Origin of the sequence: Geodermatophilus sp. DF01-2 (assembly GCF_004571065.1) — a bacterium.
Classification (GTDB): domain Bacteria; phylum Actinomycetota; class Actinomycetes; order Mycobacteriales; family Geodermatophilaceae; genus Geodermatophilus.
Window position 1 is genome coordinate 1 of the sequence record NZ_SPQN01000001.1, and the last position, 114,129, is coordinate 114,129.

Annotated in this window: 105 protein-coding genes and 1 pseudogene (1 of these 106 only partly in view); 31 read left to right on the plus strand and 75 right to left on the minus strand. The window is 73.4% G+C overall.

From position 1 onward, the window contains the following. Positions 1–351: 351 nt before the first annotated feature. From E4P41_RS00005 to E4P41_RS00025, 6 genes are all read right to left on the minus strand, one after another. Positions 352–1,221 (minus strand): hypothetical protein, encoded by an 870-nt coding sequence (locus tag E4P41_RS00005; protein WP_135138834.1) that lies wholly within the window; start codon positions 1,219–1,221, stop codon positions 352–354. 75 nt (positions 1,222–1,296) lie between these two features. After that, positions 1,297–1,467: a hypothetical protein gene (locus E4P41_RS21815; protein ID WP_167760839.1), complete on the minus strand. Its 171-nt coding sequence runs from the start codon at positions 1,465–1,467 to the stop codon at positions 1,297–1,299. Between the two features lie 521 nt (positions 1,468–1,988). Then, positions 1,989–3,434 carry a hypothetical protein gene (locus tag E4P41_RS00010; protein ID WP_135138835.1) on the minus strand — a complete coding sequence of 482 codons (1,446 nt, stop codon included), beginning with the start codon at positions 3,432–3,434 and terminating at the stop codon, positions 1,989–1,991. A 166-nt stretch (positions 3,435–3,600) separates the two neighbouring features. Beyond that, positions 3,601–5,103, minus strand: coding sequence for a lipopolysaccharide biosynthesis protein (locus tag E4P41_RS00015; RefSeq protein WP_135138836.1), 1,503 nt, complete (start codon positions 5,101–5,103; stop codon positions 3,601–3,603). A gap of 50 nt (positions 5,104–5,153) precedes the next feature. Continuing rightward, positions 5,154–7,046 carry a hypothetical protein gene (locus tag E4P41_RS00020; protein WP_135138837.1) on the minus strand — a complete coding sequence of 631 codons (1,893 nt, stop codon included), beginning with the start codon at positions 7,044–7,046 and terminating at the stop codon, positions 5,154–5,156. A gap of 289 nt (positions 7,047–7,335) precedes the next feature. After that, a complete protein-coding gene (locus E4P41_RS00025) occupies positions 7,336–8,871 on the minus strand; it encodes a sugar transferase (protein WP_135138838.1) in 1,536 nt (511 codons plus the stop codon). A gap of 559 nt (positions 8,872–9,430) precedes the next feature. On the opposite strand from E4P41_RS00025, the gene E4P41_RS00030 reads away from it, so the two are divergent. The 3 genes from E4P41_RS00030 (at position 9,431) to E4P41_RS00040 (ending at position 12,577) form a co-directional block, all read left to right on the plus strand. Further along, positions 9,431–10,348: an alpha/beta hydrolase gene (locus E4P41_RS00030; RefSeq protein WP_167760840.1), complete on the plus strand. Its 918-nt coding sequence runs from the start codon at positions 9,431–9,433 to the stop codon at positions 10,346–10,348. Positions 10,349–10,445: 97 nt separating this feature from the next. Next, the gene (locus tag E4P41_RS00035; RefSeq protein ID WP_135138840.1) at positions 10,446–11,075 is read left to right on the plus strand and encodes a Wzz/FepE/Etk N-terminal domain-containing protein; all 630 of its coding nucleotides are present in this window, start codon (positions 10,446–10,448) and stop codon (positions 11,073–11,075) included. Further along, positions 11,075–12,577: a hypothetical protein gene (locus E4P41_RS00040; RefSeq protein ID WP_135138841.1), complete on the plus strand. Its 1,503-nt coding sequence runs from the start codon at positions 11,075–11,077 to the stop codon at positions 12,575–12,577. Before E4P41_RS00035 ends, E4P41_RS00040 begins: the two co-directional genes overlap by 1 nt. A 54-nt stretch (positions 12,578–12,631) precedes the next feature. Here the strand turns inward: E4P41_RS00040 and E4P41_RS00045 are convergent, their stop codons facing one another. The 8 genes from E4P41_RS00045 to E4P41_RS00080 form a co-directional block, all read right to left on the minus strand. Then, positions 12,632–13,582, minus strand: coding sequence for a nitroreductase family protein (locus tag E4P41_RS00045; RefSeq protein WP_135138842.1), 951 nt, complete (start codon positions 13,580–13,582; stop codon positions 12,632–12,634). A gap of 64 nt (positions 13,583–13,646) precedes the next feature. After that, complete coding sequence (locus tag E4P41_RS00050) at positions 13,647–14,672, minus strand: glycosyltransferase (protein WP_135138843.1); 1,026 nt, start codon at positions 14,670–14,672, stop codon at positions 13,647–13,649. Then, the gene (locus tag E4P41_RS00055) at positions 14,669–15,802 is read right to left on the minus strand and encodes an acyltransferase (RefSeq protein WP_167760841.1); all 1,134 of its coding nucleotides are present in this window, start codon (positions 15,800–15,802) and stop codon (positions 14,669–14,671) included. Before E4P41_RS00055 ends, E4P41_RS00050 begins: the two co-directional genes overlap by 4 nt. Positions 15,803–15,914: 112 nt before the next feature. Further along, complete coding sequence (locus E4P41_RS00060) at positions 15,915–16,508, minus strand: DapH/DapD/GlmU-related protein (RefSeq protein WP_135138845.1); 594 nt, start codon at positions 16,506–16,508, stop codon at positions 15,915–15,917. Continuing rightward, positions 16,509–17,774: a polysaccharide pyruvyl transferase family protein gene (locus E4P41_RS00065; protein ID WP_135138846.1), complete on the minus strand. Its 1,266-nt coding sequence runs from the start codon at positions 17,772–17,774 to the stop codon at positions 16,509–16,511. It lies immediately after the preceding gene. Next, positions 17,771–19,375, minus strand: coding sequence for a lipopolysaccharide biosynthesis protein (locus E4P41_RS00070; protein WP_167760842.1), 1,605 nt, complete (start codon positions 19,373–19,375; stop codon positions 17,771–17,773). The genes E4P41_RS00065 and E4P41_RS00070 overlap by 4 nt, the downstream gene beginning before the upstream one ends. Positions 19,376–19,427: 52 nt before the next feature. Continuing rightward, positions 19,428–20,414 (minus strand): glycosyltransferase, encoded by a 987-nt coding sequence (locus E4P41_RS00075; protein ID WP_209307439.1) that lies wholly within the window; start codon positions 20,412–20,414, stop codon positions 19,428–19,430. A gap of 151 nt (positions 20,415–20,565) precedes the next feature. Further along, positions 20,566–21,429, minus strand: a complete 864-nt coding sequence (locus E4P41_RS00080) for a hypothetical protein (protein WP_135138849.1) — start codon at positions 21,427–21,429, stop codon at positions 20,566–20,568. A gap of 373 nt (positions 21,430–21,802) precedes the next feature. On the opposite strand from E4P41_RS00080, the gene E4P41_RS00085 reads away from it, so the two are divergent. The 5 genes from E4P41_RS00085 to E4P41_RS00105 all read left to right on the plus strand — a co-directional run bounded on the left by E4P41_RS00085 (position 21,803) and on the right by E4P41_RS00105 (position 26,889). After that, positions 21,803–22,957 (plus strand): Ig-like domain-containing protein, encoded by a 1,155-nt coding sequence (locus E4P41_RS00085; RefSeq protein ID WP_135138850.1) that lies wholly within the window; start codon positions 21,803–21,805, stop codon positions 22,955–22,957. 80 nt (positions 22,958–23,037) lie between these two features. Then, positions 23,038–23,613 (plus strand): CHAP domain-containing protein, encoded by a 576-nt coding sequence (locus tag E4P41_RS00090; RefSeq protein ID WP_135138851.1) that lies wholly within the window; start codon positions 23,038–23,040, stop codon positions 23,611–23,613. A 36-nt stretch (positions 23,614–23,649) separates the two neighbouring features. Further along, positions 23,650–24,621: a glycosyltransferase family 2 protein gene (locus tag E4P41_RS00095; protein WP_135138852.1), complete on the plus strand. Its 972-nt coding sequence runs from the start codon at positions 23,650–23,652 to the stop codon at positions 24,619–24,621. Positions 24,622–24,724: 103 nt separating this feature from the next. Next, complete coding sequence (locus E4P41_RS00100; protein ID WP_135138853.1) at positions 24,725–25,849, plus strand: polysaccharide pyruvyl transferase family protein; 1,125 nt, start codon at positions 24,725–24,727, stop codon at positions 25,847–25,849. 62 nt (positions 25,850–25,911) lie between these two features. Next, positions 25,912–26,889: a glycosyltransferase family 4 protein gene (locus tag E4P41_RS00105; RefSeq protein WP_135138854.1), complete on the plus strand. Its 978-nt coding sequence runs from the start codon at positions 25,912–25,914 to the stop codon at positions 26,887–26,889. 10 nt (positions 26,890–26,899) lie between these two features. On the opposite strand, the gene E4P41_RS00110 is transcribed toward E4P41_RS00105, so the two are convergent. From E4P41_RS00110 to E4P41_RS00120, 3 genes are all read right to left on the minus strand, one after another. Continuing rightward, positions 26,900–28,063, minus strand: coding sequence for a phytase (locus E4P41_RS00110; RefSeq protein WP_135138855.1), 1,164 nt, complete (start codon positions 28,061–28,063; stop codon positions 26,900–26,902). A gap of 149 nt (positions 28,064–28,212) precedes the next feature. Further along, positions 28,213–30,654: a PKD domain-containing protein gene (locus E4P41_RS23505; protein WP_280658632.1), complete on the minus strand. Its 2,442-nt coding sequence runs from the start codon at positions 30,652–30,654 to the stop codon at positions 28,213–28,215. Positions 30,655–31,147: 493 nt separating this feature from the next. Further along, positions 31,148–32,524, minus strand: a complete 1,377-nt coding sequence (locus tag E4P41_RS00120) for a UDP-glucose/GDP-mannose dehydrogenase family protein (RefSeq protein ID WP_245177000.1) — start codon at positions 32,522–32,524, stop codon at positions 31,148–31,150. A gap of 863 nt (positions 32,525–33,387) precedes the next feature. Here E4P41_RS00120 and E4P41_RS00125 point away from each other — a divergent pair. Further along, the gene (locus E4P41_RS00125; RefSeq protein WP_135138857.1) at positions 33,388–34,470 is read left to right on the plus strand and encodes an LCP family protein; all 1,083 of its coding nucleotides are present in this window, start codon (positions 33,388–33,390) and stop codon (positions 34,468–34,470) included. A 31-nt stretch (positions 34,471–34,501) separates the two neighbouring features. Here the strand turns inward: E4P41_RS00125 and E4P41_RS00130 are convergent, their stop codons facing one another. Beyond that, positions 34,502–35,242, minus strand: a complete 741-nt coding sequence (locus E4P41_RS00130) for a protein phosphatase 2C domain-containing protein (protein WP_167760843.1) — start codon at positions 35,240–35,242, stop codon at positions 34,502–34,504. A 205-nt stretch (positions 35,243–35,447) separates the two neighbouring features. On the opposite strand from E4P41_RS00130, the gene E4P41_RS21820 reads away from it, so the two are divergent. After that, positions 35,448–35,954 carry a diguanylate cyclase gene (locus tag E4P41_RS21820; RefSeq protein ID WP_167760844.1) on the plus strand — a complete coding sequence of 169 codons (507 nt, stop codon included), beginning with the start codon at positions 35,448–35,450 and terminating at the stop codon, positions 35,952–35,954. Positions 35,955–36,043: 89 nt separating this feature from the next. On the opposite strand, the gene E4P41_RS00140 is transcribed toward E4P41_RS21820, so the two are convergent. Beyond that, positions 36,044–36,253 (minus strand): hypothetical protein, encoded by a 210-nt coding sequence (locus E4P41_RS00140; protein WP_135138859.1) that lies wholly within the window; start codon positions 36,251–36,253, stop codon positions 36,044–36,046. Positions 36,254–36,683: 430 nt separating this feature from the next. Between E4P41_RS00140 and E4P41_RS00145 the strand changes: the two genes are divergently transcribed. After that, positions 36,684–38,453 carry a plasmid pRiA4b ORF-3 family protein gene (locus E4P41_RS00145; RefSeq protein ID WP_135138860.1) on the plus strand — a complete coding sequence of 590 codons (1,770 nt, stop codon included), beginning with the start codon at positions 36,684–36,686 and terminating at the stop codon, positions 38,451–38,453. Positions 38,454–38,517: 64 nt separating this feature from the next. On the opposite strand, the gene E4P41_RS00150 is transcribed toward E4P41_RS00145, so the two are convergent. Genes E4P41_RS00150 through E4P41_RS00165 form a run of 4 tightly spaced genes read right to left on the minus strand, consistent with a single transcriptional unit; the run spans position 38,518 to position 41,420 of the window. Further along, complete coding sequence (locus E4P41_RS00150; protein ID WP_135138861.1) at positions 38,518–38,955, minus strand: type II toxin-antitoxin system VapC family toxin; 438 nt, start codon at positions 38,953–38,955, stop codon at positions 38,518–38,520. Beyond that, positions 38,952–39,248, minus strand: coding sequence for a transcriptional regulator (locus E4P41_RS00155; protein ID WP_135138862.1), 297 nt, complete (start codon positions 39,246–39,248; stop codon positions 38,952–38,954). The genes E4P41_RS00150 and E4P41_RS00155 overlap by 4 nt, the downstream gene beginning before the upstream one ends. 58 nt (positions 39,249–39,306) lie before the next feature. Continuing rightward, complete coding sequence (nrfD, locus tag E4P41_RS00160) at positions 39,307–40,353, minus strand: NrfD/PsrC family molybdoenzyme membrane anchor subunit (protein WP_135138863.1); 1,047 nt, start codon at positions 40,351–40,353, stop codon at positions 39,307–39,309. Beyond that, entirely contained in the window at positions 40,350–41,420 is a 1,071-nt protein-coding gene (locus tag E4P41_RS00165) for a 4Fe-4S dicluster domain-containing protein (protein ID WP_135138864.1), read from the minus strand. Before E4P41_RS00165 ends, nrfD begins: the two co-directional genes overlap by 4 nt. A 45-nt stretch (positions 41,421–41,465) precedes the next feature. On the opposite strand from E4P41_RS00165, the gene E4P41_RS00170 reads away from it, so the two are divergent. After that, complete coding sequence (locus tag E4P41_RS00170; RefSeq protein ID WP_209307440.1) at positions 41,466–41,720, plus strand: ribbon-helix-helix protein, CopG family; 255 nt, start codon at positions 41,466–41,468, stop codon at positions 41,718–41,720. Then, on the plus strand, positions 41,717–42,157 hold the full coding sequence (locus E4P41_RS00175; RefSeq protein ID WP_280658633.1) for a type II toxin-antitoxin system PemK/MazF family toxin: 441 nt from the start codon (positions 41,717–41,719) through the stop codon (positions 42,155–42,157). The genes E4P41_RS00170 and E4P41_RS00175 overlap by 4 nt, the downstream gene beginning before the upstream one ends. Here E4P41_RS00175 and fdh read toward each other — a convergent pair. The 4 genes and pseudogenes from fdh to E4P41_RS00200 all read right to left on the minus strand — a co-directional run bounded on the left by fdh (position 42,064) and on the right by E4P41_RS00200 (position 47,173). Beyond that, positions 42,064–45,354 (minus strand): annotated as a pseudogene (fdh, locus tag E4P41_RS00180) (formate dehydrogenase). The gene E4P41_RS00175 and the pseudogene fdh overlap by 94 nt on opposite strands. Before the next feature lie 266 nt (positions 45,355–45,620). Then, positions 45,621–46,490 carry a hypothetical protein gene (locus E4P41_RS00190; RefSeq protein WP_135138869.1) on the minus strand — a complete coding sequence of 290 codons (870 nt, stop codon included), beginning with the start codon at positions 46,488–46,490 and terminating at the stop codon, positions 45,621–45,623. Between the two features lie 120 nt (positions 46,491–46,610). After that, positions 46,611–46,835, minus strand: coding sequence for a hypothetical protein (locus tag E4P41_RS00195; RefSeq protein ID WP_135138870.1), 225 nt, complete (start codon positions 46,833–46,835; stop codon positions 46,611–46,613). A 113-nt stretch (positions 46,836–46,948) separates the two neighbouring features. After that, entirely contained in the window at positions 46,949–47,173 is a 225-nt protein-coding gene (locus tag E4P41_RS00200; protein WP_135138871.1) for a hypothetical protein, read from the minus strand. A 198-nt stretch (positions 47,174–47,371) separates the two neighbouring features. On the opposite strand from E4P41_RS00200, the gene E4P41_RS00210 reads away from it, so the two are divergent. The 4 genes from E4P41_RS00210 to E4P41_RS00225 all read left to right on the plus strand — a co-directional run bounded on the left by E4P41_RS00210 (position 47,372) and on the right by E4P41_RS00225 (position 52,178). After that, positions 47,372–48,184 (plus strand): MBL fold metallo-hydrolase, encoded by an 813-nt coding sequence (locus E4P41_RS00210; protein WP_135138873.1) that lies wholly within the window; start codon positions 47,372–47,374, stop codon positions 48,182–48,184. Beyond that, entirely contained in the window at positions 48,181–48,807 is a 627-nt protein-coding gene (locus E4P41_RS00215; RefSeq protein WP_135138874.1) for a VTT domain-containing protein, read from the plus strand. Before E4P41_RS00210 ends, E4P41_RS00215 begins: the two co-directional genes overlap by 4 nt. After that, positions 48,804–50,954, plus strand: coding sequence for a phage holin family protein (locus E4P41_RS00220; protein WP_135138875.1), 2,151 nt, complete (start codon positions 48,804–48,806; stop codon positions 50,952–50,954). The genes E4P41_RS00215 and E4P41_RS00220 overlap by 4 nt, the downstream gene beginning before the upstream one ends. A 261-nt stretch (positions 50,955–51,215) precedes the next feature. Next, positions 51,216–52,178 (plus strand): glucosyl-3-phosphoglycerate synthase, encoded by a 963-nt coding sequence (locus tag E4P41_RS00225; RefSeq protein WP_135138876.1) that lies wholly within the window; start codon positions 51,216–51,218, stop codon positions 52,176–52,178. Between the two features lie 85 nt (positions 52,179–52,263). On the opposite strand, the gene E4P41_RS00230 is transcribed toward E4P41_RS00225, so the two are convergent. Beyond that, positions 52,264–53,253 carry a Gfo/Idh/MocA family oxidoreductase gene (locus E4P41_RS00230; RefSeq protein WP_135138877.1) on the minus strand — a complete coding sequence of 330 codons (990 nt, stop codon included), beginning with the start codon at positions 53,251–53,253 and terminating at the stop codon, positions 52,264–52,266. Positions 53,254–53,527: 274 nt separating this feature from the next. Here E4P41_RS00230 and E4P41_RS00235 point away from each other — a divergent pair, with 274 nt between their 5' ends. Next, on the plus strand, positions 53,528–54,220 hold the full coding sequence (locus E4P41_RS00235; protein WP_135138878.1) for a TetR/AcrR family transcriptional regulator: 693 nt from the start codon (positions 53,528–53,530) through the stop codon (positions 54,218–54,220). A gap of 1 nt (position 54,221) precedes the next feature. Here the strand turns inward: E4P41_RS00235 and E4P41_RS00240 are convergent, their stop codons facing one another. From E4P41_RS00240 to E4P41_RS22925, 4 genes are all read right to left on the minus strand, one after another. Further along, positions 54,222–54,815 carry a TetR-like C-terminal domain-containing protein gene (locus tag E4P41_RS00240; RefSeq protein WP_135138879.1) on the minus strand — a complete coding sequence of 198 codons (594 nt, stop codon included), beginning with the start codon at positions 54,813–54,815 and terminating at the stop codon, positions 54,222–54,224. Positions 54,816–54,960: 145 nt separating this feature from the next. Beyond that, positions 54,961–55,293, minus strand: a complete 333-nt coding sequence (locus tag E4P41_RS00245) for a hypothetical protein (RefSeq protein ID WP_135138880.1) — start codon at positions 55,291–55,293, stop codon at positions 54,961–54,963. A 207-nt stretch (positions 55,294–55,500) separates the two neighbouring features. After that, a complete protein-coding gene (locus tag E4P41_RS00250) occupies positions 55,501–56,388 on the minus strand; it encodes a 1,4-dihydroxy-2-naphthoyl-CoA synthase (RefSeq protein ID WP_135138881.1) in 888 nt (295 codons plus the stop codon). Positions 56,389–56,417: 29 nt separating this feature from the next. Continuing rightward, a complete protein-coding gene (locus tag E4P41_RS22925) occupies positions 56,418–56,693 on the minus strand; it encodes a hypothetical protein (RefSeq protein WP_245177003.1) in 276 nt (91 codons plus the stop codon). Positions 56,694–56,808: 115 nt separating this feature from the next. On the opposite strand from E4P41_RS22925, the gene E4P41_RS23510 reads away from it, so the two are divergent. From E4P41_RS23510 to E4P41_RS00265, 3 genes are all read left to right on the plus strand, one after another. Next, positions 56,809–56,931 (plus strand): hypothetical protein, encoded by a 123-nt coding sequence (locus tag E4P41_RS23510; protein ID WP_280658634.1) that lies wholly within the window; start codon positions 56,809–56,811, stop codon positions 56,929–56,931. Positions 56,932–57,472: 541 nt separating this feature from the next. After that, positions 57,473–59,233: a SpoIIE family protein phosphatase gene (locus E4P41_RS00260; RefSeq protein WP_135138882.1), complete on the plus strand. Its 1,761-nt coding sequence runs from the start codon at positions 57,473–57,475 to the stop codon at positions 59,231–59,233. Between the two features lie 389 nt (positions 59,234–59,622). Next, complete coding sequence (locus tag E4P41_RS00265; RefSeq protein WP_245177004.1) at positions 59,623–60,045, plus strand: ATP-binding protein; 423 nt, start codon at positions 59,623–59,625, stop codon at positions 60,043–60,045. A 70-nt stretch (positions 60,046–60,115) separates the two neighbouring features. Here E4P41_RS00265 and E4P41_RS00270 read toward each other — a convergent pair whose 3' ends face one another. Beyond that, positions 60,116–61,609 (minus strand): endonuclease/exonuclease/phosphatase family protein, encoded by a 1,494-nt coding sequence (locus tag E4P41_RS00270; protein ID WP_135138883.1) that lies wholly within the window; start codon positions 61,607–61,609, stop codon positions 60,116–60,118. A 241-nt stretch (positions 61,610–61,850) separates the two neighbouring features. On the opposite strand from E4P41_RS00270, the gene E4P41_RS00275 reads away from it, so the two are divergent. Further along, positions 61,851–62,657, plus strand: a complete 807-nt coding sequence (locus E4P41_RS00275; protein WP_245177005.1) for an endonuclease/exonuclease/phosphatase family protein — start codon at positions 61,851–61,853, stop codon at positions 62,655–62,657. Between the two features lie 52 nt (positions 62,658–62,709). On the opposite strand, the gene E4P41_RS00280 is transcribed toward E4P41_RS00275, so the two are convergent. Next, positions 62,710–63,174: an NUDIX domain-containing protein gene (locus E4P41_RS00280; RefSeq protein ID WP_135138884.1), complete on the minus strand. Its 465-nt coding sequence runs from the start codon at positions 63,172–63,174 to the stop codon at positions 62,710–62,712. Between the two features lie 102 nt (positions 63,175–63,276). Between E4P41_RS00280 and E4P41_RS00285 the strand changes: the two genes are divergently transcribed. Together E4P41_RS00285 and E4P41_RS00290 are read left to right on the plus strand one after the other, a co-directional pair. Continuing rightward, a complete protein-coding gene (locus E4P41_RS00285; protein ID WP_135138885.1) occupies positions 63,277–63,861 on the plus strand; it encodes a TIGR00730 family Rossman fold protein in 585 nt (194 codons plus the stop codon). A gap of 40 nt (positions 63,862–63,901) precedes the next feature. Continuing rightward, positions 63,902–65,017 carry a geranylgeranyl reductase family protein gene (locus E4P41_RS00290; protein ID WP_135138886.1) on the plus strand — a complete coding sequence of 372 codons (1,116 nt, stop codon included), beginning with the start codon at positions 63,902–63,904 and terminating at the stop codon, positions 65,015–65,017. Between the two features lie 49 nt (positions 65,018–65,066). Here the strand turns inward: E4P41_RS00290 and E4P41_RS00295 are convergent, their stop codons facing one another. From E4P41_RS00295 to E4P41_RS00305, 3 genes are all read right to left on the minus strand, one after another. Beyond that, complete coding sequence (locus E4P41_RS00295; RefSeq protein WP_245177020.1) at positions 65,067–65,900, minus strand: hypothetical protein; 834 nt, start codon at positions 65,898–65,900, stop codon at positions 65,067–65,069. Between the two features lie 267 nt (positions 65,901–66,167). Beyond that, the gene (locus E4P41_RS00300; RefSeq protein ID WP_209307444.1) at positions 66,168–67,037 is read right to left on the minus strand and encodes a CoA ester lyase; all 870 of its coding nucleotides are present in this window, start codon (positions 67,035–67,037) and stop codon (positions 66,168–66,170) included. Next, a complete protein-coding gene (locus E4P41_RS00305) occupies positions 67,034–69,244 on the minus strand; it encodes an acetate--CoA ligase family protein (RefSeq protein ID WP_209307445.1) in 2,211 nt (736 codons plus the stop codon). The genes E4P41_RS00300 and E4P41_RS00305 overlap by 4 nt, the downstream gene beginning before the upstream one ends. 96 nt (positions 69,245–69,340) lie before the next feature. Between E4P41_RS00305 and E4P41_RS00310 the strand changes: the two genes are divergently transcribed. Continuing rightward, entirely contained in the window at positions 69,341–70,423 is a 1,083-nt protein-coding gene (locus E4P41_RS00310; RefSeq protein ID WP_209307446.1) for an Ldh family oxidoreductase, read from the plus strand. A gap of 23 nt (positions 70,424–70,446) precedes the next feature. On the opposite strand, the gene E4P41_RS00315 is transcribed toward E4P41_RS00310, so the two are convergent. Further along, positions 70,447–71,262, minus strand: a complete 816-nt coding sequence (locus E4P41_RS00315) for an IclR family transcriptional regulator C-terminal domain-containing protein (RefSeq protein ID WP_209307447.1) — start codon at positions 71,260–71,262, stop codon at positions 70,447–70,449. A 59-nt stretch (positions 71,263–71,321) separates the two neighbouring features. On the opposite strand from E4P41_RS00315, the gene E4P41_RS00320 reads away from it, so the two are divergent. After that, positions 71,322–72,326 (plus strand): acyl-CoA thioesterase domain-containing protein, encoded by a 1,005-nt coding sequence (locus E4P41_RS00320; protein ID WP_135138889.1) that lies wholly within the window; start codon positions 71,322–71,324, stop codon positions 72,324–72,326. A gap of 36 nt (positions 72,327–72,362) precedes the next feature. Here E4P41_RS00320 and E4P41_RS00325 read toward each other — a convergent pair whose 3' ends face one another. The 11 genes from E4P41_RS00325 to E4P41_RS00375 all read right to left on the minus strand — a co-directional run bounded on the left by E4P41_RS00325 (position 72,363) and on the right by E4P41_RS00375 (position 83,943). Then, complete coding sequence (locus E4P41_RS00325) at positions 72,363–73,421, minus strand: Ldh family oxidoreductase (RefSeq protein WP_167760847.1); 1,059 nt, start codon at positions 73,419–73,421, stop codon at positions 72,363–72,365. Then, the gene (locus E4P41_RS00330; RefSeq protein WP_135138891.1) at positions 73,418–74,437 is read right to left on the minus strand and encodes a TIGR03617 family F420-dependent LLM class oxidoreductase; all 1,020 of its coding nucleotides are present in this window, start codon (positions 74,435–74,437) and stop codon (positions 73,418–73,420) included. The genes E4P41_RS00325 and E4P41_RS00330 overlap by 4 nt, the downstream gene beginning before the upstream one ends. A gap of 36 nt (positions 74,438–74,473) precedes the next feature. Next, a complete protein-coding gene (locus tag E4P41_RS00335) occupies positions 74,474–75,706 on the minus strand; it encodes an acyl-CoA dehydrogenase family protein (RefSeq protein WP_135138892.1) in 1,233 nt (410 codons plus the stop codon). Positions 75,707–75,738: 32 nt separating this feature from the next. Further along, the gene (locus E4P41_RS00340) at positions 75,739–77,100 is read right to left on the minus strand and encodes an MmgE/PrpD family protein (RefSeq protein ID WP_135138893.1); all 1,362 of its coding nucleotides are present in this window, start codon (positions 77,098–77,100) and stop codon (positions 75,739–75,741) included. Then, positions 77,097–78,317, minus strand: coding sequence for a CoA transferase (locus tag E4P41_RS00345; protein ID WP_135138894.1), 1,221 nt, complete (start codon positions 78,315–78,317; stop codon positions 77,097–77,099). Before E4P41_RS00345 ends, E4P41_RS00340 begins: the two co-directional genes overlap by 4 nt. Then, positions 78,317–79,552, minus strand: a complete 1,236-nt coding sequence (locus E4P41_RS00350; protein ID WP_135138895.1) for a CoA transferase — start codon at positions 79,550–79,552, stop codon at positions 78,317–78,319. Before E4P41_RS00350 ends, E4P41_RS00345 begins: the two co-directional genes overlap by 1 nt. Further along, positions 79,549–79,962, minus strand: coding sequence for an OB-fold domain-containing protein (locus E4P41_RS00355; RefSeq protein ID WP_135138896.1), 414 nt, complete (start codon positions 79,960–79,962; stop codon positions 79,549–79,551). Before E4P41_RS00355 ends, E4P41_RS00350 begins: the two co-directional genes overlap by 4 nt. Next, a complete protein-coding gene (locus E4P41_RS00360) occupies positions 79,959–81,110 on the minus strand; it encodes a thiolase family protein (protein WP_135138897.1) in 1,152 nt (383 codons plus the stop codon). Before E4P41_RS00360 ends, E4P41_RS00355 begins: the two co-directional genes overlap by 4 nt. Before the next feature lie 53 nt (positions 81,111–81,163). After that, positions 81,164–81,940, minus strand: a complete 777-nt coding sequence (locus E4P41_RS00365; RefSeq protein ID WP_135138898.1) for an enoyl-CoA hydratase-related protein — start codon at positions 81,938–81,940, stop codon at positions 81,164–81,166. Between the two features lie 44 nt (positions 81,941–81,984). Next, entirely contained in the window at positions 81,985–82,785 is an 801-nt protein-coding gene (locus E4P41_RS00370; protein ID WP_167760849.1) for an LLM class flavin-dependent oxidoreductase, read from the minus strand. A gap of 144 nt (positions 82,786–82,929) precedes the next feature. Further along, entirely contained in the window at positions 82,930–83,943 is a 1,014-nt protein-coding gene (locus E4P41_RS00375; RefSeq protein WP_167760850.1) for a tripartite tricarboxylate transporter substrate binding protein, read from the minus strand. A gap of 359 nt (positions 83,944–84,302) precedes the next feature. Between E4P41_RS00375 and E4P41_RS00380 the strand changes: the two genes are divergently transcribed. Then, on the plus strand, positions 84,303–85,160 hold the full coding sequence (locus tag E4P41_RS00380) for an NUDIX hydrolase (RefSeq protein WP_245177006.1): 858 nt from the start codon (positions 84,303–84,305) through the stop codon (positions 85,158–85,160). A gap of 35 nt (positions 85,161–85,195) precedes the next feature. Here E4P41_RS00380 and E4P41_RS00385 read toward each other — a convergent pair whose 3' ends face one another. Next, positions 85,196–85,996 carry an SDR family NAD(P)-dependent oxidoreductase gene (locus E4P41_RS00385; RefSeq protein ID WP_135138901.1) on the minus strand — a complete coding sequence of 267 codons (801 nt, stop codon included), beginning with the start codon at positions 85,994–85,996 and terminating at the stop codon, positions 85,196–85,198. Positions 85,997–86,101: 105 nt separating this feature from the next. On the opposite strand from E4P41_RS00385, the gene E4P41_RS00390 reads away from it, so the two are divergent. Next, a complete protein-coding gene (locus E4P41_RS00390; protein ID WP_135138902.1) occupies positions 86,102–87,139 on the plus strand; it encodes an AbrB family transcriptional regulator in 1,038 nt (345 codons plus the stop codon). A 5-nt stretch (positions 87,140–87,144) separates the two neighbouring features. Here E4P41_RS00390 and E4P41_RS00395 read toward each other — a convergent pair whose 3' ends face one another. The 8 genes from E4P41_RS00395 to E4P41_RS00430 are packed head-to-tail and all read right to left on the minus strand — an operon-like array spanning position 87,145 to position 95,031. Beyond that, complete coding sequence (locus E4P41_RS00395) at positions 87,145–88,227, minus strand: isocitrate/isopropylmalate family dehydrogenase (protein WP_135138903.1); 1,083 nt, start codon at positions 88,225–88,227, stop codon at positions 87,145–87,147. Further along, a complete protein-coding gene (locus E4P41_RS00400; protein ID WP_209307448.1) occupies positions 88,224–89,060 on the minus strand; it encodes a citryl-CoA lyase in 837 nt (278 codons plus the stop codon). The genes E4P41_RS00395 and E4P41_RS00400 overlap by 4 nt, the downstream gene beginning before the upstream one ends. Beyond that, entirely contained in the window at positions 89,057–90,256 is a 1,200-nt protein-coding gene (locus tag E4P41_RS00405; RefSeq protein ID WP_135138904.1) for a CoA transferase, read from the minus strand. The genes E4P41_RS00400 and E4P41_RS00405 overlap by 4 nt, the downstream gene beginning before the upstream one ends. Further along, complete coding sequence (locus tag E4P41_RS00410) at positions 90,253–91,245, minus strand: hypothetical protein (RefSeq protein WP_135138905.1); 993 nt, start codon at positions 91,243–91,245, stop codon at positions 90,253–90,255. The genes E4P41_RS00405 and E4P41_RS00410 overlap by 4 nt, the downstream gene beginning before the upstream one ends. Further along, the gene (locus tag E4P41_RS00415) at positions 91,242–92,261 is read right to left on the minus strand and encodes an LLM class flavin-dependent oxidoreductase (protein ID WP_135138906.1); all 1,020 of its coding nucleotides are present in this window, start codon (positions 92,259–92,261) and stop codon (positions 91,242–91,244) included. Before E4P41_RS00415 ends, E4P41_RS00410 begins: the two co-directional genes overlap by 4 nt. 37 nt (positions 92,262–92,298) lie before the next feature. Then, positions 92,299–93,033 (minus strand): SDR family oxidoreductase, encoded by a 735-nt coding sequence (locus E4P41_RS00420; RefSeq protein ID WP_135138907.1) that lies wholly within the window; start codon positions 93,031–93,033, stop codon positions 92,299–92,301. 4 nt (positions 93,034–93,037) lie between these two features. Beyond that, a complete protein-coding gene (locus E4P41_RS00425; protein ID WP_135138908.1) occupies positions 93,038–93,823 on the minus strand; it encodes an enoyl-CoA hydratase/isomerase family protein in 786 nt (261 codons plus the stop codon). Then, positions 93,820–95,031: a CoA transferase gene (locus tag E4P41_RS00430; RefSeq protein WP_209307449.1), complete on the minus strand. Its 1,212-nt coding sequence runs from the start codon at positions 95,029–95,031 to the stop codon at positions 93,820–93,822. Before E4P41_RS00430 ends, E4P41_RS00425 begins: the two co-directional genes overlap by 4 nt. 74 nt (positions 95,032–95,105) lie before the next feature. Between E4P41_RS00430 and E4P41_RS00435 the strand changes: the two genes are divergently transcribed. Beyond that, on the plus strand, positions 95,106–95,618 hold the full coding sequence (locus tag E4P41_RS00435; RefSeq protein ID WP_135138909.1) for a carboxymuconolactone decarboxylase family protein: 513 nt from the start codon (positions 95,106–95,108) through the stop codon (positions 95,616–95,618). Between the two features lie 61 nt (positions 95,619–95,679). Here E4P41_RS00435 and purB read toward each other — a convergent pair whose 3' ends face one another. The 7 genes from purB to E4P41_RS00470 all read right to left on the minus strand — a co-directional run bounded on the left by purB (position 95,680) and on the right by E4P41_RS00470 (position 103,321). Continuing rightward, a complete protein-coding gene (gene purB / locus E4P41_RS00440) occupies positions 95,680–97,029 on the minus strand; it encodes an adenylosuccinate lyase (protein WP_135138910.1) in 1,350 nt (449 codons plus the stop codon). Between the two features lie 189 nt (positions 97,030–97,218). Continuing rightward, complete coding sequence (locus E4P41_RS00445; RefSeq protein WP_135138911.1) at positions 97,219–98,364, minus strand: acyl-CoA dehydrogenase; 1,146 nt, start codon at positions 98,362–98,364, stop codon at positions 97,219–97,221. A gap of 97 nt (positions 98,365–98,461) precedes the next feature. Beyond that, entirely contained in the window at positions 98,462–99,991 is a 1,530-nt protein-coding gene (locus E4P41_RS00450; protein WP_135138912.1) for a tripartite tricarboxylate transporter permease, read from the minus strand. Continuing rightward, on the minus strand, positions 99,988–100,530 hold the full coding sequence (locus tag E4P41_RS00455; protein WP_135138913.1) for a tripartite tricarboxylate transporter TctB family protein: 543 nt from the start codon (positions 100,528–100,530) through the stop codon (positions 99,988–99,990). Before E4P41_RS00455 ends, E4P41_RS00450 begins: the two co-directional genes overlap by 4 nt. A gap of 72 nt (positions 100,531–100,602) precedes the next feature. Beyond that, the gene (locus E4P41_RS00460) at positions 100,603–101,613 is read right to left on the minus strand and encodes a tripartite tricarboxylate transporter substrate binding protein (protein ID WP_135138914.1); all 1,011 of its coding nucleotides are present in this window, start codon (positions 101,611–101,613) and stop codon (positions 100,603–100,605) included. 91 nt (positions 101,614–101,704) lie between these two features. Then, positions 101,705–102,970, minus strand: coding sequence for a hypothetical protein (locus tag E4P41_RS00465; RefSeq protein WP_245177007.1), 1,266 nt, complete (start codon positions 102,968–102,970; stop codon positions 101,705–101,707). Positions 102,971–103,036: 66 nt separating this feature from the next. Continuing rightward, the gene (locus tag E4P41_RS00470) at positions 103,037–103,321 is read right to left on the minus strand and encodes a hypothetical protein (RefSeq protein WP_135138915.1); all 285 of its coding nucleotides are present in this window, start codon (positions 103,319–103,321) and stop codon (positions 103,037–103,039) included. A gap of 385 nt (positions 103,322–103,706) precedes the next feature. On the opposite strand from E4P41_RS00470, the gene E4P41_RS00475 reads away from it, so the two are divergent. Further along, complete coding sequence (locus tag E4P41_RS00475) at positions 103,707–104,369, plus strand: GntR family transcriptional regulator (RefSeq protein WP_135138916.1); 663 nt, start codon at positions 103,707–103,709, stop codon at positions 104,367–104,369. Positions 104,370–104,395: 26 nt separating this feature from the next. Continuing rightward, the gene (locus E4P41_RS00480; RefSeq protein WP_135138917.1) at positions 104,396–104,647 is read left to right on the plus strand and encodes a hypothetical protein; all 252 of its coding nucleotides are present in this window, start codon (positions 104,396–104,398) and stop codon (positions 104,645–104,647) included. Between the two features lie 37 nt (positions 104,648–104,684). On the opposite strand, the gene E4P41_RS00485 is transcribed toward E4P41_RS00480, so the two are convergent. From E4P41_RS00485 to E4P41_RS00530, 10 genes are all read right to left on the minus strand, one after another. Next, positions 104,685–105,881 carry an MFS transporter gene (locus E4P41_RS00485; RefSeq protein WP_209307450.1) on the minus strand — a complete coding sequence of 399 codons (1,197 nt, stop codon included), beginning with the start codon at positions 105,879–105,881 and terminating at the stop codon, positions 104,685–104,687. Positions 105,882–105,938: 57 nt separating this feature from the next. Continuing rightward, positions 105,939–106,703 (minus strand): SDR family NAD(P)-dependent oxidoreductase, encoded by a 765-nt coding sequence (locus E4P41_RS00490; RefSeq protein ID WP_135138918.1) that lies wholly within the window; start codon positions 106,701–106,703, stop codon positions 105,939–105,941. Between the two features lie 99 nt (positions 106,704–106,802). Then, positions 106,803–107,216, minus strand: coding sequence for a universal stress protein (locus E4P41_RS00495; RefSeq protein WP_135138919.1), 414 nt, complete (start codon positions 107,214–107,216; stop codon positions 106,803–106,805). 79 nt (positions 107,217–107,295) lie between these two features. After that, complete coding sequence (locus E4P41_RS00500; RefSeq protein WP_135138920.1) at positions 107,296–107,493, minus strand: hypothetical protein; 198 nt, start codon at positions 107,491–107,493, stop codon at positions 107,296–107,298. 53 nt (positions 107,494–107,546) lie between these two features. Then, positions 107,547–108,413: a 3-hydroxyacyl-CoA dehydrogenase family protein gene (locus E4P41_RS00505; RefSeq protein ID WP_245177008.1), complete on the minus strand. Its 867-nt coding sequence runs from the start codon at positions 108,411–108,413 to the stop codon at positions 107,547–107,549. Then, positions 108,410–109,189, minus strand: a complete 780-nt coding sequence (locus tag E4P41_RS00510; protein WP_135138921.1) for an enoyl-CoA hydratase-related protein — start codon at positions 109,187–109,189, stop codon at positions 108,410–108,412. Before E4P41_RS00510 ends, E4P41_RS00505 begins: the two co-directional genes overlap by 4 nt. Further along, entirely contained in the window at positions 109,186–110,088 is a 903-nt protein-coding gene (locus E4P41_RS00515) for a DUF6282 family protein (protein ID WP_135138922.1), read from the minus strand. Before E4P41_RS00515 ends, E4P41_RS00510 begins: the two co-directional genes overlap by 4 nt. Before the next feature lie 25 nt (positions 110,089–110,113). Beyond that, entirely contained in the window at positions 110,114–111,091 is a 978-nt protein-coding gene (locus E4P41_RS00520) for a 2-hydroxyacid dehydrogenase (RefSeq protein ID WP_135138923.1), read from the minus strand. Beyond that, positions 111,088–112,479, minus strand: coding sequence for an MmgE/PrpD family protein (locus tag E4P41_RS00525; protein ID WP_135138924.1), 1,392 nt, complete (start codon positions 112,477–112,479; stop codon positions 111,088–111,090). Before E4P41_RS00525 ends, E4P41_RS00520 begins: the two co-directional genes overlap by 4 nt. After that, a protein-coding gene (locus E4P41_RS00530) for an acetate--CoA ligase family protein (protein WP_135138925.1) crosses the window boundary here: on the minus strand, positions 112,476–114,129 show its 3' portion. It continues 416 nt past the right edge of the window; 1,654 of the gene's 2,070 nt are visible here — the last part of the coding sequence; the start codon falls outside the window, past its right edge; the stop codon is at positions 112,476–112,478. Before E4P41_RS00530 ends, E4P41_RS00525 begins: the two co-directional genes overlap by 4 nt.

Genomic DNA, 114,129 nt, shown 5'->3' on the forward strand with positions numbered 1-114,129 from the left:
GCGCGACCCTTCAGGTCCAGGCCCCAGCGTCAGACTGAGCTACGGGATCGTGTCCCAGGCGGGAGACCGACGTCGGCGGGCGACCCGGCCACATTTTCACGCCTGCCAGGCGTCACCGATAGGGACAGGAAGACTGAGCTGAGCCGGGGCCCGGCCATGCCTCCGTGGTGGGGGATCCCCGGTTGATGCCGTCCCCCCTACGAGCCTGAGCAACGTCGTCCACCTCGGCACCGTCTCCACCGGTCGGACGTGGGACTGCCTGTGCAGCGACTCGCTGCCGCAGAACGCCGGCACGTCCGGCGACGTGGCACTGCCCGAAGAGTCGCGCGACCCTCCGCTGCGGGACGGTGGTCAGCCCCGGGCGGCGCCCTCCGCGCCGGGCAGCCGCTGCGGCGCCTCGAGGCTCGCGGCGTCATCCTCCCGGCGGAGCACCCAGCCGGCGGGCAACACCAGGCGCGGTGCGACCCCGATGAGGACGGCCACGAGGAACGCCACGCCGGCCAGCGCCTCGCCGGTCTCCTCGAGGAAGGTCGCGGCCACCGCCCAGTGCCCATCCAGGACGCCGGCGACGGCGCCGAGCCCCACCGAGGCTCCGGCATAGCCGGCCAGGCAGCCGAGGACTCGACGCCGGTCGCGGCGCTCGGTGCGGCTGACGAAGGTCAGCGCAGCGAGCCCGCAGGCGGCGACGAAGGCGCTGACCGCGACCGCCCCGGCGAAGCCCGCGGCGCCGGCCAGGGCGGTCATGGCATCGGCGTGCACGGTGCTGCCGGCCTTGACGGTGGAGACGGCGGCGGCGACGGCAGCCACGGCGAGCCACCAGGTACGGCGCCCGGGGTTTCGGGCGGCTCCGGCCACGGCGGCGAACGCGGCGGCGGCGAAGAGGGCGGCGATGAACATCCGCGGCAGCGAGTAGGGCGCATCCATCGACAGCAACCGCGCAGCGGGACCGGTGGCGCCGGAGAGCCGGGCGACGTACCCGGCAGTCTCCAACGCGACGGCGCTCGCGGCCAGGCCGACACCCACCGGCGGGAGCGGAACCCGTCGGCGCCCGGTGCGGACGGGGACGACGGACACGGCAGGAGCCGGGCCAGCGTTGGTCAGCGCCGCGGCGGAGCCAGGGGAACGCCGGTCGGCGAGGTGGATGCCGCGGCCGACGACGAGGGCCAGCACGACGGCGAACAGCAGCCAGGCGCCCAGGCCCACGACGATCCACGCCCACACACGCTCATCATCGGCAGACCCGAGGCGAAACACGACCGGCTGGTCACACCATCGGGGTGTCTGTGACCGGTGGGGTCAGCGGTGCGACGTTTCCTGCCATCGGGGGAACACGATCGGCCGGTCGGTGGTGAGGAGTGAAGGCCACGGGGCCCCACGCTCGTCGGCGATTCGGATGCCGCAAGCGACGGCAACCGTGATCGCGATCGGTACCCACACCAGCAGGACGATCAGGACCCAGGCCGCCATGCCGTCCTCCTCGGCAGGAGACACGCCCGACGGAACCGCGAGGGGGAACCAGGGCTCCGGCGGCGATGGAGACCGGTCAGCGCGGCGACCCGTAGCAGGGTGGGTCCGGCCGGTAGCGCTCCAGGACATTGCGGTCGTCGAGGAACCGCTCGGGGCGACGAGCCGCCCGAAGGCGACCGGGTCCAGCCCGCAGTACTGCTGTCACTGGGGAGCACCGGGACCGCGTCGGCGCGATCTGCGTCCCCTGCGGTGTCGGCGCGTTCCGACTGGGCGGCAGCCGCCGCCAGTCATCCACCGCGCCTGGATCGGTCACCTGCACCTCCGCGCCTGCGAGCGGAGCTGGGCGGCGACGCCCAGCTCCGGAGAGGCACGGATGTCATCGGAGTCGGGCTCGAACGCCGCCCTCAGGACGGCGATTCGAGAGCTCCATCAGCCGGGCTCCGACGGGCACGGTCGACACGCCGACCACCGGGTCACCCGGGCGACACCGCCCAGCAGGAACTCGGGAGGGGCCAGGAATATCAGTATCCGGGAGACGTGTATCCCAGACCCACCGTTCCGGCCGGGACGAAGGCACCCGACGAGGGCCTGCCCTCGTGCACCCCGCCGGTGATCGAATCATCCGCCGGCCACGTGGCCATGCCCTCGCTGACCTTGGCGGGGCACTCCTTGTGGGTCACCGACGGCCAGACGGACTGGCTGAAGGGTCGCCCCGGTCGGGGGGTGACGTAGACGTTGTCCAACAGCAGCGGGTAGTCGTCGTCGCAGTCGGTCCAGATGTAGTAGCCGCCCTTGTCGATGGGTTTCACATCGGTGCCGGCGATGTCGGTGTTCCTGATGATCCCGCGGCCGATCTCGCCGCGGTTCTCGAAGATGTGCAGCCCCTGGAAGTTCGACGAGCCGCTCAGCCGGTCGATGCGGAACTCCCGGACGCCACCCCAGGGCTGGAAGACGTCGGCGTGGTTGCCGCTGGCCCCGCCGCGCAAACCGTCGACCCGCACGTTCTGGATCTGCAGCACTGCCTTCGGGGCGTTCACGGCGATACCGTCGGACTGCGCGCCGCTCACGGCGCCGTCGATGTGGACGCCCTCGATGTGCACCGTCCCGGTGCAGTTGCGCACGTAGATGGCGCGCTGGTCGGCGCCGTTCACCGTGGCCGAGGGCAGCACGGTGATGTGCCCGCCGATCACCACCGCGTTGCGGCAGTCGGTGATGGCGATCGGGCCGACGGGGTGGTCCGGCGACAGCTGGACGTAGACGTCGCCGCCGCGACCGTTCACCGTGGTGAGGGAGTCGGTGGCCGTGACGCGCTTGACGGGGTAGCTGGTGTACCCGGCGGGCGGGGCCCAGCTGAGCGGGCCACCGGCACCGCTCACCGATCCGGCCTCTGGATCGGTCGTAGCGGCGGCGGCCGTCTCGGCCGTGACAGCAGCGGGGGCCACGGGGGCCGTGGCCGTGGACCCGGTACCGGGGGTCATGGCCGTGGACCCGGTACCGGGGGTCATGGTGGTCGTGGCCGTGGACCCGGTACCGGGGGTCATGGTGGTCGTGGCCGTGGACCCGGTACCGGGCGTGGGGCTGGGGTCGGGCGCGGTGCGGGCAGCGGCCGCGGTCTCCCTCGCGGGGGTCGGCAGCGGGAGGGTGTCGGCCCGTGCGCGCGCCAGCGCATCGGCCCGGAGGCTGCGGGTCGCTTCCTCGACCAGCACCCGGGCACTCGCCGCCGCCGCCTCCGCATCGGGCCGGTCGGCCGGGTCGACGACACTGCCCGCAACTCCGGACCGCGCAGCGGCGTGGTCGACACCCGGGGACGCGACGACGGTCCCTGCGACGTCGTCGGCGAGGGGAACCAGGCACCCGAGGGCGACCAGCAGGGCGACCGGACGGGTGCAGGTCTCGCCGATGAGCGACAGCATCCGGCGCGAGAAGGACGGAACTCTCGGTCCGGAGACGCGGTGCGAGGGAGACATGCACAGAACGTATCATCACGGTTACGTAACGCTGTGATCCTCTGCGGCCACTGAGGCGCGTGAGCCCCGTGTGACGACGCGCCCCTCCCGACGGCCCGCCCGGGACGCGGCCGCCCGGCTACGTCGCCCGCTCACTCCGCCCGGCGGACCCTGGGGCGGCGTGCGGTCACAGCCGGGTAGGACCGGACGGCGCGGGAACCGGCGCCGGGGCGGAGCGGGCCGGCCGGGCGCGCGCGGTCCGCAGCGTCGCGAGCTCCTCCCGGAACAGCCTGCGGGACCCCAGCAGCGCGAGCCCGCCCGTCACCACGCCCGCCGCAGCCGTGCCGAGCAGGGTGACGACGTCCGGCGCAGACCCGCGCAGCGCCGCGGCGAGCGGGAAGCACACGGCTGCCATAGCGATACCGGCCGGCAGGGACTTGGCGTAGGCCCGCAGGACGTCGCCGACGATGCCCCGCTGGACGCGGGCCGAGAACACGAGCATGGTCGTGAAGTGCAGGACGATGGCGACCGATGCGCCGACTGCCACCCCGACGACGCCCCAGTGGCTGCCGATCCAACAGCCGCAGAGGATCTCGGCCGCATAGAGCCACTGCCGCCATGCGCTGCGGAAGACCACGCCCGTCGCTCGGACGAGCGAGCCACTGATCTTGTAGGCGGTCCGTGGCAGCAAGACCACGGCGAAAATCTGGAGCGGTAGCGTCACGGCCGACCACTCCTCCCCGAGCAGGACGTCGACGAGCTCGGGCGCCAGCACCAGCAGCAGCACGCTGCCCGGGATCGTGAGGACCGCGACCAGGGAGTTGACCAGGACGTAGGCGCGAGCCAGGCGCCGCCCGTCGTCCTGCATGCGGGAGAACGAGGGGAACAGCACCTTGTCCGCGACCGTCCCGATGAGGTTGGCCGGCTGCACCAGCAGCTGGTAGGCGCGCGAGTAGATGCCGAGCGCAGCCGGGCCCAGGACCGAGGCCACGACGAGGTTGTCTCCGTTGACCCCGATCCAGTTGCCGAACCGGGCCAGGGAGTAGCCCGACCCGAACCCCAGGATCCGCCTGCTGCTCGCTGCCATGGCCCCGAGTCGCCGGGGCCGGACGTCGGGCCGGACGAGCACGTGGTAGCCGATCGCCGCCAGCAGCGCCTGCACGATCTGCCCCCAGATGAGGGCGGCCGCGCCCGCACCGGCCGACGCCAGGACGACGGCGGTGCCGAGGTAGCCGACACCGTAGGAAGTCAGCCCGACCAGGGCCAGCTCGCGAAAGCGCATCTGCCGCTGCAGCAGTCCCACGGCCACCGCGCTGAGCCCGCCCAGGACGACGGCGATGGACAGCAGCTGCAGGTAGGAGGAGTCCGCGGGCAGGCCCACGATCGGCCCCAGCACGGGGGCCAGGACGATGAGGCACCCGGCGAGCACGGCCCCGACCGCGGCGGCCAGGTAGAAGGCGGTGGCTATGTCGGTCCGGTCCAGCTCGCGGGCCTGGACCAGCGACGGGCCGATTCCGAGCTCACTGAGCATGAGGGTGAAGCTCATGACCACAGCGGCCGCCACGGCGATGCCGAACTCCTCCACCGAAACGAGCCGCGCCAGCACCACGAGGGCGACGATCTGCAGCAGCGCCTGGCCCAGCGCACCCACCATCGACCAGGAGAGTCCCCGGAACACCGTGCCGGCCATGGACCCGCCCGGTGTTCGGCCGAGCCCCGGGCCGGCGTCCCGTACCGGAGTCACCGAGACGGCCCCCTCGGGGCCGACCGGCGCTCGCCGACGCGGACCAGCAGGAACCGGACCCGCCGCCGCAGCCGCTTCCCGGATCCGCGCACGGTCTTCCGGGCCACCGTCCGGAGCCCGACGTACAGATACCCGAGAACCATCCCGACCTCGGCGACGGCGGGCACCAACCTCGCCGGCCAGCTCAGCAGGGCCCAGGCCGGGAGCCCGCTCACCACCGGGTGGAACACCGTCATCGCGGACTCGCCCTGGGCGCTCACGCCCACCGGCACGTCGACGCCGGACAGGCCCTTCGCGTGACCGACGACGGTGGGCGACTCGACGACGGGCGGGATCTCGCCCGGGTAGTCCTGGAGGAACTCCCAGTCCAGCACCTTGAGGCCGTACCTGGGATCACTGAGCAGGTTGAAGGGCGAGAGGTCGAGCAGGAAGGCGCCCTTCTCGTTCAACGCGCCGGCGAGTCCGGCCAGCGCGGAGGACGCCTCCGTGGTCAGCTGGATCTGTCGAACGCCGGGGAGCTGCCGTCGCACGTGCGCCCGCGTGTCGGTGTACCGCTCGGAGAGCAGCCAGTTGTCGCCGGCCGCCAGCAGGGCCGGCATCTCGGGAAGCGCGGCGAAGTCGGTGCGGGCCCGGAGCTCCCGAAGGAGGAAACGGCGGGCGCTGGGGTAGAAGAGCTTGCAGATGCACTCGCCGAACTCCGGGTGTGCCACGACGGCCGTCACCGCACGCCGCCGTCCGCTCGGGATGACCTCGACGACCGGATACGGGAACACCATGGCCGCCGTGGTCTTCCCGATCCGCTCCCGTGCGCGCGCCAGCACACCGGGATCGTCCAGCAGTGCGAGGTAGTCCAGCGCCTGGCGCGGCTGGTCAGAGCTGTGCAGCGGATTGCACCGCTCTCCCCTGGGCATGCTGTCCAGGAACCGCCGCCGGATGCGCAGTTTGGTGGCGGTCACGCGGCCGAGGTCGTACGGGGGCGCACCGGTGACGGTGTCGGCGCGCACGCTGGCGCTCAGGTCGTAGGCGACGACGTAGGCGACCGGCGGGCCACCGCCGACCGGCCACGGCCCTCTGCCCCAGTTGCCACCCCGGACACCGGCGGTCACCCGCGCCGCCGCGTCGCCGTGGAGCGGCACCGTCTCCAGCGGCTCCCAGCCCTGCCGGAGCAGCTCCTGCCGAAGGAGGTCGAGCTGGTGCGCCGCCCGCTCCCGCAGCACGAACACCGCGAGACCGGGGATGCCGGCGTCCGCCGGCCCGAACTGCTCGTCGACGTGCCGACGCAGCCAGTCGTTGGAGACGCCGAGCTTGTCCAGGGTGTCCAGCGGCGGGCGCAGGCCCTTGCCTGCGAGGTAGGCATCGAGGTCCCTCAGCGTGGCGGGAACCGACAGGGAGCTCTGCTCGGCCAGCCCGGCGAGGACCGCGGCGTAGTCGTGTTCGGCGGCCCCTGCCAACTGCGGCACCGCACCGACCGCCTCCGGCAGCCCTGACCGCGCCCCCTTGTGGTAGACGGCGTGATACGCCATGGAGTCGAAGTGGTCCAGCGGGCTGGGAACGCGGTAGCGGCCGCGGAGCAGGACCGCCCGCTCGAGGATGCCCGTGGCCAGCGCCGGGGCGAGGTAGGGGATGCCGCGGTAGTCCGAGCCGGGCAACCCCCAGATGGTGTAGACGTCGAACTTCTGCCGCCGCGGGGCGACCAGGTGGGAGACCAGCATCGTGCCGACGACGTCGAGGTCCTCGTCGGCCACCAGGATGTCGACGTCCTCCCCGGGGTCCACGTCGGGGAGCGTCTCGAACCACCGGAGAACGGCGTAGCGAACACCGCGGGCGTTGAGCTCGTCGAAGAACTGGTCGAGCGTCAGGCCGGCCCGGAGGTAGCGGCGGGCCCGCACGGGGTGACGGCGGAGCGACCGACCCGGAGCAGCGGGAGAACTACGTCCGACCATCGTCCCTGCTTCCTGCCAAGCGGCTCGACAGCCGCACTACGGTGTTCATCGGCACGACACGGCGGCCGTCGCACCGGCGGACGCGGCCGAGAGCTTCCCACGGTCTCCTCGCCCTGGTGGCGCGTGGCCTGCATCGCAGCACATCCCCGCCGGCTCCGGTGGTCTCCGCGTGCTGAGGGCGTGCACGAGCCGGCAAGGTGACGGTGGTGCGACACACGTGCCGAGCAGGAGTCCGTCAGCAGCCAGTTCCCCGCAACACCGCACCGAGGGTCTTCCACAGGATCATGAAGTCGAAGGTCAGCGACCAGTTCTCCACGTACCGGACGTCCATGCGCACGGAATCCTCCCAGGAGAGGTCCGAGCGTCCGCTGACCTGCCACAGCCCGGTGATGCCGGGCTTGACCAGGAACCGGCGATGCATGTCGAAGCCGTAGCGCTCGACCTCCGACTGCAGCGGCGGGCGCGGCCCCACCAGGGACATGTCGCCGCGCACGACGTTGAACAGCTGCGGCAGCTCGTCGAGCGAGTAGCGCCGTAGGAACCTGCCCACCCGCGTCGTCCGGGGGTCGTCCTTCATCTTGAACAGCACACCGTTGCCGTCGCTCCGCGCCAGCAGGTCCGACAGCATCTGGTCGGCACCGGGGACCATGGTGCGGAACTTCAGCATCGGGAACGTCTGCCCGTCCCGGCCGACGCGCTCCTGCCGGTAGAACACCCCACCGCGGCTGGTCAGCCCGACCGCCAACCCCAGCGTCACCAGCACCGGCAGGATGACCAGCACGCCCAGGGCGGCGGCGGTGCGGTCGAAGGTCTCCTTGGTCACCCGCCGGAGCCCACGCAGCTCCGGGCGCTCCATGTGCAGCAGAGGCAGCCCGCACACCGGCCGGATCCGCACCCGCGGCCCGACGATCTCGGTCACCGCCGGCGCCAGCAGCAGCTCGGCCCGCGTCTCCTCCAGCTCCCAGCCCAGCCGCCGCAGCGCCGGCCCGTCCAGCTCCGGGGACGGCAGCACGGCGACGGTGTCGACCTCGTAGCGGCGCACCACCTCCACCACGTCGTCCAGCCCACCGAGCACCGGCAGGCCGTCGAAGGTGGTGGCGACGTCGGCGAGACGCCCACCGGGCATGCAGGAGCCGATCACCCGATAGCCGTGGTAGGCCTCCCGATCGATCTGCGCGTGCAGCGCGGCCACGCCGCTGCGGTGGCCGACGATGATCGCGGTCTGCTGGAACTGGCCCTCCGCGCGGCGACGGTGCAGCCAGGCACGCTGCCCGTAACGCGTCAGCAGGGTCAGCACCGTGGCCAGCGGCAGCGCGATGACCACGAAGCCGCGGGCGAGTTCGAGCTGGAATGCCCAGGAGACCGTACCGACGGAGGCGAGGAGGAGGACGGCGGCACCGAAGACGCGGCGGAACTCCTCCGGACCCACCCAGAGGAACCGCTCCTCGTAGCTGCGGGCAGCCAGCATCGCCCCCACCCACACGACCGGGAGCAGGGTCGCCATCAACAACGACGGCTGCTCGGACGGCGAGGTCCCCGCCGAGCCGAAGCGGACCAGGTAAGCGACCAGCGCCGCGACGGTCGCCGCCATCGTGTCCACCACCGCGACCCGGCGCACGTACGCCGACCGCCAGGCGCGGCGGGCCACCGTGCCCTCGCCACGCAGCCAGGGCAGCGCGGACGGCCACCGCCGGGATTCCGTGCCAGCATGCCGGGTCGCCGAGGGCCGCCTGTGACCGATCACCTCGTGCCGCTCGCCGAGCACGCTCATCCAATGCACCCCCGTGCAGCCAGCACCGCGGGCCAGCGTGAACCCGCAGCTAAAGGTCTGGGACCGCCGATGACCACGCTGCGCAACCGGCAGAGAGAAGGTAGCCAAGTGATCCCGGCAGCGGCACCCCAAAAAGAGTGCATGGACCGTGACTCTCCGTGTTGTGCCCGCGAATGCTCACGGGGGCACCACCGGTCGGGAACGCAGCGTGAGGGCACGCGGTGGACACCCGCCGGTCACCTGCCCGACAGCCCACGTGAATCCGGTCACTGCACCGGCCCCGGGCGGTCCCCGGCGAGCCGGGCGGCGCGGGCCCCACCTGCAACGATCCGATCACACGGCCGACACTTTCGGGGCACTGCCCGGCCTCCGGGCGCCCGAGCGCGCTAAGTTCACTCGGCTGTCATCCATGCCATGCCCTCCGGCACAGGATGATGAAGTGCGCAGCCAGCGCAGTACTGAACAGCCGATGGCCTCGGCGCGGGACCCGGTCACGCACTCGTCGACCACTGGGGCCTCGTCCGTCGCCGCCCCACGGATTCGAGACACCCTGATGCACGTGATCCCCCCTGCCACGCCCGGTCGCGCCCGGCGTCGGGGTGCACCGCTGATCGCCCTGGTCGCGATCACGCTGTCGGCCGCACTGAACGCCTGTTCGCCTGCGCCGGCGGAGCGACCCGACTCCGGTGCGGCCGACGTCGAGATCCAGGAGGGCCTGACCTACTGGTCCGACGACGAGGTGGACCTGAAACTCGACGCCTGTCTGCCGACCGATGCCGAGGAGCCGACCCGGGCCGTGGTGATCGTCCACGGCGGCGGTTTCACCGAAGGCGACCGCGCCAGCGGCGGGGCGCGCGAGCTCTGCGAGCTGACCGCAGAGCTCGGCCAGGCCGCGTTCTCGATCGATTACCGGCTCGCCCCGGAGTACACCTTCCCCGCGCAGGTCGACGACCTGGCCAACGCCGTCCGCTGGCTGCGCGAACCGGCGCAGGTGGAGCGCTTCGGCATCGACCCGGCGCGGATCGGCGCCATCGGCAGCTCGGCGGGCGCGATCATCGCGCAGAGCCTGGCCACCCGCGGGGAGGGCCCCCTCGACACCGGTGAGCGGCTGGCCGCGGTCGTCTCGCTGAGCGGCGTCTCGGTGATGTCCCCGGAGGGGCTGGAGCTGGGCGAGCCGAGCGAGCAGGCCGTGGAACTGGTGCTGAACTATCTCGGCTGCAGTTCCGCAGCGGACTGTCCACAGTCCGTGCCGGCCTCGCCGATCACCGGGGTCGACCCGTCCGACCCACCGATGCTGCTGGTGAACGGCACCGACGAGCTGGTCCCGGAGGAGCAGGCCGCCGCGATGGCGGCGGCCCTGGAGGCTGCCGACGTCCCGGCCGAGCTGCTCGTCGTCGACACGCAACGGCACGGCACGGCACTGCTCAGCACCGAGGTGCGCGAGGAAGTCCGCAGCTTCCTGGGCGACCACCTGTGATCGACCCGACCGACCGCGCCATGACGGCACCACCCGAGAGGATCACTGTGATGACCGCACCGGCTCTGTTGCATCTCGCCGAGAGGCCTCGAGCCTGATGCAGCTGCGCGAGGTGCTCCACGTCGTCCGGCAGAGCTGGCTGATCATCGTGGCCACCGTGGTGGTCGCCCTGGCGGCCGGCTGGGCCGTGACGACCATCACCCCGGCCAGCTATGAGGCCGAGACCCAGATCCTGGTGACCCCCGCCGTCTCGCCCGACACGGGAGGCAACGCCGTCCAGGCCGCGGCGCTGGTGAGCGACCAGGTCGCGACCTACGCGGCCCTGGCGGAGACGCCCGCCGTCCTCGACCCGGCGATCGAGCGGTCAGGCGTGGACGTCGTCACCAACGACCTGGTCGAGGACGTCTCGGCCGAGGTGATCCCCCAGACCTCCATCATCCTGCTCACCGTCGCCGCCGAGTCGGCGACGGACGCGGCCGAGCTCGCCAACGCGATCGCCGCCAGCCTCATCGAGCAGCTCGAGGGAACCGGCTCGGCAGGCAGCACGCCGACGGACAGCGCGATCCAGGCGACCGGCACCGTGGTGGCTCCTCCGGAGATCCCCGAGGACCCGGACTCCCCCGACCTGGTCGTCAACCTGATCGTCGCATTCGCGATCGGCCTCGTCGTGGCCTTCCTGGTGATCGTCTTCCGTCAGGCGCTGGCCGCGGGGACGCGGGGCCGCTGATGGCAACGGGGGTGCATCGCCGGACCGGCCCCGGCACAGCGCCCGGGCCGGCCTGGGCGGGCGCCGCCGCGGCGTGCACGGTCGCGGTCGCGAGCCTTCTCTTCATCGGCCCGCTGACGCCGATGCTGCTGCTCGGCATGATCCTCGCCCTGCTGGTCGCCGCCTTCCGTCCGAAGGCCTTCGCGCTGCTGGCCGTGCTCGTGATCGTGCTGTCCACGCCGATCCAGAACGTGCTGGGCTCGTTGGGCAGCTATGCGGACGAGGGTGTGGTGGCGTTGGCGGCCGTCGCTTTCGGCGTCCGCCGCCTGGTCACCGAGGGACGACTGATCTGGCTGCCCGGGTCCGGGTGGTTCCTGGGCTACCTCGTCGCCGGCCTGCTGAGCTCGGCACTGGCCGGGGTGTCGGCGGCCACGGCCGCGCCCACTGCCTTCATCGCACTCAAGGGCGTGGTCTTCGCGTTCGCGCTGGCGCAGTTGCCGTGGACCCGTGAGGACCTCGTGACGGTCATCCGCCTGGGCATCGCGGCGGTGATGACCGTGGCGATCTCCGGCGCACTGAACCTGATCGCGCCGGCCGCCTGGGCGCAACTCACCACCGGTCGGGCTCCGATCAGCTACATCGGCCCCATCCCGGCCATCAATGGCATCTTCCAGCACCCCGCCGCCTTCAGCCGCTTCAGCGGCGTGCTGGCCGTCGGCGCTCTCGTGTACGGACTGGTCGTCCGCCGGTCCTTGGCCAACGCGGTGCTCCTGGCGGTGAGCGGCGGACTCGCCGTCCTCACCTTCCAGGTGAAGTCCATCGTGGGTCTGCTCGCCACACTGGGCGCCGTCGGTGCCCGCTTCCTGCGGCCGGTCGGGATCGCGACACTCCTCTGCACCGCTCCGCTGGCGGCGCTGATCGCGGCACCGCCCCTCGTGTCGCTCATCGGCGGCGACATCGAGGTCTATCTCGTCCAGGACTCCGCCCGCTCGGCGCTCACCGAGGGAGGCCTGACCGTCGCGGCGCAGTACTTCCCGCTCGGTGCGGGCTTCGGCAGGTACGGCAGCTCGACCGCTGCGGAGGACTACAGCCCCCTGTACTACTCGCTGGGCTTCCCCGACCGCTACGGCCTCGGTCCGGGGCCCGACTCGGGTCAGTTCCTCAACGACTCCCAGTGGCCCGCCATCTACGGCGAGGCGGGCTGGCTCGGCGCGGTCTGCTTCGCGGCCGGGCTCGGCTGCATGCTGGTCAGCCTGTTGCGCCCCACCGCGGCCGGCGAGGAGCCACTGGTGCGCTGGATGCGGGTCGCCGGGATCGGCTGGATCATCCTGCTGCTGGTCGAGTCCGCGGCCGCACCGGTCTTCGTGTCGGCCCCGTCCTTCCCCTTCGCGTTCGTGGCAGCCGGCATCATCGCCTCCTTCCGCGTCGCCGCCCGGGACGACCGCTCCCGAACCGGCCTCGACGATCCGACGCGTCGACGGGGCACCGGCCGGCACCGGTGGCCGTCCATCCCGCGCCAGTAGCCAGTACGACCGCCGATCCTCCCGGGGGGTAGGGACGGCGGTGCGGAGAGCTGGTCAGCCGCTGGTGGGCGCGTCCGAGTGGAGGACGCTGTCCACCGGCCGTCGGGGTGAGCGCGCCACACGCAGGCCTTCCCGCGGATAGCCGGCGGCGATCATCGTGATCACGTCGAGGTGGTCCGGTATGCCGGTCATGGCCCTCAGCCGTCGCGTCTGGCCGTGGTCGACCGACCAGTTCAGCATGCAAGAGCCGACGCCCAGGGCGTGCAGGGCCCAGACCAGGGACATGGCGTAGAGCCCGCCGTCCACCCATCGTTGGTTGCGCTCGCCGGACCCGCTGAACAAGCGGGCGTCGACGGCGACGATCAGCAGGCACGGGATCTGCTCCCGGAAACCGGCGTTGCCGTTCTGCAGCGCCGCGATGCGCTCGATGTCCTCCCGTTCGTGGAAGGCCCACAGCGCCCAGGCCTGCCGGTTGCAGACCGATGGCGAGGACAGCGCCAGGTCGGCAGCCGTCCGGACGACCTCGGCCGGCACCGGGGTGCCGTCGTAGTCGCGGACACTGACCCGGCTACGGAAAAATGCCTCGGCCTGGGACCGGGTCAGTGACACCCCCTGGGGCGGGGGACGGGTCGGTCCGTCGTCCTCCAGGCGCCGGCCTTCGGTGCGCCACACCCTGAGGGCGGCCAGCGCGCTGGCCGCATGAGCGACCACCCGCCGGTCGTGCCCGGGCAGGGCCTCGTAGCGGACGACGTCGCGGGCCAGGCGCTCGGCCACGGCTGTGCCGAAGTCCGACCGGGGGGCACGGAGCGCGAGCCCCTTCTCGATCCGGTGATAGTCCCTGGTGATCTGGGCCTCGAGCTGGCGCAGGCCGACCGACAGGGAGCTCCGCCGGTCCACCGCCGCCGAGTACCGGATGTGCCGCCACCCGTCCTGCCAGGTCTCCCGGGCGATCCGGACGTCGTCCTTCAACTGCCCGAGTCGCTGCTTGAGGTCGGTGGTCCGCATCCGGACTCCTCAGCTCGTGTCCCAGTGTCCCGGCCCCGTGATGTCCGTGGGCGTACGTCTCAACTCAGAACCGGTCGGCGCGCGAGTCCTGGGACGTGTCCTGCCCGGGTGCCGGGCCGCCGATCGTGCCGGGGATCAGCTCCACCCGGTGACCGGCCGCCGCAGCGACGACGTCCCGGCCCAGTTCGTCGACCTCGACGGCGAAGCCGGTCCCGCTGTTGTTCATGAGGCTCGCCAGTTGCTGCTGGTGATCGTCGACGTGCTCGCCGCGGGAGCGACGACGTACCACCGCGATCGGGGCGATCCCCAGCTCCAGGAGCCCGAGGACGCTGCCCACCCCGGCGTGGGTGATCACCACGTCGGCCTCGGAGGCATACCGCTCGAAGTCCGCGCCGGGCACCTCGCGGTACACCTGGCCCGGTAGGTCGACCGTCGGCTCGGTCTCCCCCAGCTGCCAGACGGTGTGCTCGTCGGCCAGTCCCAGTTCCAGGATCCGGTCCACGAGGGAGTGGAACGGGTAGCCGCGGAGCGTGCCGAGCGTGATGAACAGCCGGGCCCGCCCAGCAGGCGGCGCCGTCCGAGGGACGGTCCGGTACGCCGAGAGCACGCTCGGGTGGACGCCCCACCGGCCACCTGCCCAGGCCGGGTGCTGCGTCCGCATCTCCGCGAACCGCAGCGCGGCGAGGACCCGGCCGCTGACGGACGGACCGTCCACCCGGGAGACGCTCTCCACGTAGAGCGACGGGATCCCGGCCAGGTGCGCGGCGGGGAGCGCGGCCAGGGCCAGCGCCGCACCGGTGCTCACTGCCGCGTCGTACCGTTCCGCCCGCAGCCGCGGCAGGATCAACCGGAACGCCCGCGCGATCGACAGCGCGTCCCGGGGTCGGATGTAGGGCACGTGCAGGACGTTGCGGCCCTTCAGCAGCGACTCGCTCTGCGCGGTGGGAAAGGTGACCCAGAGGGAGTCCTCGGCCGCGCCGAGCCCTGGGGCCAGGCGAACCAGCTGAGCGAGATGGCCTCCCGTGGACGCGGCGAGCACCAGCCGTCGTCCGGCCCCCGGCCGGAGGTCGGGCAACTCCCGGGCCGTCATCGTTGGCTCCCATCGACCGGCTGGGACGTCAGCGCCACCGGAGGCGTGACCGCCGCCTCGGGGTCGCTGGGCGCCGGATGCCGCTGCGTCCCGCGACGGCGAGTGCCTCGGAGGAACGCCGGCGGTGCGTAGAGCCAGCGAACCCGGCTGGTCAGCCGAGCGAGCCCGAACGAGGCGGCGACGGTGACCACCACCAGCACCGTCTGCACGCAGACGTCGACCCACCGGGGCCAAGCCGGATCCAGCAGTCCGATCAGCGCGGTGGCCGAGACGATGACGTAGAGATGGAGCAGGTAGAGCTTCAGGCTGGCGCGGCCCATCGTGCTGAGGATCCCGAAGGGGCGGAACCGGACCACGTATCGGCAGACGAGGATGCCCACCGCCACGGCAGCGAGCTGGCCCACGAGCACCACCAGCGGGATCCAGCTCAGGTCCAGGACGATGAGCGCGGTGGACAGGGCGAGCGCGGCCAGCGCGATCCCGAGGTGAACGAGCCGCGCCCGGTCGACCACGACGCGGATATGCCGGGAGAACACGGCGCCGAACACGAAGAAGAAGAACAGCGCACCGACCCGGTTCCAGCCGATGTTGTGGGCGTCCACCAGGCCGCTGGTGAAGAGCGTGGAGACCGCGCCCGCACCGGCCAGCTGAGCCCAGACCGGGAACCTGGCGATCAACCAACGGAACAGGGTGAAGAGGAATAGGGCATAGAGGAACCAGTAGCTGCTGCTCGGCCAGAACAGGATGAGCGGCAGCGCCAGCGGATCGGTCGCCGGGATCTCACCGAGCTCCCCGTTCAGCCCGGGGACGATGAAGTAGAAGGCCGTCCGGATGACCGACCACAGGACGTAGAGGTACAGCAGGGACAGGAGCCGGCGCTTCCACAGCGCGGGGAAGCTGGTCTGCCCCTGCCGGGCGGCGAACATCCCCGCGATGAGGAAGAAGGCCGGCATCGGGAAGAGTTCGAAGACCGCCTTGGCTCGCCCGAGTACGGCGTCGACGTCCTCCGTCTTCAGGTAGAGGGTGACGTGGTAGGCGATCACCATGAACATGGCCAGGCCCTTGGAGGGGTCCACCCACGCCAGTCGTCCCGACGTCGTCGTGGCTGTGGTGTCGCCGGTCAAGACCATCCCCGAATCCGTTCCTCGTGCCGCCCGGCCCGCTGCCCGGCCGGTCCGTCCAACGGGCGACCGCGCTGCATCCGGTGCACGAAGGCGCCTGCGGACCGGTGCCATACCTTAGTCAGCCCTCGCCGTGCGGACGGATCGAATTCGTCACGGGGAAGTGGATTTGGTCACGATCCGTAGACCCTGGGGATGGGTTCGAGACCGCTGGGTCGGCCGGCTCCAGGCGGCGGATGAACCGCGCCGGGACGCCGCCGTGCAGAGTGTCCGGCTCGGTGTCCCGGGCCACCACGGCGCCCGCGGCGATGACGCAGCCCGCCCCGATGGTCACGCCTCCGAGGACCGTGACCCCGGCGCCGAGCCACGCCCCGTCCCCGATCCTGATCGGTGCGCTGACGGTCGCTCCGGCACGCTGGGTCCGCGGCCCCAACTCGTGGGAGGAGGGCAGCAGACTGACCCCGGGGCCCAGGTACACCCGCTCCCCCAGCACGACGTCGGCGTTGGCGCCCACCGTCAGGCTCATGTTGACGAACGAGCCCCGGCCGATCTCCAGGTGGCTGACGCCACCGGCGAACCGGATCCACGGGTAGACACGTGCCCCACCGGTCAGGCGGACGCCGAGGAACCCGAGCAGCCGCGCCCGGGCACGGGGACTCCACAGGGGGCTGGCCGCCACGGTGCTGGCGAGCACCCCCCGGACCGTTCCGGCCATCTATGCCTCCCCTTCCCGTACGCCGGGCACCTGGAGGCCGTCGGTGTTGCGCTGCGCGAGCGCCGTGACGCGCGGCAGAGCATCCCGCAGGGACGTTCGTGCCGGAGAGTCCTCGGGCAGCGCCCCGTCGACGGCGGCGATCACTGCGGCGGAGAACCCGGGGCGGGGCTCGACGCAGAACTGAGGCGTCGAGAACAACTGCATCAACCCCTCCACCTTGCCCTGGGAGGACAGCGTGATCGCCGGGACACCGTGCATGAGGGACATCACCGCCAGGTGCATGCGCCCGGTGATGGTGATCGCCGCCCGGGCGGTGAGTCCCCGGACCTGTGCAGGCGTCAGGAGCCTCCGCACACTGCTCACGTCGGCCGGCCCGACCCGCTCGGCCACCGCCGCACAGGCGACCACGTCGTCTCCGCGCTCCCGGGACACGTGCGGGAGCAGGAGCACGTGCAGGCCGCGCTGCCGCAGGGCGTCGACGATGGCCACGTAGTCCGCGACCTGGTCGATCCGGCCGGCGAGCAGGCCGCTGACGTTCACGAGCCCCACCGGCTTGGTGACGTCGCGCAGCAACTCCTCCGCCGCCGAGCTGTCGACGGTGCGCGCGGCGAACACGACATCGGCGACCTCCTCGACCGGGCCGATGCCGTCACGTCGGACGCGCTCGGCGGACACGGGGTCGCGCAGCAGGAGACGGACGCCGCTGCGGGCCGCGGCGGCGAGCGAGCGACGGGCGGCCGTGCGGGCGCGGTCGCTCCAGCTGAACCCGATGATCCGCGTGTCCACGCCGGACCGGGCGGCGGCGGCGGCCAGCGTGGACCGGCGCACCGACGCGGGGAGGGAGTACCTGCCGTCCATCACGTCGGCACCCACCACGGACAGGTGTGTGGCGCCGGCCAGGGCGCGGCCGAACCGGGCGACGGCGGCCCGGTGACCGGCGCCGGTCCCGTAGACGAGGTCGGGGATCTCGAGGACCTCGACCCGCTCCCGGAATCGCTCGGGGAGGTCCAGCTGCGCTGGGTCGGAGACGATCAGGGTCAGCGGACCCTCGATGTTCTCCAGCAGCGACTCCAGCAACGCCTGGTCCCCCACGTTGCCGGAGCCGGGCGCCGCGATGAGCAGGCGCCGATGGCGACTTTGCGGTCCGGCACGGAGCTGGGCGCGGATCTGGAGACGGATGATCGTGCGGTCGACGAGCCCGGGCAGCCCGGAGCCGACGACGGCCCTCTTCCAGACCCGGACGAAGCGATCGACGGCCCGGGTCACGAGCGGGCCCCCGCTGTCGGGTTCGTGACCGGTCCCGCGGCGCCTCCGGGGGCGGCGGGGCCGACTCCGGTGGCGTCGCCCGGCTGCGCCGTACCGGGCGGGAGGTTCGGAGCCCCGGCCGGGCGACCGCGGTTGCGCCGCAGGTGCTGACGCAGCGCCGCCACGTCACGGAGGTCCCGCCGGAAGGTCGGCAGCACCACGGCCGCGAGGGCGGTAGCGCCGACGACCACGAGGGCCCCCGTGACCAGGCGGAGCAGGTGGGCATCGGCGGGCATCGGGACGGTGGAGAGGACGGAGAGCGCTGCCGCCACGGTGAAGACCAGGCCGGCCCGGAGCCCGTTGCGGAACATCCTGCCGACGGGGGCGTCGGATGCTCCGCGAATCCACAGCAGTGAGGCCGGCCAGGACAACGCCGCGCTGATCGCGTAGGCCACGGCAACCCCGTGCACGCCCCAGTACGAGCCGGCCACGATGAGCCCGGCCATCACCGGCCGGGTCGCCAGTGCGTACCGCAGCTGTGAGCGGGTGAGCCCGTCGGCCAGGAACACCCAGTAGGTCGCATAGCTCGCGGCCTGGAAGAACCCGGCGACGAGCAGTATCCGGAACAGCGGCACCGCCTCGGTCCACTGGGGGCCGAGAGCGAAGTGGATGACGTCGGGCGCCTGGGCGAAGAGGACGGCGAACAGACCGCCGATGAGCGTGAGCAGCACGACCTGCCCGAAGCAGAGGAAGTCGGCGAACCGCCTGCGCTCGTCCTGCAACCGGGAGAGCACCGGGATCGCCACCCGCGTGGAGGGCGCCTGCACCTGGAGCAGCGGCATCATCACCAGCTGGTACGCGCGGTTGTAGAGGCCCACGGAGGTGGCCCCGAAGCGCGCGCCGATGACGAGGGTGTCCACGTTGGCCGAGACGTAGCCGAGCAGCTGGGACCCGAGCAGCGGGAGGCCGTAGCCGATGAAGGGCCGGATGGACTCCGACCGTCGGACCCGACCTGGTAGCCACCTGTTGGTGAGCACCAGCAGCACCTGGGACACCAGCCCCTGGGTGAGCTGCTGGGCGACGAGGGCCCAGTAGCCGGCACCGAGGGCGGCCAGCGCGATGCCGAGGACGACCCCGGCGAGCTGGCCACCGATCTCCGAGAGGGCGAGTCTGCCGAACCGCAGGTGGCGGGCGTGCATCGCGCGGTACTGGGTGGACACCCCGTTCAGCAGGAACGTCACCGACAGCACGACGGCGACGAGGGTGAGCCGGTCGTCACCGAAGGCCCGCGCGATGAGGGGAGCGGCGGCGCAGAGCAGGAGGGCCAGCGCGGCGCCGATGCCGGTGTTGAGCCAGAAGAGGTTGTCGCGCTGACCGTCGGTGAGCACCTTGGCCTGGACGGCGGCGGAGGAGAGCCCGGAGTCTCGGAACAGCTCGCCGAAGCCGATGATCACGGCCACGAGGGCGATCAGCCCGTAGTCCTCCGGCGTGAGCAGCCGGGCGAGGACGACGATGCCGACCAGTTGCAGGACGACGCGAACGCCCTGACCGCTCAGGGTGACGACCGCGCCGCGGGACGCCGAGGCCGCCAGTCCTGGCTTCGGCCCCGGGCCCGAGTCCACGCCGGCCGTCGTTCCCGACCCCGTCACGTCCGGACCCGTCACGCCCGCCCCGTCATGTCCGGCTCCGCCGAGCGAGGGCGCGACGGTAGGCGCTCCGGTGACGGAGCCCGACCTCGCTCCAGTCGCGGTCCTGCAGCCGAGGCTCGCCGTCCGGGCGGACGGCGGTGGCGGCGATGGCCTTCTCGAGGACCTCACCGGTCAGCTCGCCGGAGTACTGCAGGACCCAGCCGGGTCCGACCTCCTCCGCCAGGGCGGCGTTGGTGGGGGACTCCGGGACGAGGACCGGCCGGCAGAGGGACAGCGCCGCGAGCAGGGACCCGGAATTGTGCATGCTGCCGCGGTAGGGCAGGACCACCAGCTGGGCGCGGCAGATCTCGTCGACCAGTTCGCGGTCGCTCACCAGGCGGAGCAGGGTGCCGATCCGGGAGTCACCCTGGCACGCCGCCCGCACCAGTTCGGCCTGCCCGGGATGCGGATTCCCTATGACGCGCAGCCGGACGTCGGTGCGGTCGATGTCGCGGAACGCGCCGATGAGGGTGTCGACGCCCTTGTACGGTCGGATGATGCCGAAGTAGAGGATCCGCCCGGGCTCGGCTGCGGGTTGCGGGTACCGCGCGAAGGGCTGCCGGTAGTGGCCGTGCGGGATCGTCACCGCCTCGCGGCCGGCGGTGACGGGGCTGGCCGGATTGAGCCGGATGACCAGGTCGACCCGCTCGTAGAACCTGTCCAGTGACCGGTGGTCGGAGCGGCTGCCCTGCTCGTGCGGGCTGAGGTTGTGGGCCGTCCAGACCAGCGGGATCCGCCGCAGCCGCAGCCGCAGCAGCAGCAGGTCCAGCAGCCGGCGCTTCACGAAGCGGAACCAGGGCCGGCGACTGTCGCGGATCAGCAACTCGGGCCAGTGCACGTGCAGGACGTCGTACCGCCCGAACAACGCCGTCGGCCAGCTGAAGAAGCGGATGTCGACCTCGGGGGCCGCACCGACGACCATCTGGTCCACGTACTGGGTGGTGCCGTCCGGCTCACGGAGCGAGTGGAGCACCACCAGTCGGTCCGGGGTGCACGGCCGTGCCGCGGCCCCGTCGGTCGCGTGGGCTCGCCTCATCGGCCGGTCGGCTCTCGACCCGACGCCTCCTGGCACGACCGGTCCCCACCGGTCGGTGACCCGGCACGTCGGGCGGTCGACGTCGCGATCACAGCCACGAGGCGAAGGTGGACACCATGTCCGCATGGGTCCATCCCGGCACGACGTGCCCCTCGTCGTGGTACTGGACACGCACGTCGGCCGCGACGGGGCGGGCGAGAGCGGCGAGGGCCGAGCCGTGCCGCGCCGGCGGGATGACCGGGTCCGCCTGGGACACCACGGTCTTGATCCTCTTGCCCGTCCAGCTGGACTGCGGGAGACGTGCGGGGTTGGTGGCGGCGACCGCGGCGGGATCGTTGCCGTACACCGGACCGATGCGCCCGGGATCCCGCGCGTAGAGGTCCTCCATGTCGTAGCTCGCGTTCGCCAAGTAGATGCCGCGCAGCGCCGGCACCATGTCCTTCGCGTAGGCGTACACCATGAGCGACCCGCCGCCGGAGTTGGCGCGCGCGAAGGCGGCGCCGACCGTGAAGACCCCGCTCACGTACCGGGCCCAGGCGACCTGGTGGGCGAGTGCCGGCTGCGACGTCCACAGGCTCCCGCCGTAGTTCGGGCAGACGCACACCGCGCCCCGGTCGACGGCCAGCATGGCGGGGTAGTTGAAGGCGCCGTCGAGTGCGGTGTGGGTGCTGCCGTTCGCGTGGTAGAACCAGACCACGGCACCAGGCTTCGTCGCCTTCGGTGGGGTGGCCCACGGCACGTACAGCCGGGCCCGGTCGCCCGCCCAGACCACGTCGATCACTTCATACGGGACCTTGCCGAGACGCGTGGTGCGGGTGGCGGAGCGGGAGACCTCACCGGGCAGCTCGGGAACCGCCGTGTAGACGGGAGCCGCCTGAGCAGACGGCACACCGACGGCCGCGGTGACGAGGCCCGCGGCCGCACCGACGAGAAGACTGCGCCGGGTCGTCACCGACCTCGACGAGCTCTCAGGAGAGCCTCGGCGAACGTCCTTCACGGCATGCCCCTTCCGCGGGACCCGTGACGGAGAGGGCTGCCCCGCCCGTCGACCCCCGTCGATTGATTGCCAGGAGCCGATTGATTGCCAGGAGGCAAGCTAGCTCCCACAGAAATCGGTCGCAACAGTCCGGTCTCGCAACGTGGGTCACAGTGGTCACGCCCGGATCGGCCGGTCCCGGTGTCCTTTGACAGTGTCCCACGGCTCGCCGATCATCGGACGGGAGCGTCCCGATACACTCGGGTCCCGCGCGTTCCGCCGGTCCCCGAGCCGGCGGGGACCCCCGACGACGCAGCCGCCGATCCCCATCGTCGCACCGAGGAGATGCATGCCGTCCATCGCCGTCACCGCGCCGGAGGCGGGTGCGCGCGTGCAGGGCACGGTCGAGGTGCGGGTCGAGGTGCGGGGCGGCAGTCAGGTGAGCGGCGTCACGGTAGCAGTCGGTGACCCGGCGTTCGGCACCCGGGCCGCCGAACCGTCCGGCAGACGTGAATACGTGTTCCGGTGGGACACCACGAGGAAGCTGTCGGACCCGAACAGCCGCGCGGCCGGCGATGCCCTGTTCTGGATCTCGGCCTCCGCGGTCGTGGACGGCGTTCAGTTGACCGCCACCCCGCTGCCGGTCATCACCGCCAACGACACCGCCTCTGCCGCCGTCCAGACCGCCGGCGGCTGGCGCGACGAGTTGGCCTGGGCCGCGGACTACAGCGGCTCGACGCGCCAGTGGCGGGACAGCAACCAGGCCGTCATCGGAGGTGAGTACGCCTCCGTGCACCACGACCCGGTCCTCGGGGCCGCGCGCCGCGCCGTGCGCGTATCGGTTCCCAACAGCGCCAAGGACGATGACGACCAGCCGACCTCCACGACGGTGCGCTTCCAGTCCTCCAGCGTGCACAGCATCCGCGAGGGCGACGAGTTCTGTGTCGGCTTCGCCTTCCTCCCCCCGGCCGACTTCCCGTCGGTGTATCCCCGCGACGACGTCACCAACCCGCGGGGCGACGAGGCGACCGGCTACATCGCGATCTTCCAGATCTACGGACCGCCCTACGAGCAGGGTTCCCCCTTCGTCCTGCACGCCGAGCGTCGTTCGGTCGACGACCCCGTGGACGAGTTCACCGTCCGTGGCAACGAGCTGAACCCGGGAGATCCGGTTCCCTTCCTCTCCCTCCCCTACCGCCGCGGCGGGTGGACCGACGTGGTGTTCCGGATCCGCGCGTCCGCCTCGATCGAGAAGGGCTGGGTGGAGACCTACGTCAACCAGGGGGAGTCGACGAACGTGCGCCCGCTGCCGCTGGTGACCGGCCAGCTGCGACTGCCCCGGGTGCTCCTCCGCGCCGACTCGGAACCGTTCCGCACGGACATGCAGATCTACCGGGTCAATGACCGGTTCGACCGGGTGACGATGTGGCACACCGGGCACCGGATCGCCCGGACGGTGGAGGACGCCGACCCGCGCTCCTACCGGAACGGGCCACTGCCGTGATCGACCAGCACGGAACGCCGCTGCGGAACGGCACCGAGCACGGCGGGCCGGTGGACGACGAGCCCCGAAGGTCTCGGCCAGTGAGCCGACGCGCGTTCCTCACCGGGTCCGTGGTCCTGCTCGGGGGTGTGGCGGCCGTCAGCAAGCTGTCGGGCCGTTCCTCGACGCCGGCGCCGTCCTCCGGCGCCCCCTCGCACTCCCCGCTCGTCGACCCCTCCGCGCCGCCCGGCTCGGCCGTGCGATCCCTGGACGAGGTGCTCGCCGAGGCAGAGGCCACCGCCGGCCGTCGGCTCCTGGCCAGTCCCTGGAGCAGCTGGTCCGGCAGCACGTCGGAGGCGTGGAGCGGGATCTACGTGTCCTGGCTGCTGCGGGACAACGGCGTAACGCGGACGGCGGACGTCGCCGGCCTCCACGCGGTGTTCCAGGCCGGCAACAGCCTGGGGAGCGAGCCGGAACCGGGCGCGCTGATCTTCTACTCGCGCGGACCTGTCAGCCCCCCGCACCACGTGGGGCTCGTGACCTCGGTGACCCGTGGCGTCCCCCAGACCCAGGAGGGCGACCATCCGTTCAGCCTGCCCTACGCCGAGCGCTTCGTCCGCCGCTTCGCCCGCCCCTGGGACGACCGGGTCAGCTATGCCTACCCGTCCTACCGCTGACGGTGCCGAGGTGAGCGAGTGGTCGCGGGGTGAACCGTGCTGATCAGCGTCGTCCTGCCCGTCTACAACGACGAGGCGCACCTCGCCGACGCCATCGGCCGGGTCCTCGCCCAGGAGGGTGTGGACATCGAGCTGGTCCTCCTCGACGACGGCTCCACCGACGGGTCGCGGGCGATCGCACAGGCCGCGGCCGACCGCGACCCCCGGGTCAGGTTCGTCGCGCTGCCGGAGAACGGCGGGGTCGCCCGCGCCCGCGCCCGGGGCGTGCAGGAGGCCAGCGCCGACTGGATCTGGTTCGTCGACTCCGACGATGACTGGGGACCCGACTCTGCGGCTCGCCTCGCAGCAGCGGCGGCGCAGTTCCCCGGTACGGACGTGATGGTGGCCGGGGCCCGTTACACCTTCGAGTCCGGCAAGGCGCCGACCACCATCGAGCCACCCAGCGGGCCGCCGGTGTCCGGACGCGAGGCCTTCACCCTCTTCCTCACCGGGCAGATCACCGGGCACCTGTGGAACAAGCTGTTCCGTCGCGACCTGCTGCTCACGATCGAGTTCACCCCGGCGCGCGTGCAGTCCGACCTGGCCATGGTCGCCCAGGCCGTCGCCGCAGCCGGCCAGGTGGCTTTCCTGCCGGCGCCGGTCTACGAGTACCGGGTCCGCAGCAGCTCCATCATCACCACCCGCTCGCGCCGCGCCGAGTCCCTGGAGCTCATCGCGGATGCGGTCGACGCCGCCGCACGGCGCGTACAACCGCCGGCGATCGGGACCGATGAGCACCGTTACTTCGTCACCCGCTACCTCACCCTGTCCGGGCTCAAGGACGCCGTGCTGGGGGCGTACACCCGCGCCGAGAGCGACCACCACGTGCGCCTGCTCCGTCGCCGTCTCGGTGCGCGGGAGATGGCACTCTTGGCCCGGCGGAGGGACGTGAAGAGGCTGGCGCTGGCGGTCTCGGCGAAGGTGTCGCTCCGCGTCTACCGCAAGCTGCTCGCCGCCGGTAACCGGTGAGCCCCCCGTTCGGGCGACGTGCCGGCACCCGGCGAACGGTGGGCTACGGTGCCCCGCGAGCTGACCGACCATGGTCACCGGCCCCGTACCGAGAGGTCTGCACATGACGAAGGTGTTCGCGATCGGCCGGGGTCAGTACGAGAACATCGGGGACATCATCCTGCGCCGCCAGCTCCTGGACTGGGTCCGGCCGGCGGGCGAGATGCACGTGTACGTGGGTTCGTCCCCCGCCGGCTACGACGAAGGCCTCGGGCTGCGGCCGGACGACCGGGTCTACCGGTCACTGCGGAACTGGTACCGGGTCGCCCTCGGCTCCGCTCTGCGCGGGAACGCGGCCTACGTCTTCAAGCCGGGCGAGATCCAGCTGACCCTCATCGGCATGAAGGAGCACCTCTCCGTCCTCCCCCTGCTGCTGGCGCTGAGGCTGCGCGGCGGCACGGCGATCCGGGCCGGCGTGGGCACCCGGAACTACGCGCCCGTACCGCGGGGCCTGATGCGTCCGTCGATCGCGCTGTCGGACCTCACCCTCTGGCGCGACGAGGCCACCGGCGCCTACATGAGGACCGGCGAGGTCATGCCGGACCTGGCCTTCGGGGAGGGCGCCGATGACGCCGCCGTGGCGTCGTTCTCCGCGCCGTCCCCCGCGCGGGACGTGCTGGTGGTGTCCATGCGCGGCGACGACCCGGCGCGGCCCTATCCCAGCCGCGCCTGGCTGGCGGGGGTGCGGGCCCACGCCGCGGCGAACGGCCTGCAGATCTGGGCGGTGACCCAGGTACGGACCGACGACGTCCGCACCGTGCGGCTGGCGGCGGACCTGGGTGGGCAGGCGCTCACCTGGCACGAGTCCACCGGCCACGACGAGCAGGAGCGCCGGCTGCGCGCGCTGTACTCCCGGACGGCGATCGTGCTCTCGGACCGGCTGCACGTCGTCATCGCCGCCTTCACCGAGGGCGCCGTCCCCGTCGGTGCGCCGATCGACGGGTCGGACAAGGTCGACCGGCACTTCGCGACCATCGGCGTCGACGGCGTGTCCGTATCCGCGGCCGCGGAGTCCGCCGAGGTGGTGGCCGAACAGCTGGCCGCTCTCGCCGGTCGGCGGGCGGAGATGTTCGCCTGCCTCCTCGAGGCCCGGGCGCGGCTGCGCAGGCACCGCGACGAGATCCTGCAGGTCCTGTCGGGGCGTTCTCCTGCGTCGCAGGCCACGGCGACCGGGCCCCTCGGCGGCTGACGGTGGCCGACGACCGACCGACCGTCCACCACCTGGGTCGCGTGGGTGACATCCCGGGTGGCATGACGCAGGTGCTCAACGGCTACCTCGGGTGGTCGTTCCCGCGGGTCGACGTGGCCGTGATCACCTCCCGAGGCGACCCGCACGACCTCCGGACCGCGGTGGTCAGGGGGGCGGGGGCACTGGTTCAGGTCCTGCGCCTGCCTCGCCGGTCCTCCGTCGTGGTGGGGCACCTCTCGGAACGGGGCTCGTTCCTCCGGGAGGGGGGCCTGATGCGCCTGGCGCGACTGCGCGGGATCGCCACGGTGGCGCACCTGCACGGCAGCTCGTTCGCGCGCTTCGCCGCCCGGCACCCGCGGCTCACCGGATGGGCGCTGCGCGGTGCCGACCGGGTGGTCACCCTGTCCGAGGAGTCCTCGGAGGTGTCGGCGCGGTTCGTGCCGGTGGAGCGCGTCGTGCTGATCCCGAACGCCATCCCGTCCAGCTCCCCCACCGAGAAGCAGGACCTGGTGGTGTTCGGCGGGGTCGTCTCCCACCGCAAGGGGATCGACGTCCTGCAGGAGGCCTGGTCCCGCATCGACGCCCCGGGCTGGGAGTTGGTGGTGGCCGGCCCGGTCCGGGACGCGGACCTGGTCCGCGAGGGCGTTCCCGGCCTGACGATGGCCGGCTCGCTGGCGCACGAGGACCTGATGGCGCTGCTGGACCGGTCCCGGATCGCCGTGCTGCCCTCCCGGGACGAGGCGATGCCGATGTTCATCCTGGAGGCGATGGCGCGGGGCAACTGCGTCGTCGCCACCGACGTGGGGGGCATCGCCGCGGTCCTGGAGGACGGCCGCGGGATCGTCGTGCCGCCCGGGGACGTCGAGGCTTTTCGGGCCGCGCTGCAATCGGTGCTGTCCGACCCGGCACGGCGTGCGCGGCTGGCCGAGGCGGGCGCGCAGGCGTTCGAGGAGCGCTTCAGCGCAGCGGCGGTGTTCCCCAAGGTGGAGGACCTGTGGCTGGCGGCGCTGGCCGACCGCCACCCGGCTGGCCTGCACTGAGCCGGGTGGGTCAGTCCGGGAGCAGGCGGTCCAGCGGCACCAGCTTGAAGTTCTGGTTGCCGCCATCGTTCTCGCCGTCCTGCACCACGAGCACCCCGGCGGGGAAGTCAGTTCCCAGCGGTGCGGCGGCGGCGACCAGCCCGTCGGTGTCCTCGGCACCGTCGATGCCCGATCCGCCCACCACCTGGAACGACGTCACGAAGTCGTTGTCGTCCTCGCGGGTGTAGACGGCGTAGGAGTCGTCGCCCTGGCTCGACGCGATGAGGTAACCCGTGCCGTCCGGCCCGGCGGCGATGGTCAGGCCCTCGACGTCGGCGACGAGCGGCCCCGACCGGGACACCCGGGCGACCGGGGTCCCCTCGGTGCCGTCGGTGGGCTCGGCGCCGTACTTCCAGATCCCCACCTCCTCCTCCGCGATGTAGAGGTGGCCCAGCTCGTCGTCGGCCACGCAGCCCTCGATCTGCGAGTCGAGGTCGAACGACCGGACCCGTTCTCCGTCCACCCGGCCGGACCCGTCCTCGAACAGCTCGAACTGCACGACCCGGCCGGACTTGCTGGTCACGAAGACGTAGAGGCGGTCGGTGGCGGCGCTGCGGTACAGGCAGGAGCCGTAGACCTCGACGCCCGGGCGGAGTGCGCCGGCCGACACGTCCCGCAGCTGACGGGTGTCCGGGTCCAGTTCGTAGACACCGATGCTGTCGTCGCTGCGGTTCCCGGTGACGACGAGGGGCCGACTGGCCAGCGTCGAACTGCCCGATGGACCCGCGGCCGGACGGACGTCGACGTTGTTCACCTGACCCACGGGGAGGTACTGGAGCTGCCGTCCGCGCAGGTCGTAGACCAGCAGGCCGCCCTGCTTGTCGGTCGCGATCACCGCGCTCGCCGCAGGGTCGCGGGTGTTCACCCACACCGCGGGGTCGTCGGCCGCGTCCCCGCCGTGCGGCACCGGCTCGGTCTCGACGGTCGCCCGCACCTCGTCGGGCCACGCCGCACCGGCGGAGTCTCCCGTCGCCGGAGTCTCCGTCGCAGCATCGGCGCCCGTGCCGGTCGGAACGGCGTCCGCCGGGTCACCCGACGAGTCGCCGTCCGCACCCGGGTCGCTGCAGCCCCCGGCGACGACGGCAGCCCAGACCGCGGCGACCACGGGCAGGAGACGTCGGCCGTGCCGACCCATGACATGCCTCCGGTACTCGACGGACCCGCGACCGGGACGGGGTCGCGGGTCCGTGTGGTCGCTGCGTGGGGCCGGTGGCCGGGGGGACGTCGGCCGGGCCTCCTCGGAGGCTGCGGCGACCGGTCCGGCCGCCGCAGCCCTACCCCGGCTCAGGCGGCGGGACGCAGCGCCCGCAACCAGCCCGCCGCCTGGATCGAGTAGCTCATCCGCCAGCTGGCGGTGCCCGTGGCCCCGGCAGTGGGCCGCTCCTGCCAGGCCAGCTCGGCGATCTGCCCACCGCGGCTCTCGACCGACTCCGTCCAGCCGGTGGGCGGCGCCACCCCGACCCCGCCGCTGTTCGGGCCGGCCCCACCGACGAGCATCGCCCCCGGTGTGGTGGTGGTCACCCCGGGAACCGTCAGGGTCCTGCTCGAGGAGGCGTTGACCCTGGTGCTGGCCGCAGTGTCGAACGGCGCGGCCGGGTCGACGCCGTGGAAACCGGTCATCGCGCCGTTCCACTTCTTCGCCGCCGACAGCGTCCAACTGTAGGACGTCGGCTCGGCCGCCGCGTCGGCGACGACGTGGGAGTACACGAAGACCCGCGCCCCGGTGCTCACCGACAGCGGGTCGATCACGGTCGTCCACCCCGCCGGGGCGGCACTGATCGACGGCACACCGTCCGTGGTGATCTGCGCGATGAGCACGTCACCGGTCACCACGCCCGCCGGCTTCGGGATCGTCACCGTGGCGCTGGCGGTCGTGCTGACGCCCTGGCTCGACGCACCCACCGTGATGCCCGCTCCCTGCGACGGCTCGGCGGACACGGTGATCGTCTGCGGCGCCGAGGTCCCGGTGCCCGAGGAGTTCGTGGCCCGCAGGGTCACCGTGTAGGTCCCCGCCGCGGTGTACTCGTGCGAGGGGTTCTGCGCGGTGGAGGTCCCGCCGTCCCCGAAGTCCCAGGCCCACGATGTCGGGCTGCCCGTCGACGTGTCCTGGAACGCCACGGTCAGGGGCGCCTGCCCACTGGTCGGCGTGGCCGTGAAACTGGCCGCCGGGACCGGCTCGGGATTTGCTGCCGGGGTCGTCACCGACGCCACCGGCGACTCCGCCGAGCGGTTGCCGGCCGCGTCCACCGCCGAGACCGTGTAGCCGTACTGCGTGTTCGCTGCAACGGTCCCGTCCACGAAGGACGTGCTGTCGGTCACCGCATCGGCCACCACCGCACCGTTCCGGGTGACCCGGTAGCTGGCCACCCCGACGTCATCGGTGGAGGCCGCCCAGCTGACCGTCACCTGGCCGGCGCTGTCGGCCGTGGCGGTCACCTGCGCCGGCACCGTGGGCGCCGTCTCATCGGTCTGCGGCGTGCCGCCCCCCAGGTCGAGTTCGGCGTGGTAATAGCGCTTGGTGATCTCGTCATCACTGGCCAACACGACCAGCCCGGAGCCCGCGGTGATCGGAGCCTTGGCGAGGGAGGCGTTGTTGATCTGCGCACCCGACCAGGCCAGCATCGTGAGACCCCGACCGGTCGAGGGGCTGAACGACGGGCTGGCGCCCAGCGGGGCGGTCTTGTAGTAGACCTCGCCGCCGCCCTCGGTGGACATGACGATGTACATCTTGCGGTTGGTGGTGTCCAAGGCCAGCTGCGGCCGGGTCAGGCCCTCGGCCACGGTGGCCGCGACGCCATGGGTCCACGACCCGGTCGACGAGCGCACGAGCACCCCGACGCTGGGGTCGGTCGGCCGGTCGGTGGACGCGTCGCCGCGCGAGGTCTTGATCGCGGCGTAGACCTGCCCCTGGTCGTCCTCGAGCAGGGACTTGAGGTTGATGTGGTCGTCGGCGCTGCGCGGGCCGCTCACCGCGGTCTCCATGGTCCAGCTGCTCGTGGCCCCCGCGGAGTCGGGGTGCACCGCGAAGCGGATGACCGAGTCCTGTTGGTCCGACCACATCACCCCGACCTTGCCACTGAACGCGACGACCGCCGAGATGTCGTCCGCCGCCACCGTGTTGTCCGGGACCGGCACCAGGAAGGGTGCCGACCACGTCGTGTCGCCGGTCGTGGAGTGCGCCACCCAGACCTGGTCGAGCCGGGAGTCGGTCGGGTGCGGCCGGGTGTAGGTCACCCACAGGCGCGCGAGGCTGTCCCGGGCGATGGAGACCGACTCGATCGGCCCACTGGTCACGACCTTCGGGAACCCGCTGTCCATGCGGTAGCTGTCGGCGGCGGGGTCGTAGGACAGCCGGGCCACCTCGATGTTGCCGTTGGGCACACGGCTGGAGACGTAGAGCTTGCCCCCCTCCCACAGCGCGTCCCCGGTGCTCGCCGACCGTCGGTCGACGACCGTGCCCGTGTTGACCCAGGTGTGATCGGCCTGGAGCCGGTGGACGGTGACGTCGGGGTTGCCGTCGGCGCCGTTCGCAACGGTGCGCATGAGCGCCCACCAGGAGCCGTCGGCGAACCACAGCTTGCTCTGCGGCTTGTCCTCGGTGGGCGCCGACCCGGCCGTCGGGTAGGCCGGCCCCTGGAACATCTGCGGCGTGGGCTCGGCCGCATCCGCGCCAGGGGCGACCAGCACCTGGACCGTCATCAGAGCGGTGAGCAGCGTGATGACCATGGCAACTATCCGGCTGCTCGGCCTCACGGCAGAGGCCGAACAGGACGGAGCTCGACTCATCAGAACCTCATGCCAGGTCAGGGCTGCGGACAGCCGTCAAGGAGGATGGCGGAGAGACCATAAGGAACGCGGCCCACCGGCGTCTACCAGGGGGTTCCGCCACGACCCGGTGACCAGCCGGTCCGGCTCCCGGCCGGGTCCGGCCCGCACCGCCGCCACAGCGCACACCGCTCATCGCCGCCATGCCCGACGCCGGGGCCTGGGTTTCGTCACTGGCGAGTGGTCCCGCGGTCGTCGCGCCCGCAGGCCGGCCCCGCGAATCACGGTGTGCGATCCACGGCACGGTGCGATCCCCGGCCTGGGTCGAGAACGGCGAACGGCACCGACGACGCGGCACGCAGACGTCCTCACCGCAGCCCCGGGACGTGGCGACGACCGGGGTCGACGACGCGCCCGCCGGGGAGTCGGGACAGGGGACCCGGGCGGGAGAGGCTCAACCGGCCCGGCGGCCCAGCGCCCGGTAGGTCCAGCCGGCGGCGGTCCACGTCTCGCGGTCGAGAGCGTTACGCCCGTCGAGGACCCGCTTGCCGGCCACGACCTTCCCGAAGGCCACCGGGTCGAGCTCCCGGTACTGCTTCCACTCGGTGAGGAGCAGGACCGCGTCGGCGCGCTCGGCGGCCTCCTCAGGCGTCGCCGCGTAGTCCAGGTGTGGCCACTCCCGGCGGCTGTTCTCGACCGCAGCGGGGTCGGTCACCCGCACCACGGCCCCCTGCAACTGCAGCTGGGCGGCGACGTTGAGCGCCGGAGAATCCCGGATGTCATCGGAGTCGGGCTTGAAGGCCGCCCCCAGGACGGCGATCCGCTTGCCCAGCAGGGACCCGCCACAGACTTCCCGGGCCAACTCGACCATGCGGATCCGGCGGCGCATGTTGATGTTGTCGACCTCCCGCAGGAACGTCAGCGCCTGGTCGGCGCCCAGCTCGCCGGCGCGGGCCATGAAGGCACGGATGTCCTTGGGCAGGCAGCCACCACCGAAGCCCAGCCCGGCGTTGAGGAACTTCCGTCCGATCCGGTCGTCGTAGCCGATCGCGTCGGCCAGCTGGCAGACGTCGGCACCGGTGGCCTCGCACAGCTCCGCCATCGCGTTGATGAAGCTGATCTTCGTGGCCAGGAACGAGTTCGCCGCGGTCTTCACCATCTCCGCCGTGGCGTAGTCGGTGATCACCTTGGGCGTCCCGCGGGCGACGATCGGGGCGTACACCTCGTCGAGCATGCGCTCGGCGGTCGCGCCGTCCGCGCCGTCGGGCAGGCCGTAGACCAGACGGTCGGGGTGCAAGGTGTCGTGCACCGCGAACCCCTCGCGCAGGAACTCCGGGTTCCACGCCAGCAACGCACCCGGCACCTTGCCGCCCACCAGCTCGGCCAGCCGGGCCGCCGTGCCGACCGGCACGGTCGACTTGCCGACCACCAGGTCACCCGGCGACACCACGCCCAGCAGGGACTCGGCAGCCGCCTCGACGTAGCGCAGGTCGGCGCCGTTCTCGCCGCGCTTCTGCGGGGTGCCGACGCAGACGAAGTGCAGTTGCGCGCCCGCGGCCTCAGCGACGTCGGTGGAGAACCGCAACCGGCCGGTCGCCAGCGTGCGCGCCAGCAACTCCTCGAACCCGGGCTCGTAGAACGGCGCCCGCGCCTCGCGCAGCGCCGCGATCTTCGACTCGTCGACGTCGACGCCGACGACCTCGTGGCCCAGGTCGGCCATGGCGGCCGCGTGCACCGCTCCCAGGTAGCCACACCCGACGACCGAAATCCTCATGAACCGCTCCACCCCGTCCCTGCCACCGGAGACGAAGGCCCGGTGGTCGATGCCCACGGGGATGTACCGTACGGCGACGGCCGCCGATGGAGCCACGCGCTGAGCGGCACGTCACTGGGACGGGTAGTGGCCGGACGCCGAGACGTCCGGTGGCGGATGCGCGGGACAGAGCAGCCGCCGGGGGTGCTGGACGGCACCGCGCGAGCCCCTGGACCCGGGCCAGCCGGTCGCGCCGTCGGGCGGACCCGTACGTTCGTCGGCGCCGGGGCGGCGGGGACTCCAGGAGCGCACGTGCGCGTGCGAGCGACACGAAGAGCCGGTCACCGATACCCTTTCCTCGAACCGACCACGAGGGCCGGTTGCTGCGCCCCCCGGAGGGGCCCATGGACTGGATCTGGATAGCCGGAGCGGTCTGGCTGGTACTCGCTGCAGCCGCCGCCGTCCTGCTCGGCCGGATGATCCGCCTGGCCGACCGCGAGGACGGCAAGGCAGCCCCGTCCCGTCCAGCGGCCCCGGAGCATCGCGCGCCCCGACCGGTTGCCCCGACCTGCGACGGGAACTCGGGTCCGCGCGCTCCGGTACCGCCGGTCCGGGCGGCCCTCTGCTGGTCCTCTGTCGTGCCGTCACCGGTCCGGCACCGGGCCGGGAAGCGCGGCCGGTGAGGCCGCGGGCGGGCTCCCGGCGGCTGCTGTCGCGAGCGCGCGTGCGCTGGGTTCCGGTACCGGGGTGACGACCCGTTCAGCAGCTCCAGCATGTACGACTGCCGGTGCGGCGTGATCCGGCCGGCGCCCTGAGTCCCCCCTCCGGGCAGAGCGCGGTGGTCCCGAGCCGCGCCTGACCCCGGAGGGTGAAGACCCTACTGGCTCCGCCACCGGCGCCCCTACCGTCGGTCGACGTGCCTGGGGTGGGGATGGGACCTGATGATCACTGACCGGTACGCGGCGACGGACGAACGCGGTGCGCCCCACGGCGGGGAGGACCCGGTGCTGCCGGGGCGCCACGGCGCGCTGCGCCGGGTGCTCGTGGGTCTCGGTGTGCTCGGGCTCGTCCTGGCCGTGCTGGTGGGTGGCGCGCTGTGGTTCCTCACCGACCGCTACGCGGGCAACATCGACCGCGTCTCCGACGTCTTCGCCGATCTGGACGCCGAGGCCCGCCCGGCGCCGGCGACCCCGGCGCAGGAGGCCGGTGCGCAGCCGGTGACCTTCCTGCTGGTGGGGTCGGACACCCGGGCCACCGCCGAGAAGGGCATCGCCGACGGCGGGCGGTCCGACGCGATCATGATCGCCCGGCTCTCGGCCGACCGGCAGCACGCACAGCTCATCTCCGTCCCGCGCGACTCGTGGGTGGACATCCCCGGCCACGGGACAGGCAAGATCAACGCGGCGTACGCGTTCGGCGGGCCGGCGCTGCTCGTCCGGACCGTCGAGCAGCTCACCGACGTCCGCATCGACCACTACGTGGCCATCGACTTCGCCGGGATCGTCCAGGTCACCGACGACCTGGGCGGCGTGGACGTCGTCGTCGCCGAGACGACGTCGTGGGGCCCGTACACGTTCCAGGCCGGGGTGAACCACCTCGACGGCGACGAGGCCCGCTGGTACCTCGGGCAGCGCTACGACCTGCCCGGCGGCGACTTCGACCGGGTGCGCCGTCAGCAGCAGTACCTGCAGGCGATGTTCACGAAGCTGTTCAGCTCGGACACCTTCAGCGACCCCGCGCGCCTGGACGCCGCGCTGCGCTCCGTCACCAGCGCCGTCGCCGTCGACGACCGGCTGGGCAACGCCGAGATGCTGTCGCTGGCCTACTCGTTGCGCAGCCTGACACCGGACGACGTCGACTTCTTCACCGCGCCGACACTGGGCACGGGCACGGAGGGCGCGGCGAGCGTGGTGTACCTCGACGACGTCGCGTGCGAACGGATGTGGACCTATCTGCGCAGCGACTCGCTGTCGCAGAACGCCGAGGAGTTCCAGGACCAGGCACTGCCCGAGATCCCCCGCTGACCGTCCTCGGAAGTGCGTCCGTACGTGGTCGTCAGCGGGAGCCGAGCTCGGGGCCCATCACCACCTGCACGAGCGTCACGGTGACGTTGTCCCGGGCACCGACGCGCACGGTCTCCGCCACCATGGCGTCGGCGTCCACGGACGGGTTCGCCGAGCCGGACACCAGTTCGGCGATCCGCTCGTCGGAGAGCTCGCCGGTGAGGCCGTCGGAGCAGCAGAGGAAGCGGTCGCCCGGCACGACGGGCAGCAACACGACCTCCGGCCCACCGCGGGCTCCGACGCCGAGCGCGCGGGTGATGATGTGTCGCTGCGGGTGCGTCGCCGCGCTCTCGTCGGAGATGTGACCGGCGTCGATCAACTCCTGCACCACCGAGTGGTCCTTCGTGCACAGCTCGATCCGGCCCTCGTGCCACCGGTAGACCCGCGAGTCCCCGACGTGGAAGACCGCCCACTGCGGCCCGCCGCCCTCGTCGACGAGAGCGACGCCGGCGACCGTCGTCCCTGCCCCGGCCTTGTCCGCCCCGCGGAAGGCGCGGATCTCGCCGTCGGCGCGCTGGAGCGCGAGACGGATCTTCGCCACGGTCGTCGTCCCGCTCCCGGTGACCGACCGCAGCGCCTCGACGACGGTCTCCGCGGCGGCCGCACCGCCGACGTGACCCCCCATGCCGTCGGCGACGGCGAACACCGGCGGGCTGGCCAGGTACCGGTCCTGGTTGTCCTCCCGCTGGCCGACCGCCGTCGCCGCTCCCCACGCCAGCTCGACCTGCGGCATCCACTCTCCACGACATGCATCGACGACAGGACGACCCGCGGGGAAGGCAGGTGGGCCGAGCGTAGAAGGTCGGCGACACACCGGCAGGTTGCGCCCCGCGACGGGCCGTTCGCAGGTCGTCGTCGACGGGACGGGGCCCCTCTTCGGGGTGGGGGCACCAGGGACTTCCCTCCAGTGGAACGACTCCGGTACCGATTCCTGGACCATGCCTCCTGCGCCCAACCCGTTCGGCGTCTCGCTGCCCGTCTCCGCACTCCTGCCGCCGGAGGACGACGTCACCTGCCTGCTGCCCGGCCCGAACTCGGTCTCCGCGCACCTGGCCGAGCGTCTGGCCGCCGTGCCCGATGTCCCCGCATCGCTGATCGTGCTGGGCCTGCTCCGGGGCGACGGCGCCGGGCCGATCCACGTCAGCGCCCTCGCCGCCGCCACCGCGGTCGTGGCCCGCTCGCTGCGCGGCGACGACTGGCTCGGCCGCTCGGGCTCCGACGAGTTCGCCGTCCTGCTCGGCAGCAGCGCTCCTTCGGCCGAGGTCGCCGCGACCCGCCTGACCACCGCCATCTCCGAGCTCGGCATCCCGGGCCTGGGCGCCTGCGCCGGCGTCGTCGCGCTCGAGGCCGGCATCACCGCCGCCGAGACGATGCACCGCGCGACCGGCTTCCTGCAGACGGCCCGCTCCCTCGGCCGCGGCGCGGTCGTCCGCCACGCCGGCTGAGCCCCCGGGCCGCCGCAGCGGCGCGACCGGTCCGCACCAGTCCCTCCCCGGTGCCGCCGGGCGACCTCCGCCCGCAGCCGGACGGCCCCCTACCGATTGCGCCGCGCGCGGGCCCGGCGCACCCGGCGACGCCAGGACACCAACAGCCCCGTCACGACGACGAGCAGGACGAGGCCGGTGATCCAGCCGGCCACCTCCGGGTCCCCCGGGGCCCCGGCCGCCTCCCACACCGTGTAGCCGACGGCATAGCCGAGGACGACGACCAGCAGCACCGGCACGAACAGGACGAGGCCTCCCACAGTTCCCTCCTTCGTCGTCAGCACCCTCGCCGGACGCACGCGTCGGCCGGTCAGCGCCAGGCCGGCTCCGCCACGACGTCCCCTACCCGTGCCGCGCACGCCCGCACGTCGAACTGCTCCATCGCGCGCCGCCCGGCGGCCTCCGCGCGGCTCCGCGGCGGTCATCTGCCGGACCCCGCCTCGGCCGGCGCCGACGGCTCCCCCAGCGGGACCACCGCCCCGGCGTCCGCCTGGAGGGTCTCTCGCGGCCGGCCGGCGACTCGCGTGGCACGTGGTGGTCCGGTGAGCTGGTCGCCTGCCCCGGCACCACCCGCGCGCCGGCCTTCGCCTGCCTCGGGAAGCCAACCCTCCGGCGCGATGCCACCATCGGCCCGTCCCGGGACGCCTCGCTACCGTGGTGACCACGCAGCCGCGCGAAGGGGGACGGCCCGTGTCCGGCAAGCACAACAGGCTTCGTGGGCGGCGGCGGACGGCGGCGCGGCTGCGGGCTGTCCGGTCGCCGGGGGCGGATCTGGCCCGGCTGCGCGGCCCCTTTCTCGCCTGGCTCGCCGACCAGGGCCTGCCTGCGGACGTCGACGGCGCTGCCCTCTGGAGCGACGTCGTCGCCACGGTCGACCTCGCCGCAGACCGAGCCGGGCTGACGGAGCTGTCCACCTGGACCCCCGACCAGGTCACCGCGCTCGCAGCGGTCGCCGACGACGACCGGGTCGACGCACTGCCCGCGCTCCCCCTGCTGCTCGCCTTCCTCGGCGAAACCGGGCGCTGGTCCGGAACGCCCGACGAGCTGGACGCGGTGCTGCAGGTCGCGGAGCGGGCGACCTCCCCGATGGCGGCCGTGCTCGACGAACTCGCCGGCGTGACGGTCGACCCCACGGCCGAGCAGGCCGCCCTGCGCGCCCTTCCCCTGGTCACCCGGGCCGAGACCCTGCTGCGGTTCGTCCTGCCACGCCGCCCGGTCACCGGCACCGGAGCCCTGCGCCGCGCCGACGTGATCGCTCTCGCCGGCCGGCTCGGTCTCGACCTCCCCACGAGCCGGCCCCGCTCGATGTGGGACGTCCCCGGCCTGGCCGCGCTGTGGCAGGCGGCCCTGGACGCCGGTCTGCTGGTCGTCACGCCGGCCGAGGCCACGCTGACTTCGCTCGCCCACGGCTGGCTCTCCGGCGACGTCGACCAGGGCGCGAAGGCCCGCGCCGAACTGGTGACCGCCTACCTCACCGTCGTGCTCAACGCGCCGCAGGCACGTCCCTGGCTGCCTCCTCCGCTGACGATGCTGCTGCCCGTGCTGGCCGCCGCGGCCCTCGACCGCCCGGTGCCGACCGAGCGGCTGGTGAACCCCGCCGCCGCCCTCGACGGGATGACCGGCGTCCCCGGCGAGGTGGCGGCGTTCGCCGAACTCGCGGCCGTGCCGGCGCACACGCTGGCCCACCAGCTGGAGGACGACGGCATCCTCGCCATCACCGACACCGTCAGCACCACCCCCGGGCTGCGCGGCCTGCTGGCCCGGCTCGCCGGCACGCTGCTCGCGGCCGTGGAGCCGGCCGGCCCCGACCTGCCGGAGCCCGACCCCGCGCTGGCCGGCCAGACCTACCGGCTCCGCGTCGAGCTGGCCGACGCCTCACCGCCGGTCTGGCGCGAGGTGCTCGTCGACCCGAACCTGCCGCTCGACGAGCTGCACGACGTCGTCCAGCGGCTGTTCGCCTGGGAGGACGACCACCTGCACGAGTTCACCGCCGTCGGTCCCGGGCGCCGGACCACGCGCTTCGCCTCCTCCGACCCGTTCGGTGACGACTGGGGGTCAGCCGAGGACCGCGCACAGCACGAGTCGACGGTGCGGCTGGGCTCGCTGATCGGTCCGCGCCGGGGCGAGCTGCGCTACCGGTACGACTTCGGGGACGACTGGGAGCACCGCATCACCGTCGTCGGCAGCGAGCCCGCGGAGGGATCGGCACTCCCCCGGTGCGTCGCCGGCGCCGGCGCGGCTCCGGAGGAGGACTCCGGTGGGGTCTGGGGCTGGGCCGACAAGGTGCAGGCGGCAGGCGATCCGCGCCATCCTGAACACCACGACGTCCGGGACTGGCTGGGCCTCGACGACGGCGAGACGCTCGACCCGGTCGCGTTCGACCTCGCCGAGGTGGAGGCGCGCCTGGCGGAGCTCCGGTCGACCTCCCTCCCACCGGGCCGACCGGCCGGGAATGCCTGATCCTGTTTCGCTGTACGGGAAGACGGGTGTACTGCACCTCGCCGTGCACGCCCGTCCGAGCCGCTCACGCAGGAAGCAGCTGGAATCCCTCGATGGCGGCGGCAACCCGGAGCTGGTCGTCGAACGCAGCGACGGTCCGGCACTCGGGATCGGCGGCGGCAGCCGCCCGGGCACTGGCGAGCTGAACCGAGTCGTACGCGCGCAGGCCGTGCACTGCACAAAGCCGGGCCGCGTCGTCCAACAGTGACGAGGAAACTGCGACCGAGGAGAAACGGGGCGGCTCCTCTGCCACGCCCGAGTAGTCGGCATCGAAGGCTGCGACGAGGAGTGCCGCGTCCTGCGGCATCAGGTCGCCGGTACGGACCTTGCGCCACAACGCGGCAGGGACCTCGATACGGGCGAGTTGGGACGCGATGAGCCCCACCTGCGCCCGGATCAGCGCATGGCTCACCTCGTCGACGTACAGCTTGACCAGTGCGGAGGAATCCGCGAAGACACTCACCCCCGGTCGCGGCTGATGATGTCCGCCAATGGCGTGCCGCGACCGGCTCGCCGCCCGGCCTCGGCGACCTGGTGTGGGTCCGGCCGCCGAGAGAGGGGTGTGGGGTCGACGAGTACACCAGCCTGGCCCAGGCGTTCCCGTATCCGCTCGGCCTCCGTACCCGCCAGGTCGGGGTCGGTCGCCGCGTCGAGCACCCGGCTCAGGAATTCGTTCATGCTGCATCCCTGCCGCGCCGCGACATCCTTCACCCGCTGGAGAAGCGCGTCCGGCGCCCGCCACGTCACCTGTTGCATGCATGCATGCTATCGCGCAGCAACGGGTACGGGCGGCTCGTGACCCGTGCCCTCCACGTCAGCGGGTGATCGTCGGCGCATGCCCGTTCTGGGCGACCTGCCCGTTCTCACGCGCGGCGAGCCGCTCGCGCTGGGGGACGACGGTGTACTTCGGGTCCCTGGCGCTGGCCATGCCCGCCTCGAAGACGCCGAACCGGGTGAGCAGCGACCCGGCTGCGAGCAGCGCGCCGGCGACGACCGCTCCTGCGCGACGCCGTCCGGCGACCACGGTCAGCGCCGCGCCGGCCGCCGTGCAGGACCTCGCCGCCCGCAGCAGCGTGCCCGCCTTCCCCTCGTGGTAGGGCTCGCTGACGATGCCGAGGTCGTTCTCCACCCGGCGCATGGTGGCCAGCTCGATCACCGCACCGGCCACGGCCATCTTCCGCGACGGCCCGGCCTCCTCGACCGGGGTGAGCGCCATCGTGAGCCCCCCGCCCGCGGCCATCCCCGACGCGCCGAAGACGAACGGCAGCTCCCGGTGCGCCGCGTGCCACGACGGGACGGCGGTGTTGGAGAAGAGCACGCCGGTGTAGGTGGCCAGCGGCCCGCCGAACAGCGCCGCGACCGCGCCGCCGAACCGCTTGAGCCGCGGGAACCAGCCCAGCGCCTCCACCGCCGCGGTCGCACCGGCCGCCGCGCTGAACGGCGCCAGGATGTACGAGCCGATCGACAGCGGCGACGTCGGCTTGATCACCCTCAGCATGTGCAGGAACCGCTCGGGCCGACCGAGGTCGTGGATGAGGAAGACGACCGAGGCGACCGCCGCGCCGCCGGAGACCAAGCGGGCGTTGCGGGTGAGCGCGGGCCGGTCGGTCAGGTCGGCGAGCGCGCCGAGGATCGACGACGACCCGGCCGCGCCGCCGAGGAAGAGGTACAGCGGCACGTCCGGCGTCTTCCACACCGGTGGCTTGATGATCGGCCGGCCGTAGTACGAGGTGAACTCGGCCTCCTCGACCATCGCCACCTCGCCGCCGGGACGGCCGTCGCCCCGCCGCCGGCGGCGCTTCTCGCGCCGCTGCGCGGACGGCCCGTCCGCGCGCCGCCAGCCCGCTCCCGGAGCCGTCATCGGGGCTTCCTCGAGCCGAGGACGGCGGAGACCGCCACCCCGACGATCATCGCCGCGGCGGCCGCAGCGGACTTCCACATCGCCGGCAGGTCGCGCGTGGTGACGACCGGGTCCGGCGGCAGGCCGTAGACCTCCGGCTCGTCGAGCAACAGGAAGAACGCCCCCGCTCCGCCGACGCCGTCGTCCTCGTCCCGCCCGTAGAGCCGGGCGGTCTCCACGCCCTGCTCCTGGAGGGTGGCCAGCCGCGCGTCGGCGCGGGCCTGCAGCTCGTCGAGGTTGCCGAACTGGATCGACTGCGTCGGGCACGCGGTCGCGCACGCCGGCTGCAGCCCGTCGGTCAGCCGGTCGTAGCACATCGTGCACTTGAAGACCCGGCCGTCGCCCTTGCGCTGCTCGATCACCCCGTACGGGCAGGACGGCACGCAGTAGCCGCAGCCGTTGCAGATGTCGCCCTGGACGACGACCGTGCCGAACTCGGTGCGGAACAGCGCCCCGGTCGGGCAGACGTCGAGGCACCCGGCGTGCGTGCAGTGCTTGCACACGTCCGAGCTCATCAGCCAGCGGATCTGCTTGTCCGCGCCCGACTGCCCGGTCTGCGGGTCGAATTCGGAGAGCCCCTCGGCGTTGAGCACGCTGGACTGCTGCGCGGTCGCCAGGCTCTCGTCGTTCGGCCCGTCGGTGACCGAGCGGCCGGAGTCCTGCCGTGCGTCCCCCGGCCGGCCGAACGTCGGCATCGGCAGGTCGACGGTGCGGGACTGCTCGATGAACGCCACGTGCCGCCACGAGTTGGCGCCCAGCTGACCGGTGTTGTCGTAGGACATCCCGGACAGCCCGATGACGTCGCGCGTGCCGTGCGCGTCGTCCATCGGCAGGGTGTTCCACTCCTTGCACGCCACCTCGCAGGCCTTGCAGCCGATGCACACCGAGGTGTCGGTGAAGAAACCCACCCGCGCCGGGTGGTCGGCGTCGTAGCCGGCCTCGCCCTGGACGTCGGGCAGCGGCCCGTACAGCCGGTTCTCCGGGTCCCGCCCGGTGAAGGCCGGGCTCGCCGAGCTGATCGAGGTCACGAGAGCCCCTCGGCGCGACAGTTGTACCGGTTCATATTCGGCGTCGTGAAAACAGCCATCTCCATCCCCGACGAGACGTTCGAACGTGTCGAGACGAGCGTCGCCGAGCTCGGTATCAGCCGCTCGGAGTTCTTCGCCCGCGCCGCCAAGAAATACCTCGACGAACTCGAGTCGGAGTCGATCACCGCACAGATCAACGCCGCGATCGACGCCGGCGCGGTGGACGAGGACCTGGACCGGGACGTCACCGAGCACGGCCGCCGGATGCTGCTCGAGCTCACCGCCGACGACGAGTGGTGATCGAACGCGGCGGCATCCACTGGGCCGATCTCAGGCCTCCGGGGGGCTCGCGACCGGCAGAGCGGCGCCCGGTCGTCGTCGTGCAGTCCGAGAAACACGACCGCAGTCGACTCGCCACCGTGGTGGTGGTCGCGGTCAGCTCCCAGACCGATCTCGCCCGGCATCCCGGCAACGTGTTCATGCCTGCGGCGGTCAGCGGCCTGCCGCGCGATTCGGTCGTCAATGTGACCACGCTGACGACATTCAACCGCTACGACCTGGAGGACCGCGTCGGCACCGTTCCGCTCGCGGTGATGCACGAGATCGATGCGGGACTGCGGTTGGTACTGGGGCTCGGACCGGATCACAGTCGGGACCCCTCGCCGGCGTCGGCCTCGACCGGGTCGCGGCCGTTCGGCCCGACCCTGCCGGACTCTACCCCGGCCCGCCGCCGGTAGGACTCCACGAACTCGATCAGCTCCGGCCCGCGCGGGCGTCGTCCCGGCCGGATGTCGGCGGTGCTGACCTTGTCCTCCTGGATGTGGGTGTTGGCGTCGAGCACGATGCCCAGCAGGTCGTTGGCCGAGTCACCGGTCGAGATACCGCTGTAGGACCAGTGGTACGGCATGCCGATCTGGTGCACGACCTGGCCGTCTCGCAACTTGATCGGCCGCATCCGCTCGGTGACCAGCACCTTGGCCTCGATCGCCGTCCGCGCGCTGACGAGCGTGGCGTACTCGCCGTTGGCCAGGCCGCGGAGCTCGGCGAGCTCCGGGCTGACCTCGACGAAGAACTCCGGCTGCAGCTCCGCCAGGTAGGGCAGCGTGCGGCTCATCCCACCGGCCGTGTGGTGCTCGGTCAGCCGGTAGGTGGTCACCTGGAACGGGAAGACCTCGCTGCGCGGCGGGTTCTCCCGGTTCCACGGCCCGGGGATCCGCTCGAGCGTGGGGTTGGCCTGCTGCTTGTACAGCGCGTTCTCGACGACCGACTCCGCCGGCTCGTAGTGGGTCGGCAGCGGGCCGTCGACCAGGCCCGCGGGGGCGAACAGCCAGGCCTTGCCGTCACCCTGCATGACGAACGGGTCGGTGCCGGCGATCGCGTCCTGCGCCTTCGCGCCCTCCGGCGGCACGTAGTCCGGGCGCTTGGTGGCCTCGAAGTCGGGGACGTCGACGCCGGTCCAGCGGCCGGCGTCGGCGTCCCACCAGACGTACCTCTTGCGCTCGCTCCACGGCTTGCCGTCCGGATCGGCCGAGGCGCGGTTGTAGAGGACCCGGCGGTTGAGCGGCCAGGCCCAGCCCCACTCCGAGGCGACCGGGCCCTGCTCGCGCCCGGGCTTGCGGCGCGCGGACTGGTTCACCTCGTCGGCGTAGACGCCGCAGTAGATCCAGCAGCCCCCGGTGGTCGAGCCGTCGTCCTTCATCTCCAGGTAGGACGACAGCGCCCGCCCGTCGGGCCCGGTGCCGTTGATCTCGCGCAGCACCGCCTCCGCGCTGGGCTCCTGCTCCGGCCCGTGGGTCGGGTAGTCCCAGGTCAGGTCGAGCAGCGGACGGTCCCGCGGGTCGGTGGAGTCCTTCAGCCGCTCCCGCAGGATGCGGCCGAGGTGGAAGTAGAACCACAGGTCGCTGCGCGCGTCACCCGGGGGTTCGACCGCCTTGTGCCGCCACTGCAGCACCCGTTGGGTCTGGGTGAAAGTGCCCTCCTTCTCCACGTGCGTGGCCGCGGGCACGAAGAAGACCTCGGTGGCGATCGTCTCGGGGGCCAGCTCCCCCGTCTCGATCTCCGGGGACTCCTTCCAGAAGGTCGCCGACTCGATCAACTGCAGGTCGCGGACCACCAGCCAGTCGAGGTTGGCCAGCCCGAACCGGTTCATCCGACCGTTGGGGTGCCCGACCGTCGGGTTCTCGCCGACCAGGAAGTAGCCGGAGACCTTGCCCTCGATCATGTCGGCGATCGTCCGGTAGGAGCTGTGGTCGCCGTCGATCTTGGGGAGGTAGTCGAACGCGAAGTCGTTCTCCGGCGTCGCGGCGTCCCCCCACCAGGCCTTGAGCAGGCTCACCATGTAGGCCGGCTTGTTGCCCCAGAAGCCGGCCTTGCCGGCCGCGTCCGCCACGTAGTCGTGCAGCGACCCGTGCTGGAGGGCGTGCGGCATCGGCAGGTAGCCGGGGAGGATGTTGAACAGCGTGGGGACGTCGGTCGAGCCCTGGATGCTGGCGTGCCCGCGCAGCGCGAGGATCCCGCCGCCGGGGCGGCCGATGTTGCCCAGCAGGGCCTGCAGGATCGAGGCGGTGCGGATGTACTGCGCGCCCACGCTGTGCTGCGTCCAGCCCACCGAGTAGACCCACGCCGTCGTCCGCTCGCGGCCGCTGTTCTCGGTGATCCAGCGCGCCACCTGCTCGAAGACCTCCGGCTGGACGCCGCAGACCTCGGCCACCATCTCCGGCGTGTAGCGGTCGAAGTGCCGCTTGAGGATCTGGAACACCGAGCGCGGGTGCTGCAGCGTCTCGTCCCGCTTCGGCTTGGCCGCGATCGGCGGGCCGCCACTGCCGGCCGCCTGGGCGCGGTCGGAGTGCTTCACGTCCGGGTGCTGCTCGGCGCGGTCCTGCTCGCCGGCCTCGGCCGGATCGTCGGCCCCGGAGTGCGGCGGCTCCTCCGGCTCGTACTGCCAGCTGGCTTCGTCGTAGGTGCCGCTGTCCGGGTCGAAACCGGAGAAGAGGCCGTCGAGGTCCTCGGCGTCGACGAACTCCTCACCGACCAGCGCGGCCGCGTTGGTGTACGCGACCACGTACTCCTCGAAGTACAGCTCGTTGTCGAGGACGTACCTGATCAGCCCACCGAGGAACGCGATGTCGGTGCCCGCGCGCAGCGGCACGTGCAGGTCGGCGATGGCGCTGGTGCGCGTGAACCGCGGGTCGATGTGGATGACCTTGGCCCCGCGCGCCTTGGCCTCGGAGACCCACTGGAAGCCCACCGGGTGGCACTCGGCCATGTTCGAACCCTCGATGACGATGCAGTCGGAGTTCGCGAGGTCTTCCTGGGTGTTCGTGGCGCCGCCACGACCGAACGAGGTCCCCAGACCGGGGACCGTGGCGGAGTGCTATATGCGCGCCTGGTTCTCGATCTGGATCGCGCCCAGGGCGCTGTAGAGCTTTTTCATGAGGTAGTTCTCCTCGTTGTCGAGGGTCGCCCCTCCGAGGCTCGCTACTCCCATGGTCCGGTTGACGCGCCGGCCGTTGTGCTCGTCCTGCCAGCCCTTGCGCCGGGCCTCCAGGACGCGGTCGGCGATCGTCTCCATCGCCGTGTCGAGGTCGAGGTCCTCCCACTCCGTCCCGTACGGGCGGCGGTACTTGACCGTCGTGACCCGGGTCGGGCTGGTGACCAGCTGCTTGCTCGCGCTGCCCTTGGGACACAGCCGGCCGCGGCTGATCGGCGAGTCGGGGTCGCCCTCGATCTGGACGATCCGCTCGTCCTGGACGTAGATCCGCTGGCCGCAGCCCACCGCGCAGTACGGGCACACGCTCTGCACGACGCGGTCGGCGGTGGCCGTGCGGCTGACCACGTTCTCGGTCGCCCTGCTGCGTGCGGCCCTGCCGCGTCCGAGCGGATCGGGGCCGGTCAGCTGCCGGAACACCGGCCACGCGTCGAGCCAGGTCTTCACACCGGCAACTCTGCCACTCCCGCGCCCACCTGGCGCTGTGGGCCCCGCCGCCGTCCCTCCGCGCCCCCTCGGCGTCCCTTCCGCCGTGACCCCTCCGCCGCGACCCCTCCGCCGTCCCATCCGCCGTCCCATCCGCCGTGATCATGGGGTTGTTGCCGCTCGTCACGGCGGGTCGTCGCGTGTGTCCGACAACAACCCCATGATCAACTCGACGACAGGGCGGTGCTCCGGGTGGGGATGGAAGGGGTGGGGGCGGTCGCCGGCCGTCAGGGGCGCCAGCCGCGGCTGACCAGTGCCCGGCGGATGCGCTCCACCACGACCATCGGACCACCCAGGTGACGTGCGGCGAAGCGGACGACGAGCCAGCCGTCTGCCGCCATCAGCGAGTAGCGGTCGATGTCGCGCCCGAACTGCTCCGGGTCGGCGTGCTGGCGACCCTCGTACTCCACGGCCACCTTCCACTCCGGGTAGCCGAGATCGGCGTGCACGACCTCCCGCCCCCAGCGGTCGTACACCGGGACCTGCGTCTCCGGGTCGGGCAGGTCGCTCGTCAGGAGCCAGTAGCGGATCAGACTCTCCGGCCGGGAGGCCGCCGCGCCGGTGAGCCGCGGAGCGCAGTCGCGGGCGCGGACGACGCCCCGGACGCCGTCGGCCCGTTCCAGGCGCCGGGCCAGCGACTCCGGGCTCAGCCGGTCGGCGCGCATGAGCGCGTCGCCGACCGCCACCAGCTCCGCGGGCGGCAACCGGGCGGCGAGGTCCAGGAACGTCTGCGGCCCGGACGTCGTCGGCAGCCCGTCGACCGGCTCCACGTCCTCCGCCGCGAGGAGCCGCTCGTGGACCGTCAGGCCCACCCGCCGGGGCAGCTGCCGCCGGGACGGGATGACGACGTGGACGGAGGAGGAGTCCGGCATCGGAGCCCCGTACAGCTGCGCGGCCGTTCCGAAGCCGAAGGCGGCATCGCCCGGGAGGACCAGCCGCCACGCGCGGCACCGGGTGGCGAGGTCCGGTTCGACGGCGCGGGAGAGGTAGAGGCCCCGCCCGAGCCGGACGCCGTCCTGGGCGACCTGCCCGCGCGTCGCTCCGCGGGCCCGCGCCCCGTTCCAGGTGTAGGCGGTGCCGAGGTCGAACTCCGTCATGCCGCGACCGTCGCGGCCCAGCCACCCGCGCGGCGCCCCCGACGACCATCTGTGGACGACGGTCCCCGCTGTGGAGACCGGCCCTCCCCTCGCCGGTGATCATGGGGTTGTCGTCCCTTGTCACGGCGGGTCGTCGCGTGTCACCGACAACAACGCCATGATCAGCTCGGGATGGAGCGGGGGCGGGGGTGGGGTGGGTAGGGCCACCGCGGGTCCGGCCGGCGCTCGGCCCGCGCCGGGGTCGCGCCGGTCGAGCTGCCCGAGGAGCTCGTCGAGCAGCCCGATGCGAGCGCGGAGGGCGACGGGGACGAGCACCGCCGTCGCGGCCAGGAAGCCGCCGGCCACCCACAGCTCGGTCGCGCCGTCGACGACCGCCAGCTACAGCAGGACGCCGGCCAGCAGCGCCGCGGACGTCGTCCCCCAGCGGCGTGACGCGACCGCGATCCGCCGCTGCTCGGTCAGGCGCGGCGCAACAGCGCGGGGTCGCCGTCCGTCGGCAGCCGACGTTGCCGCAGGGCCCGACGGACGGCGCGTTCCGCGGCGTGGCCGCCGCTGCGCCGGGTGCTGGCCGGGAGCACGCTCAGCACGACCATCCCGACCGGGAAGCGCCCCGGTCCACCACAACGCGTGAACGGCGCCGCGCCTCCTCCGCTGGTGATCATGGGGTTGTCGCCGCTCGTCACGGCGGGTCGTCGCGTGTCCCCGACAACAATCCCATGATCGACTCAGCGACGGCGACGGCGACGGCGACGGCGACGGCGACGGGGGGGCCGGAGGCGGGAGGGCTGGGAGGGCTCGGAGGAATGGGGCGGGGTGGGCGCGGAGTCCCGAAAGGGTCAAACCGCTCCCGTCCTGTCAGCGCGCAGGTCGATACTGGGCGGGTGAGCGGTCCGTACCTGCACTTCCTCGGCCACTCGACGGTGCGCGTCGAGCTCGCTGGGCACACGGTGCTGACCGATCCCCTGCTCACCGACCGCGTCGGGCCGCTGCGACGGGTGGTTCCCGTGCCGGCGCCGAAGACCTACGCCGGCGTCGACCTGGTGCTGGTCAGCCACCTGCACGGCGACCACCTGCATCTGCCCTCGCTGCGGATCCTCGGGCCCGGCGTGCGGATCGCCGTGCCCCGCAGTGCGGGTGCGTGGTTGCGCGCGCGGGGCTTCCGGCACGTCGTGGAGGTCCTGCCGGGCGAGACGTTCACCCACGGAGCGCTGCGGGTCACCGCCGTCCCGGCAGAGCACGCCGGACACCGCTGGGGCCCGCGGCTCACCCACGGGCCGGACACCCCGGCGGTCGGCCACCTGGTCGAGGGCGGCGGCTCCACGGTGTACGCCAGCGGCGACACCGACCTGACCGACGCGATGTCCCCGCTCGGCGCCCGCGGGATCGACGTCGCGCTGCTGCCGGTGTGGGGCTGGGGGCTCACCCTCGGCCCGGGCCACCTGGACCCGGCGGGCGCGGCTGAGGCGGCGGCCCGGCTGCGACCGCGGGTGGCCGTCCCCGTGCACTGGGGCACGCTCGCGCTGCCCGGCACCACCGCCGTCCCCAGGCTGCGCGGCCGGATGCGCCGCCTGCTGACCGAGCCGCCCCGCGACTTCGCCGCCGCGGTCGCCGACCGCGACCTGGACACGACCGTGGTGGTCACCGAGCCCGGGCAGCCGGTCGCCCTGCCCGCCACCACCGGGACGACGCCGTGAGCCCGCTCGCCTCCGGCTGGATCGACGGGGCCATCGGCTACCCGATCCTCTTCGGTGGCGTCCTGCTCGGCTCGGTCGTGCCCGTGGTCCCCACCGGGGCGGTCGTCGGCGCGGGCGCGGCGTTCGCCGTCACCGCGCACGAGCTCAACCTCACGGCGGTCCTGGTGCTGGCCACGCTCGGCGCCTGGACCGGTGACCTCATCACCTTCACGATCTGCCGGTTCGGTGGGCCCTCGGCGGTCCGCTGGGTGGCCCGCGGCCAGCACGCCGAGCGGATCGAGGAGGTCCGCGAGCAGTTCCGCCGGCACGGTTGGCAGATCGTCGTCGTCGGCCGGCTGCTGCCCGCGGGGCGGATCCCGGTGCTGCTGGCCGCCGGCGCGCTGGCCTACCCGTGGCGGCGGCTGTTGCCCGCGTCGCTGCTCGCCGCGTTCCTGTGGGCGGTGGCCTACGCCTCGCTCGGCGTGGTCAGCGGCGGCATCTTCGACTCGCCGCTGGTCGCCGTCCTGCTGGCCACCGTGCTGGTGCTCGCCGTGGGTGCGGTGCGGGGCGTGGTGGGCGCCCGCCGCCGGCGCGACCCGGATCCGGACCCGGAACCCGAACCCACGGCCTGCGACCCCGTATGACCCCTCCCGTCCCCTCCGGCCGGGTGCTGCAACGGGGCCGGACGCCAGCCCGCGTCCTCCTCACCTGGGTGGCGAGCACCACCGCGCTGGCGCTCCTCGACCGCTGGCTCGACGCCTTCGCGATGCCCTCCTGGTGGCAGCCGCCGCTCATCGCGCTGCTGCTCGGCCTGCTCACCGCGGTGGTGTGGCCGCTGGTGATGCGGGTCGCGCTGCCGCTGGCCTTCTTCACCCTCGGCCTGGGCAGCTTCCTGCTGCTGGGCGCGGCGGTGCTCGGGCTGTCCTTCCTCGTCCCCGGCGTGGTGGTCGAGGACCTCCGCACCGCGGTGGCGGTCGGTGTCGCCATGGCCGCCGTCTCCGGGCTGGTCAGCAGCGTGCTCGCCCTCGACGAGGACGAACTCTTCTTCCGCCGCGCCCGCCGCCGGGCCCGGGCGGCGGCGGACGACGAGCCGCGTCCGCCCGGTGTGCTGTTCCTCCAGGTGGACGGCTTGTCCCGCGACACCGCCCGCCGCGCCGTCCGCGACGGCTCGATGCCCAACCTCGCCGCCTGGCTGCGCTCGGGCAGCCACGTGCTGACCTCCTGGCACACCGACTGGAGCTCGCAGACCGGTGCATCGGTCTGCGGCATCCTGCACGGCTCCAACGCCGACATCCCCGCGTACCGCTGGTACGACAAGGAGCGCGACCGCATCGTCCGCGTCTCCTCGCCGACGGACGCCGCCGAGATCGAGCGGGCGCACTCCGACGGCCGTGGGCTCCTGGCCGGCGGCGGGGCCAGCCGCGGCAACCTGTTCACCGGCGACGCGGCGCACGTCAGCCTCACGATGAGCTCGCTGGCGCACGTCGTCCCCGCCGCCAGCCGACGGGCCCGGCAGCGACGCGAGCGGGCGGGCTCGGGCTACTACGCCTACTTCGCCAACCCGGTGAACGCGCTGCGCACGATCGCCGTCTCGCTCGTCGACGTCCACCGCGAGCTGGTCGCCGCCGCCCGCGAGCGCCGCGACGACGTCCGGCCGCGGGTGCCGCGCGGCGGGATCTACCCCCTGGCCCGCCCCGGGACGACGGTGATCTCCCGCGACGTCGTCGTCTTCGCGCTGCTGGAGGACATGCTCGCCGGCCGGCCGGTCGCCTACGCCGACTTCCTCGGCTACGACGAGGCCGCCCACCACGCCGGTCTCGAGCGGGCCGACAGCCTGGCGGTGCTGCGCAGCATCGACCAGCAGATCGGCCGGCTGCACCGCGCCGCCCAGCTGGCGCCGCGGGAGTACCACCTGGTCTGCCTCTCCGACCACGGGCAGACCCAGGGCGAGGCGTTCGCCGCCCGCTTCGGCGAGACGGTCGAGCAGCTCGTCGGCCGGCTCTGCGGCGCGGCGGGCGAACTGCCGGCGGGACACCGCACCGGCCAGCGGGACAGCCGGCGGCTCACCGAGGGCTGGCAGGTCGGGGCGGCGCTGGCCGAGGGGGGTGGGCCCATCGGCCGCCGGCTGCGGGAGCGGGTGCAGCGCGCCGAGGCCCTGCCCCATGCGCACGAGCTGCCTCCCGACCGGGAGGGGCAGGTGCCGCGGGTGGCCCCCGGGGTGGTCGTCGCCGTCTCCGGCCACACCGCGATGGTCTCCTTCAGCGACATCCCCGGCCGGGTGTCACTGGAGGAGATCGAGCGACACTGGCCGGCGTTGCTGCCCGGCCTGGTCGACCACGGGGGCGTCGGGTTCCTGCTGGTGCACTCCGAGGAGTACGGACCGGTGGTGCTCGGCCGTGACGGGGTGCACCGGCTGGCGTCGGGGACGGTGCTCGGCGAGGATCCGCTCACCCCCTACGGCCCGCACGCGGCCCGGCTCGTGGCCCGGGCGTCGACGTTCCCGCACTGCGCCGACGTCGTCGTCAACAGCCGCTACGACCCCGACACCGACGAGGCCTCGGCCTTCGAGCCGCACGTCGGCTCCCACGGCGGTCTCGGCGGGCCACAGCAGCACGCCTTCCTCCTGCACCCGCGCTCGTTCCGGCCGCCGGGCGAGATCGTGGGGGCCGAGCACCTGCACCGGGTCCTCCGCGGCTGGCTCACCGACCTCGGTCACCCGGAGCCGGCCGGGGACGACGCCGTCGGCGCACTGAGCGCGGCCGCGCGGCGCGGCTCGGGCGTGGGGGTGTGACCGGGTGGGGTCCATGCGCAAGGGGGCCGTCGCCGGCTGATGACGACGGGGGCAGCGAGCGGAGCGGACCGGCGGGGGAGGCCGGCTCCTGGGCATCGTGGGCTGGACCTCCCGAGCGGAACACCCTGCGGGAGCGGCCGGTCACCCGGCGTCGACAACAGGGACGAAGGGGGACCGAGACAGGCGAATGTCGTGCATCCTGGCGCCGACGGGGGACCCTCGTGCCGACGTCCTCGTCGGCACCCGGCCTGAGGGAGACGCGTGCGCCCTGACGTCCGACGCTGGCTACACCACCGAACCTTCACTGCCGAGACGTGGCAGGCGCCCGAACTGCTCGCCGCCAAACGGACCCGGGGCTCCACCGTCAGCGTGGTGCTGCCGGCGCTCGACGAGGAACGCACCGTGGGCGCCATCGTGGCGACCATCCGCGAGGCGCTGGTCGAGCACTGCCCCCTGGTGGACGAGGTCGTCGTCGTCGACAGCGGCTCCGGCGACCGCACGGCGGAGGTCGCGGCCGCGGCCGGGGCCCGCGTCGTCCACGTCGAGAGCGTGCTCCCCGGGCAGGGCAGCCGGCCGGGCAAGGGCGAGGCGCTGTGGAAGTCGCTGCACGCCACCAGCGGCGAGCTGCTGGTGTTCGTCGACGCCGACCTCGTCGACTTCGACCCGCGGTTCGTCGTCGGTCTGCTCGGACCGCTGCTCACCGACCCCACCGTCGGCTACGTCAAGGCCCTCTACGACCGGCCGCTGACGACGACCGACGGGATCGTCCCGTCCGGCGGCGGCCGGGTCACCGAGCTGGTCGCCCGACCGCTGCTCAACGCCTTCTGGCCGGAGCTGGCCGGGTTCGTCCAGCCGCTCTCCGGCGAGTACGCCGGCCGCCGGGAGCTGCTCGAGCAGGTGCCGTTCGTCTCCGGCTACGGCGTGGAGCTCGGCCTGCTGGTCGACCTCGTGGCGCTGGCCGGCCTCGACGCCCTCGCCCAGGTGGACCTCGGCACCCGGCAGCACACCCACCAGGCCGACGCCGCGCTCGGCCGCATGGCCGGGCAGATCCTGCAGACCGCGCTCGCCCGGTGGCCCGGCGCAGGTCGGCCGGAGAGCGAGCTGCTGCAGTTCCTGCGCACCGCCGACGGCCTCGAGGGGGTCAGCTGGGACGTCGGCGTCGTGGAGCGCCCGCCGATGCGGGCCGTCCGCGCCGCCGACCGCCGTCCCGGGACGTGGGCGTGAAGGTCCCCGTGGACGCCGGCCCGTAGCTGCCGGTGCCGCCGCCCGCGGTGGAGGTGGAGTGCCGGAGTGTGGGAAACCTGCGCTCTCACACCCCGGTGAGCCGGACGGCGTCCCCCATGCGGGCCGACTCGGCGATCGCCACCGCCACCCGGTGGGTGCGCAGCGCCTCGGCGTAGTCGACCAGCCCCTCGGCCGGCGCGCCGCCGGCCAGGACGTCGACGAAGGCCCGGTCGACGGCGGTGCGCCCGTCGACCTGCGGTTCGCGCCGGTCGGCGCCGTCGGCCGTGGTGACGGTCAGCGAGGTCTCGGTGAGCTCGACCGCCGCGCCGTCGCAGACCACGTCGAGGCCGGCCCGCAGCTTGCCCGGCAGCGAGCAGGCGGCGGTCACCGTGCCGACGGCGCCGGAGTCGAAGGTGAGCAGCGCGGCGGTCGCGTCGTCGACGTCGCGGCCGTCCGCGGTGGACGGCGCCGCGGTGGAGCGCACCTCCACCACCTCGCCGGCCAGCAGTCGGGCCAGGTCGAGCACGTGGGTGAGCTGCTCGACGATCTGTCCACCGGAGCGCTCCCGCCGCGACCACCACGCCGGCGGTGGGACCTTGTCCAGCCAGGTGGCGTCGACCAGCCGGGGCCGGTGCGCGGCGCAGACCGCACGGGCGGCGGCCACCGTGTCCAGGTGCCGCCAGTGGTAGCCGGTCGCCGTCGGCAGCCCGGCCTCGGCGACGGCTCGCGCCACCTCCTCGGCGACCTGCACGCCGGTGGCCAGCGGCTTCTCGACGAAGAACGGCACGCCCGCGCGGACGGCGGCCAGCTCCAGCTCACCGTGGGCGAAGGGTGGCACGCACAGCCACACGGCGTCCAGGGGCTGGGCGAGCAGCCGGTCCACGCCCTCGACGGCGGGCACGCCGAGCTCGCCGGCGAGCACGTCGGCAGCGCCCGGGACGACGTCGGCGACCCCGACCAGCTCCACGTCGGGGAACCCGGCCAGCGTCCGGCCGTGGCGGGCGCCGACACCGCCGGCTCCGACGAGTCCGACGCGGACGCGGGGGCCGGTGGAAGAGGAGTCTGGTTCGCCCATGCCGGGGTCCTGCCCCACCTGCGGGCGGAGCAACCGCAGGTCGTCGGGGTGATCGGCGCCACCGGTCGGTGCGCCCGGCGGTCAACCCGCCGTTGCCGACGGGCGTGAGGCACCATCAAGGGGTGACGCCGTCCCCGTCCCCGTGCGCGAGGTCCCCACGGTCGTCGCCCCGGACGACGACGGGACTGCCGTTCCGCGGACCGGTCCCGGCGCACCGCCACGGGGTGACGCGGGGCACACCAATCCATGCACAGACTGGAGTTAACCTGACACCGTGAGTGAGGGCACCGACCGGCGCGCCCGCAAGAAGGCGCAGACCCGGACACTCATCCGCGAGACCGCGCAGGCACTGTTCGCCGAGCGCGGCTTCGAGGCGGTCACCATCGCCGACATCGCCGCCACCGCGGACGTCGCCGTCCAGACGGTCTTCAACCACTTCCCCACCAAGGAAGACCTCTTCTTCGACGGGCACACCCCCTGGGTGGAGGGCGCGGCGGAGTCCGTCAGCTCCCGCGGCCCGGGCGTCGCCCCCCTCGAGGCCCTGCACGCCTACCTCGTCGAGCAGGTGGGCGTGTACGTCCGGCTGCTGGCCACGCCGGAGGGCCGCAGCTTCGCCACGACCCTGGACACCTCCCCCGCGCTGCGCGCCCGCGAGCGCGAACTGCACCACGAGGCGACCACCCGGCTGGCCGACGCGCTCTTCGAGGCCTGGACGACCGCCGGCGGCGCGCCGACGGTCCCGGCCGACCTGCGTACGGCCGCCTCGGTCACCGCCGCGGTGTGGCTGGCCGCCGTCCGGACGCTCATCGTGCAGCAACGGTGCGTGCTCACCGGGTCGGCCGGCCCGCTGCCGGCCGACCCGGAGGAGGACGTCGCCACCGCCTGCTCGGTCGCCGACCAGGTCTTCACCGGGCTCGACTCCGCCCTGTCCGCGACCACGCCGGGCGGCCTGCGGCCCACCGGCTGAGTCACACCGCGGCACTCTCCCGGTCCGGCACGACCACCGGCAGCAGCACCTCGTCGAGCACGCGCTGCGCCTCCTCGTGGCTCATGGCGCCCCGGTCGGAGGCGTAGCGCTGCCACCAGAACGCCTCGACGACCGAGCAGAGCAGCGCCAGGCGGGCGGCGGGCACTTCCTGGCCCCGCGCGGCGGCCCGCGCGCCGATGGTCTCGACGGCATCGGCGAGCGGGCGCACCAGCGCGGCGTCCAGCCCGGCGCGGAGGTCCTCGTCGTGACGGGCGGCGCCGACCAGGCTCGCGGTCGCCCGCTCCTCCCGGTCCAGCGGCCGGCACCAGCGCGCGATCAGCGCGGCCAGGTCGTCCCGCAGCGAGCCCTGGTCCGGAGGTACCCGTACCAGCGTGAAGCGGCCCACCGCCGAGCGGGCCATCGCCGCCATCGTGGGCCACCGCCGGTAGATCCCCGCCTTACCGGCGCGGGCCCGGGCGGCGACACGGTCGCTGTTGAGCTTGCCCCAGCCGTCCTCCGCCAGGATGTCGACGGCCACGGCCAGCAGTTGCTCGGACAGTTCGGCGCTCAGCGGGCGCCCGGGCGTGCCGGTCATGCTGCCGCCGGCTCAGAAGTGCACGTCACAGCGCCATCGTGTCCTGTGGGTGGAGTCACCACAACGACCACCCGCGGAGTCGCGCCGATTTCCTGACCTCTCACGGCCCGGAAGCACGGCGGCAGGTCATCGGACGGGCCGGCTCTCAGGCCCCCGCGGCGCTCTCCACGGGCACCTCCAGTCCGGCGCCGTCGTCGGCCAGCCGGCCGGCGCCGCCGGCCTCTTCGACCATGCCGTCCCAGCGCTGCGCCCAGTCGTCGGTGCCGGCCTGCGGCTCGGCCGCCGCCCGCAGTGCGGCCACGTCCAGGACGCCGGTCTGCGCGTCCTGCAGCCGGCCCAGGCCGGCGTCCCGCAGCGCGCGGTCGGCCTCCTCGTCGGTCACCGCGCCCACGGCCAGCTGCAGCCGGGTCAGGTCGTCGACGTCGACGACCCGCACCTCGGGCCGCTCCTCGGTGCCGCCCACCACCTCGACGATCACGCCGCCCTCCTCTCCTCGGACTCCCGGCGTCGGAAGTGCCCCCAGACGTGCCCTGTCACCCACGTGTTCCGCCACGGCTCCGCTCCTCGCTCGCCGGCGCTCGCTGCGATGCCCACCGCGGCGTCACACGTGCCATGTTGACCTCACGTGTTCCGCCACGGCTCCGCTCCTCGCTCGCTGGCGCTCGCTGCGATGCTCACCGCGGCGTCACACGTGCCACGGGAACCGGGAGAAGTCCGGGTCCCGCTTCTCCAGGAACGCGTCCCGGCCCTCGACGGCCTCCTCGGCCATGTAGGCCAGCCGGGTGGTCTCGCCGGCGAACAGCTGCTGACCGACCAGCCCGTCGTCGATCAGGTTGAACGAGTACTTGAGCATCCGCTGCGCGGTCGGGCTCTTGGCCACGATCCTCTTCCCCCAGTCCAGCGCCGTCGCCTCCAGCTCGGCGTGGGGGACGACGCGGTTGACCATGCCCATGCGATGGGCGTCCTCGGCGGTGTACTCGTCGCCGAGGAAGAAGATCTCGCGGGCGAACTTCTGCCCCACCTGGCGGGCCAGGTAGGCCGAGCCGAAGCCGCCGTCGAAGCTGCCGACGTCGGCGTCGGTCTGCTTGAACCGGGCGTGCTCGGCGCTGGCCAGGGTGAGGTCGGAGACGACGTGCAGGCTGTGCCCGCCGCCGGCGGCCCAGCCGGGGACGACGCAGACGACGACCTTGGGCATGAACCGGATCAGCCGCTGGGCCTCGAGGACGTGCAGCCGGCCGCTGGAGTTCTCGCTGTGCTGGTAGCCGTACCTCCCGCGCACCCGTTGGTCACCGCCGGAGCAGAACGCCCAGCCGCCGTCCTTCGGGCTGGGGCCGTTGCCGGTGAGGAGCACGCAGCCGATGTCGGTGGACAGCCGGGCGTGCTCCAGCGCGGTGATCAGCTCGTCGACGGTCTGCGGGCGGAAGGCGTTGCGCACCTCGGGCCGGTCGAACGCGATCCGGACGACGCCGGCGTCGACGGCGCGGTGGTAGGTCAGGTCGGCGAAGTCGAACCCGTCGACCGGCTCCCACGCCGCGCTGTCGAAGATTTCGGAGACGTCGTTCCGGGCGGCCATGGCCCGAACCTATCGCCGGACCCGGCCCCTCACGGGAGGAGCCCGCGCTGCGCCACGTGCTGCACGCCCACGGCGCCCGCTACCGGCTGCACGCCCGCGACCTGATCGGCTGCCCCGACCTGGTCAACCGCCGCAAGAAGATCGCCGTCTTCGTCGACGGCGACATGTGGCACGGCAACCCCGCCGAACCCGCCCGCCGCGGCCGCGCCACCTTCGCCGACCACTTTCCCCACCCGCACCGACTGGTGGCTGGCCAAGATCGAACGCAACAAGGCCCGCGACGCCCAGGTCACCGCCTCGCTCACCCAGGCCGGCTACCGAGTCCTGGAGAACACCGGACGCGGCATCGCCATCCGCCACGACCTCGACGAGACGACCGGCATCCCCGTGGAGCACTGCGGGCCGCTGGAGGACCAGCGCGTGCGCGCCGACATCCAGCAGATTCTCGAAGGCGGCGTCGAAGCCTTCATCCGCCGCGAACGCCGCTACAACAACGAGCTCAACAGCTACCGTGCCGCCCTGCGACAGGCCAGTGTCCAATGAAGGCCGGCCGGCGTGGTAGCGACCATCGGCAGCGGGCTGGGTGGACCGCTACGTGAGCGCCAGATGAGGCAGACGACGAGGTGTCGAGCTCAGAGCCCGAGCCCGGTGGCGGCGTTGTCGGCCCAGGCCTGCTGCACGCGGACGTAGGCCCCGAGGGTGGCCAGCGAGCGGTGGCGGGTCTGGTGGGCGGGCGATGGCGCGGTCGCTGGCGCCGCGCAGGTGGGCGTAGGCGACGAAGCCGGCGCGCAGGCTGTCCGCGCTGTAACGGGCGGAGTCGAGCGCGGCGCGGGCGACGGCCTGCTGCACCAGGGTGTTGATCGACTCCGGTGCAGCGGGCGGTCGGCGGCGGTGTTGCTCCGCCCAACCGACCGGAACAGCGGCCCGTCGTCCACGCCGGCCAGCTCGCGCCAGCGGGCCAGCGCGGTGACCGCGCACCGGTCAGGGTTGCCGGCCCGGGGCAGCATCATCAGCTCGACGGGGATGAAAGTATCGCGGTCGATCAGCTGCCGAAGGGCGCCGCCGGGGCGATGGAGGCAGTGTCTTGGAGGAGGGTGCGGCGCTGGACGGGCGGCTGGATGAGCTGGTCACGGGGGAGCCCCGCACGGAGATGCAGCGTCGGGTGCTGCAGGCCGACTGGTCGCTGACACCGCTCGGGGCCGCGGAGGACTGGTCGCCGACGTTGCGCGATGCCGTGGCCACGGCGTTGAACTGCCGGTTCCCGATGCTGGTCATGGCCGGGCCGGAGCTCGTCATGATTTACAACGACGGGTACGCCGACGTCCTCGGTGCCCGACATCCGTCGGCCCTGGGCCGCCGCGTGCCCGAGGTGTGGCCCGACGTGTGGGCGGACATCGAGGGCATGATCGCCGGCGTCTTCGCCGGTGGAACGACCTTCGTCGAGGACCTTCCGCTGGTGATGACCCGGTTCGGGTTCGACGAGGAGACCTACTTCACCTTCTCCTACAGCCCGGTCCTGGCACCCGGCGGCCGGGTCGTCGCCCTGCTCAACACCACGGTGGACACCACCCACCGGGTGCTCGGCGCCCGCCGGCTGGCCGTCCTACAGCGACTCGGCAGCCTGCCCCGGTCCCCGGGCGGCAGCGCGACGGAAGCCTGTGAGGCGGCATTGCGGGTTCTGGCCGAGGCCCGCGCCGACGTACCGGTTGCGGTGGCGTACCTGCTCGAGGAGGACGGGCACGGCGTCCGGCCGTCGGCCAGCTACGGCCTCGCCACGGACCCGCCGTCGTCCAAAGACGTCGAGGACTGGGTACGCGAGGCGGTCAGCACGGGCTCGACGGTGACCGTCTCGGGCATCGCCGGTCGCTGGCCCGGGTTGTCCCTGCCCGGGGCCAGTCCGGTGGGGGAGGCCGACGTCGACACGGTGGTCCTGGTGCCGTTGACCGCCGCCGGGCAAACCCGGCCGGTGGGAGCGTTGCTGCTGGGTGTGAGTCCGCACCGGCGGTTGGACGACGAGTATCGGCACTTCCTGGAGCTGGTTACGGGGCAGGTCGCCGCCGCGGTGGCCGACGCCCAGGCCGTGGAGGCCGAACGACGCCGCGTCGCGGAGCGAGCCGAGCTGGATCGGGCCCGGGCGCAGTTCTTCAGCGAGGTGGCGGTCACCTTGCAGCGGGCCGTGCTCGGTCCGACCGTGCTGCCCGAGGGGTTCGCGGTCCACTACCAGCCGGCGGCCGGCACGCTGGAGGTGGGCGGGGACTGGTACGACGTCGTCGACCTGCCCGGCGGCCGGTTCGGCGTGGTCGTCGGCGACGTGGTCGGGCGCGGGCTGGACGCGGCCGCGGTGATGGGTCAGCTGCGCAGCGCGGGGCGGGCGTTGCTGCTGGAGAGCCGTTCGCCGGCGCACGTGCTGTCGGCGCTGGACGGGTTCGCCGAACTGGTGCCCGGCGCCTCCTGCAGCACGGTCTTCTGCGGCGTCGTGGACCCCGCCGCGGGCACGTTGCGCTACAGCAGCGCCGGCCACGTGCCGGCGATCCTGGTCGGCGACGACGGGGCGCCCCGTCTCCTGACCGAGGCCGGGTCGTTGCCGCTGGCCGCCACCGAGGACCTCGTCCGGCCGGAGTCCGAGGTCCTGCTGCCGCGCGGCTCGACCCTGCTGCTCTACACCGACGGGCTCGTCGAGCGGCGGAACGAGAACCTTGACCAGGGAATGGCTCGAGCCGCGGCCGCGCTGGTCGAGGCCCGGCACCTCACGCCGGCGGAGCTGGCCGCGTTTCTCACCGACCAGCTGCTCGAGGATGCCCCGGACGACGACGTCGCCTTCCTGCTCTACCGCTGCGGCGACTGAGCCCGACGCCCAGCCCGACGGCCCGGGTGCCCTACCGCGGAGTGGCCAAGAACGATGTCTGGCGCACCTACGCGTCGCCGCAATCAACCTCCTCTGTCTGCTCAACCTCGGACGTCGACGACGGAGCTGGTTGAGTCATCGACGAGGTCGGCGGCGATGGCAGTGGTGACGGTCAGGTTGCTGAACGCCAGGATCTCAGGATCGCCAGCGCGGCAATGAGCCCGACTCAGATCCGCCGCTTCCTGCGGCGCCTGGACACCCCCGTCGACCGGTGGCGTCACCGAAGGCCGCCCCCGACCGCATCTTCCTTCGGTCGCGGGTTCTCATCCGATTTGGTTCCCTGAGTCCGCAGAGCGCGATCAGCGAGCAACCGAGCCGATACAGAGGACATGGACGCGCAGGACTGGGTGCAGCAGCCTCCCCCCGATCTCCGCGGTGCGATCTGGCACTGGGAGCTGGACTCCGTGGCACAACTACCGCGAGCCCGCGCCGAGCTGCGGCAGCTGCTGCGGACGTCCGCACCGGCAGAGGCCGATGATGCACTCGAAGAACGCGTCCTCCTGACATTCGAGGAACTGGCCTCCAACGGCCTGCGACACGGCGGCAAGCCGGTGCAGGCCCGCGTCGTCGCAGCCGAGAACGGGCTACTCATCGAGGTCAGCGATGCCGTCACCGAGCGGCCGCCCACACCGGCAGTCGGCCGCGACCCTGCCCTGGGCGGTCTCGGGCTGTACCTCGTAGCCGGACTGACCGCAGCCCACGGCTGGCTCGCCACCGCCGGCCGCAAGTCGGTCTGGGCGTACTGCCGCTGAGAGCCCGTCAGCCCACGAGCCCTGTCTTTCATCGTTCAGCCCAATCCGCCGCTCTACGCCGTGCGCGGCGTCACCGATCCACGTAGGGAGCCGTCGCCTCGAGGAACACGGCCTGGGGCGTCGGCCGGACGGGGCGCTTCTTTCTACGGCAGTCCGGTGCGTCGAGTGGCGGTGCGATGGCAGCGAGCATCCCGCATACGCGAGCCGCGGACGAGAAGCCGACCGCCTCTGCCCGGTCGACGAGGCGGCTGGTGGTTGAGGGGCGCCACATCGGCCATGCGGGCGACATCCCGATGGCCACTTCTCGGCACAGGACGCAGCACCGGCGGGCGCAGGCCTCGACCACCAGGAGGCCGGACATCTCGACCGGGACACTCCCGGAGGAGCTCAGCCGCGATGGCCGGTTCGAAGCGATGCTGGACGCGCTGGCAAGTCGGACCGACAGCGTCCATGTCCACATCGACCTCGACGTCATCAGCCTCAGCGACGGGCGCGCCAACGAGTTCGCCGCCGACGATGGCCCACCGCTGGGGACCCTCGAGGATGCGATCAGGTCCATCGCTCGTCGTTGCCCGATCAGCAGTGTCAGCCTGACTTCGTACAACCCCGCCAGCGATGCCGACGGCCAGGCGTTGCAACCAGCAATGCGGCTGCTGAGAGCTCTGGGGGAAGTCGCTCCTGAGCAGGCTGAGCGACACCACTGACGGATCGCTTGTCGCGACAGGGATCGGTTGGACTCGGCGGTCCAGGTCAGGTCGGACACCACCGCCTGGTGGTCTGAGGGGTGCGTCCCGTCGACGGGGTCGCCGAGGACGGCGACGGACTCGACCGCGACGTGCAGGCGCGGCTGTCCGGGGCGGATGAAGATGTGGTCGATGCGCTGGTCGATCAGCTCGGTGGCCTCCATCGGCGCTTGGGGGTGGTCTGAGCGCAGGGTCGTCGCAGCCGGGTGGCCTCCACCGGCGGTCCAGGTGTCAACCAGGGCGTCGTGCAGGGGCCGCAGCACCGGGCTGTCGGGGGCGGCGTTCAGGTCTCCGCACAGGACCACCGGCAGCGGCCCGTCGTTGGCCGGGTCGGTGACCAGGTCCACGACTGCCTCGGCCTGGGCGATGCGGTCGTCGGTGTAGGCCAGCTCCCACCCCAAGCAGGCGGCCACCACGTGCAGGGGCCCCGCCGGGTGGGCCACCTCGGCAACCGCCGCGACCGGGGCCGGGGTGCGGTGCCGGGCCGGCAGGGCCACCGCGCGCACGCTGGTCAGCGGCCAGCGGCTGAGGACCCCGATGCCGACCTGGACACCTGCTTGGTCCTCGGTCTCGGGCGGGTCGGGGGCCGGGGGTAGGCCCGGCGCCACAAAGCCCGCGTGCATGCCCAGCTCGGCGGCGAACTCGTGCGCCTGCGTGGTCTCCTCGGTGCCCCAGCACTCCTGCAGGGCGATCACGTCCGCGTCGGCTGCACGCAGGTGGCGCAGCAGAATCGGCTGACGGGTCCGCCAGTCCGGGCCGAAGCGCCACCACACGTTCCAGGTCAGCAGGCGTACCCGGCCGCTTCCGCCAGTCGTCCTCATGATCGTGACCGTGCCACGCCAGACCGCGATTCACCGCCCGCCAGCGGAATCGAGTCAGGAGATACCGGGAACCGCCCAGCCCGCCGACGGCCTCGGTCACCCCACCGACGGTGTCGCCGACGCCGTCGGCGACCTCCCCGGCGGAACGACGGACCGGGCAGGGCAGGCGTCTCCAGGCGGCGGCACGTCTGGCGTCCCGGCCCCGGCTCCGGCGCCCCGTCGTCCGGGTAGCGTCGCCGGAATGTCCGGGGCGCCGGCCGTGCGGGTCGGCACCGTCAACATCGCCTCGGGGCGCAGCCCGGGCGGCCCCGTCCTCCCCGCCGCGGAGCTGGCCGCCGCCGTCGCCGGCCTGGACGTCGACGTGCTCGCCGTCCAGGAGGTCGACGCCGGGCAGCCGCGGTCGCACGGCGCCGACCAGGCCGCCGGCCTGGCCACGGGGCTCGGCGCCGCGGACTGGCGCGGTGCGGCCACGGTGGCCGGCACACCCGACCCCTTCCGCAGCTGGACGCCGGCCGGGCCGCTGCTGCGCGGCCCGGGCGCCCCGGTGGACGGCCCGCTCTACGGCATCGCGCTGCTCAGCCGACTGCCGGTGCTGGAGTGGTCGGTGCTCGACCTGGGCAGCGGACGGGCGCGGCTGCCGGCCCAGGGGCCCGATCCGCGCACCGGCCGGCTGCGCTGGTGGTGGTTCCCCGACGAACCGCGGGCCGCCGTCGCCGCCCGGCTCGGGCCGCTCACCGTCGTCGCCACCCACCTGTCGTTCGCGCCGCACACCGCCGTCCGTCAGCTGCTGCGGCTGCGCCGGTGGATCGCCGGGACGACCGGCCCCGTCGTACTGGCCGGCGACCTCAACCTGCCCGGCACGCTGCCCGCCCGGCTGCTCCGCGCCACGCCGCTGGTGCGCGCGCCGAGCTTCCCGGCGTCCGGCCCGCGGGTGCAGCTGGACCACCTCCTCGCCCGCGGCGACGGGCTCCGTGCGCGGGACGCGGCGGCCACCGTGCTCCCGGTCGGTGACCACCGTGCGCTCACCGTCACGGTGGCCCCGCGCTGACCCGGCCCCAGGGAGGACGGTTTCCGCGGAGACCGGCGCAGGGCCCCGGACATCAGGACAGCAGGTCGTGCAGGCGGTGGAGCGACGCCTCGAAGCCCGGGTGCAGCGGAACCGACACCAGGTCACCGAGCGCGACCCAGGCGACGCCCTCGCTCTCGCCGTCCAGCCGCAGGTCGGCCGGTTCGATGCTGCGCAGCGGGCGGGCCAGCACGGTCGTGTACGACCAGCCGCCGTGGTCGTCGACCGAGGAAAGGCCCAGCTCGAGGTCGTGGGGCAGCAGGCCGAGCTCCTCCTGCACCTCGCGCAGCGCGCCGTGCTCGGCGGACTCCCCCGCGTGCAGCGCACCGCCCGGTGTCCCCCACGTGCCGCCGTGGTGGGACCAGGTGGCCCGCTGCTGCAGCAGCAGCTCCGGCCCGTCGGCGCCGGCGCGGTGCACGAGCAGGCCGGCCGCGCCCACCAGCCCCCAGTGCCGGTGACCGAGCGCGCAGGTCACCCAGCCGTCGGTCGAGGAGAACACGCCTCCAGTGAACCCGGTGTGGAGCGCCACGGCGTGGAGGACGCGGGAGGCCGGGAGCCAGGCGTGGCACTCCGCGGCACGGCGCGTGACAGGCTCGGTGTCGTGCGCGTCGCCGTCTTCACCGGGTCCCGGAGCGGGCCGCCGTCCCACCGCTCCGCCGCGGCGCGGCTCGCCGCCGGGCTCGCCCGCGCCGGCGTGGGCATCGTCTACGGCGGCGGGCACGTCGGGCTGATGGGCGTCGTCGCCGACGCCGCCCTGGCCGCCGGCGGCGAGGTGGTCGGCGTCATCCCCCAGCACCTGGTGGACGACGAGCTGGCCCACCCCGGGCTGCCCCGGCTCGAGGTGGTGAACTCCATGCACGAGCGCAAGGCGCGGATGGCCGAGCTCGCCGACGCCTTCGTCGCCCTGCCCGGGGCCGCCGGCACCCTCGAGGAGCTGTTCGAGGCCTGGACCTGGGGGATGCTCGGCCTGCACGCCAAGCCCACCGTCCTGGTCGACGTCGACGGGTTCTGGCAGCCGCTGCTGGCCCAGCTGCGCCGCATGGTCGACGACGGTTACCTCGACCGCCGGCGACTCGACGCGCTCGGCGTGGTCACCGACGCCCAGGGGCTGCTGGCGTTCGTGGAGCACTACGAGCACCCGGCCCGGAAGTGGCGGAAGGACCCCCTGCCCCCCGCCACTCGCTAGCTCGCGGCGGGACCCTGCAGGGGGCCGTAGCGTCGGGGACGTGGAGCGCTGGGACGTCGTGGTCGTCGGAGGCGGCCCGGCCGGGGCGGCCGCCGCCCTGGCCGCCCGGCGGGCGATGCCGCCGCCCCGCGTCCTGGTGCTCGACCGGGCCGCCTTCCCCCGCGACAAGGTGTGCGGCGACGGGATCGCAGCCGAGGCGCTCGACGTCCTCGCCGTCCTGGGCGTCGACCCCGCGGCGGTCACGGGCGACTACCCGGCCGTGCCGCGGCTGCGGCTGCGCTCCCCGCGGGGAACGGCGGTCGAGCGGGCGACCGCACGGCCCTCCTACGTCGTCCCGCGGGTGGTGCTGGACGCCCGGCTGATCGCCGCCGCGCAGGATGCCGGCGCCACGCTGCGCCGGCACGTCGTCCGGCGGATCAGGGTGGGCCCCGACGGCGTCGAGGTGGACGGTTCCGTCACGGCCGGGGTGCTGGTCGGGGCCGACGGCGCGGAGTCCGTCGTCCGCCGGGCCGTGGGCGCCGGCCGCAACCGGGACGACCAGCTGGCCGTCGCCATCCGCGGCTACGCGCCGGAGCCGCCCGGGCAGCGGGGCGTGCAGGTGATCACCACCACCGAGCAGCGCTGGCCGGCCTACGCGTGGTCCTTCCCGCTCGGCGACGGGCGGGCCAACGTGGGCTACGGCGAGCTGGTGTCGGGCGGCGCCACCCGCGCAGGGCTGTTGGAGGGCCTGCACCGGCTGCTCCCCGGCGTCGGGGCCGGCGAGCTCAAGGCCCACCGGCTGCCGCTGAGCACCGGCCGGCCGCATCAGCCCGACGGCCGGGTGCTGCTCGCCGGCGATGCCGCGGCCCTGATCAACCCGCTCACCGGCGAGGGCATCTTCTACGCGCTGCTCTCCGGGGCGATGGCCGGCGCGGCGGCCGGCCACGGGGCGGCCGCCGGCGCCGCCTACCGGCGGGCCCTGGACCGGCGGCTCGGCCGGCACCTGCGCGCGTCGTCGGGGGCGTCCCGGCTCAGCCGATGGCCGGGGCTCATGGACGCCGCCTTCCGCGCCGCCGCGGCCGACCAGCGGGTGTTCGACGACGTCGTCGCCCTCGGCCTCGCCGACGGACGGCTCACCGCGCGCACGCTGGCGTCCGCCGCGCGGCACCTGCGCTGAGGCCCGGGCGCAGCGCCCGCCCGCGCCGTTCCGGTCCCGGGCCGGCCGGTCAGCGCAGCGCCGTCACCAGCGAGCAGCCGGTCGCACCGAACGTCTGGACGACGAAGCCCAGCCGCACCAGCGAGTCCGCGACGGCGGCGTTCATCAGCTGCTGCACCGCGGTGCCCGCCGCGGCGCCGCGCAGCCCGTGCACGCCCATCCGGTCGTGCGTGCGCCAGCTGACCAGCACGCCGGAGCAGCCGGTCTCCGGAACGAGGCAGACCCCGCCGGCCGGGCGGCCCTGGGCGGCGTCGTACAGCGGCAGTCCCGCCTCGACCAGCGCCGCGGCGACCTCCACCACCAGCGTGGTCAGCGGGTCGGTGTCGGACAGCAGTGCGTCCCAGTCCTCCGGGAGCCGGTCCAGCTGGTCGCCGAGCTCGCTCAGCCACGCGCGGTCCGCCGGGGAGGGCCGCGGGGCGATCGTCGCGTCGGGGCGCCGGGTACCGAAGACGGCGACAGCGACGAGGTCGCCGGCCAGAGCGGCCCAGTCGGCGTCGACCTGGTCGGCGAACGGGCCGGCCAACACCCGCGCCGCCTCGTCCACCAGCCACCAGGCGGGCCCGGCCACCGGCTCGGGGGCCGGAGCGGTGGCGGGAGCGGGACGGACGGCGAGGGCGACGGCCTGGCGCCGCGCCTGCCCCTCCGCGGCGCCGCTCGTCGCGCCGGCGGGACGACTGCCCGCGGGGTGGGCCTCGGCCCGCGGGGCCGGGCGCCGGGGTTCGCGCGCGCCGTTGCGCGCGAACTCGTACCGGGCCGTCGAGCTCGCGCCGAGGACGACCACCACGGCCGTGCACAGGAAGAAGCCCAGCAGCGCAGCGGCCGGCCACACCAGCATCGTGCCCATGGTCACGTGGAGCTCCTCCGCACCCTCGCCGCAGCGTCCGTGCCGCGGTCAGGCACCAACGCTATGGCTCTCCGGCACCCCGGCCGGCCGGTTCCGGGCGCTCCCGACCACGCCGTCACCGGATCGTTGCCACACGCCCAGGAGATGGACGGCGACCCGTCCCCCGCGGCACCACCATGTCGACACCTGCGGCGCCGACCAGCGGGAACACGCCGATCCGGCGTGCGGCCATCCCGCCGGCAGCACCCTGGCCCGGCGCGTCATACCTCAGGACCGCCGCACCGCCGGCGACGGCGGGCCGCCGCGACGGCCGTAGGCCAGGGTCCGCGCCGCGGCCTGGACCACCGCGTTGTCGAGGAACCGGCCGTCGGGCAGCTGCAACCCCGCCGCCCCCGCGTCGACGGCCGCGGCCAGCTGCGCCTGGAGCTGCTCCGCGTCGGCCACCTCCTCCGGCGTCGGGGTGAAGACCTCGTTGATGACCGGCACCTGTGCCGGATGGAGGGCGGAGCGACCGTAGAACCCGAACCGCTTGCCCTGGAGACAGCTCTCCCGCAGGCCGTCGAGGTCACGCAGTCGCGTCCAGACGCTCTGCACCGGCGCCGGCAGGCCGGCGGCCCGGGCGGCGAAGACGACCCGCGAGCGGGCGTACTGCAGCCCCTCTCCCGTCGCACCGACGTCGGCCTGCAGGTCCTGCTCGCCCAGGGAGACGCCTGCGAGCCGGTCGTGCGCCGTGGCGATCTCGGACACCCGCTCCACGGCCGCGGCGGTCTCCAGGATCACCTGGATGCTGGCGCCGGACCCGGCCTCGTCCAGCCACCCGGCGACCAGGTGGACGTCCTCGGCCGACTGCGTCTTGGGCAGCCGGATGCCCTCGATCGCCGCGCCGGCGACCGCCTCGACGTCGTCGCGGATGAGGCCGGAGCCCAGCTGGTTGACCCGGACCCACGTCGGCTTGGGCGGTGCGTCGCGCAGCACCCGGGCCACGGTCCGGCGGGCCTCCTCCTTCCGGCTGGGCGCGACCGCGTCCTCCAGCTCGAGGATCACGGCGTCGACCTCGGAGGCGTAGGCCTTCTCGATGTGGTCCTCGCGGTGCCCCACCACGTACAGGTAGCTGCGGTGCAGCCCGACCTCGTTCACGCGTGTTCCTCTCGTCCCGGCGCTCGCCGGCCGCTCCCGGCGCCGGCGAGGCGCAGGACGGCGTCCAGCGCGACCACCCCGCCGTCGCGCACCACCGCCAGCGGGTTGATCTCGACCTCCTGCGGTCTCTGCGGCGCGTCGAGGAACCAGCGGGACAGCGCGGCGACGGCGTCCGCGATCGCTCCGCGGTCGGCCTCCGTCACCTGCCGGGCCGCCAGCCAGCCCGCCAGCCGCTGGTCGCCGAGGGCCCGCAGGGCACCGTCGCGGTCGAGCGGGCAGCTCGACCACACCACGGCCGGCTCCTGCTCGACGTCCGCGCCTCCCCGGCCGACCCCCACGACGGGCCCGAAGTGCGGGTCCACCGTGCAGCCGAGGTAGAGCTCGGCTCGCACGTCGCACTGCCGCTCCAGCAGGAACGCCCAGGGAGCGCCGCCCGCCGCGGCCGGCGCCCGCTCCGCGAGCACCTCGGCCGCCGCCCGCAGCGCGGCCTCGTCCCGCAGACCCAGCGTCACCAGGCCGGCCTCCGCCTTGTGCAGCACCGCGGCGCAGGCCACCTTCAGCACCCACGGTCCGGGCACGCCGGGCGCCACGGCGACGACCTCGTCGACCGTCGCGGCCGGCACCCCCTCGGGCACCGGGAGGCCGGCCTCGCGCAGCAGCGCCTTGCCGGCGTGCTCGTCGACGGCGACGGCGTCCCGTGCCACCGTGCCGCCGTCCGACAGCTCAGGAACCGGAGCGCCGGCGGGCCGGAGGCTGGCGCGGAGGATCCCGGCGGCGATCCGGGTACCGGTGAACCAGGGCACCTCGGCGGCGTCCAGCCGCGCCATGTCGGTGCCGGTACGGACCCCGCCGGCCCACACCAGGGCGACCGCCGATGCGTCCGCGCCGGCCGACCGGACCCCGGTGGCGACCCGCTCGGCCAGGACGGCGTCGCCGGCGGTCACCACCTGCAGGACGTCGGGCCGGTCGCGCAACAGTGCCCGGACGACGTCGGCCACCACCGGCTCGCGCAGCGCCATCGTGACGTCGACCGGGTTGGACCGGCCGCCGCGGCCGGGAATGAGCCGGTCCAGCTCGGCCCGGACCGGGTCGGAGAGGGGAGGGAGCCGGAAGCCCGCCGCGCCCAGGGCGTCGGCCGCCATCGCCGCCAACCCGCCGGAGTGCGAGAGGACGATCGCCGAGGCGCCCTGCGGAGCGGGCGAGGTGGCCAGGAAGCGGACGGACTGCACGAGCTCGTCGACGTCCTCGACGCGGAGGACGCCGTGCTGGGCGAGGACCCCGTCGACGACGGCGTCGTCCGCGGCGAGCGCCGCCGTGTGGGTCGCCGCCGCGGCGCGCCCGGCCGCGGACCGCCCCACCTTCAGCACCACGATGGCCCCGCCCCGCTCGCGGGCGACCCGCGCCGCGCGCAGCAGCGCCGGACCGTCGTGGAAGTCCTCGCACACCATCGCGACGACCCGGGAGCCGAGGGCGAGGAACTGCCCGGCCAGCTGCTCGGAGGTCACGACCTCCTCGTTCCCGGTGGACAGCACCGCCCGGAAGGAGAAGCCGTGGTCCTGCGCCCGCTCGTGGACGGCCCCGAACGCCGTCCCCCCGCTCTGCGAGAGCAGCACGGCGTCGAGGGCCGGCCGGGCCTCCCGCGGGCGGAGCGCGGAGAAGGTGGCCGCCCAGACGGCGGCCGGCACGCTGGCGTAGCCGGTGACGTTCGGGCCGATCACCAGCACGCCGGTGCGCGCCGCGGCCTCGCGGAGCAGCTCGCGGCGGCGCCGGCCCTCCTCGCCCGCCTCCCCGAAGCCCGCGGTGACGACCACCGCGGCGGCGACGTCGGCGGCTCCGCAGTCCTCGATCACCTGCGGCACGGCGTCCGGGGGGACGACGACGAGCGCCACGTCGACCGGTCCCGGGACGTCCCGCAGGGAACGGAAGGCGGGCCGGCCGAGCACCGTGTCCCGCGTGGGGCTGACCGGATGGATCGGGCCGGCGTACCCGCCCTCGACCAGGTTGCGGAACAGCCGGGCCGCATAGCCGGGCCGCTCGGTCGCGCCGACCACGGCGATGGCCCGGGGCTCGAGCAACCGCTCGAGCCGCGAGACGGCGTCGGCCATCAGCCGGCCCCGCCGTACGGCGCGACCGCCCGGCTCGGCATCGGCGGACAGCTGCGGTTCATCGGCTACTCCCGGGATGTCGGCGCGGTGCCCGCGGGTCATCCTATTTCCCATAGGACCCTGTCGCTCGATCCGGGCCTCGGGTGTGACAGCGTGGGCGTCCGGACCCATCACGACCCAGGAGAGGGCGGCGAGGACGTGCGATTTCCCGCGGCGACGCTGCAGGCCCAGACCCACGCCGTCCTGCTCGCCTGGGGGCTGCAACCCGACTGCGCCGAGACGGCGGCGGCGGCGATGATCCATGCCGACGTCGCCGGCATCGACTCGCACGGCATCTCGATGCTGCCCACGTACGAGATGCTCCGGGAGCGCGGCGACCTGGTGCCCGCCGCGCGCCCGAGCACCGTGCGGGACGGCACGGTGACCGCCCTGCTCGACGCCGGCGGCGGCCTCGGTCACCCGGCGGCGATGGCGGCGATGCGGCTGGCCGCCGACAAGGCGTCGGCCCACGGCGTCGGCGTCGTCTCCGTGCGGAACTCCCACCACTTCGGCGCGGCAGGGCAGTACGCCGCCGTCGCCGCGGAGCGGGGGCTCGTCGGCCTGGTCACCACGTCCGCCCGGAGCGTGTCGGTGGTGCCGACGCGCGGGGCGCTCCCCCGGCTGTCCACCAACCCCATCGCGTTCGCCGCGCCGGCCCGGCGCAGCGGGCCCTTCCTGCTCGACATGTCCACCAGCACCGTGGCGGTCAACAAGGTCAAGGTGTACGGCTACGACGACCGGCCACTGCCGTCGGGGTGGGTCCTGGACGGGGACGGGGTGCCCGTCCGGAATCCGCACGAGGCGCTCGGGATCCTGCTGGGCGCCGGCGCCGGCGGGCTGACCCCCCTGGGCGGCACCGCGGAGCTGTCCAGCCACAAGGGCTACGGGCTGGCCGTGATGGTGCAGATCCTGTCCGCCACGCTCTGCGGTGCGACGTTCGCCGCGGCAGCGGCCGGGGACGGCCGACCGGTCGACATCGGTCACTTCTTCCTGGCGATCGACCCGGCCGCGTTCCGGGAGGACGGGCGCTTCGAGGACGACCTCGACGATCTCCTGGACCTGCTCCGTGCCACGCCACCGGCCGATCCCGCACAGCCGGTGCTCGTTCCGGGCGATCCCGAGGCGACGGCGCGGGACGAGCGGCTCCGCAACGGCGTGCCGCTCTCCGGCGTGCTGGTCGGGCAGCTGCGCGAGATCTGCGGGCGCGCCGGGACGCCCTTCCTGCTGGACGCAGCGTCCTGACCGACCGCGCCGCACGCCGATCGTCAGCCGGGCGCGTCCGCCGTACCGTTGGTCGGCCGGTGACCGAACAGCAGGCTCGTCTCCCGGGCGCAGCGCAGCAGCGGCGGCAGCACCCGCGTCTCGACGTCCTCCCGCGAGAGCCGGTGCCCGTGCGCGGAGATGTTCAGCGCCGCGACACTGCGGCCACCGGCACCGAACACCGGCGCCGACACCGACGTCAGCCCCTCCTCCAGCTCGTGCTCGACCAGCGACCAGCCCTGCTCGCGGACCTTCTTCAGCTCCGCGCGCAGCGCCTCCTTGTCGGTCAGCGTGAACGGGGTGACGCGCTTGAGGTCGGCCTCGGCCAGGTACTTCTCGACGACGTCGTCGTCCTGGAACGCGAAGATGGCGCGGCCCATGGACGACGCCGACGCCGGCACGCGCCCGCCGACGTACACGGCCACGGTCACCAGCCGGCGCGAGGTGCGCGCGACGCAGACGACGTCGGTGCCCTCGAGGACGCCGGCGAGGCAGTTCTCCTCCACCTCGTTGCTGAGCCGCTCCATCAGCGGCACCGCCGCATCCCACGGATGCACCGAGGAGAGGTAGGCGTACCCCAGCTCCAGCACCGCGGGCGACAGCGAGAACTGGCGGCCGTCCGAGCGCACGTACCCCAGGTGCTCCAGGGTGAGCAGGAACCGGCGAGCCGCGCCCCGGGTCAGGTGGGTGCGCTCGGCGACCTCGGTCAGCGTCATGCTGGAGTGCCGGGGGGTGAAGCTCTTGATCACGGCCAGCGCCCGCTGCACCGACTGGACGAACTCCGCAGGGCGCTCCCGCTCGGGGCGGGCCGGCTCAGGCACGGGACCCGCCCGGAGGGCGGCCGGGACCGCACCGGCGGCCCCGGTCAGAATCGGTGGCGATGACCAGCGGACCCGGTACCGGCGCCGACCCGGCCGACCAGCGACGCCAGGTGGAGCACGAGCCGGACATCGAAGCCTCCGCGATCGCTGCCGTGGCGCGGACCCGCGCCCAGGGAATGCACTTCTACGGGCAGATCCTAGGGATCACCCCTCGTCCTCCCGACGGCGGACCGGCCGGTCCGCAGCTGGTCCCCGACCCGGCGATCGTGCCGGGGGCCGTGCCGCCGGTGGCCGTGGCGGCCGTCGCGGACCTCGCCATGGGCTCGGCCGTCCGCGCCGTGGTGGGCGCCGGACGGCGGCTCGGCACGGTCACCATGGCCCTCCACCACCTCGCCCCGGTGGTCGCCGCCCCCGTGGTACCGGCGGCCCGGGTGGTGTGGATCGACGAGGAGCGGCGCCACGCGCTGGCCCGCGTCGACTGCACCGACGCCTCCGGGGTGGTGGTCGCGGCCGGGCAGGGCTGGTTCATGGCGCTCCCGGTGCCGGAGAGCGTGCAGCTCCGGCTGCTGCCGTGGGAGCACCACGACCTGCCTCCGGTCCGGCCCGTCGCGGCCGGCGCGCTCGAGCCGCACGAGCAGGCCGCGGTGCGGGCGACCGTCCGCGCCGCCGAACGCGCCCGCGCCCGCGGGACGTCGGTCGGCGAGGAGCTCACGGCCCTCACGTGGGAGGACGGCGCCCCCGCGGGCACGGCGCGCGGCTCGCTGCGGATCGGGCCCGAGCTGACCAACCGCGTGGGCCACGTGCAGGGCGGCGCCCTGTACGGCATCGGCCTGGCCGCCGCGGCGCGGGCCGTCGGCAGCACCGGAAGCGACGACGACTCGCCGCTGGTGCCGGCCGACGGGTCCTGGCAGTTCCTGACCCCCGGCGACGGCGACGTCCTGGTCGCCGAGGCCACGGTCCGCCGCGCGGGCCGGCGCGCCGCCTTCGCCTCGGTCACGCTGACCGTCGACGGGCGTGAGGTGGGCATCGGCCAGTTCGCCTTCCGGCCGGACACCGCCGGCTGACCGCAGAGCGTCGGCAGGGCGGACATCGATTTCTGCTCAGTCCAGCGCGCCGGCCGGGACACCCAGCTCGTCGGCGAGCGCGCGGAGCGCCGCCGCGAGCCCCGCGGGCACGACGATCCCCTCCGCCAGCAGCGCCCGCCGGCGGACGTCGGCTGCCTCACCGGGCACCCGCACCCGGTCCACGCCGGGCGCCGGGGCGCTGCCGCCGATCTCGCCGACGTAGCCGTCCACCCGCCCGATCAGTTCCTCGGGGTCCCCGAGGGCCGCGACGTCGACGACGAGCAGGAAGTGCCCGAGGTCACGCTCCCGGCTGTAGTCCGACAGCGGCGGCACCGCGGCGCCGAAGGCCGCCCCGCTGAGCGCGCCGGCCAGCGCTCCCATGACCACGGCCAGTCCCGAGCCCTTGTGCCCGGCGAACGGCAGGACCGCACCGAGCAGGCCCAGCCGAGGATCGGTCGTCGGGTGGCCGTCGGGGTCCAGGGCCCACCCTTCCGGAATCGGCTCCCCGCGCTCGGCGGCCAGGTCGATGTTGCTGCGCGCCACCGCGCTGCAGGAGAGGTCGAGCACCACCGGGAAGCCGCGCGCGGGCACGGCGAAGGAGAACGGGTTGTTGCCCACCGCCGCCTGCCGCCCACCCGCCGGCGCCATGTTGGCCCGGGTGTTCTGGACGAGGAAGCAGACCATGCCCTGCTCGGCGGCGGCCCGGGTGAAGGAGCCGAGCGCGCCGAGGTGGTTGCTGCGGCGCACGGTCGTCACCGCCGCACCCAGCTCCCGGGCCACCTCGACGCTGTGCCGCACGGCCCACGCGGCGACGACCTGGCCGAGCCCGTTGCCGCCGTCCAGCACGGAGACCGCACCCGTGCGGGACAGCACCCGCAGCCGGGGCGCCGTGGCGATCGCGCCGTCCCGCAGGCGGGCCGCGTAGGGCGGCAGCAACCGCACCCCGTGGGTGCTCCTCCCGGCGAGGTCCGCGTCGATCAGCGCCGTCGCCGTGTCCTGGGCGTGCTGCTCGGGCAGGCCCAGCGCCGACAGCAGGGAGACGACGAACGACCGCAGCCGCGGCACCGGCACCGGTGCGGCGCCGGGCCGGCTCACAGCTCCCCCACCGCGACGCACGCCTCGGCGAAGCCGCTCCACTGCGCGGAGTACGGCACCGGGGCGGGCACCTGCACGGTGGTGACCAGGCCGGCCCATCGCGCGCCCAGCGCGGCCGCCAGCTCGGGATAGGCCGCCGCCGTGCAGAACTCGTCGAGCACCTCGTCGGGCACCGCCGCGGCGAGGTCGTCCCAGCGCTCTCGGCGCACCAGCTCGCGCAGCTCGTCCCGCAGCGCGCCCCACCCGTGGTGCTCGAGAACCGGCAGGTAGGCCAGCGTGGAGCCGTAGAACGCGACCCGCGCCCGGGCCTGCTCCCGCGCGAGAGCCACGTCCGCCCGGGTCGCACCGGTCGCCACGAAGCCGCCGCCGAAGATCTCGAAGCCGGCCAGGTCGCGGCCCGCCCGTCCCGCGCCGGCCGCCAGCCGCGGCCGGACGACGTCGCGCACGTAGCCCGGCGTGTTGAACACGTGCAGCCGCACGCCGTCGCACAGCTCGGCGGCCAGCTCGAGGTTGTACGGGTTCACCGCCGCGAGGTCGACGGCCACCCGGCCGTGCGGGGCCGGGCCCGGGCTGAACTCCGGGGTCATCAGGTCCAGCGCGTAGAAGGGTCCGGAGTGGCGCAGCGGCTCGCCGGTCTCCCAGCTGCGCCAGACGGCCCGCAGCGCCTGCACGTAGTCGCGCATCCGCGGCCCCGGCGAGTCCCAGGGCACGCCGAAGCGGTGCTCCATGTGCCGCTTCACCTGCGTGCCGAGCCCCAGCCGGAAGCGCCCGCCGGTCTGGTCGTGCAGCATGCGGGCGCCGTAGGCGACCACCATGGGGCTGCGCGGGAAGGCGATGGTGACCGCCGTGGCCAGGCCGATCCGCTCGGTGGTCACCGCCGCCATCGCCATCGTCAGCAGCGGGTCACGCCGGTTCTCCGAGTCGCACACCCCGCCCGCGCCGGCCCGTTCGAGCTCGGCGGCGGTCACGGCGACCTCGTGCGTCGGCGTCGTCCGCAGACTCGCCTCAATCCGCACGGCGACCTCCGCGGCGGCGGCCGAGCGGTGGCCGGCTCACGCCGGCACCCCCGAGCGCAGCAGCTGGCGGGCGACGGTGACGCGGTGGATCTCCGAGGCGCCCTCGACGATCCGCCAGATCCGGACCAGCCGGTAGTAGTACTCGATGGGCAGGTCCTTGCCCAGGCCCAGCGCACCGTGGCCCTGCAGGCACTGGTCGGCGACCCGCTGCATCAGCTCGGTGCCCAGCACCTTGGCCGTGGAGGACTCGTAGCGGATGTCGGTCCGGCCCGCGTCAAGCTTGCGCGCGGCGTCGATGTTCACCAGCCGGAGCGCGTGCAGCCCCATCGCACCGTCGGCGATCCAGTTCTGGATCGTCTGCCGGGAGGCCAGCGGCTCGCCGAAGGTCACCCGCTCCTTGGCGTGCGCCATGAGCATGTCCAGCAGCCGGGCCGTGGCGCCGGCGCAGCGCGCCGCGATCTCCAGCCGCCGGACGGCGAGCCGGTTCTGCATCGGGATGAACGCCTGGCCGACCTCGCCCAGCACCTGGGCGTCGTCGAGCTCGACGTCGTCGAAGCGCACCTCGCAGGGCCGGTAGTTGGAGATCGTCGGCAGCCGCCGCTCCACGACGACGCCCGGCGTCCCCCGGTCGACGAGGAAGGCGGTCATCCCGCCCCGGCTGCCCAACTCCTGATCGGTGACGGCGACGACGATGAGGAAGTCGGCCCAGTCGGCCTTGCCGATCCACTTCTTGCGGCCGCTCAGCACCCACCGGCCGTCCCGCCGCTCGGCGTGCGTGGCGATGCCCGAGATGTCCGACCCCGCGCCGGGCTCGGTGATCCCGACGCCGGAGGTGATCTCCCCGCGGGCGTAGGGCTCGAGGTAGCGGCCGCGCTGCTCCTCGTTCACCGCGTTGCTCAACCAGTGCAGGTTCGGCGACTCCGGCGGCAGGATGAACGGGACGACGGTCTTGCTCATCTCCTCGGTCACCAGCAGCTTGGCCAGCGCGCCGTGGCCCTGGCCGCCGAACTCGGCCGGCACGTCGATCCCCCACAGCCCGCGCTCGCGGGCGCTGTCCAGCAGCCCCTGGTACGTCTCCGGAGGCAGGTCGCCGACGGGGTCGAACTGGTAGCTGCGGCCGGGCTCGGCCTGGAAGGGCTCCGTGCGCTGGCTGGCCTGCAGCTCGAGGCGCACGGCCTCGGGCTCCAGGGGCAGCAGCTCCTCCTGCACGAAGGCGCGCACCCGGTCGCGCAGCTCGATCAGTTCGGCGGGGACGTCGGTCGGGCTCATGGGATCTCCCGGGGTCGGGGGCGGGGGCGTAGTCAGGACAGCCGCCGGGCGAGCACCGAGCGGACCGGCCGGTCGGCCCAGCCGAACACGGCGTCCGCGAAGGGCTTGACGCGCTCGCCCAGCCCGCCACGGCCGAGGCAGTCGGCCACCTTCTCGAGCAGCTCGTCGTCGGACAGCGGGGTGTCGGCGCTGCCGCGCAGGGCGTGCGTGCGCCGGCCGACCGTCCGCCCGTCGGCCAGGTGCAGGGTCACCTCGGCGAAGCGCGGGAACGGCGGGCCGTCGTCCTCGGTGGGCGTGACCCGGGGCAGGAACCCCTGGATCTCCGGCCGGCGGACCTGCTCGTCGTCGAAGCTGCGCAGCTTGACCTCGCCGTCCAGCAGCGCCGCCGCCACGGCGAACTGCATGCTGAACTTCGCCTCCAGCCCGGTGGTCGGCCGGTCGTGCAGGAGCGGGGCCAGCCCGCCGCGGTTGGCCCGCATCTCCACGCGGTCGACGTCGGCCAGGGTGAGCCCGTGCTCGGCCCGCAGGTCCAGCAGCAGGTCGATGGTGCGGTGGGTGGCGTAGCACAGCGGGTACTTCTTGACGTCGATGCCGCTGGTGACCAGCTCCCCGGGGCCCTGCCCGAGCGTGGCGAGCTCGGCGTCCAGCGCCGCGGCCGCCTCCGGGGTGGAGTAGAGCCGCAGGAAACCGCCGGTGCCGCCGTCGAGCGCCTCCGCCGACGCGGTCATCCCGGCGCCGGCCAGCGCCACCGATCGCAGCGCCGCCGCCCCGCAGGAGCCGGCCTGGAAGGACTTGGCCATCGTGCCGAAGTTCTGCCGGGTGCCGGCCGCCTGCGCCACGGCCAGGCCGAGCGCGTCGCGGACGGCGTCGCGGCCCAGCCCGGTCAGGTGTGCGACCGCCGCCGTCGCACCCAGCAGGCCGATCGTGCTGGTCGAGTGCCAACCCCGGGCGTAGTGGTCGAGCGCGCAGGCCTTGGACAGCTTGCAGATCACCTCGAACCCGACGGCGTAGGCCGCGCTCAGCCGCCGCCCGTCGGCGCCGCCGGCCTCCGCCGCCGCGACCAGCGCCGGCAGCAGCGCGATGCTCGGGTGGCCGCGCAGCGGGCTGGTGACGTCGTCGTAGTCGAGGACGTGCCCGACGGCACCGTTGACCAGGGCGGCGTGCTCGGGCGGGAGCGAACCGGTACCGGCCCACACGCTGGCCGGCCCGGTCGAGCCGGCGACGTAGCCGGTGAGCGCGACGTCGACCGGGTCGCCGGTGGCCGCGACCGCGACCGCGAAGGTGTCGAGGAACGCCCGGGCGACGGCGTGCACGGTCTCCGCGGTCGTGTCCGCCGGGTCGACGGAGACGACGTGCTCGGCGATCCGCTCGCCGGCGGTCGGCGCGCCGCTCATGCGAGGACCCCCTCGGCCCGGAGCCGGGCGATCTCCGCGTCGTCGAGGCCCAGCACCTCGTGACAGATCTCGCGGGTGTGCTGGCCGAGCATCGGCGCCGGGCGGGTCAGCGTCGCCGGTGTGCCGGTCAGCTGGAACGGTGGCGCGTTGTACAACGTCTCCCCCATCTCCGGGTGCTCGAGGCGCACCCAGTGCCCGCGGGCCCGCAGGTGCGGATCCCGCTCGACGACGTCGGCGGCGTCCTGCACCACGCCGGCCGGGACCCCCGCCGCCTGCAGGCGGGTGAACAGGTCGTCGGCGTCGCGGTCGGCGGTGGCCGCGGCGATCAGGCCGTCGAGCACCTCGCGGTCGCGGTGCCGGGCGGCCTCGGTGGCCCACTCGGCAGGGCAGGACTCCTCGGGCAGGCCGAGCACCGCCCGCAGCGCCGGCCACAGCCGGTCGTCGGTCACCGCTATCGCGATCCACCGGTCCTCGCCCGCGCAGCGGTACACCCCGTGCGGCGCGTACCGCAGGTGCGCGTTGCCCAGCGGCTGCGGGTCGCGGCCGTTGACCGTGGCCTCCAGGAACGCCGCCCCGAGGACGGCGATCGTCGGCTCGGTCTGGGCGATGTCGAGGTACTGTCCGCGTCCGGTCCGGCGGGCGTGCCGGAGCGCGGCGAGCACGGCGAACGCCGAGTGGCAGGGATTGGGGATGTGGTCCGGGTAGTTGGTGCCGGTGCCCGCCGGTTCCCGGTCCGGCAGCCCGCTGAGGTGGTGGATGCCGACCAGTGCACCGATGGTGAGCCCGTACCCCAGGAAGTCGCGCTCGGGGCCGCTGTCGCCCGACATCGACATCGCCAGGTAGACCGCCCGCGGGTTGATCTCCCGGACGTCGTCGTAGCCCAGGCCGAACTTCGCCATGGTGCCCGGCGTGAAGTTGTTGGCCACGACGTCGCTGGCCGCCACGATCCGGCGGGCCAGCTCGCGCCCCTCCGCGGTGCGCAGGTCGATCGTGATGCTGCGCTTGCTGGTGTTGCGGTCGGCGAAGTAGCCGCTGCGGTTGATGCCCTTGACGCCGTCCTTGAACGGCGCCGACAACCGGATGCCGTCCACCTTGGCGCTGCTCTCGATCTTGATGACGTCGGCGCCGTGGTCGGCCAGCATCTTGGTCGTGTAGGAGCCCGCACCGACCCAGGTGAAGTCGGCGATCCGGACGCCGCTGAGCGGAAGCCGTCCCATCAGATCACCCCCGCTGTCCTCAGCTCGGCCACCCGCTCGGCCGAGCAGCCCAGTTCGTGCAGGACCTCGACGGTGTGCTCGCCCAGCCGCGGCGCGCGGCCCTTCAGCCGCCACGGCGTCTCCGAGAGCGCGTACGGCGCCCCGGGCATGACCGCCGCCCCGCCGTCGGGTCCCTCGACGGAGACGAAGTAGTCGCGGTGGCGCAGCTGCGCGCTCTCGAGGATGTCCGAGGGCTTGGAGACCGGGCACAGCGGCACCCGCCACTTCTGCGCGTCGCGGTACAGCTCGGCCTTGGTCCGGCTCGCGGCGAAGGGCAGGAAGATCTCCGCGAACAGGTCCCGGTTCTCCTCGGCCTCCACGAACTCCCGCTCGCCCCACTGCTCGCCGCGGAACTCGTCGACCCGGGGCACGGCCTCGCTGTCGAGCCAGGCGACCAGGTTCGGCCAGAAGCGATTGCCCCCGATGCCGCCGGCGAGCAGGTAGACGTAGCCGTCGGCGCACGGGAAGACCCCGGCGCCGGCGCGCCACTGCCGGCCCCCGGTGCGCCGGCGGACCCGCCCCTCGAGGTCCTGGAACTGGGCGGCGTTCTCCAGGCCCATCACGACCGACTCCTGCACCGAGACGTCGACGTGCTGGCCCTGGCCCGTGGCCTCGGCGGCGGTCAGCGCCAGCATCGAGGCGACCGCTCCGAAGAGGTTCCCCGCCGCGTACGCCTGCTGCTGGCCGGCCTGGACCGGCGGGCCGTCCACGTACCCGCCGAGGTAGAGCAGCCCACCCATCGCCAGGCAGACCAGGTCGCTGGCCTCGTGGTGCGCGTAGGGACCGGTCTGCCCGAACGGCGTGATGCTCGTCGTCACCAGCCGGGGGTTGTCCTCGCTGAGCTGCTCGTGCCCCAGGCCCCGGGCGGCCATCCGGCCGGGGCTGTCGGTCTCGATGACCAGGTCGGCGCCGGCGGCGAGCTCGCGCAGCACCTGCTGCCCCTCGGGGTGGTCCAGGTCGAGCCGCAGGCTGCGCTTGCTCGTGTTGTTGTAGAGGTAGGGCAGGCTGCGCTCGGGACCCGGCCGGTCGCCGGCGAACGGCGGCTGGTGCCGCAGCGCCGTCCCGCCGGATGGCTCCACGAGCACGACGTCGGCACCGAGCTCGGCGAACAGCTTGCCGCAGTAGTTGCCCAGCGGCCCGGACAGGTCCAGCACCCGCAGGCCCGCCAGCGCGCCCGCGGCGTCCGGCTGCGTCACGAGTCCTCCGGGGTGAACCGCGGGAGCGTGACCTCCTCGGTGACCGGGTCGAAGACGACGCGCACGCGGTCGCCGACCCGCACCTGGCTGGGCGGGACGCCGACGACGTTGCTGAACATCCGCGGCCCCTCGTCGAGCTGGACGAGCGAGACGTTGTACGGAACGTCGTCGGCGAAGGCCTTGTCGTAGACCTGGTGGAAGACGATGGCGGAGTACACCTCGCCGCGGCCGCTCAGCGGCACCCACTCGTGCCCGACCTCCAGGCACTCGGGGCAGACCCGGCTGATCGGGTAGCGGATGTGCCGGCAGCGCGCGCATTGCTGCATGACCAGCTGCTGGTTGCGCGTGCCGTCCCAGAACGGCCTCGTCTCGTCGCTGATCTCCGGCAGCGGCTTGGGGTGGTCGCTCATGCCTCGCCCTTCGTCAGAACCATCGCGTTGGAGCAGTTCAAGGTCATGCCGCGGCCGGTGACCAGGCAGGTCTCGGCGCCCTGGACCTGACGCTCGCCGCCCTGGCCGCGCAGCTGGCGGACGCCCTCGACGATGTGCAGCCAGCCCTCCATGTAGGACTCCGAGAGGTTGCCGCCGGCGGTGTTCACCGGCAGCTCGCCGCCCAGCTGGATGCGGCCGCCCTCGACGAACGGGCCGGACTCCCCCGGCTTGCAGAAGCCGGCGTGCTCCAACCACAGCAGCACGCTGATCGTGAAGTTGTCGTACAGCTGCGCGACGTCGATGTGCTGCGGGCCCAGGCCGGCCATCGCGTAGGCCCGGTCGAGCGCCTCCTTCTGGTGCGGGACGTACCACCAGTCCTCCCGCTCGAGGGTGCGGGTGGTGTACGCCTGGCCCATCCCGGAGATGAGCACCCGGGGCTGCTTGGCGTCCTTCGCCCGCTCGGCGGAGGTGACGATGATGCAGACGCCGCCGTCGCTGATCAGGCAGCAGTCGAGCAGGTGCAGCGGTTCGACGATGAACCGGGACGCCTGGTGGTCGGCGATCGTGATCGGGTCGCGCATGACCGCGTTCGGGTTCATCGACGCGTGTCTGCGGCAGGCGACGGCGACCTCGGCCAGCTGCTCGCTGGTGGTGCCGTACAGGGCCATGTGCCGGCTGGCGGCGACCGCGGAGTTGGCGGCGGCGCCCATCATCCCCCAGATGCCCCACGAGTCGCCCCAGCCCGAGGCCCGGTTGAACCGCGAGCCCCCGGTCTTGGCGGCGTCCCCGAAGACGCAGGCGACGGCGGTGGCGTGGCCGGACTCGACGGCCATCGCGGCCATCTGGACCAGCGCTCCCGCCGTGCCGCCGCCCATCGCCATGCTGCCGGTGAAGGCCGGGTCGATGCCCAGCGCCTCACCGACCCGCAGGTAGTTCAGCGGTCCCTCGGGCGCGGTGGTGCCGGGGAAGGTGAGCAGGCCGTCGATGTCGTCCTTCTCCAGGCCGGAGTCGTCGAGAGCGGCCTTGAAGGCGTCCACCGCCAGGGAGAGCTGGGTCGATCCCGGCAGCTTCCCCTGGGGGGTGGCACCGACCCCGATGATCGCGGTGCGGTCCTTGAGCGAGTGCATGCGTTCGGCCTCTTCTCCTCGTGCGTCCAGCGGATGTCGGTGGTGTGCGGGAGTCAGCGCCCGCGGTACTGCGGCGGTCGCTTCTCCTGGAAGGCCCGGCGTCCCTCGATGCGGTCCTCGGTGTCGCGCAGCAGGCCCCAGACGTAGTTCTCCAGGTCGACCGCGGTGTTCAACGGCAGGTCGGCGCCCTGCTGCACGAGGCGCTTGACCGCCCGCACCGACAGCGGCGCGTTGGCCGCGATCCGCCCGGCGATCTCCCGGGCCCGCGGCAGGAGCCCGTCGGGGGCGCACAGCTCGCCGACCAGCCCGACCCGCCACGCCTCGGCGGCGTCGATGCGGTCACCGGTGAGCAGCATCTGCATGGCGGTGGAGGTGTTGATCATCCGGGGCAGCCGCTGGGTGCCGCCGGCGCCGGGGATGCTGCCCACGCGCACCTCGGAGAGCCCGAACGAGGCGGTCTCGGAGGCGATGCGGATGTCGCAGGCCAGGGCGAGCTCCAGCCCGCCGCCGACCGCCAGTCCGTTGATCGCGCAGATCAGCGGCTTGTCGGTCCGGAGGGTCGCCAGCAGGTGGTCCGAGGTCGCCCGGCCGAAGGTGCGCTGGGCGTAGGACTCCGGCGGCGGCGGGGTCTTCTTCAGGTCCGAGCCGACGCAGAACGCCCGGTCGCCGGCGCCGGTCAGCACCGCGACCCGGATCTCGTCGTCCTCGTGGACGCGCGTCCAGATCCGGCCGAGCTCCGCCCGCATCTCCGGATCGATGGCGTTGAGCGCCTCGGGCCGGTTCAGGACGACTTCGGCGATCCCGTCCCGCACCGTGAAGTCGATGGTCATGTGGTGGTCTGCGCCCTTCTGTGCGGCCGTGCGGCGGGGGTCCCTCAGGGGACGAGCGCGCGGATGGCCTCGAGATTGCGGTCGGTGTGCTCTGTCGTCCGCAGGATGACGTCGTCGAAGCCGAGCTCCTGCAGCCGGCCGAGCCGCTCGCGGGCCTGCCGCGGGCCGCACTCCAGCGAGAACGGCGCTCCCTCGGCCGGCGGCCTCTCCGGACCGTCGAGATCGACGGAGATGTTGGTGACCATCGCCCGGCTGCCGCCCGCGGCGCGGTAGAGCCCGATGCCCTCGGCCAACCGGCCGCCCTTGGCCGCGGAGCAGATCCAGCCGTCGAACTCCGCCGCCGCTCGACGGATCCAGCCGCTGCCGGTCCAGGCGCCGATGAGCATCCGTGGTCCCCCGGCGGTGGCCGGCCACGGGGTCAGGTCGACGCCTTCCGGCGGATCGCCGCGGAAGATGCGGCGCAGCAGGTCCACCGAGCCGGCGAAGGTGGCGAAGCGGTCCTCGTAGGAGGCACCGCAGGCCAGGAAGTCGTTGCGCGTGGAGCCGGCACCGACGCCGAGGGAGAGCCGGTCGCCGCAGATCAGGTGGGTGGTCATCACCCGGTGGGCCACCTCGACCGGCTGGCGGATGCCGAGCTGGAGGATGCAGCTGCCCAGCTCGATCCGCTCGGTCACCGTGCCGGCCACCGCCAGCGCGGTGAGCGGATCGGGGAGGACGAAGCCCCGGTTGAGCGCGTCGAACACCCACGCGCCGTCGAAGCCGGTGCGCTCGATCCGCCGGGCGCCCTCGGCCAGGCTCGTCGACGTGAGCGGCCCACCACCGGCTTCGTTCCGCGGCAGGATCATGCCGACCCGCATTCCACGTCCCCTTCTCACGATGGTCCGCCCCCTCCCTCCGGGGAAGGGCGGCGCCCGCGGAGGTCGGGCGCCGCCCGCGAGCGACGCAGGCGGCGCCCGACCGGGCCCTCCAGGCGTTGGGTCGATCCCCGGTCAGCCCTCGACGATGTCGAGCAGGGGCTGGTACCGCTCGCGGTACTCCTGGATGTTCTCGCGGACGTCGTCGGTGGTGATGGGGTTGAGGATGTAGCCGTTCTCCTCGGCGAACGTGGCGAACTCGTCGGACTGGACGATCTCCTCGGAGCAGGAGACGAGCGTGTCGAGCACGTCGTCGGGCAGACCGTTCGGCGCGATCGTGTAGTACGAGACGGGCAGCGACGCGTCTTCGTACCCGGCGTCATCGGTGGTCTGTGCGTCCGGGAACGCGTAGTAGGGCTCGTCGTAGAACACGCCGAGGACGCGCAGCTCACCGGCCTCGACCTGCGCCTGCACGCTGGGCGCGTAGCCGGCGTTGGCCTCGACCTCACCGCCGAGCAGCGCCACGAGCGCCTCGCCACCACCACCGGTGAACGGCACGCTCGTGAGCTCGATGCCGGCCGCCCGGTTCAGCTGCTGGACGTTCAGATCGGGAGTGGTGCCCGCACCGGACACGGACACGCGCAGGGAGCCCGGATTGGCCTCCGCTGCCTGGATGAACTCCTCGAGGTTCTGCCACGGCGCGTCGGCCCGGACGGTGAGGACCGTCGGCAGGTCCGCCAGCTTGATCAGCGGCTGGTAGTCCTCGGCCGAGTCGTAGGGCAGCTGCTCCCCCATGAGCAGCGGCTGCAGGCCGACGGCGCTGCTGGTCGTCAGTCCGAGGGTATAGCCGTCCGGTTCTGCCGTGACGATGGCGCCGGTGCCGATCGTGGCCGAGGCGCCCGGCCGGTTCTCGACGACCACGCCGGTGCCCAGGCACTCCTCCAGCCCCATGGCGTACTGCCGGCCGATGGGATCCGTGGAACCACCCGTGTCGTACGGGATGATGTAGGTGATCTCCCGCTCGGGGTAGCCGCTGGCGGGCTGGGCGGCGGCACCGCCGTCCGCGCCGGCGTCGTCGCCGCCCCCGCAGCCCGCGAGCAGGAGTGCTCCGGCCGCCGTCGCAGCGGTCACCAGACGGAATCGAGTCATCAGGTCTCTCCTCATCGACGTCAAGCCGGCCGTCGTACGAACGGCGTGCGTACGGATCTGTGCTGGTGCCGGGGAAGCAGTACTGACACGGGCGGCGCGACTGCGTACAGTTCCGCCATGGAGTCCGAGTGTCGAACTTTTGTCCGGCATCCGAACACTTTCCACGGTAGGCGTGCTCCACATCACATGTCAAGCGCCCGGGACGGGAGGGGCGGTGGACACCTCCCGTCGGCCCGACCGAGCACGCCGAGGAGGACCCGCGACGACACCCCGTCCCTCCTGGGTGGCCGGCCGGCCGACGGCGAGCAGAAGATGACCGGAACGGGCCGAGCACCCGGCGGTCCAGGAGGAGGACAGGCATGGCCGGATCCCCGACCGACCCGATGGAGCAGATCCGCCGGTACCTCGACGGCGCCGTCGACGTCGTCGAACCGCGGGACGCGGCGACCGTGGTGCTGCTGCGCGACGGTGCCCGAGGCCTCGAGGTCTACCTGCTGAGACGCCGGACCTCGATGGCCTTCGGGGCCGGCATGCACGTCTTCCCCGGAGGATCCGTCGACGCGCGGGACCGCGACGCATCGATAGGCTGGGTCGGCCCCGACCCCTCCGTGTGGGCTCGGCAGCTGTCCTGCGACACCGACCTGGCCAGGGCGCTCGTGTGTGCCGCCGTGCGGGAGACCTTCGAGGAATCGGGGATCCTGCTCGCCTCGCACGCCGGCGGCGCGATGGTGGGCGACACGACCGGCGACGACTGGGAGGCCGACCGGTTGGCGCTCGTCGACGGCGCGACGTCCTTCAGCGAGTTCCTCGCCCGCCGGTCCCTCGTGCTGAGGGCGGATCTGCTGCGCAGCTGGGCGCACTGGATCACACCCGAGTGGTCCAGCCGTCGTTTCGACACCCGGTTCTTCGTGGCGGCGCTGCCCGGGAAGCAGCAGACCAGGGACGTCGGCGGGGAGGCCGACCACGTCACCTGGCTCCCGGTCGCGGAGGCCCTGGCGCTGCACCGGGACGGCGCGCTGACCGTGATGACGGCCACCGCCACCACGCTGCGCGAGCTGTCCGGCTTCGCCACCGTGGCCTCGGTGCTGGCCGCCGAGCGCCGGATCCGGCCGATCATGAGACGCGCGGCCGTCGTCGACGGCGAGGTGCGCCTGGTCCACGACACCGCGGAGGATCCATTGCCCACCGCCAGCCCGCCCGAGCCGCCTGCGGCCTGAGCCCCGGCGGGCGGCCGACCCCGCCCACCGCGGGATCAGTCGCAGCGCGCCGACATCCCGCCGTCCACCACCAGCTCGGTGCCGGTGACGAAGCGGGCCTCGTCGGAGGCGAGGAAGAGCGCGGCCGCCGCGGTGTCGCGCCCGTCGCCCATGAAGCCCAGCGGGATGCGGGCCTGCCGCTGGGCGAGCAGCCTCTCGACGTCTCCGCCGGCCCGCTGGCCGGCCAGCCGGGCCTCGACCATCGGCGTGTGCATCTGCCCCGGCACCACGGTGTTCGCGCGGATCCCGTCGGGCGCGTGCTGGACGGCGACCGCGCGGGTGAACGCGATGACCCCGGCCTTCGACGCGGAGTAGCCCACCTGGGCCGCGCCGGTCCACCGGATGCCGGAGGTCGACGCGGTGTTCACGATCGCTCCCCGCCCGGCCTCGACCATCAGCGGCAGCACCGCCTTGCAGGTGAGGAAGGTGCTCGTCAGGTTGAAGTCGAGCTGCTCGTGCCAGAGCTGCTCGGTCATCTCGATCGCCCCGCCGGCCCGGGACCCGCCGACGTTGTTGAGCAGCACGTCCGGGGTGCCCAGCGTCTCGGTGCACGAGGCCACCATCGCGGCGACGGCGGCGGAGTCGGTGACGTCGCAGACGTGGGGCCGAATCTCGCCACCGCGCTCGGCGACGGCGGCCAGGGTCTCCTCGAGCGCCTGCTCGTCCAGGTCCACGGCCAGCACCCGCGCGCCCTCCGCGGCGAACAGGACGGCGGCGGCCCGGCCGTTGCCCCACCCCGGCCCGACGCTCCCGGCGCCCGTGACGATCGCGACCTTCCCCGACATCCGTCCACCCATGGCGCAGAACATACTCAACATTCTGTAGGTTCCTGGCGGAACGGTCCGGAGCGGAGGTGGCGTGGGAACGAGCCGCACCCCGCCCGCCCGGACGGCCGGAGCCCTGTGAGGACCACTGTCCGGCTGGCCCTCTTCGCGGCCGCCACCTCCGTGCTCGCCGTCGGCCTGGACCGGCTCGGGTTCCCCGCCCCACCCCTGTTCGCCGGCCTCGCCGTGGGGCTGGCCCACGCCCTGACCAGCCGGCACGAGCTCCAGGTCCCGGCGCTGGCCGCCACCGCCGGTCAAGCCGTCGTCGGCGTGCTCATGGGCGTGCTCATCCAGCCCTCGACCCTGACGACGCTGGCCGGCTACTGGCTGCCGATCACCGCGATCACCCTGGCCACGCTGCTGCTCACCGTGCTGGCCGGCCTCGCGCTGGCCCGCTTCACGCCGCTGGACCGCACCACCGCCGCGTTCGGCATGATCGCCGGCGGGGCAGCGGGGATCGTGGCGGTCAGCGACGAGCTGGGCGCCGACGGCCGGCTGGTGGCCGTGCTGCAGTACCTGCGGGTGCTCATGATCGTCGTCCTCATGCCGGTGGCCGCCGTCGTCCTGTTCGGCGGCTCGGGCCAGCAGGCCGCCCCGCCCGGCGGCGAGCGCCTCGCCTGGCCGGTCGGGGTGGCCGCCGTCCTCGGAATCGGCGTGGTCGGCGCCTGGGCCGGCCGGCTGGCACGGCTGCCGGCACCCAACCTGCTCGGGCCGCTGGTGGTGGCCGGCACGCTGGCCGCCTTCGACGTGCCGCTGGCCGCATCCGTCCCCGCGCTGCTGCCCGCGGCGGCCTTCGCCGTCATCGGTGCCCAGGTCGGCCTGCGCTTCACCCGCAGCACGCTGCGCACCATCCGGCACATCCTGCCGATCGCCACCGCGCTGATCGTGGGGCTGATCCTCGCCAGCGGCGGGCTCGGCGTCGCGCTCAGTGCCGTGGCCGGCCTCTCACCGCTGGACGGGTACCTCGCCACGACACCCGGCGGGATCTTCGTCGTGCTCGCGCTGGCCGCCGGCTCCGACGCGAACAGCACCGTCGTCCTCGCCGTCCAGGTGCTGCGGATGCTGGTCATGCTGCTGGCCGGCCCGCCCCTGGCCCGGCTGCTCCGCGAGCGCTGAGGCCGCTACCGCCCGCGGATCGCGGCCACGACCGCGTCGGTGAAGGCGACCGTGCCGGCCGCCCCGCCGACGTCGCGGGTGGCGATCCCCTCCGCGAGGACCACGTCGACCATCCGCTCCATCGTCGCCGCGGCCTCCCGGGCGGCGGGGTCGGCGTGCCGGTCGCCGAGCCAGGCCAGCAGCATCGCGGCCGACACGATCATCCCGACCGGGTTCGCGAGGTCCTGCCCGGCGATGTCCGGGGCCGAGCCGTGCGCCGCCTGCGCCATGGCGTGCCGGTCACCGGCATTGACGCTGCCCGACATGCCCAGCGCCCCGACCAGCTCACCGGCGAGGTCGGAGAGGGTGTCACCGAAGAGGTTCTCGGTGACCACGACGTCGAACTGCTCGGGATGGCGCACCAGCCGCGCGGCCATCGCGTCGAACAGCACGGTCTCCAGCCGGACCCCGGGATGCTCCGCCGCCGCGGCCTCGCACTCCTCCACCCACAGCCCGAACGCCTGACGCAGCACGTTGCCCTTGTGGACGAGGGTGACGTGCTGCCTGCGGCCCTCGGCGAGCTCGAACGCCAGCCGCACCACCCGGCGGATCGCCTCCCGGGAGAACTTGCCGACCACCAGGGCCAGGTCCGGCGTCGGCATGAACTCACCGGAGCCGACGGCCATGCTGCGGTCGGCGTAGAAGCCCTCGCTGTTCTCCCGCGCGATCAGCAGGTCCACGTCCGCCACCCGGCTGGGGACGCCGGGCCGGTTCCGGCTGGGGCGCAGGTTGGCGTAGAGCCCGAACGCGCTCCGGAGCTCCCCGCCGGGCACCCGGGCGCCGCTGGCCCGCCACCCGGCCGGGTAGGACTCGCTGTCGTGGGGCCCGGCCAGCCACCCGTCGCACCCGGTCAGCGCGGTCTTGGTGTGCTCCGGCAGGGCGGCGCCGTGCTCGGCCAGCGCCGCCGCGCCCATCGGCAGGTCCAGCCAGGTGACCGGCGGCGCCCCGGCGCGGTCCAGCGCCGCGTCCAGCACGCGCCGCGCAGCCGGGACGATCTCCGGTCCGATGCCGTCACCCAGCAGGCAGCCCAGCCGGTACGTACGGGTCATGCCGGTCCTCCGTGCTCCGCGGGCAGGTCTCGGACGTCGGGCCCGACGTAGGGCGCCACGTAGGACGGCGGGAGCGGCCCCTTGATCCGCCCGGCGCCCTCGGTCTCCTCCCAGGCATGGGCGAGAATCCCGACCGAGCGGGAGAGCACGAACAGCCCCCGGCCCAGCTCCGGCGGGAAGCCGAGCTCGCAGTAGATCGCCGCGGTGATCCCGTCGATGTTCACCGGGACCGCCGCGCCGGCCCGGTCGGCCAGCTGCCGCTCGAACTCGAGCAGGACGGCGAGATGCCCACCGCCGACGACGCCCTCGTCCACGGCGGCCGACAGCAGGGCCAGCAACGGGTCGCGCCGCGGATCACGCCGGTGGAACCGGTGCCCGAAGCCGGGTACGAACGCCCGCCGGGATCGGTGCTCGGCCAGCACGGCGGCGACGACGGCGCCGAGGTCCTCCCCGGCCGCCACCCGGTGCCGCACGCCGTCGAGCACCTGCATGCACTGCTGCCCGGCGCCGCCGTGGACGTCGCCCAGCAGGTTCACGCCGGTGGCGACGGCCGAGTTCAGTCCCACCCCGCAGGTCGCCGCCATCCGCGCGGCGGCGATCGACGGTGCCTGGGGGCCGTGGTCGGCCGCGGCGACCAGCGCCGCCTCCAGCAGCCGCGCCTGCCCCGCCCCGGGGAGCTCACCGCGCAGCAGCAGCCAGGCCGTCTCCACGAAGGAGACGCGGCCGATCAGCTGTTCCACCGGGTAGCCGCGGTAACGGATGCGGTTCGGCGCCACCTCCGACACCGCCGTCCGCCACCAGTCGCCGGCGGCCGGGTCCAGGCCCGTGGTCACAGCGCCCCCTCGCGGTAGAGCTCGTCGATGGTCTCGTCGTCGTAGCCGAGTTCGCCCAGCACGGCACGGGTGTGCTCGCCCAGCAGGGGCGGTGGCTCGGTGGGGCCGACGGCAGCGCCGTCGACGTGCACGCTGCTGCCCAGGACCCGGACGCGCTCGTCCGCGACCTCCACCTCGTGCAGCAGGTGCCGCGCGCGGATCTGCGGCAGGTCCATGGCCTCGGGCACGGTCAGCACGGCGGCGGCGGGAACGCCCGTGCCGGCCAGCGCGTCCACCCACTCGTCGACCCCGCGCTGCACCAGCGTCTCCTCCAGGGCAGCGCGCAGCTCCTCCCGGTGGCGCTTGCGGTCCTCCCGCAGGGCGAAGCGGGGGTCGGTGAGCAGCTCCTCCCGGCCGAGGACCCGCGCCAGCGCCTCGAACTGCTCCTGCTTGTTGGCCGCGATGTTGAGCAGCCCGTCGGCGGTGCGGAAGGTGCCCGAGGGCGCCGCGGTCTTGTTCTCGTTGCCCATGGGCACCGGGTGCTGGCCGGCGATCACGTAGTCCGACACCACCCAGCCCATGGCGGCCAGCGCGCTCTCGAGCATGGAGACGTCCAGGAAGCTCCCCTCACCGGTGCGCTGCGCCCGCACCAGGGCCGAGCCGACGGCGAACGCGGCCGCGAAGCCGCCGAGGGTGTCGCAGACCGGGAACCCGGTCCGCAGCGGGGCGGTCCCGGGCGTGCCGGTCGTGCTCATGACGCCCGAGAGCCCCTGCACGATCTGGTCGTAGGCCGGCAGGTCGCGCATCGGGCCGGTCTGCCCGAACCCCGAGACGGCGCAGTAGACCAGCCGGGGCTGCAGGGTGCGGAGCCGCTCCCATCCGAACCCCAGCCGCTCCATCACCCCGGGCCGGAAGTTCTCCAGCACCACGTCCGCCGAGGCGACCAGCCGGCGGAAGACCTCCTGTCCCCGGGGGTGCTTGAGGTCGATCGTCACCGACCGCTTCGCCGCGTTCTGCGCGAGGAAGGAGACCCCGAGGCCGCGGGCGGACAGCGCGGGGTCGGCACCCAGGTTGCGGGCCAGGTCGCCGCTGCCGGGCACCTCGACCTTGATCACCTCGGCCCCCATGAGGCCCAGCTGGTAGCCGGCGAAGGGGCCGGCCAGGACGTTGGTCAGGTCGAGCACCCGGATCCCGGCCAGCAGGTCGGCGGTCGTCATCCTGCCGACTCGTCCGGCAGGCGGTGGAACGCGAACTGCCCGGTGGCCACCAGGCGATCCGCCACGAACAGCCGCGATTCGGCGAAGCTGGTCCGCCGCCCGTGCCGCAGCGCGCGCGACTCGACCACGAGCACATCGCCGTCCGCGGGGGCGAGGAAGGACAGCTGCCCGTCGGCCAGCGACATCCCGTCGGCCACGACCCGACCGGCACCGAGCGCGGCCGCGCCGTACAGCGCGCCGCCCTGCACCTGCCCGCCGCGATTGGCGTGCGCCGGCCCGACCGGGATCTCGCCGCGGACGACGTCCGTCCCGGTCCCGGTCCACGTGCCGGCCAGGAGCTCGTCCACGACCGAGGTCCCGGCCGCGGCCGCCCGCCGGGCGGCCGCCACGCACGCCGCCACCGCGGCCCGCTCGGCGGTGGTCAGCTCACCCTCGGGAACCGGGGGGACCGGCACGTCGTCGGGCAGCTCCCAGGGCACCGGCCCCAGCGTCCTGCCGGGCGGGGTGGGCACGGCGACGAACCAGGCCTCCACGGCCGCCACGACGGTCCCGCGCGGATCGCGCAGCTCGCAGCGGGCGAAGCCGCGCTCCTCGTCGCGCTCGACCCGGACGGCGGTGCCCTCGGTGGTCAGCGGCCCGGCCATCACCGGCTCCAGGTGGTGCACCGCCATGGTGATCGTGCCCAGGCGGCGCTGCGGGCCGAGCACGGCCCGGATCGACGCGCTCATCGTCAGGTCGGCCACGGTGGCGACGGCGACCGGCGAGATCCGGCCGCCCGCCCCGTCCCCGGGCTCGGGCGCCAGGTGCAGGCGGGTGGCGTCCCCCGAGCGGGGCAGCCCCGTGATGCCGACGACGTTGCCGAAGAAGTGCGGGCCCACGGCCCGGGTGCGGGCCACCGACTCCATGGCACGGGCCCGGACCGCGCCCACCCGGTCGTCCGGGTCCGGTGCTCCCGACGCGCCGCCGGCCACCGACAGCGAGGCCGTCACGCCGCCGGGTCCGTCCGGAACCGGGGGGCCACCTCGCGGGCGAACAGCCGCATGCCGGTCAACGCCGTCTCCAGCGGCATCCCGGGCCAGTTCGTCCGCAGGTGCATCCGGTCGACGCCGATCTCCTGGTAACGGGCGATCTCGCGGGCGACGTCGTCCGGGTCGCCGATGATGAACCGGTCGCCGGCCAGCTCCTCGAGCGGAATCTGGAAGCTCTCGTCGCCCGGCAACGCCTTGTCCTGGCCCCAGCTGCCGTAGGCGGCGTACTTCTGCCCCAGGTACGGGAAGGCGAGCCGGACCGCTTCCTCCCGGGTCTCGGCGCAGAAGACCTCGCGGCTGATCGGGAAGGTCAGCTTCCCCTCGTGCCCGGCCTCGTGCCAGGCGTCCTCGTACAGCTGCACCTGCCGCGCGACGGTCTCGTGCGTCGCGTGCGGGTTGATGTTCCACTTCAGCCCCCACCGGGCAGCCCGCTGGACGGCTGCGTCCGCGTTGGCCGCGATCCAGATCGGCGGGTGCGGTCGCTGGACGGGGCGGAGGGTGACCGTCTGCCGGTCGAGGGAGAAGTCCAGGCCCTCGGCGGTGACCTCCTCCTGGGTCCACAGCGCGATCAGCGTCTCCACGAGCTCCCGCTGGCGGCGCACCCGGGTCTTCTGGTCGACCCCGAAGGCGGCGTACTCCTCGTCCCGGTAGCCCAGGGCCAGGCACATCCCGACCCGCCCACCGGACAGGACGTCGAGGCTCGCCCACGTCTCGGCCAGCTCGACCGGCTTCTGCAGCGGCGCGACGAGCGTGCTGAACATGTGCATCGAGCCGGTCTCGGGGATCAGCCGGGCCAGCAGCGGCACCGGCTGGAACTGCTGGAACGGTGCGGTCAGGTAGTGCTGACCCATCGTGAAGTGGTCGTAGCCGGCATCGCGGACGGCGTGCACCCAGTCCAGGAGCTCCGCGAACCGCTCCTGCATGTCCTGGTCCCGGGGCTGCTGGGCCAGGCCCAGCAGGTTGACGCCGAAGTACATCCGCGTGCTCCTTCGAGGATGGGTGCTGCCGGTGGGGTCAGATGCCCCAGGCCATGCCGCCGTCGACGCCGACGGTCTGGCCGGTGATGTAGGTGTTGGCCGGCGAGCCGAGGAGCAGCGTCACCGGGACGATCTCCTCGGGGCCCGCGAAGCGGCCGAGCGGGATGTGCGCCGCGGCGAACTCCGCGCGGGCCTCCTCGCTCGGGAAGTTCCGGTCGAGCTGGCGGCTGCGGATCCGCCCCGGTGCGACGCAGTTCACCAGGACGCCGTCGGTGGCCAGCTCCCGGCTGAGCGTCTTGCCCAGCGCGGCCAGGCCGGCCTTGCCGACGTTGGACACCGCGTGCCCGCCGCGCGGTTCGCTCGCCGAGAGGGCGCTGAGCAGGACGACCCGGCCGCCGGACGTCCTGAGCAGCGGCGCCGTCGCCCGCACCAGCCGGATCGCGCTGCGCAGGTTGACCTCCAGCCCGGCGTCCCAGACCTCGTCCGGGAGTTCGTCGACCCGGCCCTTCACCGCGCCGCCGGCCGCGGCGACCAGCGTGTCCAGCCCGCCGAGGGTCTCCCGGGCGGCGGCGGCCAGGGTCTCCCCGGCCTCCGGAGCGCCGAGGTCGGCGAGGACGCGACCGGCGACGCCGTCCGGTACCGGGTACTCGTCGGTGCGGGAGGCCGCGAGCACGCGGGCGCCCTCCGCCACGAAGCCGGCCGCGATCGCCGCGCCCAGCCCGCCGCTGGCGCCGGTGACGAGCACACGTCGGCCCTGGAGCTCGAGATCCACGGGTCTACCACCGTTCGAAGGCCGGCCGACGGCGGTCGAAGAACGCGTCGAGGGCCTCGTGGTGGTCGCGGGTCGCGAGCATCTCGAGGAACTTCTCGCGCTGCACCGCGCTCGCCTCCTCGGTGGTCAGGTCGAAGGCCCGGTTGGCGCAGGCCTTCGTGAGCTCCACGCTCAGCGGTGCCCGCGACGCGATCCGTTCGGCCAGCGCGATCGCGGCGGGGAGCAGGTCGCCGAGCTCGTGGACGGCGGTCACCAGCCCCCAGCGCTCGGCAGTGGCCGCGTCGCAGGGAGCGCCGGTCAGCAGCATCTGTTTGGCGGGGCCGAGGCCGATGGTGCGCGGCAGCCGGTACCAGCTCAGGATGAGCCCCACGTTCACGCCCGCCGCGACGAAGCTGGCGGTGGTCGCGGCCAGCCGGACGTCGCAGCCCAGGGCGAACTCCAGCCCGCCCCCGGCCACGGGACCGTTGACGGCCGCGATCACCGGCACCCGGGACTCCTCCACCCGGCGCATCGCGGCGCTCAGGCTCTCCGGATGGTTGACGTAGGCCTCGTTGTCCTCGGGGGTCTTCAGCGACTGCTGCAGGCGCAGGTCCCCTCCGGCCAGGAACGCCGTCCCGGCGCCGGTGATCACCACGCAGCGCACGTCGAGGTCGGCGTCCAGCGGTTCGAACGCCGCGAAGAAGGCTGCACCGACATCCCGCGTGAACGCGTTGCGCGGCGGGCTGTCGACGGTGAGCACGGCGACGCCCGGCGACGGTCGGTCGACACGGACCAGGGGTCGGTCGTTCACAGGTTCTCCTCCGTCGCGCGGACGCTGCCCCGGGTGAGCAGCCGGTCGATACGTGCCCGGTCGTAGCCGAGCTCGCCGAGCAGCTCGACGGTGTGCTCGCCCTGCAGCGGGGCGGGGCGGCGCAGGCTGCCCGGCGTCGCGCTGAGCTTGGCCGGGATGCCGAGGGTGTGGACACGCCCCTCGACGGGGTGGTCGAGCTCCTGCACCATGCCCCTGGCCAGCGTGTGCGGATCGGACAGCGACTCCCGGTAGTCGAGGATCGGCCCCGCCGGCACGTTGGCCGCCAGGAGCGTGTCGACCCAGTCGGCCACCGTGCGGCCGGCCAGCGCGGCCTCCAGCTCGGGCACCAGCTGGTCGAGGTTGCGCAGCCGGTCGGCGTTGGTCGCGAACCGGGGGTCGTCCTCGAGGTCGGCCCGGTCGAGCACCTCGCACAGGTTGTGCCAGAAGTGCGGCTTGTTGGCCGCGACGACCAGGTGCCCGTCGGCGGCCCGCAGCGCCTGGTACGGCGCCGAGCCCCGGTGCGCCGACCCGAGCGGGCCGGGCACCTCGCCCGTCGTCCACACCTGGGCGCTCTCCCAGACCGACATCGACATCGCCGCGTCGAACAGCGAGGTGTCGATGTACTGCCCCTCGCCGGTGCGCACCCGGGCGAGCAGTGCCGTGAGGATCGCGTTGGCCCCGATCAGGCCGGCGGCCAGGTCGGCGACCGGGAGACCGGCCTTCATCGGGGGCCCATCGGACGCTCCGGTGACGCTCATGATCCCCGACATCCCCTGGGCGATGATGTCGTAGCCCGGGCGCTGCGCGTACGGCCCGGTCTGCCCGAAGCCGGAGATGCTGGCGTAGACCAGGCGCGGGTTGACCGCGCGCAGGGCGGCGTAGTCGATGCCCAACCGGGCCATCACGCCGGGCCGGTAGTTCTCGACGAACACGTCGGCGGTGGCCACCAGGTCGACCAGCGCCCGGCGGCCGTCGTCGTCCTTGAGGTCGACGGTGAAGCTGCGTTTGTTCCGGTTCAGCGCCAGGAATGCGGCCCCGTCGTCGCCGCTCATGGCGAAACCGAACCTGCGCGACGTGCGGTCCGGGCCCTCCACCTTGATGACGTCGGCGCCCATGTCGGCGAGCGTCATCGTGCAGTACGGCCCTGCCAGGACCTGGGTCATATCCAGGACGCGGAAGCCGTCGAGCGGCCCGTCGGTCACCGGCACCGCACCTCCTTCGCTCCGTTGGTGGTGATCCGTACCATAGTCGACATCCTGTAGGAAACTTGTGAGGAGCTGCCATGGCCCGCCTGCCCGACGTCGACCCCGCCGGCGAGGTGGCCGAGCGGGTCCGTGCGCGCCGCGGCGGCTCGCTCACGCCGCTGGACCGGATGCTGCTGCACAGCGAGCCGCTCGCCGACGGCTGGAACACCCTGCTGGGCGCCGTCCGCTCGCGGTTCGAGCTGGCCGCCGACCTGCGCGAGTTGGCCATCTGCCGGATCGCCGCCCTCAACGACGCCGACTACGAGTGGCGCGCCCACGCACCGCTGCTGGTCCGTGCCGGCTTCCCGGAGGAGCGGCTGGAACTCCTGCGCGCGGACCGCGACGTCGCCGGGCTGCGCGCCGAGCACGCGACCGTCGTGGCCTACACCGACGCGGTGACCCAGGACGTCCGGGTGCCCGCCGAGCTGTTCGCCGACGTGCGGGAGCTGCTCGGCGAGCGGGGCACCGTCGAGCTCACCGCCACGATCGCCGCCTACAACATGGTGTCGCGGTTCCTCGTCGCCCTGGAGATCGGCGAGAACGAGCCCTGACCCCAGGCCCCCCGGGTGCCGACCGGCACCTGCGCACTCGCCGAACCTCGGCGGCATTCCCTCAGCTGGGCGGCGCGCCGGCGACGGCCCGCGCCATCTGCGCCGCCAGCCCGGTGTAGCGCAGCGGGTCCAGGTGTTCCTCGATCGCGTCCTCGCCGAGAACGGAGGAGACAGTGGCGTCGGCCTTGAGCGCGTCCGCGAACGGGGTTCCCGTCTCCGCGCAGCCCATCGCGATCTCGTAGACGAGGTCGTGGGCCCTGTGGCGCCCCACCACCTCGGCCAGCTTGAGCATGATCGACTCGGCCATGATCAGCCCCCCGGTGAGCCCGATGTTCTGGCGCATCCGGTCGCCGTTGACGACGAGCTGGCCCAGCACCTTGCGGCTGTCGGCGGCGATACCACCCATGAGCATGAACATCTCCGGCAGGAACTCCCACTCGGTCTGCCACAGGGCCTTGTCGCGCTCGTGCTCCTGCATCATCGCGTCGTACCCGAGCTGGGCCTGCGCCTTGAGGATCATCGCCTTGGCGACGATCGACTCGCTGATCGCGGGGTTGCGCTTCTGGGGCATGGTGCTGGAGCCGACCTTGCCCTCGGTGAAGGCCTCCTCCAGCTCGCCGAACTCGGTCTTCTGGAGCTGGTAGATCTCACGGCCGATACGGCCCAGGGTGGTGCCGGCCATCGCCAGCCAGCCGGCCATCTCGGCCACCCGGTCACGCGAGGAGTGCCAGCAGATCTCGGGCACCGCGAGCCCGAGGTCGTCGAGCGCCCTGGCCTGGACCTCCAGACCCACCTCACCCACGAACGCCATCGTCCCGACGGCGCCGTTGAGGTTGCCCACGAGGACCCGTGGCCGCAGCTCGGCGAGCCGCTGGCGATGGCGGTCCACCTCGGCGAGCCAGGTGGCGGCCTTGTAGCCGAAGGTGATCGGCAGCGCGTGCTGACCGTGGGTACGCCCGGGCATGACGGTCTCGGCGTGCTCCTCGGCGAGCCGCCGCAGCTGCTCGCGGACGGCGGCGAGATCCTCGGCGAGGATCTCGAGCGCGCGCCTCGTCCGCAGCGCCGCGCCGGTGTCGACGATGTCCTGGGTGGTCGCGCCCCAGTGCAGGTAGCCGCGGTGCTCCTCGGAGCAGAGTTCCTGGTAGCGCCGCAGGAACGGCATCAGCGTGTGCGACGTCGCCTCGATCCCCTCCCCGAGCGCCGCGAGGTCGAAGTCGTCGACGACACCTCGCTCGGTGATGTCCTCGGCGGCCTCGCGCGGCACCAGGCCGAGGTCCGCCTGGGCGCGGGCGAGCGCGCTCTCGACGTCGATCCACGACTGCACGACACCGCGCGACGAGAACACCTCACGCATCTGCGGGGTGGAGTAGCTGTTGCCGAACAGATCGGAGTCGATGACGTGGCCTGCCATGGCACTCTCCTTCTGTCGATGAACTCGTGGTAGCCGGGCACGAGGCGGTTGGCTCAGCCGTGGTCGTGCGTGTCGAGCATCCGCAGCGCCTTCATCCCGGGAGGTGCAGGCGCCGCCCAGCTGAGGAAATGCCGCCGAGGTCCGACGAGTGCGCAGGTGCCGGTCGGCAGCTGGGGGAGCCGGGGTCGACTACGTGCGCTGGTCGAAGCGGCGGTCGAACACCGACTCGGCGATCCGGTTCCGCAACATCTCCAGCGAGCCACCGGCGATCATCCAGCCGCGGGTGCGACGCAGGCAGTACTCGACGAGCGAGTCGGTGCTGTAGCCCAGTCCGCCCATCACCTGCAGCGCCTCGTTCGCGCACTCGAACCCGGCCGTGTTGCAGGCCAGCTTGGCGATGGAGGTGTCGTAGGCCGAGGGCAGCCCGTCGTCGGCGCTGGTGGCGGCCTTGTAGAGCAGCAGCTGGGCGGCCTCCAGCTTGAGCGCCATGTCGGCGAACTTCCACTGCAGCCCCTGGAACTCGCACAGGGGCTTGCCGAACTGCTCGCGCACCAGCGCGTGCTCGCGGGCCTCGTTGTACGCGTACCGCCCGAGGGCGAGCGCACGGGACGAGTTGCCGATCCGCTCGACGTTGAAGCCCGAGATCTGCTTCTTGAAGCCGCCCGGGCCGAGCAGCACGTTCTCGGCCGGGATGCGGCAGTCCTCGAAGACGAGCTCTGACCACTCCTCACCACTCATGTACTCGTGCTTCGCGCCGACGGTGAGGCCGGGGGTGTCCCGCTCGACCAGGACCGAGCCGATGTTCGACGTCCCCGGACCGAACCGGACGTACACCAGGTACAGCGTCGCGTCGGGGCTGTGCGTCCCGAAGATCTTGGCGCCGTTGACGACGTACTCGTCGCCGTCCTGCACGGCGGTGGTGCGCAGCTCGGTCACCGCGGAGCCGGCCTCCGACTCCGACATGCCGAGCGAGATCACCTTCTCGCCCGAGAGCAGCCCCGGAAGGAAGCGTTCCTTCTGCTCGGGGGTTCCGTACTCGGCGAACGTGCGGATGGCGCCGAAGCTGCCGGCCTGCACGATGTCGGCCGCCTTCGGGGAGGCGTAGGCGACCTCCTGGATCGCGATGACCGCGTCCATGAGGGAAGCGCCCTGACCGCCGTCCTCCTCCTTGAGCGTCAGGCCCAGGAGGTTGTTCCTGGCCAGCTGCTTGGCCACGTCCCACGGATAGCCGGGCTCGTGGGCCAGCTCGACGGCCGATGCCTGCAGCTCCGAGCGGGCGAAGTCGCGGACCGCGGCCGCGAACGCCTCCTGATCCTCGTCGAGCCGAAAGTCCACGTTCGTACCCTCCTGTGTCGAATGACGCAATATTCTATAGGAAAGCTCGCCAAAGAAACTCCCGGCGGCCACCGCTCGGGTGGTCGCCGGGGAGCGCTCAGTCCTCGACCTCGAGCTTCACCTTGTCGGACTCCTCGCCGACGATCCGGCGACGGACCAGCTTCCAGATCGGGCCGCCGAGCATCACCAGGACCGCGACGGACCAGATGCCGATCGAGATGCCGCTGTCGAGGAAGTAGGAGAAATCGCCCCGGCTGAGGAACAACCCCTCCCGGAGGTGTTTCTCGATGAACGGCCCGAGGACCAGTCCGACGATCATCGACGCCAGCGCGAAGTCGAGTTTTCGCAGGAGATAGCCGAGCGCGCCCATGATCACGAGGACCCAGACGTCCAGCGGGCTGAAGCGGGTGCTGTACGCCCCGATCACGGCGATCACCATGATGCCGGGCATCAGCAGGCTCTTCGGGATCCGCAGCACACTGACCCAGACCCCCACCAACGGCAGATTGAGGATCAGCAGCATCACGTTCGCGACGTACATCGACGCGATGAGGCTCCAGAAGATGTCCGGGCGCTGCTCGATCAGCAGCGGGCCGGGCTGGATGCCCTGCACCACCATCGCGGCGAGCATGAGGGCGAACGTCGCGGAGAACGGCAGCCCCAGCGACAGCAGTGGCACGAGGCTGCCCACCGCCGCGCCGTTGTTCGCCGCCTCCGGCCCTGCGACGCCCTCGACCGCACCCTTGCCCAGCCGGTCCCGGTTCTTCGAGACCGCCTGCTCCGTGCGGTACGCGGCGAAGCTCGACAGCGTGGCCGACGGTCCCGGGAGCAGACCGAAGAAGAAGCCGATCAGCGAACCGCGGCCCCACGGAGCCCACGCGCGCCGCCACTCCTCGCGGCTGGGCAGCAGCTCCCGGAGCTTGACGCTCTTGATCCTGGTCGCCCGTTCCGGGTCCTCCATGATCAGGAAGATCTCGGCGATGCCGTACAGGCCGACGGCCACCGGCACCAGCGAGAAGCCCAGCGCCAGCTCCTGCAGCCCGAAGGTGTACCGGAACACGCCGGTCACCTGCTCGATGCCGACGGTGCCCAGCAGGACGCCCAGGACCATCGGGAAGTACCCGCTGGCCGTGCTGCCGCCCGCCACCCGGGCGAGCACCAGCAGACCACCCCCGGTCAGGGCCAGGTACTCGGCCGGTCCGAAGAGGAACGCCACCTCGGCCACGATCGGCGACATGAGCGTCACCAGGATGATCGCGATCGTGCCGGCGATGAACGAGCCCACCGCCATGATCGACAGGGCGGGCCCCGCGCGGCCCTTGCGGGTCATCTCGTAGCCGTCGATGGCCGTGACCACCGACGCGGCCTCCCCGGGCATGTTCATCAAGACCGACGTGGTCGACCCGCCGTACATCGACCCGGCGTAGACCCCGGCGATCATGATCAGACCGGCCGCCGGTGGCAGGGTGAAGGTCAGCGGCAGGATCAACGCGGCCCCGGCCACCGGGCCGAGGCCCGGCAGCACGCCGATCGCCGTGCCCGCCGCCGCGCCGACGAACGCGGCGAGCAGCAGTTCCGGCGTGAAGACCAGTTCGAGCCCGTAGAGCAGCCCTTCGATGGGGTTCACCAGAACAGCCCCCCGATCAGGCCGGTCGGGCCGAGCAGACCCATGGGCAGGCGGACTCCGAGCAGCTCCACGAAGAACGCGGAGATGCCCACGCCGATCGCCGTCCCGTAGACGACGTTGCGCACCCACGAGCGCGTGCCCAGCACGAACAGCGCCGCGATCATGAACAGGACCGAAGCGACGTACTGACCCAGCGGCTGGTAGAAGGTGATGAGCAGGATCAGCGCCACAGCCATCAGCAGCACCGTGCGCAGCTTCTCGCCCTTCGGGAAGTTGATCTCACCGGACACCTGGTCGGTGAACCACGCCTCCGCGATCGTGAGCAGCGACACCGCGATCATCAAGAGGCCGACGAACAGCGGAAAGACGCCGGCGCCCGGTCGTTCCTGGGTGCCGAAGGGCACGTTCACCCACGTGTACCAGCTGAACCAGACGCCGAGCAGGAGGCCGAGGGTCCCGGCGATGATGCGACCCCGACGCTTGCTGTCCAGGGCCGGGCGGCCGGCGCGGGTGCTGCCGGTCGGGCTCTGCGGACTCATACGTCCCTTTCCTGTGGTCGGACACCGGTCCGGCCGCGGCCCCGGAGGGCCGCGACCGGACCAGGTGACGGATCAGGCGTCGGAGCCCTCGAGCTCCTCGAAGATCGGCCGGTACTCGTCGATCTCCGCGGCCAGCTCCTCGAGCTGGATCGGGTCGACGACGTAGCCGTTCTCCTCGGCGAAGGCCCTGAACTCGCCGGACTCGACGATCTCCCGCGAGACCTCGACCAGCGTGTCGCGGCACTCCTCGGGCAGGTTCGCCGGGGCGATCGTGTAGTACGCCGACGGCTTGGCCGCGCCCTCGTAGATCTCGGGGATGAGCGGCAGGTCGGGCACCGGCTCGTACTCCTCGTTGTAGAAGACACCCAGCGGCCGCAGGTCCCCGGAGTCCACGAAGCCCTGCATCGACGGGTAGTAGGTGCCGATCGACTCGACCTCGCCGGCGACCACCGCGGTCAGCGCCTCCCCGCCGCCGCCGCTGAACGGCACCCGGTTGAGCTCCAGCCCCGACCGGATCTCCAGCAGCTTGGCGTTGGTGTCGGGCGTGCCGCCGACGCCGGAGGTGGCGTACCCGACCTCGTTCGGGTTCTCCTCGACGTAGGCGAAGAACTCCTCCAGCGTCTGCCACGGGGCATCGGCGTCGACCGCCAGCACCACCGGGATGTCGGCCAGCTTGACCAGCGACGTGTAGTCGTCGGTGGTCTGGAACGGCAGGTCGGGGTTCAGCAGCGGCTGGTTGGCCAGCGCCGTGTCGTTGGACAGGCCGATCGTGTAGCAGTCGGGCGCCGCGGTCACGATGCCGGTCGTGCCGATGGTCGCGGCACCGCCCTCGCGGTTCTCGACGACGACCTCCACGCCGAGCTCCTCCTCCAGCTGGGAGGCGAACTGGCGGCCGATCGGGTCGGTCGAGCCACCGGTGCCGTAGGGGATGATGTAGGTGATCGGGCGTTCTGGCTGCCAGCGCGCCTCGTCGCCGCCGGCGGCAGCGACGTCCGTGTCGTCGGTGCCGGCGTCGCCGCCGCAGGCGACCAGGGCCAGGGCGCTCGCGGCCGCGAGCGCGCCGCGCAGGGTGTGCTTCTTCATGGTCGGTCGATCTCCTCGTCGTCGAGTGGAAGGAAGTACTGCTCGGGCTCGCCGCCGGGGCGGCGACGTCGGGGAAGGTCGGGGAAGGGCATCACCCATCGGCAGCTCCGCGGGCAGGGCCAGGGGAGACGTCGACGGTCACGGCCTCCGTGGTACCGAAGCTCGGTACGAGCATCGAGTGCTTGCCGGGGCCGCCGGCCACCATGACGAGCAGGCTCTCGGGCCCGTCGAGCATGGGGACGACGCCGTCGTCCGGCACGTCGGCGAAGACGTGCGGAGCGGTGCGCCGGTACCGGTCGAAGTTGCCCTCGGAGACACCGGCGAGGCTGATCCGGGCGCGCGGGTGGGCGTGCAGCGCCTCCTGGATCCGCCGCCGGTCGTAGCCCTCGCGCGCCAGCACCTCGGCGTGCTCCGGGCCCAGCACGAGCAGCAGCTGACCGCGCAGGTACAGGTTGTTGCTGCCCAGACTGGCCAGGGTGCCGGCGATCGTGTTGAGGATGCCGGCGGCGTCGGTGCTGCCGTGGTCGTTGATGTTGTGCGGCGCCTCACCACCGAAGACCGTGACCGCACCCCCCGGCCCGCCACCTCGTGCCGCGTGGAAGGTCTCGAACGGGGAGCCTGCCGCGTTCTCGGCGATGCAGTACGCGTACTTGCCCGGCGTCCCGTGGGTGGCTCGGTCGGTCTCCCCCGGTCGTGCCTCGCCGACGTTCTGCAGCACGAGCCGCAGCGCGCGCCCGACACCGGCATTGGCGCGGTTGCCCTGCCCGAAGGCATTGGGGCCCCCGTTGAAGCCCAGCCGCTCGGCGACCGGACCGTGCACGACCACGAGCGGGGTCACGGGATGGGTCGTGGTGGTGAGCGCCTGGAGGTTGAAGCGTGGTTCCAGTGCGGCCTCGACGGCCGCGACGACCACCGGCGTCAGCTCCGGGGGGCAGCCGGCCATGACCGCGTTAGCCGCGATCGCCCCCACGCTGGCGCCCCGGTTCGACGGCGGCACGAGACCGACCAGATGGCCGGCGTCGCGTCCCGTGGCCGCCACCGCTCGCTCGACCAGCTCCTCGGTCGGCGGCACCGACGGCAGCCCGTCACTCCACCGTCGCTCCTCGGCGAACGCCAGGAACTCCAGCACGTCGCCGGGGGCGTCGTGCACGGCAGGTGCCGGCACCGTCTCCACCTCCTCGGGAGAGGACAGCAGCGCGGCGGCCACGCGGTCGACGGCAGCGGCCAGCATGTCGTCGAGCTGCTCGGGCTCCACCCCGCCGATCGGATGGGGGATCGTGACGACCGCCATCGACTCCAGGCCCTGCTGGCGGGCGACCGCCCGCGCCAGGGGAAGGAACGAGTCCGTGGCGATCATGACCGTGGGAATTCCGCGGCGTTCGAGCTCAGCTGAGTCATGGACACTCCACGACGTGCAGGAGCCCTAGTCACCGACGCCCACGACGGCGGCGTCGAAGTTGCGGAACCGGTCGAGCACCTCGGCTTCGAACGGGCGGGAGGAGTTCGGCTTCTCGGCGCCCTCCGGCTCCTGGGTCCCGAACCGCTCGGCCAGGTGCCCGGCCAGCCGCCTCACCACGTGCTCGGCGTTCGGCTTGCCGTTGTTGAGGACGGCGATGCGCGCGCCGGCCAGGGATGCCGGGCGGGGCGTGGTGTCCAGCCGCTGGGTGGGGGGCTCGCTGCCCGACGGGTCGACGATCCGTACGACCATCCCAGGACCTCCCTTCACGGCGCGCACCCTGCGCGCCCGGTCGGCGTTGCACGATGACCCGGACCGTCAGACGGCCCATGGACTGGACCGTATAGGATGTATGTGATGGCGACAACAGCCTCGGGTGATGCAGGCAACAGTCGTTAGCAGGCTGTGATCCTGAGGCGGGCCGTACCGGTGCCTGCGGACCTGGCGCGGCTCGCACCAGCTCGGACGGGTGGGATTCCGCAACCGCGTTCCCCGATCGGTGTCCCCCGGCGTCTATCTTGTATAGCGTGCCGGGAGGCGCCCGTCGCGTGTGTGGCGCGCGGAGGGCGCACGGCATGATCCGGCCGTCCCCACCTCGGTCGGGACGCACGCGGACGACGACCAGGACGGTGCCGGGATGACACAGACGAGCACTCCTCAGGGGCAGGGCCTGACCGGTCCTCCGCTGAGCAAGACCGAGTACGTCCTCCAGCGGCTCCGCGAGGACATCGCCAGCGGCATCGTGGTCCCCGGAACGTCGCTCCGGCAGAGCGAGATCGCGGCCCGCTACGGCGTGAGCGCGACCCCGGTGCGGGAGGCACTCCGGCTGCTGGAGGCCGGCGGCACCATCAGCTACGCCCCGCACCGCGGGGCGACCGTCCGCGAGCTCCCGGCGGATCGGGTCAAGGACGTCTACCTGCTCCGGGCCGAGATCGAAGGCCTGGCGACCGCCGTGGCGTGCGAGCGGATGACCGACGAGCAGTTCGCACGGATCGAGGCGGTGCACGCCGAGATCGGGGCGCACCGCGGGGCCAGCGGGGAGGAGCTCGCCGTCCTCAACCGCCGGCTGCACTTCACGATCTACCACGCGGGTTCGGAGCTGATCGCTTCCCACGCGTCGAGCCTGTGGACGCTGTTCCCGCCGCGGGTCACGATCTGGGCGGACCCGGATGCGGCGGCCGCGCTCGCCGCGGACCACGACGAGATCATTGCGGCGCTGCGCGACCGCGACCCCCAGCGGGCACAGGACCGGGCCCGCGACCACGTCCTGCACGCGGCCAAGTTGCGCGAGCACCTCTAGAAGCCACCCGTACGACAGGAGCTGTCATGTCTGCAGACGCCACCGCCACCGCGGCCAGGACCGAGGCCGCGGAGGAGCTCACCGCGATGCTCGACGACGGGGTCAGCGTCGAGATCGCCGACGTGGAGGCCGGTGTGTACGAGCTGCGGCTGAGCTTCGCCGACTCCGCGTGCGCGGACTGCCTGGTCCCCGAGCCCACGCTGATCGCGATCGCGACCGACGCCCTGGAGCGACGGGGCGCCCCGGTCACGACGATGACGGTGCAGCGCCCCGCCTGAGCTGCTGCTCCCCACACGACTTGGGGCGGCTGCTCCGTCAGTTCGGTGGCGCCACTCTTCCCGAGACCAGCGCCGCCGTCGCCAGCACCACGCAGGACAGCCACCAGGCCCCCGCGACCCCGGCCGAGGCCGCCACGACGCCGGCCAGCCCGGGCACCGCCACCTGGCCGACCCGGTTGGCCACCATCCGCAGGGCCAGCACGCTGCTGCGCGCACCGGCCGGCACGGCCCGGGCCAGCAGGCTCATGGTGAGCGGTTGCCCCACGCCCAGCGCGAAGCCGCCGACGAACAACGCGACGCCCATGCCGATCTGGCCGATGCCCCCGATCGGGACGACGGCGAGCGTGGCGGCCGCGCCCGCGGCGCTGAGCACGATCAGCTGCTCGCGGGTGCGCCACCGCAGCATGACGTCCAGCAGCAGCCGCGAGGACATGGTCGCGGCCGACCGGAGCGCAAGCAGAACACCGACCACCATCGGGGAGATCCCCCGTCGCTCAGCGATCAGCGGCAGGTACGCGGTGAGGATGTCGACCGTGGACAGCAGGGCGAGGCTGGCGTACATGCCGGCCCCCACGCCCCGGTAGCGCATCAGGGTCAGGCTGGACTCGATCGGCGCCGGCTCCTGCCCTGCGGGTGGGCGAGGCAGCCGCGGTACCCGCAGTGCCACCAGCCCGACGAGCGGCAGCGGCAGCAGGCCGACACCCGCGGCCACCCACAACGCGACCCGGCTGGCCTCGAGCAGGGCGGCTCCGCTGGCGTCGCCCAGCAGAGCGCCCACCAGGAGCGGCCCGAACATCTGCCCCAACGCGACCGCCGCGGTGAACAGGCCGAAACCGCGATCGAGCAGGTGGTCACCGGACCAGCGGGCGATGATGCCCTGCGCCGACAGCATGAAGACCAGCTGCCCGAGGCCGAGGACGGCGCTGGTCGCGGCGAGTGCCACCAGGCTGCTGGTCATCGACATGAGCAACGTGCCGCCGGCCGACAACAGCACCCCGACGGCCACCACCGCGCTCAGTCCGCGGAGCCGGTCGGTCAACCGACCGAGCGGCATGGCGACGAAGAGTGGCAGGACGGCGAACGCGGCGGTGACGAGGCCCACGGCCAGCGCGTCACCGCCGAGGCCGATGACCCGGTACGTGACCAGGGGCCGGGCCAGGTTCAGCGCCGCCTGGGTCAACATGGCGCAGACCAGCAACGGAACCAGCCAACGCGGCAGGCGGGCCTTGTTCACCCCGACACCACTGCAGCTCTCCTCCCGCCCCGCCTGCCCGTCATGCCCACCGCCCGCTCAGGTGACGAGGAACTCCCCGCCGTTGACGTGCACCGCCTGCCCGGTGATGTACTCGCCCTCGGCGACCAGGAAGCGGACGGTGCGGGCGATGTCCTCCACCGAGCCCGGATGCCGGACGGGGATGCCCTTCGACCGCTCCTCGTAGGACAGCGTCGGGTACCACTCCTTGGGGCGGGTCGTGTGGATCAGACCCGGGACGACCGTGTTCACCGTGATCCCCGACGGCCCGAACTCCAGAGCCAGGGCCTTGGTGAAGCCGTGGATGCCGGCCTTCACCGTGACGCCGTGCGCCCGGTTGAGGATCCCGGAGAACCCGTCCCGACCGGAGATGTTGATGACCCGGCCCCAGCCGGCTTCGACCATGCCGGGAATGGCGGCCTGGGCGCAGTGGAAGGCACCGGTCAGCCCGATGCCGAGGACCCAGTTCCAGTCCTCCGGGGAGATCTCCAGGAACGGCTGGTGCGGCCGGACCGCGGCGTTGTTGACCAGGATGTGCACCGGCCCCAGGGCGGCGGTGGCCTGGTCGAAGACCGCGCGGACGTCCTCGACCTTCGATACGTCGCCGGCGACGACGACGGCCTTGCTGCCCAGGGCGCGCACCTCGTCGGCCGTCTGCTCGCCTTCGGCGAGGTTCTGCCGGACGTTGACGACGATGTCGGCGCCCGCGGCGGCGAGCTCGCGGGCCATGGCGCGCCCGATGTTGCGCCCAGCCCCGGTGATCAGGGCCGTTCGCCCGGCGAGCGGTCGCGGGCTCTCTGCCATCACTCTCTCCTCTGCTCGCGGTCGCACGGGAAGCGACCGGCCGATCTCATACTGTATAGAACCCGCATGTCGCCAGGTCCGGGAGGCTGCCCGACGGAGTCAGGACGCCTTGACGGCCAGGACGGGAACGGCGGCGTCGAGCAGGATGCGCTGCGCGTTGCTGCCCATGATCAGCTTGCCGACCAGGCTCCGCCGGCGCAGGCCGATCACCAGTAGTGGAGCACCGACCTCCTCGGCGAGGTTCACGAGGTGCTCGCTCGGACTGTGCTGAGTGCCGAGCCTCCGCACCTCGAAGGGAACACCCGCCGCCGCCAGAGTGTCCTGCAGCGCGGCGGCGTCCTCCTCACCGATGCGCTTGGCGTCGGCGAAGCCGTCGGAGCCGGCCGAGTTGGCCACGAGCACACCGGTGCCGCGCAGGCGTGCCTCGGCGATGCCGTGCTCCAGTGCGGCCCTGCCCTGGGCGTTGGGGACGTACCCCACCACGACCGGCGGGGTGCTGAACGATTCGGACATGGAACGCTCCTGGTCGGGACGTCCGGCAGCACCGGACGGGTGCGGGAGGGCGGCCGGCGACCGTCCTCGGTACGAGGTGCTAGCGGTTCCGCCCCGCGTCCCGGCGCCCGAGCCGACGGCGGAAGGCGAGGAGTCGGACGTTGAGCAGCGTGGCGATCGCCAGGACGGTCAGCCCGTAGACCGCCTGCCCGACGACGAAGAAGAGGCCGCTGATCAGCAGCAGCGCGACGAGGATCCCGTAGAGGATCGCCATGCGGGACCGTCGGGGACCAGCCATGGCCGCATTCTGCTCCCGCGCCCCACCGGGGCCGCCCGGGGTGCCGGCGCCGGTCACGAGTCCGGCCAGTCGTAGAAGCCACGTCCCGCCTTGCGGCCGAGCTCCCCGCGGGCGACCTTCTCGACCAGCAGGTCCGGCGGTCCGAAGCGCGGGCCCAGCGTCCCCGCCAGGTGACGGGCGATGCCCAGCCGGACGTCGAGACCCACCAGATCGGTGAGGCGCAGGGGTCCCATCGGGTGCTTGTAGCCCAGCGTCATCGCCGCGTCGATGTCGGCGGCCGAGGCGACCCCCTCCTCGACCATCCGGATCGCCTCCAGGCCGAGCGCGAGACCCAGCCGGCTGCTCGCGAACCCGGGGGCGTCGCGGACGACGATCGGCGTCTTCCCCAGCGTCGCCACCCACCCGGTGGCCCGCTCGACGACCTCCGCGGCGGTTCGCTCCCCCACCACGACCTCGACCAGCAGGCTGGCCGGCACCGGATTGAAGAAGTGCAGCCCCAGCGACCGGTCCGGGCGGTCCAGGGCACCGGCCAGTCGGGTGATCGGCAGGCTGCTGGTGTTGGTGGCGATGACCGCGTCGGGCGCGACCACCCCTTCGACGGCGGTGAACACCCGAGCCTTGAGCTCGACGTCCTCGGGCACCGCCTCCACCACGAGCCCGCAGCCGGCCAGCGCCTTCGTGCCGGTGGCCACCTCCAGCCGGGCGACGACGTCGTTCACCGCGGCGCCCAGCGTGCCGCGCTCGGCGCTGCGGCGCACCGCCTGCACGACCCGCTCGCGGGCGGCCGGCGCGGCCGTCGCATCGGCCTCGACGAGGACCACCTCGCTACCGGCGAGCAGCAGCGCGTGCGCGATGCCCGCCCCCATGCGGCCGCCGCCCACGACGCCGGTCCGGGCCGGCAGGGCCACCGGGGCGCTCACCGGGCCCGCCACTGCGGGGCGCGCTTCTCGGCGAAGGCCCGCACGCCTTCGACGCGGTCCTCGCTGGAGTAGGGGTCGGGCCGCACGTCGAGGCGCAGGGCCGCGGCCGGCGCCTGGTGCAGGCTCGACTGGATGACCGCCTTGTACCGGCGGATGGTCAGCGGTGCGTTGGCCAGCAGGACCCGCACGTACTCCTCCGCGGTGGCCGCCAGCTCGCCGAGCGGGACGACCCGGTTCACCAGTCCCCAGCGGGCCGCCTCCTCGGCGTCGATCGTGCGACCGCTGTACAGGAGGTCGTAGGCGACGCCGAGCGGCACCAGCCGGGGCAGCATCACCGACCCGAAGTTGGCGCCCATCCCCCGCAGCGCCTCCGGCAGCCCGAGCTTCGCCGTGTCGGCCGCGATGCGCACGTCGCAGGCCATCGCCAGCTCCAGGCCTCCGCCCATGGCCCAGCCGTTGAGGGCGGCGACGGTGGGCTTGCGGCACTCGAGGACGACCTCGAACGGGTTGCGGAGCGGTTGGCGCATCGGGGAGGGCGGGGGCCCGCCAGCTGCGTCGTGGCCGGCCAGCTCCTTCAGGTCGCGGCCGGCCGAGAATGCCTGGTCGCCGGCGCCGGTGATCAGCACCGCCCACACGTCGTCGTCGGCGTCGAACCGGACGAAGGTCTCGACGAGGCCGGCCATGACGTCGGAACCGAGCGCGTTGCGCCGCTCGGGCCGGTCGATGGTCACGTAGCCCACCCGGTCGCGGACCTCCACCCGCAGCCCCCCGGTCATGCGCGCACGCCCGGGGTGCCATCCAGTGCCAGCGCCGCCGTCGGGTTGGCCACGGTCATCGCCTCGATGTCGGCCTGCGAGAAGCCGCGGTCACGCATCGCGTCGATGTACTGCTGGAAGCCGACGATCGGCGAGACGTTGTGCGCCTGACCGAAGTCGGTGGCCATGACCGTGCTGTCGACGCCGACGGTGCGGATCGCCTCGGCGACCCGCTCCAGCGGCACCGCGTCACTGGTGGGCAGCGTGATCACGAAGACCCGCTCGAACCACACGCCGCCGAGCTCGGCCAGCTCGAGCTGCTGGTCCAGCCCCAGGCCGACGCAGGAGTGCTCGGGGTGGGTGATCAGCACGTTCGGCACGCCGCGCCGGCGGGCCTCGGGCACGACCTGCATGATCTCGGCCGGCCCGATGTGCCCGGTGGCGAGCGTCGCCCCGGCCCCGGCGATCAGATCCAGCACCCGGCAGACGTCCGCGGTCGGCCGTCCCTCCTGGTCGAGCATGTCGAGGCCGGGGCCCTCGATGGTGCCCAGGGCCTTGAGGCTGCCGCTGGCGATGCCCTTCTCCGCGGCGTGCCGGATCTGGTTGGCCGAGGTGATGGTGGGCAGCCAGATCACCCGACCACCGAGCTTCAGCACGGTCTCGACCGCGTGGGGATTGACCCCACCGGTCGACTGGACGTTGAGCACGGCACCGCCGAGGATCTGCGCGTCGTGCGCGTGCTCCTGCGCCATCGTGGCTCGCGTCGCGGTGACGGTGTGGTGGCTCTTGAGCACCACGGCCCGGTAGCCGGCCTCGTCGACCGCCCGGGCCAGTTGTGAATCGGTCACCGACCGGGGGACGACGTCGGGGGCCGTATGCACGTGGGTGTCCACCAGGCCGGCCGGCCAGGTGCGGTTCATCGGCGTCCTCTCGTCGGGCGGTGCGTCAGAAGATGCGGTTCTCGATCGGCTGCCCCGACCAGAAGCGGGCGACGTTGTCGAGCACCGCCTGCGCCTTCTGGGCCGAGGCCGACCGGGTGCCGGCCGCGCAGTGGGGTGTGACGACGACGTTGGGCAGCCCGAACAGGGGGTTGTCCGGCGCCACCGGCTCCTGCTCGAAGACGTCGAGGCCGGCGGCCGCCGGCCGGCCGGCCCGCAGCGCCTCGACCAGGTCGGCCTCGACCACCAGCCCGCCCCGGGCGGTGTTGACGAAGAGGGAGTGGTCCCGCATGAGCGCGAGCCGGCGGGCATCCACCATGCCCCGGTTCTCCGGGAGGAGTGGACAGTGCAGGCTCACGACGTCGGATTCGGCGAAGAGCTCGTCGAGGCTCGCGGCGGTGCGCACCGGGCGGTCCGCCCACTCGTCGCCGAGCGGGGTGTCCTGCCGGCGGTGGACGAGCACGTCGCTCCCCAGGGCGAGGACGGCCCGGGCGACGACCTGCGCGATCCGGCCGAAGCCGACCAGCCCGACCGTGTTGCCGGCGAGACCGACGGAGACGTCCCGGTAGTCCCACTTCGGCCAGCCCCCCTGCCGGGCGACCTCGTCGTGCAGCCGCACCAGGTGCCGGCCGGCGGCCAGCATGAGCAGCAGGCTGTGCTCGGCGACGGATTCGGCGGTGCCGGCGGTGCAGACGGCCAGGGAGATCCCGCGTTCGCGGAGCAGGTCCTGGTCGACCGCGTCGAGGCCGACTCCCTGGCGGTGCACCAGCCGCAACTGGCGTGCGGCGTCCAGGTGCGCGGCCGTGATCGGGGTGTTGTCGGTGTGGACGACGACGTCGGCGTCGGCGATCAGCCGGAGCTTGCCGTCCTCGTCGTCGCGGTCGTGCAGCGCCGACAACCGCCATCCCACGGGCAGACGCTCGCGGTACAGGCCATTGATCGGCCCCTCCGGCCCCCAGAACAGCAGGTGCGGGCCGTCGCTCATGCGGGCTCCCCGGGGCCGCCGAGCAGCTCGAAGAGCCGCGCCGGGTCGTCGAAGGCCCAGATCGCCTCGGCGATCGCCCGGCACCGCTGCTCGCCCACGACCGGCCCCGCCAGGCGGTGCAGCTTGCCCTCGAGGTCGTCGTCGCGCACGGGGTTGCTCGGCTCGCCGTAGGGCTGGTCGATCCGTAGCACCCGCTCCCGTCCACCCTCCCGGACGGTGACGCGCGCGGGCCGCATGGCCGGATAGTCGCGGACGCAGTCCTCGGCCTCCTCGACCTCCACGACGTCGACGATCCGCGCGATGCGCGGGTCCTCGCGCACGTCGTCGGCGAAGTGCTCGAGGGACGGCGCACCGTGCACCATGGTCACCGCCACCGCGTACGGGATGCTCAACTGCGCGGCGATGAAGTCGTCGACGCGCCGGCTGCCGTGGCGGGCGGCCGCGGGGAAGGTCTCCACCCGCACCGACTCGACCGTGTCGACGTCGATCGGCTCCTCGGCCCCCATGGCGAGGATCGCGTCGATCGGCCCGTGCAGGTGACGGCAGCACGGGTAGGGCTTGACGTACATGCCGAGCATCCGCCACTCGGCGCCCAGGTCGCCGACGAGGTGGTCGCGGTCGAACTCGTCGTCGGCGAAGGCGTGGAAGTAGCCGTTCGGGCCCTCGAGCACGGTGCTCGGTCCGGTCAGGCCGCGCGCGGCGAGCTCGGCGCTGACGACGCCGTCGCGGGCGGCCTTCCCCGGGTGCAGCCGCTTGACCTCGCCGCCGCCGTGCAGGAACTCGAACAGCCCCCCCGCGTGCGAGCCCGCGATGCCGAGGGCGTCGGCCATCACCGCCCGGTCGCCGTCGAGGAGCCGGGCCGTGGCGGTCGCCGCGCCGAAGACCCCGTTGAGGGCGGTGTTGTGGAAGCCGCGGCGCCAGGTGGCGGGGTGCCCGGCTCCCCCGATCCGGCAGTGGACCTCCAGCCCGAGCGCGGTCGCCAGCAGGATCTGCTCGGGCCCGGCGTCGTGGGCCTCGGCCACGGCGAGCACCGCGGAGCCGACGGGGCCCCCCGGGTGCGTGCTGCCCGGGGTGTAGCCGTCGTCCACCTCGAGTCCGTGGGTTGCCGTCCCGTTCACCAGGGCGGCGCTCGGAGCGGTGACCCGCAGGGACGTGCCGAGGACGGTGGACGGGCCGGACGACTCGGTCTCGGCCACGTACCGCTGCAGGATGCGGGCCGGCGCCGAGGCCGACCCCACCAGGGTGGCGGCGACGTAGTCGAGCAGCACACGCTTGGCCTGGTGCACCACGGGGTCGGGCAGGTCGGCGAACCGCAGACCGGCCGCCCAGTCGACCAGCTGCGCGGTGAGCCCCGTCGCGGGCGCCGGAGCCGGGCGGACGGCGGTCACCGGTCACCTCCGCCGTGCGCCCGCAGCGCCCGGGCCCCGGCCATGACGGCGGCGATCGCCAGCGTGGCCCGGTCCGGCGCGTCGAGCACGTGCACCCCGGCCTCCCGGTAGGCCGCCAACGCCCTGGGCGCCAGTTGGTCGCCGCCGTAGCGGGAGACGTAGAGCGGTATGCCGAGCTTCTCCCGCATCTCGACGACCTTCTCCGCGAGCTTCGCGGCGTACGGGTCGGCGTTGGTGGTGAACTGCAGCAGCAGCGCGTCGTACTCACCGCGCTCGGTCAGTGCGAGGAGCAGCCGCTCGAACGCCTCGGGCTGGGTGATCATCTGGTAGCTGCAGTCCAGCGGGTTGCGCACCGCCGCGTAGGACGGCACGTGTGGACGGACCGCCTCCCGTGTCGCCTCGGAGAGCTCGGGCAGCTCGATGCCGGCGACCTCCCCCTCGTCCGCGATGATCGAGCAGGCGCCGCCGGAGAAGGTCACCGCCACCAGCCGGTCGCCGGCCGGGAGCGGCTCCTGGGCGGCGAGGGCGACGGCGTCCTCGAGCACCCGCAGCGACGGCACGCTGACCATGCCGGCCGCGCGGACGACGGCCTCGCGGACGGCGAAGGACCCGACCATCGCGCCGGTGTGGCTCAGCGCCGCGGCGCGGCCCCGGTCCGAGCGCACCATGTTGTAGGCGAACATCGGCTTGCCGGCGGCGGCCATGCGGCGGCCGGCCGCGATGAACCGCGGCCCGTCCTTGATGTCCTCGAGCAGCAGCGCGATCGACTTCGTCTCCTCGTCGCCGGCCAGCCACTCGAGGTAGTCGGCGATGACCAGGTCGGCCTCGTTGCCCGCGTGGATCCAGTAGGACAGCCCGATCCGCTCCCCCATCAGCCGGGTGCCGAGGCAGCTGCCGAGCGCACCGGAGCTGCTGAGCAGGGCCACGCCGCCCGGGGCGATCTTCTCCTCCAGGCCACCGGAGATCGAGGCGGTGAGCTTGCGGAACGGCGCGACCACGCCCATGTCGTTGGGCCCGGCCAGCGGCACCCCGCCCTCCCGCAGGATGCGGGCCAGCTCCTCCTGGGCGGCCCGCCCCTCCTCGCCGACCTCGGCGAAGTCGGAGCTGTGCACGATGACGCCACCGGCCTTCTTCTCCACGGCCTGCCGCGCCACGTCGAGGACGAACCGGCCGGGGACGGTGACGCACACGAGGTCCGGCGAACCCTCGACCTCGGCCAGCGAGGCGTAGCGCTTCCGGCCGCGGACCTCGCCGCCGGAGGGATGCACGGCGTCGAGCCGACCGGGGAAGCCGTGGTCGTCGAGGTAGCGGAACAGCCGGGCACCGACCTTGTGCGGATCGTCGGAGACCCCGACCACCACGACGTGCTGCGGGCGCAGCATCCGGTCCAGGTCGTAGCGGGCCCGCTCGACCAGCGGCGGCTCCTCGGTGCGGATGATCCGGGCGTCGACGACGGTCACGCCCTCGCCCTCGTGGCCGACCATCACCGGGTTGAGGTCGAGCTCGACGATGCCGGGGTCGCTCTCGACGAGTTCCGACACCGCGACGATCGTGTCCACGAGCGCGTCGACGTCGCGCCTCGACTCGCCGCGGAAGCCGTCGAGGAGCGGCCAGGCGCGCAGGCGGCGGAGCGCCGCACGCGCCTCGTCG

Coding starts and splice junctions, on each gene's coding strand:
- E4P41_RS21815 (WP_167760839.1), bottom strand. CDS start 1,467: ATGGCGGCCTGGGTCCTGATCGTCCTGCTGGTGTGGGTACCGATCGCG.
- E4P41_RS00010 (WP_135138835.1), bottom strand. CDS start 3,434: ATGTCTCCCTCGCACCGCGTCTCCGGACCGAGAGTTCCGTCCTTCTCG.
- E4P41_RS00015 (WP_135138836.1), bottom strand. CDS start 5,103: ATGGCCGGCACGGTGTTCCGGGGACTCTCCTGGTCGATGGTGGGTGCG.
- E4P41_RS00025 (WP_135138838.1), bottom strand. CDS start 8,871: ATGAGCGTGCTCGGCGAGCGGCACGAGGTGATCGGTCACAGGCGGCCC.
- E4P41_RS00035 (WP_135138840.1), top strand. CDS start 10,446: ATGCAGCTGCGCGAGGTGCTCCACGTCGTCCGGCAGAGCTGGCTGATC.
- E4P41_RS00040 (WP_135138841.1), top strand. CDS start 11,075: ATGGCAACGGGGGTGCATCGCCGGACCGGCCCCGGCACAGCGCCCGGG.
- E4P41_RS00045 (WP_135138842.1), bottom strand. CDS start 13,582: ATGCGGACCACCGACCTCAAGCAGCGACTCGGGCAGTTGAAGGACGAC.
- E4P41_RS00050 (WP_135138843.1), bottom strand. CDS start 14,672: ATGACGGCCCGGGAGTTGCCCGACCTCCGGCCGGGGGCCGGACGACGG.
- E4P41_RS00055 (WP_167760841.1), bottom strand. CDS start 15,802: ATGGTCTTGACCGGCGACACCACAGCCACGACGACGTCGGGACGACTG.
- E4P41_RS00060 (WP_135138845.1), bottom strand. CDS start 16,508: ATGGCCGGAACGGTCCGGGGGGTGCTCGCCAGCACCGTGGCGGCCAGC.
- E4P41_RS00085 (WP_135138850.1), top strand. CDS start 21,803: ATGCCGTCCATCGCCGTCACCGCGCCGGAGGCGGGTGCGCGCGTGCAG.
- E4P41_RS00100 (WP_135138853.1), top strand. CDS start 24,725: ATGACGAAGGTGTTCGCGATCGGCCGGGGTCAGTACGAGAACATCGGG.
- E4P41_RS00105 (WP_135138854.1), top strand. CDS start 25,912: ATGACGCAGGTGCTCAACGGCTACCTCGGGTGGTCGTTCCCGCGGGTC.
- E4P41_RS00110 (WP_135138855.1), bottom strand. CDS start 28,063: ATGGGTCGGCACGGCCGACGTCTCCTGCCCGTGGTCGCCGCGGTCTGG.
- E4P41_RS23505 (WP_280658632.1), bottom strand. CDS start 30,654: ATGGTCATCACGCTGCTCACCGCTCTGATGACGGTCCAGGTGCTGGTC.
- E4P41_RS00125 (WP_135138857.1), top strand. CDS start 33,388: ATGATCACTGACCGGTACGCGGCGACGGACGAACGCGGTGCGCCCCAC.
- E4P41_RS00130 (WP_167760843.1), bottom strand. CDS start 35,242: ATGCCGCAGGTCGAGCTGGCGTGGGGAGCGGCGACGGCGGTCGGCCAG.
- E4P41_RS21820 (WP_167760844.1), top strand. CDS start 35,448: ATGCCTCCTGCGCCCAACCCGTTCGGCGTCTCGCTGCCCGTCTCCGCA.
- E4P41_RS00155 (WP_135138862.1), bottom strand. CDS start 39,248: ATGCAACAGGTGACGTGGCGGGCGCCGGACGCGCTTCTCCAGCGGGTG.
- nrfD (WP_135138863.1), bottom strand. CDS start 40,353: ATGACGGCTCCGGGAGCGGGCTGGCGGCGCGCGGACGGGCCGTCCGCG.
- E4P41_RS00190 (WP_135138869.1), bottom strand. CDS start 46,490: ATGACGGAGTTCGACCTCGGCACCGCCTACACCTGGAACGGGGCGCGG.
- E4P41_RS00220 (WP_135138875.1), top strand. CDS start 48,804: ATGACCCCTCCCGTCCCCTCCGGCCGGGTGCTGCAACGGGGCCGGACG.
- E4P41_RS00230 (WP_135138877.1), bottom strand. CDS start 53,253: ATGGGCGAACCAGACTCCTCTTCCACCGGCCCCCGCGTCCGCGTCGGA.
- E4P41_RS00240 (WP_135138879.1), bottom strand. CDS start 54,815: ATGACCGGCACGCCCGGGCGCCCGCTGAGCGCCGAACTGTCCGAGCAA.
- E4P41_RS00250 (WP_135138881.1), bottom strand. CDS start 56,388: ATGGCCGCCCGGAACGACGTCTCCGAAATCTTCGACAGCGCGGCGTGG.
- E4P41_RS00265 (WP_245177004.1), top strand. CDS start 59,623: ATGGACGCGCAGGACTGGGTGCAGCAGCCTCCCCCCGATCTCCGCGGT.
- E4P41_RS00270 (WP_135138883.1), bottom strand. CDS start 61,609: ATGAGGACGACTGGCGGAAGCGGCCGGGTACGCCTGCTGACCTGGAAC.
- E4P41_RS00275 (WP_245177005.1), top strand. CDS start 61,851: ATGTCCGGGGCGCCGGCCGTGCGGGTCGGCACCGTCAACATCGCCTCG.
- E4P41_RS00295 (WP_245177020.1), bottom strand. CDS start 65,900: ATGGGCACGATGCTGGTGTGGCCGGCCGCTGCGCTGCTGGGCTTCTTC.
- E4P41_RS00305 (WP_209307445.1), bottom strand. CDS start 69,244: ATGACCCGCGGGCACCGCGCCGACATCCCGGGAGTAGCCGATGAACCG.
- E4P41_RS00320 (WP_135138889.1), top strand. CDS start 71,322: ATGACCAGCGGACCCGGTACCGGCGCCGACCCGGCCGACCAGCGACGC.
- E4P41_RS00335 (WP_135138892.1), bottom strand. CDS start 75,706: ATGAGCCCGACCGACGTCCCCGCCGAACTGATCGAGCTGCGCGACCGG.
- E4P41_RS00340 (WP_135138893.1), bottom strand. CDS start 77,100: ATGAGCGGCGCGCCGACCGCCGGCGAGCGGATCGCCGAGCACGTCGTC.
- E4P41_RS00345 (WP_135138894.1), bottom strand. CDS start 78,317: ATGGGACGGCTTCCGCTCAGCGGCGTCCGGATCGCCGACTTCACCTGG.
- E4P41_RS00355 (WP_135138896.1), bottom strand. CDS start 79,962: ATGAGCGACCACCCCAAGCCGCTGCCGGAGATCAGCGACGAGACGAGG.
- E4P41_RS00360 (WP_135138897.1), bottom strand. CDS start 81,110: ATGCACTCGCTCAAGGACCGCACCGCGATCATCGGGGTCGGTGCCACC.
- E4P41_RS00365 (WP_135138898.1), bottom strand. CDS start 81,940: ATGACCATCGACTTCACGGTGCGGGACGGGATCGCCGAAGTCGTCCTG.
- E4P41_RS00370 (WP_167760849.1), bottom strand. CDS start 82,785: ATGATCCTGCCGCGGAACGAAGCCGGTGGTGGGCCGCTCACGTCGACG.
- E4P41_RS00375 (WP_167760850.1), bottom strand. CDS start 83,943: ATGACTCGATTCCGTCTGGTGACCGCTGCGACGGCGGCCGGAGCACTC.
- E4P41_RS00380 (WP_245177006.1), top strand. CDS start 84,303: ATGGCCGGATCCCCGACCGACCCGATGGAGCAGATCCGCCGGTACCTC.
- E4P41_RS00385 (WP_135138901.1), bottom strand. CDS start 85,996: ATGGGTGGACGGATGTCGGGGAAGGTCGCGATCGTCACGGGCGCCGGG.
- E4P41_RS00395 (WP_135138903.1), bottom strand. CDS start 88,227: ATGACCCGTACGTACCGGCTGGGCTGCCTGCTGGGTGACGGCATCGGA.
- E4P41_RS00405 (WP_135138904.1), bottom strand. CDS start 90,256: ATGACGACCGCCGACCTGCTGGCCGGGATCCGGGTGCTCGACCTGACC.
- E4P41_RS00415 (WP_135138906.1), bottom strand. CDS start 92,261: ATGTACTTCGGCGTCAACCTGCTGGGCCTGGCCCAGCAGCCCCGGGAC.
- E4P41_RS00435 (WP_135138909.1), top strand. CDS start 95,106: ATGGCCCGCCTGCCCGACGTCGACCCCGCCGGCGAGGTGGCCGAGCGG.
- purB (WP_135138910.1), bottom strand. CDS start 97,029: ATGGCAGGCCACGTCATCGACTCCGATCTGTTCGGCAACAGCTACTCC.
- E4P41_RS00455 (WP_135138913.1), bottom strand. CDS start 100,530: ATGAGTCCGCAGAGCCCGACCGGCAGCACCCGCGCCGGCCGCCCGGCC.
- E4P41_RS00460 (WP_135138914.1), bottom strand. CDS start 101,613: ATGAAGAAGCACACCCTGCGCGGCGCGCTCGCGGCCGCGAGCGCCCTG.
- E4P41_RS00465 (WP_245177007.1), bottom strand. CDS start 102,970: ATGATCGCCACGGACTCGTTCCTTCCCCTGGCGCGGGCGGTCGCCCGC.
- E4P41_RS00470 (WP_135138915.1), bottom strand. CDS start 103,321: ATGGTCGTACGGATCGTCGACCCGTCGGGCAGCGAGCCCCCCACCCAG.
- E4P41_RS00475 (WP_135138916.1), top strand. CDS start 103,707: ATGACACAGACGAGCACTCCTCAGGGGCAGGGCCTGACCGGTCCTCCG.
- E4P41_RS00480 (WP_135138917.1), top strand. CDS start 104,396: ATGTCTGCAGACGCCACCGCCACCGCGGCCAGGACCGAGGCCGCGGAG.
- E4P41_RS00490 (WP_135138918.1), bottom strand. CDS start 106,703: ATGGCAGAGAGCCCGCGACCGCTCGCCGGGCGAACGGCCCTGATCACC.
- E4P41_RS00495 (WP_135138919.1), bottom strand. CDS start 107,216: ATGTCCGAATCGTTCAGCACCCCGCCGGTCGTGGTGGGGTACGTCCCC.
- E4P41_RS00500 (WP_135138920.1), bottom strand. CDS start 107,493: ATGGCTGGTCCCCGACGGTCCCGCATGGCGATCCTCTACGGGATCCTC.
- E4P41_RS00510 (WP_135138921.1), bottom strand. CDS start 109,189: ATGACCGGGGGGCTGCGGGTGGAGGTCCGCGACCGGGTGGGCTACGTG.
- E4P41_RS00515 (WP_135138922.1), bottom strand. CDS start 110,088: ATGAACCGCACCTGGCCGGCCGGCCTGGTGGACACCCACGTGCATACG.
- E4P41_RS00520 (WP_135138923.1), bottom strand. CDS start 111,091: ATGAGCGACGGCCCGCACCTGCTGTTCTGGGGGCCGGAGGGGCCGATC.